Source organism: Pseudomonas sp. UBA7530 (genome assembly GCF_002479365.1).
In the GTDB taxonomy this organism is placed as follows: Bacteria; Pseudomonadota; Gammaproteobacteria; order Pseudomonadales; family Pseudomonadaceae; genus Aquipseudomonas.
In genome coordinates this window covers 1-114759 of record NZ_DLMS01000005.1, presented here as the reverse complement: position 1 = coordinate 114759, position 114759 = coordinate 1, and the positions used below count along the sequence as shown (strand labels likewise).

Here is a 114759-nt window from a genome sequence, read left to right as displayed (position 1 = left end):
CTCAATGCGCTGGAAAACGTGATGCTGCCGCTGGAGCTGGAAGGTCATGCCGATGCCCGCCAGCGCGCCCGTGCATTGCTCGAACGCGTAGGCCTCGGCCAGCGTCTGACGCACTACCCACGCCAGCTGTCGGGCGGCGAACAACAGCGCGTGGCCATCGCCCGCGCCTTCGCCGCCGAGCCGGACGTACTGTTCGCCGACGAACCCACCGGCAACCTCGACAGCCATACCGGCGAACGCATCAGCGACCTGCTCTTTCAGCTCAACCAGGAGCGTGGCACCACCCTTGTGCTGGTCACCCATGACGAACGCCTGGCACACCGTTGCCAGCGCCTGATCCGCCTGGAAGGCGGGCATCTGATCGATCGCGTGGAGCCCTGATGAAACGCGTGCCCTTCGCTCGCCTGTTTTCGCTCGCTGCCCGCCAACTGCTGCGCGACGCCCGCGCCGGCGAGTTGCGGGTGCTGTTCTTCGCCTTGCTGGTCGCTGTGGCAGCCAGCAGCGCTATCGGCTATTTCGGCGCGCGCCTGAACGACGCCATGCTGCTGCGCGCCAGCGAATTTCTCGCCGCCGACCTGCGCCTGAGCGGGAGCTCGCCGGCCAGCCAGGAGCAGATCGATGCCGGCCTCAAGCTGGGCCTGGATCATGCCCAGGCGGTGGAGTTTTCCAGCGTGGTCGCCGCAGCGGATGGCATTCAGCTGTCCAGCGTCAAGGCAGCCAACGACGCTTACCCGCTGCGCGGTGAATTGCGAAGCGCAGCCGAGCCCTACGCATCAGAGGAAGTGGGTTCCGGCCCGCGCCCGGGAGAGGTCTGGGCCGAGGCACGCCTGATGGTCGCGCTGAACCTGAAGATAGGGGATGAGCTGGAGATCGGCGCCAAGACTCTGCGTCTAAGCCGCGTGCTGACCTATGACCCGGACACCGCTGGCGATTTCTATAGCCTGACTCCGAGGGTGCTGATGCACCTGGACGACCTCGCTGCGACCGAGGTCGTGCAACCCGGCAGCCGTGTGCGCTTTCGCGAACTCTGGCGCGGCGATGCCGACGCACTGGCAGCCTACCGTCAGGCCGTCGAAGCCGGCCTGGAACCCAATCAACGCCTGGACGATGCGCGTGATGGCAATCGCCAGGTCGGTGGCGCACTCGGCCGCGCCGAACGTTATCTGAACCTGGCCAGCCTGGCGGCGGTGCTGCTCGCCGGTGTCGCGGTGGCCCTGTCTGCCGCACGCTTCGCGGCGCGGCGCTTCGACGCCAGCGCCCTGCTGCGCTGCCTCGGTCTATCACGGCGCGAAGCACTGGCGCTGTTCGGCCTGCAATTGGCGCTGCTCGGGCTGATCGCCAGCGTGCTCGGCGCGCTGCTCGGCTGGGCCGGTCAGCACGTGCTGTTCTACCTGTTACGCGGTCTGATCCCCGATGATCTGCCACCTGCCGACCTGTGGCCCGCTCTCGCCGGAATGGCCACCGGCCTCGTAGCGCTGGCCGGCTTCGCCCTGCCGCCGCTGGCGGCTCTTGGGCGCGTGCCGCCGCTGCGCGTGCTGCGCCGCGACATGCTGCCGGTGCCGGCGGGTTCCTGGCTGGTATACGGCGCGGCGCTGGTCGCGCTGGGCCTGATCATGTGGCGTCTGAGCCTGGACCTGCGCCTGACCCTGGCACTGCTCGGCGGTGGCCTGCTGGCGGCGGTAGTGCTTGGCGGCCTGCTGTTGCTCGGCTTGCAGAGCCTGCGCCGCATGCTGCAGCGCGCCGCGCTGCCCTGGCGTTTGGGTCTTGGACAACTGCTGCGCCATCCATTGGCCGCCGCTGGCCAGTCGCTGGCGTTCGGCCTGATCCTGCTGGCCATGGCGCTGATCGCCCTTCTGCGTGGCGAGCTGCTCGACACCTGGCAGGACCAGTTGCCGGAGGATGCGCCCAACCACTTCGCCCTCAACGTGCTGCCGGCAGAACGCGATGCCTTCGCCGCACGCCTAGCCGAACTATCGCCACACCCGGCGCCGCTGTATCCGGTGGTGCCCGGTCGGCTGATCATGATCAACGACGAGCCGGTGCGCCAACTGGTGACCAAGGAAAGCCGCGGCGAGCGCGCCATCCAGCGCGACCTGAGCCTGACCTGGGCCGAAGAGCTGCCATCGGACAACCTGATCACCGCCGGCAATTGGTGGGGCGCGGCGCACGCCAGCGAACTACCTGGCGTTTCCGTCGAGGCCGAGCTGGCTGAAAGCCTGCAGTTGAAACTGGGCGACCGCCTGCGCTTCAATGTCGGCGGCATCGAGCGCGAAGCGCAGGTCAGCAGCCTGCGCCAGGTGGACTGGGACAGCTTCCAGCCCAACTTCTACATGATCTTCGAGCCGCAGACCCTGCAGGACCTGCCCGCCACCTACCTGACCAGCTTTTACCTGCCACCCGGCCAGGACGCGGAATTGGTCACCCTCAGCCGCGCCTTCCCCAGCGTCACCCTGCTGCAGGTCGACGCACTGCTGGCGCAACTGCGCAGTATCCTCACCCAGGTCACCCTGGCCATCGAGTACGTGCTGCTGTTCGTACTCGCCGCCGGCATTACCGTGCTCCTGGCCGGACTGCAGGCCACGCTGGACGAGCGCATTCGCCAGGGTGCGTTGCTGCGTGCCTTGGGCGCCGAGCGCAAGTTGCTGATCAGCGCCCGCCGTGCCGAGTTCGGTCTGCTGGGCGCTGCCGCCGGCCTGCTTGCCGCGCTGGGCTGCGAGCTGGTGAGTTTCCTGCTCTACCGTTATGCCTTCGACATGAGCTGGCAGCCTCACCCCTGGTTGCTCCTGCTGCCCGTGATCGGCGCGCTGCTGATCGGCCTGGCCGGCGTACTCGGCACCCGCCGCGCTCTGAATGCCAGCCCCCTGAGCGTATTGCGCGAAGGCTGAGCCTGGAGGAAGGGGTTTGCTAGACTGGCGCCCCTTTGCCCCTCTAAGAGACACCATGAGCCGCTATCGCCCCCCTCGCCCCGCCGGCACGCCCTTGATCACGCCTGAAGGCGAAGCGCGCCTGCGCGCCGAGCTGCACGAGCTGTGGCATGTGCGCAGGCCACAGGTGACGCAATCGGTCAGCGAAGCGGCGGCCCAGGGCGACCGTTCGGAAAACGCCGAGTACACCTACGGTAAGAAGATGCTGCGCGAAATCGACAGCCGCGTGCGCTTTCTCACCAAGCGCCTGGAAAAGCTCAAGGTGGTCAGCGAAAAACCGTCCGATCCGAACAAGGTGTACTTCGGCGCCTGGGTCACCATCGAAGACGAGGACGGCGAACAGTCACGCTACCGTATCGTCGGCCCTGACGAGCTGGATCTGAAGCAGGGCCTGATCAGCATCGACTCGCCACTGGCGCGCGCCCTGGTCGGCAAGGAACTGGACGCCGAGGTTCGCGTGCACAGCCCCAGTGGCGAGAAGACCTGCTACATCGTCGAGATCGACTATTCCTAGACACTGCCCCGCCCTACGTCAGCATATTAGCGCCGGGTAATCAGCCCCTGACGCGCCACACGCACCAGCTCACCTACGGTTTGCGCCAGATCCTCGGCGCACGGGGCCTGGATCACCGCCAGGTCGAAGCTGTCCCGCGCGAAGCGGCTCAGCGATTCGCCGTTCTGTACGAACTGGATGCGAAACGCACGCGACCCGGCCCAGCGCTTGGGCCAGCCTTCGAGATAACGCAGCAAGGTGGGCTGATGGCTACCGCCGAGCAGCACGCGCGGATTGCGCAGCAGCAGGCCCGAGGTGATGGGCGCCAGGCGAATAAGGGGTTGGGGACAGATCATGGTCGAGTCTCCGCCTCGAGAATCCCGCTGGGCAGCGGTGGGAGGCGACACCGAACCAGCGCTTTAGCGGAATTTCAGGTGCTGATGACAACACCCTGTGGCGCCCCGCAAGTAGCTGTTTAAATCGGCGCAGGGCGCATCCTAGAGAAGCCCACGGCAAACTGTCAAGGCGCGCTCCGCTGCCAGCCTGACCTTTGATTGGCCGACGGCCCACGCGCCGCTATGCCGGTCCCCCGAAACCCTCGCCATCCGTCCTCGGACAGCGCAATGTGCGGCCATGCGCGTGCTACGGTGTGTCGGCACGTAACAGAACTTAGCCGACGTTATCGGCACACGATAGGCTCAGTAGCAAGCAAAGTACCGGAATAGAGGCCTTACGCAAAAATGCTGGGCAATGGCATGTTTCCTGCCATCGTTCTTGCGCCGTACGTGCCACGGGATGGGTGCGATCGCCTGGCAGGAAGCTTTCCAATCAATCCATCGAGAGCGCCCATGAAGAACAATAAAACCCTGCTCGCCCTCTGCCTCGGCGCCGGCCTGCTCGCCAGCGGCCAGACCCAGGCCGCCTGGTTCGGCTCCTCAGGCTACACCCAGACCCAATATCCCATCGTCCTCGGCCACGGCATGCTCGGCTTCGACAGCATCTTGGGCATCGATTACTGGTATGGCATTCCGGCCGCCCTGCGCCGTGACGGCGCCAGCGTCTATGTCACCGAAGTCAGCCAGCTGGACACTTCGGAAGCGCGCGGCGAGCAATTGCTGCAGCAGGTCGAGGACATCGTCGCCATCAGCGGCAAGGGCAAGGTCAACCTGATCGGCCATAGCCATGGCGGCCCGACCACGCGCTACGTCGCTGCGGTGCGTCCGGACCTGGTCGCCTCGGTCACCAGCGTCGGCGCACCGCACCGGGGCTCAGCCACTGCCGACTTCCTCAAGGGCATCAGCGATGGACCCACCGGCCCGGTCGCCACCCCGCTGCTTGCGGGCATCGTCAATGGCCTGGGTACGCTGATCAACTTCCTCTCCGGCAGCTCCAGCACCACGCCGCAAAATGCCCTGGGTTCGCTGGAATCGCTCAACAGCGAAGGCGCAGCGCGCTTCAACGCCAAGTTCCCGCAGGGCATTCCCACCAGTGCCTGTGGCGAAGGGGCCTATAGCGTGAACGGCGTGCGCTATTACTCCTGGAGCGGCACCAGCCCGCTGACCAACGTGCTCGACCCCAGTGACCTGCTGATGGGCGCGTCCTCGCTGACCTTCGGCAACGAGGCCAACGACGGCCTGGTTGGTCGCTGCAGCTCGCGCATGGGCCAGGTGATCCGTGACAACTACCGGATGAACCACCTCGACGAGGTCAACCAGACCCTGGGCCTGACCAGCCTGTTCGAGACCGATCCGGTGACGGTCTACCGCCAGCACGCCAACCGCCTGAAGAACGCCGGGCTCTGAACTGCTGTTGCTCGCAGGGTGCGCACAACGCACCCTGCGAGGTATCAGCGCTGAGCAACGGTTCGGATCGCGATCCGACGTCTTACTGGAACCTGCCGTGAAGAAAGCCCTGTTCGCCCTGCCTCTACTGATCGCCGCCAGCCTGGCGTTGATGCTTTATCTACAACCCGGGCACCAGCCCACTCAACTCCCTTCTCCCGCCGCCGTGATGGCGCCGCCATCCGCAGCAGAGCCGACTGCCGAGACCACAGCGCCGCGCAGCGAAGACAGACCGAACAAGGCTGCCAGGCTGGCCCTGCCCAGCTCCTTTGTCGGCACCGAAGTCGACGGCAGCTTTCGCGTCGATGCTGCCGGCAATCTGATCGTCAGCGAGGATATCCGGCGGATCTTCGATTACTTCCTCGCCAGCATCGGCGAAGAAAGCCTCGATGCCAGCGTTTCGCGGCTACGCAAATACATCGACAGCCGGCTTCAGGAGCCATCGCGAGCCCGTGCCCGGACGCTGTTGGAGCAGTACCTGAGCTACAAGCGTGAGCTGGTGCTGCTTGAGCGTGACCTGCCGCAAATGGCCAGCCTGGATGCCATGCGCCAGCGCGAGAGCGCCGTACAGGCCTTGCGCGCGCGCCTGTTCGACAACGAGACGCACCTGGCCTTCTTCGCCCGCGAGGAAGGCTATAACCGCTTTACTCTGGAGCGCCTGGCCATCCAGCACGACGCCCGCATGAGTCCCGAAGAAAAAGGCATTGCCGTCGACCGCTTGCGTACCTCCCTGCCCGAAGAGCTACAGGACGCCGTACTGCCGCAACTGCAACAGGAACTACGGCAGAACACAGCGCGGCTGCAGGCCGAGGGCGCCAGCGCAGCGCAGATCCGCCAGATGCGCCAGCAACTGGTCGGTGCAGAAGCCACCACGCGTCTTGAGGCGCTGGATAGCCAGCGGGAGAATTGGCAGCAACGTCTGGGCGACTACATCGCCGCGAAAGCGCGTATCGAGGCCAGCGAAGGCCTCAGCAGCGGAGACAAGCGTGCAGCGATCGAGGCTCTGGCTGCAGAACGTTTCGATGAGCGCGAACGCCTGCGTCTGGATGCCGCCGAACAGTTGGCGGCGAGCAAGAAGCAGTAGCGTCAGGCGCTGTCGCGCATCACCAGTTCGAAACCGACGTCGATACAGTGCTGCTCCGGCGTTTCACCGCGCATCAGCGCCAGCAGCATGTTCGCCGCCAGCTCGCCGATACGACCGCGCGTGGTGCGCACCGTGCTCAGAGCAGGATGCATCCAGGCCGCCGCCGGCAGATCGTTGAAGCCGGCGATAGCCAGGCGTCCCGGCACGTCCAGGCCCAGCTGGCGCGCACGGAACAGCGCGCCCATGGCCAGGTCGTCGTTGTTGAAGAACACCGCATCGATCTGCGGTTGCTGCGCCAGCAGGCGATCGAGCAACTCGGCGCCCAGGCCGATCGACGACAGCTGCGGCGTCAGCAGCTCCAGCGCCGGATCATGGCGATTGAGGTACTGCATCACCTGGCGATAGCCCTCGGCGCGCTGCAGGGTACGCGGGTCGAGCTGCGCCGCGGCGAAGGCGACGTGACGATAACCGCGCTGCACCAGGGCACGGGTCATGGCAGCGCCGGCCTCGACCTGCGAAAAGCCGACGCAGTAGTCCTCCGGCTCTTCGCTCAGCTCCATCAGCGTCACCAGCGGGCAGCTGCTGGCACCGAGGATTTCACGCGCCGCATCGCTGCGCTCGAAGCCGGTGACCAGCATGCCCGCCGGCTGGTGCGCCAGGTAGGAACGCAGCAGGCGCTCGTCCTCCTCGACCCGGTAGTGGCTGACGCCGATCATCATCTCGAAACCGGCCGGCATCAACACGCGCTGGATGGCCTCGACGGTATCGACGAACACCGAGTTCGACAGCGACGGAATCACCACCGCCACCAGGTTCGAGCGCGAACTGGCCAGCGCCCGCGCAGCCGGATTGGGCACGTAGCCCAGCGCCTGCGCAGCCCGCATCACCTGTTCACGCAGCGCATCGGACACCCGCCCCGGCTGCGACAACGCGCGCGAAGCAGACATCAGCGAGCAACCCGCAGCCTTGGCCACATCGGATAGGGTGACGCGTTCAGCGGACCGGCGACGGCGTTGAGTCATAGCGCCTCCATTGTTTACCAGCGGGCGATTCTACCAGCCCCGCCAGTGAATAAAGCGCGGGACACGCCGCCCGGGGTAGCGCCACCATGCAAGGAGCGTTACCACCTGCGTGCCCCGCTAAACCTCGAACCTGACCAGCTTTGGCTGTGCGCTACCTGGCCTGAGCCTGAGCAAGTTCTTGCAAAGCTTTGCTGCGCTCCAGCCCTCTCACATAAATGGGCGAGGGGGCCAAGCGCGCAGCCTTAACTGAACAGCATTGCTTACAAAGCAGCCTTCTCGGCTCCGGCCTGAACCTGATCGAACAGCTGCTGGCCGACCGTGTCGACGACCTTCTGGATCGCCGGCGCGGCCTGGTCACGCATGCGCTGTACTTCGGCCGGCTCCACTTCGTTGATCTGCATGCCCTTCTCCTTTAGCTCGGCCAGGGCGCGAGCTGCTTCCTCGCGGGTGTCCTTACGCTCGAAGTCGCGTGCCTTCTTGGCCGCCTCCAGCAGGATGTTCTGCTCGGTCTGCGATAGGCCGTCCCACCAGCGCTTGGACACGGTGACAATCCACGGGCTGTACACGTGGTTGGTTACGGTCAGGTACTTCTGCACTTCGTAGAACTTCGAGGAGAGGATGGTGTTGAACGGGTTTTCCTGGCCGTCGACCGCCTTGGTCTCCAGCGCGGTGAACAGCTCGGAGAACGGCAGCGGCACGGCGTTTGCGCCCATCAGCTTGAAGGTCTCAAGGAATACCGGGTTGGGCATCACGCGCAGCTTGACCCCGGAGAAGTCCTCCAGCTTGTTGATCGGACGACTGTTGTTGGTCAGGTTGCGGAAACCGTTCTCCCAGTACACCAGGCCGACCAGCCCCTTCTCTTCCAGCTTGTCCATGACCTGGCGACCGACCGGACCGTCCAGTACCACATCGGCCTGCTCGGCGCTGCTGAACAGGAACGGCGTGTCCCACACCGCCATTTCCTTGGTGATGCCCACCAGCGTTGCGGTGGAGCCGACCATCATTTCCTGCGCACCGCCAATCAGCGCGCTCTGCATCTGATCATCGGAACCCAAGCTGGCGGCACCGAAGGTACGCACCTTGAGCTTGCCGTCGGAGGCCTTGGCCACCTCCTCGGCGAACAGCTTGGCCGCGCGGCCCTGGTTGCTGTTCTCGTTGAGGCCGTAACCGAAACGGATCATGCGCGAACGCACGTCATCGGCGTGAGCGGTGAAACTGGCGAGCGGGCTGCACAGCATGGCAGCGGTGAGGATGGCGAGCAGCGGACGTTTCATTGGGTCTACCTCTTATTGTTGTGGATGTTGCCGGCGCGCCAACGCCGGTGGGTCAACTCAGCGCAACCAGGCCAGCGGCACGGTGACGATGGCGGGGAACGCCACCAGCGCCACGACGATGGCCAGATAGATCAGGAAGAACGGCATGACGCCGCGCACCAGCACCTCCATGCGTAGCTTGCCGATGCCTCCGACGACGTTGAGCACCGTGCCGACTGGCGGAGTGATGAGGCCGATGGAGCCGATCAGCACGAACATCACGCCGAAATACACCGGATCGACGCCGGCCTTGATCGCGATGGGCGCGAGCACCGGGGCCAGAATCAGGATGGTCGGGGTCAGGTCCAGCACCATACCCACTGCGATCATCAGCAGCATGATCGCCAGCACCAGCAACCGCGGATGCTCGGCCAGCGGCCCGAGCATGGCGCCGATCTCGTCCGGCAACTGCGCCAGGGTAATCATGTAGGCCGATACCGTGGCGGCCGCGCAGAGGAACATCACCGACGCCGTGGTGCGACTGGCGCGGGTCAGGGTTTCCATCAGGTCGCTCCAGCTCAGCTCACGGTAAAGCAAGGTGGACACCGCCAGCGCATAGACCGCCGCGACCACGGCCGCCTCGGTAGGCGTGAAGATGCCGAAGCGCAGGCCGCCGACGATGATCACCGGCAGCATCAGCGCCGCCACACCGTCGATCAGCACCCGGCGCCGCTCGGCGGCACTGGCCTTGGGCGGCGTCGGCTCGGTGAAGCCACGCGCGATCAGGGTCCAGGCGATGATCAGACCTGCGCCCATGATCAGTCCCGGCACCAAGCCGGCCATGAACAGCTGGCTGATGGATGTATTGGTGACCACCCCGTAGATCACGAAGGGCATCGACGGCGGAATGATCGGCGCGATGATGCCGCCAGCGGCGACCAGGCCAGCCGAAGAATGCACTGGGTAACCACGCTGACGCATCATTGGCAGCAGCAAGGTGGCGAGCGCCGCGGTATCGGCCAGGGCCGAACCGGACATGCTGGCCAACAGCACGGCGGCCGCGATGGCGACGTAGCCGAGGCCGCCGCGCAGGTGACCGAAATAGGCCTGGGCCATGGCGATGATGCGCCGGGAAATACCGCCGGCGTTCATCAGCTCGCCGGCCAGGATGAAGAACGGCACCGCCAGCAGCGGAAAGCTGTCGGCACCAGCGAGCAGGTTCTGCGCCAGCAATTGCACGTCCCAGAAGTCCAGGTACCACATCAGCACGGCCGCGGTGAGGATCAGGGCGAACGCAATGGGCATGCCGAATGCCATGAACCCCAGCAGGGACGAAAGAAATACCGCGACAGTCATCGGCAGGTCCTCGGTGGGCAGTGCCCGTCTTGTTGGAATTGGGGCAGCATTATTCGACGTGAGCCTGGGTCAGCGTTACCTGTGGCGCACGCCGCCAGAGGTTGATCAGTTGCACCACGGCGAGAATCGCCAGCACCAGCATGCTCGCCAGCACCGGCAGCATGGCTAGCACCACGGGGTATCCGACCACCGTACTGACGTTGCCCCAGCCGAACTGCACCTGATTCCAGGCGCCCCAGGCCGAGAGCAGGCTGGCCCCGGCAACCAGCATCCAGCTCAGCGAATCCACCAGGCGTTGCGCCAGCAACGGGAAGCGGTCGCGGATCATGCGAAAGGTCATCAGCTCGCCACGGCGCATGCCGGAGGCCACGCCGACGAACACCAGCCAGACGAAGGCCAGGCGCGACAGTTCCTCGGCGCCCGGCCAGCCGGTGCCGAATGCATAGCGCAGCACCACGTTGGCGAACACGGCCACCACCATGAACGCCATCAGAACGGCCATCAGGCCATCGGTCAGGCGGTCGAACAGACGCGCGATACGGCCCTCATAGATTGGCTCGGCACCCAGTTGCGCCGCCTGGTTAGCGCTATCAATCTCGCTATCGAGAACATCCTGAGCTTCGCTGGAAACCGCCTCCGTGGCATCGCGGCGCACCCAGGCCTGGATTTCGGCCACTACAACTTGCCGGGGCTGCTGCGCATCCACGACCCGTACATGCGGCTCACCCGCCGGGCTTTCGAGAGTGGCGAACTGGCTGTCGACCAGGGAGATCGGCATGAAATGTCCGGGCCGGGCACCGACACGCTGCACCGCAGTGGCGTGGTCGATATTCAGGTGAACGAACTGCAGGCCGGGAATGGCCTGACGCAGGCGCTCACGGTAGGCACGCTTGAGCGCCGAACAGGCCAGCACGAAACACTCGCCGGCGGCCTGCGCTGCCAGCATCTGCTCGCACAGCGCATCGAGCCAGTGGCGGCGATCCTCGTCGCTCAGCGGGATACCCGCACGCATGCGCTCGACGTTTTCGGCAGGATGGAAATGATCGGCTTCGATATGGCGCCAGCCCAGTGCAGCTGCAACCGCCTGGCTGATTTCGCTCTTGCCGGAACCACTGACCCCCATGACCACGAGCGTGGTGCGGGCAGGCAGTGCGGAAGGCTGCTGTTGCATGGGAACTCCATGGGCACCATCGAGGTGGGCCGCTCATTGTTTGAGCCGGATGTTAGCGCTATCCAAAACGTTCGACAATCCCCCGTTTTCAACATTTTTTGCGGCATTGCCGGGCGACCTGCGTCCAACTGACGCAAAACTTCGCCGGCCCGGGTCAGCCACGAAGCCCGGCCGAGCCATTAACCGAAGACAGGGTCGCGACTCGACCTGGCGGTTCCCAACCCGCCTGAATACGGCTAGAGTCGCATTCATTCAGGGCTCGCCCGTGCACTTCAGGGCGAACCGGCAAAACAACAAAAGGCTGCGAGCCAACGCACCATTGGAAGGAGTGCCCATGAGCATCCATTCGCCCGGGGCCTGCCCCAGCGATCTCACTGCTTTCGTGGCCGATCATTTTCCGGAACGCCGCATTCATCCGGACGAACAGATCGCCCGTTCCTGGTACCGCAGCGTGATGCAGCATCGTCTCGATCCACATGGACAGGGCGAGAAGCATGTGTTGACCGCAGAGGAATTGCGCGAACACCAGCGCTCGCATCAGGACTACCTGAGCATCGCCGGTCAGGGTGTCACCGGCCTGGCCAAGCGCGTAGTACCGGCCGGCTTCGCCGTGCTGCTCAGCGACGAACACGGCGTTACCCTCGATACCCGCCTGCCGCTACAATACGAACTCTATACCCAGGCCGGGCTGATCGTCGGGGCCTGCTGGGACGAATCCACGGTCGGCACCAATGGCATCGGCACCGCATTGGCCTCGCGCCAGGCCATGACCATTCACCACCAGGAACACTTCCTGGTTTCCAACTTCCGCCTGAGCTGCTCGGTGGCGCCGATCTACGACGCACAGAACCTGCTGCGCGGCTGCCTCAACGCCACCTGCCTGAACAGCGCCGGCCCCAAGGAGGCGCAGTACCTCACGTTGCAGTTGGTGATCATGTACGCGCGGATGATTGAGAACGCCAGCTTCCGCCAGCGCTACCGCGACCGCATGACGCTCTCGGTGAAATCCCACGATGACATCAGCGACCTGGCCAACGAGCAGTTGCTGGCCCTCGATGAACAGGGGCGGATCATCGGGGCCAACCATGCGGCCTTCGTCAGCTATCAGCAGGAACGCCAGATCGACCTGCTCGGCAGCCGTATCGACCAGTTGCTCCCGGCTGGGGTCGACGAACTGCTGAGCCTGAGCAACGGCGGCGCGCGCAGCCTCAACCTGCGCACCCTGCAGGACGACGCGCCGGTCGGCGTCAGCCTGCGCGTCCCCGCTGTCCAGCCGCAAACGCGCGCCCGCCCGGCGTCTGCCAACAGCAGCGAACATCCCGACCTGCAACGCCTGGGCGGCAACGATCCGCGCCTGCAGGACGGCGTGCGCCGCCTGCGCAAGTTACTGGACAAGGACATCCCTATCCTCATCACAGGGGAAACCGGCACCGGCAAGGAAGCCTTCGCCCGCGCCATCCACCAGGCCAGCGCGCGTGCCCGCGGCCCCTTCGTGGCACTGAACTGCGCGGCGATTCCGGAAAGCCTGATCGAAAGCGAGTTGTTCGGCTATCGCGGCGGCAGCTTCACCGGCGCCAACAAGAAGGGCATGAAAGGCAAGCTGGAACTGGCCAATGGCGGCACCCTGTTCCTCGATGAGATCGGCGACATGCCGGCGCATCTGCAGACCCGTCTGCTGCGCGTGCTGGCTGAGCGCGAGATCTTCCCACTGGGCGCCGAAACTCCGCTGCCGCTGGATGTGCAGTTGATTTCCGCCACCCACCAGGACCTCGCGCAGATGATCGCCAGCAAGGCATTTCGCGAGGATCTGTTCTACCGCCTCAACGGCATGCCTCTGGCCCTGCCTGCACTGCGCGAGCGCAGCGATCGGGATACGCTGATCGACAGCCTGCTGCGCAACCACGGCCCATTGCGGCTGACCGACGCGGCGCGCCAGCGTCTACTCGAGCACCCCTGGCCCGGCAATATTCGCCAGTTGTCCAGTTGCCTGCGTTATGCCGCGGCACTGGCCGAGGATGGTTGTATCGACCTGGACTGCCTGCCGGCCGAACTGCAGCAGCCTGCCCTGCCCGGCGCGTCTGTGCAGGCGCACGAAGGTCGCCTCGTCAGCCGCCTGGAGAATGACGAAGCACGCCATCTGCAGGCAGCGCTGCGCGAACACCACTGGAATATCAGCGCCGTGGCCGAGGCCTTCGGCGTGGCCCGCTCGACCCTGTATCGCAAGATGAAGAAGTATGGGATCGTGCAGCCCAATGCGCTGTTTTGAGCTGATTGCTCAGCCACGGGTCCTGATCGCTCCCACGCTCCGCGTGCGTGCCATCAAAATCAGCGATGCGCCGCTATTGGGGCAAAAGAGCTTCGCGGACAAGTCCGCTCCCACAAGATGACCGTGCCGCATGCTCGCGTAGGAGCGGCTTCAGCCGCGATACCTCGGTTCCATGCAGATGGGAGCCATCAGATCAGCGATGCGCCTCTGTTGAGGCCAAAAGCTTCGCGGACAAGTCCGCTCCCACGATATGAGTGCTGGCAGCTCACTGTCCTGTGGGAGCGGACTTGTCCGCGAAAAAAATCCCTGCCTCGCCAACAGCACCAGCGCCTGTTCCTGCAGACAAAAAAGAGCGGGCCAGCACTGACGCACCGGCCCGCCCAAAGGTCACTCCTTATTCCTGTGCGTAGATCACATGGGTGTGGGTGTACTCGTACAGCCCATGCTTGCCATCTGCGCCGCCGATCCCGGACTTGCGCGTACCGGCGTGGAAGCCCTGCATCGCCTCGAAGTTCTCGCGATTGATGTAGGTCTCGCCGAAGTCCAGCTCGCGGCTGGCCTTGAGCGCGGCGCTGAGATTGCGGGTATAGATCGACGAGGTCAGGCCATACTCGCTGTCGTTGGCGCGGGCGATGGCTTCGTCGAGATCATCGACGATCTGGATCGGCAGCACCGGGCCGAAGATTTCCTTGCGCATGATCTCCATGTCGCTGGCGCAGCCGGCCAGCACCGTGGGCTGGTAGTGGAAGCCTTGACCCAGGTCGGCCACCGCACCACCAGTCATTACCTGCGCGCCCTGCCCGACCGCGGTGCGCACCATCTGCGCGACCTTGTCGAGGCCGGCCTGGTTGATCAGCGGGCCCATGTCCAGATCGGCCTGGGCGGACGGGTCACCATACCGGGTCGCCGCCATCGCCGAGGCGATCTTGTCGATAAACTGGTCAGCCACCTTGCGCTCGACATAGACGCGCTCGGCGCAGTTGCACACCTGCCCGGTATTGATCACCCGCGAAGCCTTGATGGCGTTCACCGCCAGGTCCAGGTCGGCGTCGGCCAGGACGATGGCCGGCGCCTTGCCGCCCAGTTCCAGGTTGAGCTTGGTGATATGCGGCGCAGCGGCGGCCATGATCCGCGAACCGGTACCAACGCTGCCGGTGAAGCTGATCAGATCGACACCGGCATGGCTGGTCAGCGCACTGCCCGCGCCAGCGCCCGTGCCGCCGACGACGTTGAACACGCCAGTCGGCAGGTCCACTTCAGCCACCAGCTTGGCGAACTCGAAGCAGTTGATCGGGGTTTCTTCGCTGGGCTTGATCACGATGGTGTTGCCGGTCAGCAACGCCGGCGCCATCTTGCGGGCGATGAGGAAGAACGGGAAGTTCCACGGCAGGATGCCGGCCACCACGCCCAGCGGCTTGCGCAGCAGGAAGATGTGCTCGCCGGCACGGTCGCTGGTCAGCACCTCGCCTTCCAGGCGGCGCGCCCACTCGGCCATGTAATCGAGGTAATCAGCGGTGAAGTTGACCTCCACCTCGGCCAGCGCCGGCACCTTGCCGCCTTCGCGGGTGATGATTTGCGCCAGGCGCGGGGCGTTGGTGCGCACCTTCTCGGCGATGCGCCGCAGGTAGCCGGCACGCTCGATGGCCGGCCTGGCGGCCCAGCCTTTCTGCGCCTTGCGTGCGGCGGCGATGGCGCAGTCGACCTGCTCGTTGCTGGCCTCGGGAATGCGCGCCAGCAGGTCGCCGGTAGCCGGGTTGCGCACTTCGATCAGCTTGTCGCTGCCGACGAAGGCGTTGTCGATGTAGTTCTGGTAAGTGGTTTCGCTCATGGTCGCTCTCGCTATACGGAGTGGGCGGACGAGCGCATGCCAGGCCGGCATGCGCCCGCGGGGCACCTCTAAAAACTACCTGCGTTGCCATCGCTGCGTTAAAAACAGGCTCGGGCGCGAGTCCGATCAAAATGCTCATTTACAACTCGTAAAGTCGAACGCGACTCCGACCGTTTTTCGCCTGTTCTTGCCTTGCGCTGGCTGCCTCACCTACGTTTTTAGAAGCGCCCCGTATGGGTCAGTTGGCGCTGAATTTCTTCCAGGCGTCGCCTTCTTCCTGAAGGTCGTGGGCGCGCTTGATCAGGTACTGGTGAATCTGATCGACCTGCTTGGCATCGAAGGCCTCGGCGAACGACGGCATGCCGTCCGGCACGCGGCCGCCGTAGAGGATGCCGAGGAACATCTGGTGCTTCTCCGGCGCCATCTTGCGCAGATCAGGCAGCACGCCGCCGCTGACGGCATGGATGCCGTGGCACTGCGAGCAGTAGCTGTCGTACAGCTTGCCGCCCGCCTTGACGGTTGCCGCATCGCCAGTCAGCGCTGGTGGCTTCGGTGCATCGGCCAATGGCGCCGGCTCCTGCAGCTTGGCGGTACCGCCGAGCTTGTAGGTCAGCACTTGGGCGTAGGGCTGCACGCCGGCACGCAGCGACAGGGCACCGGCGAAGGTGGAGAACGCGCCGCCCCAGCCGGCCATGAAGGTGACGTACTGCTCGCCGTCCACCGAGTAGGTGATCGGCGCGGCCATCACGCCACTGGCGGCGGGTTGCTCCCAGAGTTTCTTGCCGTCCTCGGCGGCGTAGGCGATCACCCGGCCATCGGCGCTGCCCTCGAACACCAGGTTGCCGGCGGTGCTCAGCGTGCCGCCGTTGAAGATGGTGATGTAGGGCACTTCCCAGGCGGCCTTCTGCTTCACCGGATCCCAGGCGATCAGCTTGCCGGACCAGGACCTGGCCATCTCCAGCAGGCCATCCGGGCCTTCCGGCATCATGCCGGTGCGCAGGCCGAGCTGGTACATGCTCTTGAACGGGTTGCGCGCCGGCGCCTCCGGGATGTGCTCGTAGTAGGCGGACATGATGTGCGCCGGGATGTAGACCAGGCCGGTCTTGGGGTTGAACGACATCGGATGCCAGTCGTGCGCGCCCCAGAACGCCGGAGTGACCAGCTTGCGCTTGCCGTCCTTCCAGTAGGCGGCGGCCTCGTCGTCGACGATGGGCCGGCCGGTCTTCATGTCGATGCCCTTGGCCCAGTTCACCGGCACGATGTTCTCGGCCGACAGCAGCTCGCCGGTGGCGCGGTCGATGACGTAGAAGAAGCCGTTCTTCGGTGCCTGCATCAGCACCTTGCGCTCTTTGCCGTCGATCTCCAGCTCGGCGAGGATCATGTGCTGCGTGGCGGTGAAGTCCCAGGCATCGCCCGGCGTGGTCTGGTAGTGCCAGGCGTACTCACCGGTGTCGGCATCGACGGCGACGATGGACGACAGGAACAGGTTGTCGCCCTTGGCCTCGCTACGCCATTTCGGATCCCACAGCGAGCCGTTGCCGACGCCGATATAGAGCAGGTTCAGCTCCGGGTCGAAGGCGAAGGAGTCCCAGGCAGTGCCGCCACCGCCCTGCTCGGCGAAGGCATCGCCGTGCCAGGTCTTGGCGGCGATTTCCATGGCCTTGTCTTCCGGCGGCAGCTTGGGGTCGCCTGGCACGGTGTAGAAGCGCCAGGCCTGCTTGCCGCTCTCGGCATCGTAGGCGGTGACGTAGCCGCGCACGCCGAACTCGGCGCCGCCGTTGCCGATGATGACCTTGCCATTGACCACCCGCGGCGCGCCGGTGATGGTGTAGCTGCGATTGTGGTCGGAGCGGGTATCGACCGACCAGACACGCTGGCCGGTCTTGGCGTCGATGGCCTCCAGGCGGCCGTCGAGCACGCCGACGTAGACCTTGCCCTTCCATACCGCCACGCCGCGGTTGACCGCATCGCAGCAGGCCTCGCCGGCGCGATTGCGGTCGGATTTGGGGTCGTACTTCCACAGCAGCTTGCCGTTGCGCGCGTCCAGTGCGTAGACCACCGAGAATGGCCCGGTGGTGTACATCACGCCATCGACGACGATGGGTGTGGCTTCAACGCCGCGGTCCAGGTCGAGCTTGTAGCTCCAGGCCAGACCCAATTTGTCGACGTTCTGCTGGTTGATCTGCTCCAGCGGGCTGTAGCGCTGTTCGTCGTAGGTGCGCCCGTGGCTCATCCAGTTACCGGGCTCCTGGTCGGCGGCGATGATGCGCTTGCCATCGACATCGGCGGCTTGCGCGGCCTGGCAGAAACCGGCCAGTAGCAGCGCTGCGACCAGGGCAGTACGGGGAAGACGCAAGGTGGCTTGCCTGTCGAGACTCGAGCGGGCGACAGGCATATTGAGGCCAATCGAACTCATGGTTTTTCTCCAGTTCTTGTTGTGACCACGAACATGATTTCGCGGCTTGCCAGTGCTGGAGCAACGCCTGTGCCAGAGCCGCCTCGATCGCTACGCCCCAGCATTTGCGGGGCCTTGCCGGATTTTCCGGGAGAAGGGCCATGGGACTGATGCGCAACAGGTGTAGCGCCGATCGCTGCAGCTGTTGCAGCGACGCTACAGCGGCAGGCCGCTAGTGCATGGCAAATGCGGGATACAAAATCAGCCACTTCGCGGGCACATCAGCGGGGCTGCCCTGCTACCCTGCACGGCTCGATCCAGAGCCTTCGGCGCGGCAAGACAGCGCGGCGCAGGCCTGCGACCAATGCACCATTACCGACATCGAAGCTGTAGGGAGCCTTCCAGCGATGGCCAGTGTTTTCGGGGCAACTCAGGTATGGCATGCGCGCGCCTCGCTGGTGGTTTGTCCAACCTGGCACGACCTATGGATGTCCGTTGTTCCAGCGGTTTTCTGGCTGCTCGGCGCCGCGCCGAGACTGCCACTGCTCTGCCGCATTGATGACCGACCGCACCTGCAAGACGGTACCCACAAGAAAAATCTGAAAAGGATCGCTACATGCGCCTCAAGCTGACCTGCATCGCCCTGCTGCCGGGCCTGACCTTGGCCGACCAGACGCCCTACCAGATCGATGAGCTGGTGATCACCGGCAGCCGCTACCAAGCCAGCGGCTGGCAACTGCCCTTTTCCGTCAACCGTATCGATGCCGAGCAGGCGACGCTCGGCAAGCCCGGCGTCAACCTCTCCGAGGCGCTCGGCAGCGTTCCCGGGCTGGTGGTGCAGAACCGCCAGAACTATGCGCAGGATCTGCAGATTTCCTCACGCGGTTTCGGTGCCCGCTCGGCCTTCGGCATCCGCGGCATCAAACTGCTGGCCGACGGCGTGCCGCTGTCCAACCCCGACGGCCAGGGCCAGGCGGCCACCTTCGATCTCGACACCCTGGAGCGCATTGAGGTGCTGCGCGGGCCGTTCGCCAGCGTCTACGGCAGCAACTCGGGCGGCGTGATCCAGCTGTTCTCGCGCGATGGCGAAGGTGCGCCCAAGGTAGCCGTCGACACCTCACAGGCCGCCTACGGCACCAGTCGCACCCGGGTCTCGGCCGAGGGCGGCAACGACAAGGCCGGCTTCATCATCAACCGCTCGCATTTCGAAACCGATGGCTACCGCGACCACAGCGGCGCGATCCTCGACAAGACCTTCGCCAAGCTGACCCTGTACCCGGACGATGTCAGCAAGCTGAGCCTGAGCTTCAGCGAGCTGGACCAGAACGACACCCAGGACCCGCAAGGGCTGACCTGGGATCAGGTGCGCAGCGACCGCCGTGCGGCAGCGCCTAGCGCCCTGCAGTTCGATACGCGCAAGACCGTTGACCATCGCCAGTTCGCCCTCAACTACGAGCGCAGCTTCGCTGCCGGCACCTGGCAAAGCACGGTCTATAGCGGTACGCGCCGGGTGATCCAATACCAGTCGATTCCCGTTGCGGTGCAGGGCAATCCGTCGCACTCCGGCGGGGTGATCGACTTCGAGCGCCGCTTCCACGGTATCGGCAACCGCTGGATTCAGTCGTTCGACCTGGGCAGCAGCCTGCTGACCGTCACTACGGGTCTGGATTACGACTACTCGCGCGATGATCGTCAGGGCTACGAGAACTTCGTTGGCAGCACCCTTGGCGTAAAGGGCGATCTGCGCCGCGACGAACGCAACGAGGTCGCCAGCCTCTCGCCCTATGTACAAGCCGCCTGGCAGCTGGGCAAGCTCCAGCTGCAGGCTGGCCTGCGCCACAGCGAGGTAAAATTCGAGGTGGATGACCATTTCATCCAAGGCGACAACGGCGACGACAGCGGCTCGGTCACCTACCGCAAGCTGACCCCAACCCTGGGCGCCAGCTATGCGCTGCTGCCGGATGTGAATATCTACGCCAGTTGGGGCAAGGGCCTGGAGACACCTACACTCAACGAGCTTTCCTACTCCGGGCCTGACAACACCTTCGGCTTCGACCTGAAACCGGCCACCAGCGAACAATTCGAAGTCGGCCTGAAAGCCCATCTCGCCGACGCCACCAGCCTGCAACTGGCGCTGTTCCAGATCGATACCGATGACGAGTTGGTGGTCGAATCGGCCAGTGGCGGCCGCAACACCTTTCAGAACGCGGCCCAAACCCGCCGACGTGGCCTTGAGCTGTCCCTGGAAAGCCATTTGAGCGAAACCCTACGCGCCAACCTCGCCTACACCCATATCGACGCGACCTACAGCAAGGACTTCAGCAGCCGCGGCGAGGTGATCGAGAGCGGCAACCATTTGCCCGGCATCCCCACCAGCACCCTGTATGGCGAGCTTGCCTGGAAGCCGGTCGACTGGTTCAGCACCGCCGTCGAAGGCCTGTATCGCAGCAAGCTCTACGTCGAGGACAGCAACAGCGCCAAGACGGCGCCCAGCTACGCGCTGTTCAACTGGCAGGCGCGTTTCGAGCAGAAGACCGGCGCACTCACCTTCAACCAGGTGCTGCGTATCGACAACCTGCTGGATCGTGAGTACATCGGTTCGGTGATCGTCGGCGACAGCAATGGCCGCTACTACGAGCCCGGCCCGGAACGCGCCTGGTATGTCGGTGCTGGCGTGCAGTATCAGTTCGAGTGAACTCGGGAACACCAGGGGTATTGGGGGCATTGTGGGAGCGGACTTGTCCGCGAAGCCTTGTCTGGAAAAGCTTCGCGGACAAGTCCGCTCCCACAAAAACCGCGCCGCGCTACAAACTGCGCGCAATCACCATCCGCTGCACGTCGCTGGTGCCTTCGTAGATCTGGCACACCCGCGCATCGCGGTAGATGCGCTCGACCGGGAAGTCCGTGAGATAGCCGTAGCCACCCAGGGTCTGGATCGCCGCCGAGCACACCCGCTCGGCCATCTCCGAGGCGAACAGCTTGGCCATCGACGCCTCGGTCAGGCACGGCTGGCCCGCTTCGCGCAGGCTGGCAGCGTGATGCACCATCTGCCGCGCCACGGCGATCTGCGTGGCCATATCGGCCAGACGGAAAGCCACCGCCTGATGCTCGATGATCGGCTTGCCGAAGGTCACTCGCTCATGGGCGTAATCGCGCGCCGCCTCGAACGCGGCGCGGGCCATGCCCACCGCTTGTGCGGCGATGCCGATGCGACCGCCCTCGAGGTTGGCCAGGGCAATGCGATAGCCCTCGCCCTCCTCGCCCAGGCGCAGGCTCGCAGGAATGCGTACCTCATCAAACTGGATCTGACAGGTATCGGAGGCATGCTGCCCGAGCTTGTCCTCCACACGCACGACCGAGAAACCCGGCGTATCGGTGGGCACGATAAAGGCGCTGATACCCTTCTTGCCCGCTTGCGCATCGGTGACGGCGAAGACGATGACCATGCCGGCGTGATTGCCTGATGTGATGAACTGCTTGGCACCGTTGAGCACATAGTGGTCGCCATCACGCCGCGCGCGGGTGCGCAGGTCGCTGGCGTCGGAGCCGGCCTGCGGCTCAGTCAGGGCGAAGGCACCAAGCATGCTGCCCTCGGCGAGCGGGCGAAGAAAGCGCTGCTTCTGCTCCTCGCTGCCGTACTTGAGGATCGGCATGCAGCCCACCGAATTGTGCACGCTCATGATGGTGGAACAGGCGCCATCGCCCGCGGCGATCTCCTCCAGAGCCATGGCGTAGGCCAGGTGGCCGGTCTCGGCGCCGCCCCACGACTCGGGCACCAGCATGCCCATAAAACCCAGCTGGCCCATCTCGGCGATGGCCTCGGTGGGGAAACGATGCTCACGGTCCCAGTCGGCGGCGAAGGGTTTCAGCCGCTCCTGGGCGAACTGGCGGGCCATGTCACGGATCAGGATCTCTTCTTCATTGGGTAGCATGGCTGGCTCCGGTAGTGCGGTTCGATCAATCCGTGGGAGGCGCTTTAGCGGCGAGCCTTTTCGCGGCTACGACTGCATGGATGCAGGAGGTAGAGCGAAGCAGGATGCCCGAGCCGAAAGCCCCTCCCACAGGTCAATGGTATGGATAGTCAGTACAACTCGATGGCCACGGCAGTGGCTTCACCGCCGCCAATGCACACGGCGCCCACGCCACGCTTGAGTCCGCGCTGCTGCAGCGCCGCCAGCAGGGTGACCAGGATGCGCGCGCCGGAAGCGCCGATTGGATGACCCAGGGCGCAGGCGCCACCGTGCACGTTGAGCTTGTCGTGAGCGATACCCAGCTCACGCATGGCGACCATGGGCACCACGGCAAAGGCCTCGTTGATCTCAAACAGATCGACCGTCTCTAACGGCCACTCTATACGTGCCAACAGGCGCTGGATCGCCGAAACCGGGGCGGTGGTGAACAGGTTCGGCGCCTGGGCGTGGCCGGCATGGCCGACGATGCGCGCCAGCGGTTTCAGGCCGCGCTCCTGCGCCTGGGACAGACGCATCAGCAGCAACGCGGCAGCGCCATCGGAAATCGAGCTGGCATTGGCCGCCGTCACCGTACCGCCCTCGCGGAACGCAGGTTTCAAACCGGGAATCTTGTCCGGCCGCGCCTTGGGCGGCTGCTCGTCGCTATCCATCAGGCGCCGCTCGCGTCCCTGCGGCGCCTCCACGGCAACGATCTCGCCGGCAAAGCTGCCGTCCGCAATCGCCTGCTGGGCGCGACGAAGCGACTCCAGTGCGTAGGCATCCTGCTCCTCGCGGCTGAAGCGATATTGCTGCGCGCAGTCCTCGGCGAAAGTGCCCATCAGCCGGCCGCGCTCGTAGGCGTCCTCCAGACCGTCGAGGAACATATGGTCGAGCACCTGACCATGGCCCATGCGATAGCCGCCGCGCGCACGTGCCAGCAGGTACGGCGCGTTGGACATGCTCTCCATGCCGCCAGCCACCAGCACATCGGCGCTACCGGCGAGCAACTGGTCATGGCCGAGCATCAGCGCCTGCATGCCCGAGCCACACATCTTGTTAAGCGTGGTGCACTGCACAGCCTGGCTCAGGCCCGCGCCAAGCGCCGCCTGGCGCGCCGGAGCCTGACCCTGGCCGGCCTGCAGCACACACCCCATCAGCACGGTATCTACCGCCTCGGCGGCAAGGCCGGCACGCTCCAGGCTCGAGCGAATGGCCGCAGCGCCCAGCTCCGCAGCGGTAAGGCCGGCCAGATCACCGAGAAAGCCGCCCATGGGGGTGCGCACTGCGCTGACGATAACGACAGGGTCGGTTGGCATAGGCATGAAAAGGTCTCCTGAATATCGATCACTAAGTGTGGCTCTTGCTTAGCAAGCCTTCGTGAAGCAGGTTCTTGCAGAGATAGGCTTTTGTGGGAGCAGCCCTCTGTGGGAGCGGACTTGTCCGCGAAGCTTTCCAGGCAGAGATGCGCGGACAAGTCCGCTCCCACAGGGGCACGCAGCAGCGCGCCCTGCCATTACTTAGCCGCCATACGCAGCGCGCCATCGAGGCGGATCACCTCGCCATTGAGCATGGTGTTCTCGACGATATGCCGTACCAGCGCAGCGAACTCGTCGGGCCGGCCCAGGCGCGGCGGGAACGGCACATTGGCCGCCAGCGAGTCGCGCACCTCCTGCGGCATGCCGGCCATCATCGGCGTCTCGAACACGCCTGGGGCGATGCACATGACGCGGATGCCGGAACGCGCCAGATCACGCGCCGCCGGCAACGTCAGCGCTGCCACCCCGCCCTTGGAAGCAGCGTAGGCCACCTGGCCCATCTGCCCGTCGAACGCCGCCACCGAGGCGGTATTGATGATCACCCCGCGTTCGCCGCCTGCGTTCGGCATGTTCTGCGCCATGGCTTCGGCGGCCAGGCGCAGCAGATTGAAGCTGCCGATCAAATTGACCTCGACGGTACGGCGGAAACTGTCCAGACAATGCGCGCCATTGCGCCCGAGGACCTTCTCGGCCGGCGCGACACCGGCGCAGTTGACCAGCCCGTGCAGGGCGCCGAAGGCATCCAGCGCCTGCGCCACGGCTGCCTGGCCATCCTCTTCGCGAGTGATATCGGCGCGCACGAAGCGCGCGGCATCGCCCAGCTCGGCAATGGCCCGCTGACCGGCCTGCTCGTTGATATCCAGCAGCACCACCTTGCCGCCCTGCCCGACCAGCTCACGGGCGGTGGCCAGACCCAAACCGGAGGCGCCACCACTGATCAGGAATACGGATTCGTCGATACGCATGCTCAACCTCTGTGTTTGTTGTGCGGTGAGATTGACAGTCAGATTTGCACAGGTTTACGTTAACGTAAAGGTAAACGAGTAATGATCATGGCAACCACCTACTCAATCTCCGACCTGGCCCGCGAACTGGACATCACCACGCGCGCCATCCGCTTCTACGAGGAGCAAGGCATGCTCGCCCCCGAGCGGCGCGGGCAGGAGCGCATCTACAGCGCCAAGGACAAGGTGACACTGAAACTCATCCTGCGCGGCAAGCGCATCGGTTTCTCGCTCGCCGAATGTCGCGAGCTGATCGAGCTGTACGACCCGGAAACCGGCAGTCGCAAGCAGCTGGAAACCTTCATGGGCAAGATCGCCGAGCGCCGCCTGCAGCTTGAACAGCAACTGCTGGATATCCAGCAGATGCAACTGGAACTGGATACTGCCGAGGAACGCTGCCTCGCGGCCCTGGCTGAAACGACTGCCTAATCGCCCCCACTACAAGAACAATCGCAGGTGACCCCATGAGCTACCCCACCCTCAATTTCGGCCTCGGTGAAACCCTCGACATGCTGCGCGACTCGGTACACCAGTTCGCCCAGAACGAGCTGGCACCGCGCGCCGCGCAGATCGACCGTGACAACGAATTTCCCATGGACATGTGGCGCAAGTTCGGCGACATGGGCCTGCTCGGCATGACGGTCAAGGAAGAGTATGGCGGCACCGACATGGGCTACCTGGCGCATGTGCTGGCCATGGAAGAGATCAGCCGCGCCTCGGCGTCGGTGGGTCTGTCTTATGGCGCGCATTCCAACCTCTGCGTCAACCAGATCCACAAGAACGGCAGCGAAGCGCAGAAGCAGAAATACCTGCCCAAGCTGTGTTCCGGCGAGCATATCGGTGCCCTGGCTATGAGCGAGCCCAATGCCGGCTCCGACGTGGTGTCGATGAAGCTGCGCGCGGAAAAGCGCGGCGACCGCTACGTGCTCAACGGCAACAAGATGTGGATCACCAACGGTCCGGATGCCCACACCTACGTGATCTACGCCAAGACCGACATCAACGCCGGCTCGCGCGGCATGACTGCCTTTATCGTCGAGCGCGACTTCAAGGGTTTCTCCCGCTACCAGAAGCTGGACAAGCTGGGCATGCGCGGCTCCAACACCTGCGAACTGGTGTTCGAAGACTGCGAAGTGCCTGAGGAGAATATCCTTGGCGTCGAGGGCGGTGGCGTGCGCGTGCTGATGAGCGGCCTGGACTACGAGCGCACCGTGCTCTCCGGCGGCCCGACCGGGATCATGAGCGCCTGCATGGACGTGGTGCTGCCCTACGTGCACGAGCGCCAGCAGTTCAAGCAGTCGATCGGTGAGTTCCAACTGGTACAGGGCAAGCTGGCCGACATGTACGCCGGCATGAACGCCTCCAAGTCCTACCTGTACAACGTCGCCAAGGCCTGCGACCGCGGCGAGGAATCGCGCAAGGACGCCGCCGCGGTGATCCTCTACACAGCCGAGATGGCGACCAAGATGGCCCTGGACACCATCCAGCTGCTCGGCGGCAACGGCTACACCAACGAGTATCCGGCCGGGCGCCTGCTGCGTGACGCCAAGCTCTACGAAATCGGCGCCGGCACCAGCGAAATTCGCCGCATGCTGATCGGCCGCGAGCTGTTCAACGAGACCAAATAAGCCTGCGTAGCCCGGATGCAATCCGGGGAATCCTGTCCCGGATTGCATCCGGGCTACGAAATGGAGCGCCACCGATGGCCATCCTGCATACCCAGATCAACCCCCGCTCCCCCCAGTTCGCCGCCAACCAGGCAGCCATGCTCACCCAGGTGGACGAACTGCGCGCCCTGCTCGCCCGCGTCCATGAAGGCGGTGGCGCCAAGGCGCAGGAGCGCCACACCTCGCGCGGCAAGCTGCTGCCGCGCGAGCGCATCAAGCGTCTGCTCGACGCCGGTTCGCCCTTTCTCGAGATCGGCCAACTCGCCGCTCATGAGGTGTACGGCGAGGACGTGCCCGCCGCCGGGGTGATCGCGGGTATCGGCCGGGTCGAAGGTGTCGAGTGCATGATCGTGGCCAACGATGCCACGGTCAAAGGCGGCTCCTACTACCCGCTGACGGTGAAAAAACACCTGCGCGCCCAGGCCATCGCCCGCGAAAACCGCCTGCCGTGCGTCTACCTGGTGGACTCCGGCGGCGCCAACCTGCCGCGCCAGGACGAGGTGTTTCCTGATCGCGAGCACTTCGGCCGGATCTTCTTCAACCAGGCCAATATGAGCGCCATGGGCATCCCGCAGATCGCCGTGGTAATGGGCTCCTGCACCGCAGGTGGCGCCTACGTACCAGCCATGAGTGACGAGACCATCATGGTGCGCGAACAGGCAACCATCTTCCTCGCCGGCCCGCCGCTGGTGAAGGCGGCCACCGGCGAAGTGGTGACCACCGAAGAACTCGGCGGCGCCGACGTGCACTGCAAGACCAGCGGCGTTGCCGACCACTATGCCGAGGACGACGAACATGCCCTGGCCCTGGCCCGGCGCTGCATCGCCAACCTCAACTGGCGCAAGCTCGGCCAACTCGACAGCCGCGCGCCCATCGCCCCGCGCTACCCGGCCGAGGAGCTGTACGGGGTGATTCCGGCCGATGCCAAGCAGCCCTTCGATGTGCGCGAGGTGATCGCGCGGATCGTCGACGACTCGCAACTGGATGAATTCAAGGCGCTGTTCGGCACCACACTAGTGTGTGGCTTCGCCCGCATCAATGGCTACCCGGTGGCGATCCTGGCGAACAACGGCATCTTGTTTGCTGAAGCCGCACAGAAAGGTGCGCACTTCGTCGAACTGGCCTGCCAGCGCGGCATTCCGCTGCTGTTCCTGCAGAACATCACTGGTTTCATGGTGGGCAAGAAATACGAGGAAGGCGGCATCGCCAAGCACGGCGCCAAGCTGGTCACCGCCGTGGCCTGTGCCCAGGTGCCGAAATTCACCGTGATCATCGGTGGCAGCTTCGGTGCCGGCAACTACGGCATGTGCGGCCGCGCCTACGACCCGCGCTTTTTGTGGATGTGGCCCAACGCGCGTATTGGCGTGATGGGCGCGCAGCAGGCCGCCGGCGTACTGGTGCAGGTCAAGCGCGAACAGGCCGCACGCGCCGGCCAACCGTTCAGCGACGACGAGGAGCGGCGCCTCAAGCAGCCCATCGTCGAGCAGTACGAGCAACAGGCGCACGCCTTCTATTCCAGCGCCCGCCTGTGGGACGACGGTGTGATCGACCCGGCGCAGACCCGCGAAGTACTGGCCCTGGCGCTGTCGGCCAGCCTCAACGCGCCGATCGAGCCGACCCGTTTCGGGGTGTTCCGTATGTGATGAACAACTCCCCTCTCCCGCTTGCGGGAGAGGGGCCGGGGGGAGAGGGTTAAACGCTCGAAGCGCCCTCTCCCCAGCCCTCGCCCATGAATGGGAGAGGAAGCAAAAAGCAGATTCCGGAATTGACCATGACCGACTTCACCACCGTACAGCTTGAGAAAGACCCACGTGGCTTCGCCACCTTGTGGCTGAACCGCCCGGAGAAGAACAACGCCTTCAACGCCGAGATGATCCGCGAGTTGATCCTCGCCCTCGATGCCGTCGGTGAAGACAAGAGCCTGCGCTTTCTCCTGCTGCGCGGCCGTGGCAAGCACTTCTCCGCCGGCGCCGATCTGGCCTGGATGCAGCAGGCCGCCGCCCTCGACTACAACGCCAACCTGAATGACGCCCGCGAGCTGGCCGAGCTGATGTACAACCTGCACGGCCTGAAGATCCCGACCCTGGCCATCGTCCAGGGTGCAGCCTTCGGCGGCGCGGTGGGCCTGGCCAGTTGCTGCGACATGGCCATCGGCGCCGAGGATGCGCTGTTCTCGCTGTCCGAGGTACGCATCGGCCTCGCTCCGGCGGTAATCAGCCCCTTCGTAGTGCAGGCCATCGGTGAGCGCGCTGCCAAGCGCTACGCGCTGACCGCCGAGCGCTTCGACGGCAAGCGTGCCCGCGAATTGGGACTGCTCGCCGAATGCTTCCCGATTGGCGAGCTGGACGCTCAGGTCGAGGCCTGGGTTGCCAACCTGCTGCAGAACAGCCCGCAGGCCATGCGCGCCAGCAAGGATCTGCTGCGCGAAGTCGGCAGCGGCGAGCTGACCCCGGCCCTGCGCCGCTATACCGAGAACGCCATCGCCCGTCTGCGGGTCAGTACCGAAGGCCAGGAAGGCCTGCGTGCATTCCTGGAAAAACGCCAACCGTCCTGGCAGGAGCAATGACCATGATCGATACCCTGCTAGTTGCCAACCGTGGCGAAATCGCCTGCCGCGTTATGCGCACGGCCAAAGCCATGGGCATTCGTACTGTAGCCGTGCACAGCGCCATCGATGCCAATGCTCGGCATGTGCGTGAAGCAGACGTCGCGGTAAACCTCGGCGGTGCCAAGCCTGGCGAAAGCTACCTGCTGATCGACAAGATTATTGCCGCCGCCAAGTCCAGCGGCGCGCAGGCCATCCACCCGGGCTACGGTTTTCTCTCGGAGAACGCCGGCTTCGCCCGCGCCATCGAGCAGGCTGGACTGATCTTTCTCGGCCCGCCCGCCTCGGCCATCGAAGCCATGGGCAGCAAGTCGGCGGCCAAATCGCTGATGGAAGCCGCCGGCGTGCCGCTGGTGCCCGGCTACCATGGCGACAAGCAGGATCTCGACACCTTCCGCGAGGCAGCCGCGCGCATCGGTTACCCGGTGCTGCTCAAGGCTGCTGCCGGCGGCGGTGGCAAAGGCATGAAGGTCGCCGAATCGGAAGCGCAACTCGCCGAGACGCTGGAGTCGGCGCAGCGCGAGGCGCAATCGGCCTTCGGCGACTCGCGCATGCTGGTGGAAAAATACGTGCTCAAGCCGCGTCACGTGGAGATCCAGGTGTTCGCCGACCAGCACGGCAACTGCCTGTACCTCAACGAACGCGACTGCTCGATCCAGCGTCGCCATCAGAAGGTGGTGGAAGAAGCGCCGGCACCCGGCCTGAGCGCCGAGCAACGCCGCGCCATGGGCGAGGCGGCGGTCAAGGCCGCGCAAGCCATCGGCTATGTCGGCGCCGGCACGGTGGAGTTCCTGCTCGACGAGCGTGGCGACTTCTTCTTTATGGAGATGAACACTCGCCTGCAGGTCGAGCACCCGGTCACCGAGGCCATCACTGACCTGGATCTGGTGGCCTGGCAGATTCGCGTCGCCCGTGGCGAGCCGCTGCCGCTGAGCCAACAGCAGGTGCCGCTGAACGGCCACGCCATCGAGGTGCGGCTGTACGCTGAAGACCCGGATCACGATTTCCTCCCCGCTACCGGCACCCTGGCGCTGTACCGCGAGGCCGGCAATAGCGACGGCCGGCGTATCGACAGCGGCGTGGCCGAGGGCGATAGCGTCTCGCCCTTCTACGACCCGATGCTGGGGAAGCTGATCGCCTGGGGCGAGAACCGCGAGCAGGCGCGCCTGCGCCTGCTCGCCATGCTCGACGACACCCTGATCGGTGGGGTGAAGACCAACCTGGCGTTTCTGCGTCGCATTCTCGCTCATCCGGCTTTCGCCGCATGCGAGCTGGATACGGGATTTATCCCGCGCCATCAGCCACAACTGCTGCCCGCACCCGGCGAGCTGCCCGACACCTTCTGGCAATTGGCGCCCGATGCCTGGGTGCAGAGCGATGCACCGCTGCAACGCGACGATGATCCGCATTCGCCCTGGGCCGCCCGCAGCGGCTGGCGCGCCGGTGGCGCAGCAGAGGTCGAGCTGCACCTGAGCTGCCAGGGCGACAGCCGCAAGGTACGTGCGACCAACAAAGCCCGCTTGCAAGGCGAAGAGTTGCTGGCGGAGATCGACGGCACGCGCCAGCGTCTGCGCGCCATTCGCCGTGGCGACACGCTTTACCTACAGTGGCACGGCGAACTGCACGCCATCAGCCGCTTCGACCCTATCGCCGCCGCCGAGGCCAGCCATGCCCAGCACGGCGGCCTCAGTGCGCCCATGAACGGCAGCATCGTCCGGGTGCTGGTCGAGCCCGGCCAGGCGGTCGAAGCCGGCACCGCCCTGGTGGTGCTGGAGGCGATGAAGATGGAGCACAGCATCCGTGCGCCCGAGGCGGGCACGGTCAAGGCGCTGTATTGCCGCGAAGGGGAAATGGTCAGTGAAGGCGCTGTGCTGGTGGAGCTGGAGCCATAGGTTGGATCACGCTTCAGCGATCCACCGCCATCGCGCTGAATAAGGTGGACATGAAAAGCGATGCAGTTGTAGGAGCGAATTTATTCGCGATTGAATCGCTACGTTGCCACCGATTTCGCGAATAAATTCGCTCCTACAGACAATCCCACGCGGCGCAGCACGAATACGAGGAAAAACCAATGAGCCTGCCCCTATCCGTGCGTCTGGTCGAAGTCGGCCCGCGCGACGGTCTGCAGAACGAGAAGCAGCCGATCAGCGTCGCCGACAAGGTACGCCTGGTCGATGAGCTGACTGCGGCCGGTCTGAGCTACATCGAAGTGGGCAGCTTCGTCTCGCCCAAATGGGTACCGCAGATGGCCGGCAGCGCCGAGGTATTCGCTGGCATCCAGCGCAAACCTGGGGTCACCTACGCCGGCCTGACGCCCAATCTGAAAGGCTTCGAGGCCGCGCTCGAAGCCAAGGTCGAGGAAGTGGCAGTGTTCGCCGCCGCCAGCGAGGCCTTCTCGCAGAAGAACATCAACTGCTCCATTGCCGAGAGCCTGCAGCGCTTCGTACCGCTGATGGAGGCGGCCAAGGCCGCGAATGTGCGCGTGCGAGGCTACGTGTCCTGCGTGCTCGGCTGCCCGTATGACGGCGAGATCGATCCGGCGCAGGTCGCCAGTGTCGCTCGCGAGCTGTACGCCATGGGCTGCTACGAGGTATCGCTGGGCGACACCATCGGCACCGGCACGCCGGGCAAGACCCGCCATCTGATCAACGTCGTCGGCCGGGAGATTCCCCGACACCTGCTGGCCGGGCACTTTCATGACACCTACGGCCAGGCTCTGGCCAATATCTACGCCAGCCTGCTCGAAGGCATCAGCGTGTTCGACAGTTCGGTCGCTGGCCTGGGCGGCTGCCCCTATGCCAAGGGCGCCACCGGCAACGTCGCCACAGATGATGTGCTGTATCTGCTGCAAGGCCTGGGCATCGAAACCGGTGTGAACATGGACAGGCTGATCGCCGCCGGCCAGCGCATCTGCGAGGTGCTCGGCAAGGCCAACGGCTCACGCGTCGCCCGCGCCCGTCTGGCGAATCGCTGAGCGCGAACGCGTATTCGTGTAGGCATGAATTTATCCGCGATTTTTTCGCGGCTGAAGCCGCTCCTACACAGATGTCGCCCGGATGAAATCCGGGACTGTTGCTGCGCCCGGATTGCGTCCGGCCACATCGCCAGGCGAATCACTGACCGTCAATGCGCACGCCTGTAGGAGCGAATTTATTCGCGATCTTTCGCGGCTGAAGCCGCTCCTACAAAGACGTGAAATCCGCGGCTGTTGCGGCGCTCAGGATGCCTCCGGCTACATCGCCAGACGAATCGTATGAGCGTCAACCCGCTCGCCTGTAGGAGCGAATTTATTCGCGATTTTTTCGCGGCTGATGCCGCTCCTTACAGGCTGATGATCACTTCGCGGCGGTCACTGTCTTACTTCATAAATGCCTGACGTTAGAAGGTGGAGGCCGGATGTGCAGGCCACATCACCAAGGCCAGAGCAGCCTTTTGCGCTAGGGTTGAAGTACCGACAAGCAACGACGAGGACTGACCATGCAGCAACCTCTGTGGGCGCCTACTGCCGAGCGTGTCGCCGCTAGCCGAATGGACGCTTTCCGCCGTTTCGTCAATCAGCGCCACGGCTTGCAACTGGCCGACTACCCTGCCCTGCATGCCTGGAGCGTCGAGCAACGCGAGGCCTTTTGGCCGGCCATCGTCGATTTCTTCGAGATTCGTTTCCACAGCCCCGCCGACTGCGCGCTGCGCGAAGGCCCGGCAATGCCGGATGCGCAGTGGTTCCCCGGCGCCACGCTGAATTTCGCCGAGCACCTGCTGCATCGCCGCGATGGCCATCCGGCGCTGGTGGCCATCGGCGAGGAGGGCAGCCGCGAGCAGCTCAGTCATGCGCAACTGGCCGCCCATGTCGCCGGCCTGCAGCGGGCTCTGCGCGACGCCGGCGTCGGTCTCGGCGACCGCGTCGCGGCGTTCATGCCCAACACCTGGCAAACCGTGGTGGGTATGCTTGCCAGCGCCAGCCTCGGCGCCACTTGGTCAAGCTGCTCGCCGGACTTCGGCACCCAGGGCGTGATCGACCGCTTCGGCCAGATCGAGCCCAGGGTGCTGATCGCCGCCGCGGGTTATCGCTATGCCGGCAAGCGAATCGACCTGACCGACAAGCTAAACGAAATTCTCCATCAACTGCCCAGCCTGGAACATCTGGTCATCGTGCCCTACTCACGCGACGAGGCCAGCCCTACTGATTACGAGTCCGTTGCTCCAGCGACTCTTTGGCAAGACTTCTACCAGCCCGGCGGCGCGCCGCAGTTCATGCCGGTATCCTTCGATCACCCGCTCTACATCCTCTACTCCAGCGGCACCACCGGCGCGCCCAAATGCATCGTCCACGGGCACGGCGGCACGCTGCTGCAGCACGTCAAGGAACTGGGCCTGCACACCGACCTGAGCGCCACCGACACCCTGTTCTACTACACCACCTGCGGCTGGATGATGTGGAACTGGCTGGTATCCGGCCTGGCCCTGGGCGCCACCCTGGTGCTTTACGACGGCTCGCCTTTCCATCCCGGTCCCACGCGCTTGATCGACCTGATCGACGCCGAGGATATAAGCGTCTTCGGCACCAGCGCCAAGTTCATCGCCGCGCTGGAGAAAGCCGGCGTCAGACCGCGCGAAAGCCATAAACTGCGAAGCCTGAAGACCATCCTCTGCACCGGCTCTCCGCTAGCCCACGAAAGCTTCGACTACGTTTACCGCGATGTGAAACCAGACCTGTGCCTGTCATCGATCTCAGGTGGCACCGATATCGTCTCCTGCTTCGCCCTGGGCAACCCGACCCTGCCGGTTTGGCGTGGCGAGCTGCAGTGCAAAGGCCTGGGCATGGACGTGCAGGTTTGGAACGAGCTGGGTCAGCCGGTTCATGGCGACAAGGGCGAGTTGGTCTGCACCCGGCATTTCCCCTCGATGCCGGTGGGCTTCTGGAACGATGCCGACGGCGAGAAGTTCCGAACCGCCTATTTCGACACCTTCCCCGGGGTCTGGGCCCAAGGCGACTATGCCGAAGAAACCGAACATGGCGGCCTGATCATCCACGGCCGCTCCGACGCCATACTCAACCCTGGCGGCGTGCGTATCGGCACCGCGGAAATCTACCGCCAGGTGGAGAAGGTGCCCCAGGTGCTGGAGTCCATCGCCATCGGCCAGGACTGGCAAGGCGATGTGCGTGTGGTGCTGTTCGTGCGACTGCGCGAGGGCGTGACGCTAGATGAGCCATTGCGCGAGGAGATCTGCCAGCGCATTCGCGCCAACACCACGCCGCGCCATGTGCCGGAGAAGGTCATCCAGGTCGCTGACATCCCGCGCACCCTCAGCGGCAAGATCGTCGAACTGGCGGTGCGCAATATCCTCCACGGCCGGCCGGTGAAAAACACCGATGCCCTGGCCAATCCACAGGCACTGGAGTTGTATCGCGATCTGCCAGATTTGCAGAAATAAATCTGCTGACACAGACCAACGCCACGGCAAGCGCTGCCGCCTCTATACTTATCCGACCAAAACGATAGGATTTCGTCGTGCTCAAACGCCTCTGCCTGGCTCATGCGCTGCTCTTCGCTGCAGTGGCGTCGGCCGATGAGCCGGTCAGGCTGTACATGCCGGATGCACCGCCACTGGCAATGAACAATTACGCCGGTGGCCATGGCATGGTGGGTGACGTGGTGCTGGCGGCGCTGGCCAGAATCGGCGAACTCTCCCAGATCGTCGCAGAACCCTGGCCGCGTGCGCAGGTAAGCGTCGCCAGGGGCAGCGACATGCTGATCATTCCGCTGTCGCGCACGCCAGAGCGCGAAGAACTCTATACCTGGATCGCCCCGATCATGAAGTTGGAGCGCGCCTTTTTCACCCTCGACGAACCCGTCCAGAGCTTTGCCGAGGCTCGTCAGCGCTATCGCCGCATCGGTGTCGGCATGGGCACCGCGCAAGTCGGCATCCTGCAGCGCGAAGGATTCAGCGACGAGCAGATCGTGCAACTGAAACTGGGGGAGAACCCGGCTCATCTGCTCGTGCTTGGGCGCATCGACGCCTGGTTCACTGGCGTGCCCGAAGCGCTGTATATCTGGGAGGGTTCGGAGTACCGCAAGCGCAATCTGCGCAGCAGCCCGCCGCTGACCAGCACCGACATCTACCTTGGCTGCTCCAGGCAATGCGACGCGCAACTGGTCGAACGCTTGCGCACCGCCATCAAGGAACTGGAGCTAGACGGCGTCAGCCTAAGGTTGCGGCAGGCCTATCTGCCGCTGCAACCCGATCCCTAGATCCCCTGCCGCCCCGGGTCCTCGGGCGGCTGCTCTTCCTCGATATCCTCCAGCTTCAGCTCCAGCCCCCAATCGCCTGCCGAGGCGGCCTTTGGTGCAGCGACGGGCGCGGCCACCGGCGCAGCGGCAGCAGGTGCCGGCCTGGCATTGGCCGGATTGTCGCGATAGAGCTTGAGCTTCAGGCGCACGTTGTTCGCCGAGTCGGCGTTCTTCACCGCCTCTTCTTCATCGATGGCGCCTTCGTGCACCAGATCGATCAGCGCCTGGTCGAAGGTCTGCATGCCCAGGTTCTTGGATTTTTCCATGATCTCCTTGAGCTCGGAGAATTCGTTGCGCTTGATCAGGTCGCGCACCGTCGGCGTCCCCAGCATCACCTCCACCGCGGCGCGGCGCTTGCCATCAACGGTCTTGACCAGCCGCTGGGAGACGAACGCCTTGAGGTTGTTGCCCAAGTCGTTGAGCAGCTGCGGTCGGCGGTCTTCCGGAAAGAAGTTGATGATGCGATCCAGCGCCTGGTTGGCGTTGTTGGCGTGCAAAGTGGAGATCGCCAGGTGCCCGGTGTCAGCAAAGGCCAGGGCGTGCTCCATGGTTTCACGGTCGCGGATCTCGCCGATCAGGATCACGTCCGGCGCCTGGCGCAGGGTATTCTTCAGCGCGGCGTGGAAGCTGCGCGTGTCCACACCCACTTCGCGCTGGTTAATGATCGACTTCTTGTGCCGGTGCACGTACTCCACCGGGTCTTCGATGGTGATGATGTGGCCGCCGCTGTTGCGGTTACGGTAGTCGATCAGCGCCGCCAGGGAGGTCGACTTGCCCGAACCGGTGCCGCCGACGAACAGCACCAGGCCGCGCTTTTCCATCACGGTACCGAGTAGCACTTCCGGCAGCTTGAGGTCTTCGAAGCGGGGAATGTCCAGCTTGATGTTGCGCGCGACGATCGACACCTCGTTGCGCTGCTTGAAGATGTTGATGCGAAAGCGCCCCACACCAGCCAGCGAGATGGCCAGGTTCATCTCCAGTTCGCGCTCGAATTCCTCGCGCTGCGCGCTATCCATGATCGCGTCGGCGATAGCCGCCACGTCGCCCGCCTTCATTGGCTCCTGGCTCAGCGCCTTGAGTACGCCGTTGAATTTCGCACAAGGCGGCGCACCGGTGGACAGATACAGATCGGAGCCATCCTGACTGGACAGGATTTTCAGCATTGCGTGGAGATCCATGGCGGCGTTTTCCGTGGGCACGATTGAAATACCATAGGCCATGATTCGCCCGCACCGCGGATGAAACACACCCATAAAGTTGACGCCATTCTGCTGGCGCAACGAATGCTGGCACAATAGCGCCCTGACAGAATTGAGGAACCCATCAATGGCAAAGGCAATGGCCCGCCACATCCTGGTCAAGACCGAGGCGGAAGCGGCCGCCTTGAAAAAGCGCATCGCCGCCGGCGAAGCCTTCGATGTGCTGGCGCGCAAGCACTCCACCTGCCCCTCCGGCAAGAAAGGCGGCGACCTCGGCGAAGTGCGCCCCGGGCAGATGGTGCGCGCGGTGGATCAGGTGATTTTCAAGAAGCCGCTGCGTGAGGTGCATGGCCCGGTGAAGACCCAGTTCGGCTATCACCTGATCCAGGTGTTCTATCGCGACTGACCCGGCTCAAGCGCCTGAATCACCCATGAACTCGACGATCTTGCTTCTGAGCCAGCGCTCGGCCGGGTCGTTGTCGGTCACCCCACTCCAGACCATCGACAGATCTGAGGTGACCAACTCGAATGGCGGATCATCAGCGCGTAGCCCGGTGCCTTCGATCAATGCCGTTGCTGCGTAATCCGGCACCGAGGCGAGCATTTCCGTTCCGGCGATGATCGAGCGCAAACCGCTGAACTGCGGCACGGCCAGTACCACGCGACGTGAGCGATCCAGGCGCGCCAGGTCGTTGTCGATGTTGCCGCACAGATCGCCCGAGAACGACACCAGCGCATGCGGCCGCGAGCAATATTCGTCCAGTGTCAGCGCGCCGGGGCGATCGTCGCCACGCAGCACCTTGACCTTCATTTCACGCAGTTTGCGGCGCTTGGCGTTGGCCGGCAGTTCGGTGGTGTAGCTGACGCCAACGGAGATTTCCCCTGAGGCCAGCATCGACGACATCAGCAGGAAGTTGACCCGCCGCACCACGATCACCACCTCGGGCGCCTCTTCACGAATCTGGTTGAGCAAAGCCGGGAACAGGCCGAACTCGGCGTCATCGGACAGGCCGATACGGAAGGTGTCGCGGTTGGTCGCCGGGTTGAACTCGCGGGCACGGCTGACCGCGCCGGAGATGGTGTCCATCGCCGGCTGCAACTCCTTGAGAATCGCCAGCGCCCGCGCGGTCGGCTCGAAACCGCGACCATTGCGCACCAGCAGCGGGTCGTCGAACAGGTCACGCAGCCGGGCCAGCGCCGCACTGACCGCCGGCTGGCCGAGAAACAGCTTCTCGGCCGCACGGGTGAGGTTCTTTTCGAACATCAGGGTTTCGAAGATCACCAGCAAATTCAGGTCGACGCGGCGCAGGTCGTTGCGATTCATCCAGAGGGCCTCAGGGCGCAGGTTTGTTGGCGCATTAAAGCAGCAACTCCCGTGCCCACATAGCCCGATCAGAGTCCCAGTTCGGAAAGCCCTGGATGATCGTCAGGACGACGCCCCTGAGGCCAGCGGAACTTGCGCTCGGATTCCAAGATCGGCAAGTCGTTGATGCAGGCATAACGGTTGATCATCAGGCCGTCGGCACCGAACTCCCAGTTCTCGTTGCCGTAGGAGCGAAACCAGTTGCCCGAGTCGTCACGCCATTCGTAGGCATAGCGCACGGCGATGCGGTTGTCGGCAAATGCCCAGAGCTCCTTGATCAGACGGTACTCCAGCTCCTTGGCCCATTTGCGCTCGAGGAACGCACGCGCCTGATCGCGGCCATTGGCGAACTCGGCGCGGTTGCGCCAGCGCGTATCGAGGCTGTAGGCCAGCGCGACCTTGGCCGCATCACGGCTGTTCCAGCCATCCTCGGCCAGGCGAACCTTCTCGATGGCGCTCTCGCGAGTGAACGGCGGCAGCGGCGGACGAACTTCAGTATTTGACGACATGACGGCACCTCAGGCTTGCGGGGGGTTGTGCCCATTGCTGGGCGATAGGGATTGCAGAAGCAATTGCGCAGTACGACCAGCGCTGTCGGCGGCATCCGCCTGGCCGGTCACCATGGCGACGGCGGTCGCGCCATCGATCAGCAGGAGAAACTGCCTGGCCATATCCTCGGGCTCGGCAAAGCCGCCAGCCGTGGTCAGCTCGTTCAGATAGGCCAGCAGGCGCTGTTTGTGCAGCAGCGCGACGGCGCGGATTTCACTGTCGAGGTCACCGATCTCGCCAGCCGCATTGATAAAGGCGCAGCCGTGGAAATCAGTCGCTGAAAACCAGGCGCGCAGAAGCGGGAATACAGCCAACAAGCGCTCGCTTGGCGAGCCAGCCGAGGTACCCGCGATAAACCACTGCATCCAGCGCTCATCACGCTCGCGCAGTGCCGCGGCGACCAATGCTTCCTTGGTCGGATAGAGGCGATAGATGCTTTTGCGCGCCACCCCGGATGCCTTGACGATGGCGTCCATCCCGGTGGCATTGATGCCGCCGGCATAGACCAGGCTTTCGGTGGCTTGCAGCAAACGTTGCTGTAGAGAGGCGTCTTCGAGCATGGTTCAAACCAGAGAGAATGATCGTTCTCAATAAAGTAGAACGATCATTCTCTGTGGTCAACCGATTTTTTCGTAAGTTGGGGACGAGCGGTAGATCAGTAGAGCGCGCCAGCACTTCAGCATCTCGACGGCGTGAGCCTGACTTCGCAGATGCGCCTTGCAGGCTGAAGGCCGCTCAGCGCCGCTCCGACACTGGCGTGTGCTCGGCCATCAGCTCCACCACCCAGTCGATGAATACCCGCAGCTTGGCGCTGACGTGGCGGTTCGGCGGGAAGGCCAGGTACATCGGCATCGGTGTCATCTGCCAGTCCTCGAACAGGCGCACCAGTTCGCCGTTGGCCAGGTGCGGCCTGGCCATGTAGTGCGGCAGCCAGAGCATGCCCAGGCTTGCCAGCCCGGCGGCCAGGTAGGCATTGCCGTCATCGACGGTCAGCAGCGGGCGGCCCTGCGCCTCGATGCGCTCCTCGCCGCGCCACATGACATAGGGCAATGCCTTGCCGGTGCGTGACCAGAGAAAGCCCACGGTGCTGTGTCCGGCGGCCTCCAGCTCACTTGGGTGCGTCGGCGTTCCGACGCGCTGCAGGTAGCTGGGCGTGGCGTAGATGCCGAGTTGCAGGTCGCCCACATGCCGCGCCACCAGCGACTGATCGCTGATCTCGCCACCGCGCACCACGCAGTCGACGTTCTCGCCGATGATGTCGACGATGCGATCGCTCACGCCCAGGGTCAGCTGAATTTCCGGATAACGCGCATAGAAAGCCGGCAGGGCCGGAATCAGCAGCATGCGTGCGAAGGGGCTGGGCACGTCCACACGCAAACGCCCGCGCGGGGCCAGCGACGCGCTGGACAGGCTGGTTTCGGCATCGTCGACATCGGCCAGCAGACGCACCACGCGTTCGTAGTAGGCGGTCCCATCGGCCGTGACGGCGACCTTGCGCGTGGTGCGGTTGAGCAGGCGCACGCGCAGCCGCGCCTCCAGTTGCTGAACCAGCTGCGTCACGCTGGTCTTGCTCATGTGCAGGGTTGCAGCCGCTTTGGTGAAACTGCCGGTTTCCACCACCCGGGCGAAGGCCTGCATCGCGTCGAAACGGTCCATTTCACGTCTCTCTCAGCCATTGATTGTTTGGATTCTACAAACAGTCATGACCAGAGTTGCTCATTTATCCAGTGCGGCGACGTTCTTAGAGTGAAGCCATCGACAACAGCGGGCCACATCGGCCCCGACGGAGGCAACAATGACCAGCAAACGTGATGTGGTTTTCCCGGCTGAGCGCCACGCCCTGTACGAGCGCCATCGCTACTCGCCGGCGATTCGCTCCAACGGCTTTCTGTTCGTGTCCGGCCAGGTCGGCAGCCGCAAGGACGGCTCGCCCGAGCCGGACTTGAAAGAGCAGGTGCGTCTGGCCTTCACCAACCTCAACGCAATCCTCGCCGAGGCCGGCAGCAGCTTCGACGATGTGGTCGACACCACCATCTTCATGGTCGACCCGCACGCGAAGTTCGAAACCATCTGGGAGGTGGCAGCCGACTACTGGGGCGAAGCGCCCTACCCGACCGTGACCGCCATTGGCGTGACCTGGCTGTCCGGTTTCGATTTCGAGATCAAGGTGATCGCCAAGCTGCGCGATTGAGCAGTGGCGGTGTCCCTCTGCCGACCGCGGAGGGACATCGCCAGGCGGCTCAGAGGTGAGTGAAGACGCGCTCGGCCGGCAGACGCGACTTCGGCAGCGCGGCGTTGAAATCGCTGTCGCTGCGATGCCCCAGAGCCACCGCCACCATGCTGCTCAGACCCTGGGCGGTCAACCCCAGCTCTTGGTCCAGGGCCTCGCGGTCGATGCCTTCCATCGGCGTGGCATCGATACCCTTGGCAGCCGCGCCGAGCAACAGGGTACCGAGCGCCAGATAGGCCTGCTTCTCCGCCCAGTGCGGAATATCGCCCAGGCCACGGTGCAGCTCGACGTAGCTGCTACGGGTGTTGTGCTGGGTGGTGCGCGCCGCATCATCACGGAAGCGGCCATCATCGGCCTCTTGCTGCAGAACATCGGCCAGGTAGGCATCATCGAGGTCGCGGCGGGCGCAGATCAGGATCACATGCGAGGCATTGAGAATCTTCGGCTGGTTGTAGGCGAAGCCGCCCTGCGCGCCCTTAGCCAGGCGCGCCTTGCCTTCGGCGGTGCTCGCCACGAGGAAATGCCATGGCTGCGAGTTGACCGACGACGGCGACAGGCGCAGCAACTCCAGCAACTCGTCGATAATGGCCTGATCCACCTGGCGGCTGGCATCGTAGGCCTTGGTGGTGTAACGCTGACGCGCGAAGAAAACGGGGCTCATGGACGACCTCCTAAGGAATGGATGGAGCGAAATGGGCGCTAGTTTGAACCATGCGGGCGAGTGAAAAAAGCGGCCATCGGCAGCAGGCGTTTCAATGAAAAAATGAAAATCCCATGACGCCGACCCTGAATGATTGCCTGCTGCATGAGCCTGTAAACACTTCGTAAATGAAATGGATTTTCATTAACTTTAATAGTAGAAAGATAGCTTGCTTTCGATCCTGCCTAGACCAGCGCACGTCGCTGCTCGTCCCGACCCGGAGCCCAGCATGTCTATCCGCTCTCATCTGCAACGCGCTGCGGTGGCGATTGCCGCCTCGCTGTTCGCCACCCTTCCCTTGCACGCCAGCGAACGCACGCTGGACAGCGCCTACGGCCCGCTGAAACTCAGCGGTACGCCGCAGCGCGTGGTCGCTCTCGGCGACAGCGCGCTGGATGCGGCGCTGTCGCTTGGCGTGCAACCGGTCGGCACTCTGGCCAGCCGTGGCGGCGATGACGTGCCGGACTATCTCAAGGCCAAGGCCGGCAAGATCACCCTGGTCGGCAGCGTGCGCGAGCCCAACCTGGAAGCCATCCTGCGCCTGCAGCCGGATCTGGTCCTGGCCTCGAGCGAACTGTCACGCGAGCTCTACGCCAAGCTGAGCCTGATGGCGCCAACCGTGGTGCCCAAGGGCAACAGCTTCCAGGACTGGCGCGAAACCTACACCACCTACGCCAAGGCGCTGGGCAAGGCTGCAGACGGCCAGCAGCGCATCGCCGAAATCGACGCGCGCAGCGCACAGCTGCGCCAGCGCCTGCCACAGGGGCAAGCGGTCAGCGTGGTGCGCTGGAACCCGCAGGGGCCGGTGATCATGTCCAGTCACCTGTTCGTCGGCCAGTTGCTCGATGACCTCGGCCTGCGCGCCAACGAACTGGCCGCTGCCCAGGCGCAGAAACCGCACAGCGACGTGCTCAGCCTGGAGAACCTGGCGCGCATCAACGCCGACTGGATCTTCCTCGCCACGCTCAACCCGGACGGCCGCAAGGCGCTGGAGGACGCGCGCAAGCAGCCGGCCTTCACCCGCCTGAAAGCCGTCGCCGATGATCACGTGGTGGCCGTCGACGGCCAGATCTGGAGCAGCAGCTCCGGCTACCTGGCCGCCCAGCAGGTTCTAGATGACGTGGAGAAGGCTCTTCTCGACTGATGCCCGCACGCCTTTCCGTTCCCCAGGCACTGGGCTACGCCGCACTGTGCCTGTCGCTGCTGTGCCTCGCCAGTCTGCTCCTGGGCGCGGGTGACATCGGCCTTCTGCCCAGCCTGCAGGCCTTGCTCGGCGGTAGCGACGACGATGCCCGCTTCATCGTCTTCGAGCTGCGCTGGGTGCGCACCGAACTGGCCGTACTGGTCGGTCTCGCCCTGGGTGCGGCCGGCGTGCTGCTGCAGGCGGTAACGCGCAACCCGCTGGCCGAACCCGGGCTGCTCGGGGTCAGTGCCGGCGCCTCGTTCGCGGTGGTGCTGGCGATCAACCTGGGCGCCTCGGCCGCCAGCCTGCATCTGGGCGTGGCAATGCTCGGCGCACTGATCGGCTGCGTATTGGTGCTGCTGGTCACGCGTATGCGCGGCGTCGGCGACGACCCGGTGCGACTGGTGCTGGCCGGCGCCGCCTTCTCCGGCATGCTCGGCGCGCTGAGCAGCCTGTTGCTGCTGTGGGATCAGCGCACCGCCGATGAGATGCGCTTCTGGGTCATCGGCGCCCTGGCCGGCCGCCCAATGGATACCCTCGACTGGAGCCTGCCAGGGCTGATCGGCGGGTTGTTCATGGCCCTGCTGGTGGTTCGCCCGCTGGCCGCACTGGCACTGGGCGAGCGCGTCGCCAGCGGCCTCGGTCATCACCCGCAGCTGACCCGCCTGGGCACTTTGCTAGCCGTGGCGATCCTGGTCGGTACCGCCACCGCGGCCGCCGGCCCCATCGCCTTCATCGGCCTGATCGTGCCCTACATCGCCCGCCGCCTGGTGGGCTCGGACATCCGCCGCACCCTCGGCCTGAGCATGCTGCTCGGCCCGTGCGTGCTGTTGTTGGCTGACGTCATCTCGCGCCTGCTGGTGCGCCCCTACGAACTGCCGGTGGGCGTGGTGACCGCCTTCGTCGGCGCGCCGATCCTGATCGCCGTGGTGCGCAACCACCGCCTGCCGACCTTGTGACATGAACCTACCTGCCCCACGCCCCTTGCTCGCCCCGGCCGGCCATCATCTGCTGCGTCTTGGCGCCTATAGCCTGCTGCTGCACCGACGCAGCGCGGTCGTAGCGCTGATCCTCAGCCTGCTGCTGATCGTTGTCGGCGGCTTGATACTGGCCGCCGGCGATGACGCCCTCACGCCATGGAAAGCGCTGCAGGCCGCCTTTGGCCAGGGCGAGGCGCTGCAGGTATTTTTAATTCAGGAGCTGCGCCTGCCCCGCCTGGCCGCCGGCCTGCTTAGTGGAGCCGCCCTGGGCGCCGCCGGCTGCCTGCTGCAGACCCTGGCGCGCAACCGCCTGGCCACGCCGGGAGTGATCGGTATCGACGACGGCGCCACTGCCTTCGCCGTCGCCTCAATCGTTGCCGTACCGACCAGCCTGGCGCCGTCTGTCCTGGCGCTGAGTGGCGCCGCCACAGCGGCTGTCCTGACCTTCGCCCTGGCCGCCGGCGGCGGCGCGCGCGGTTATCGCTTCATCGTCGTCGGCATCGCCGTTGGCGCACTGTTCGGTGCGCTGACCAATCTGATGCTGGCGCGCAGCGACATGGACGCCGCCAACGCCGCCTACCCCTGGACGGTCGGCAGCCTCAATGCGCGCCCGGCCGATTCGGTGCTACTGCTCGGCATCGGCCTGGCCGCAGGCCTGCCGCTGGCCAAACTGCTGGCAGGCGCCCTGAGCCTGATGCGCTTTTCCGACAGCGTCGCCATCGGCCTCGGCGTCCGTCTGCAACGCATGCGTCTGCTCACCCTGGCGCTGTGCGTGTGGCTCACCGCGCTGGCGGTCGCCGTCGTCGGGCCGGTCGGGCTGATTGCCCTGGCGGCACCGGAAATGGCGCGGCACCTGTGCAACCGCCACGGCGTGCCGGTATTCAACGCGGCATTGTCCGGGGCACTGATGATGATCCTTGCCGACTGGCTTGGCCGCACCCTGCTGGCGCCCATCGAGATCCCGGTCGGCATCATCGCCGCCGCGGTCGGCGGCCCCTACCTGCTGTGGATTCTGCTGCGCCAGGCCCCACGGAGTTCGACATGACCCTGCTTTCCTCCCTGCTCGGCGACACCCACCAGCCAGACGTGCGCCTGGAAGCACGCGACCTGAGCATGGGCTACGCCCACACGACGATCATCGACGACCTGAACCTGGTCATTCCCAGCGGCCAGGTCACCGCCATCGTCGGCCCCAACGGCTGCGGCAAGTCCACCCTGCTCGCCGGCCTGGCGCGTCTGCACAAACCCAGCGCCGGCCAGGTGCTGCTCGATGGCAAGGCCATCGGCAGCCTGCCCTCGCGAGAAGTGGCGCGCAGGCTTGCCCTGCTGCCGCAGGATGCCAGCGCGCCGGACGGGCTGACGGTCAGCGAACTGATCCGCTTCGGCCGCCAGCCGCACCAGAGCCTGCTGCGCCAGTGGAGCGAGGAGGATCAGGCCATCGTCGAGGCGGCCCTGGTCGCCGCCGACCTGGTGGAACTGGCTGATCGGCCGCTGGAATCGATGTCCGGCGGCCAGCGCCAGCGCGCCTGGATCGCCATGGCCATCGCTCAGGCAACGCCTCTGCTGTTACTCGACGAACCCACCTCGGCGCTGGACCTGGGCCACCAGATCGAAGTGTTCGAGCTGATCCGCCAGTTGGCGGCGGTCGGCAAGACCATCGTCATGGTGGTGCATGACCTGTCCAGCGCCTGCCGCTACGCCGATCATCTGATCGCCATGCATCAGGGAAAGATTGTTGCCAGCGGCCGCCCCGATGAGATCGTCACGTCGGAGCTGGTCGAGCGCTTATATGGCGTGCGCTGCACGCTGTTGCGCGATCCGCTGAGCGGCACGCCGGTAATCGCCGGGGTGAGCAAAATCTGACGCGCTTTGGCCAGAGCGCTTCGCTTGATGCCCGGCAATGGCCATATCTTAAAAACGTGTAAGAAATTGACTCTTCCCGGTTTTTCGGCCGGCCAATTGCAAGGCCAACTGAACGTTCAGATCACCATCGGCAGCGGTTGTACCGTAACCAACGGCTCAAGCGACGGCTCGGCCAACACCTTCGGTTCCATATCGTTCGGCGATTACAATGACCTCGCCAACCTGATCGACGGCCGCTCCTTCGGCAGCGCTGGTGGCAGCTCATTCGGCCTGCAATGCAGCGATGGTACTGACTACAGCATTGCCCTGAGCTCGGGGCAAAACGCCACTGGCTCTCAGCGTCGCATGGTCAACGCGGGTTCCTTCGTCAGTTACAACCTGTATCAGGACGCCGGCCGCACCCAACTCTGGGGCGACGGCGGTGCCACCGGCACGGCGCTCTCGGGCACAGGCAACGGCAGCGACCAAGAGGTAATCGTCTTCGGTCGGGTGCCACCACAGCCCACGCCAGCTCCAGGCACCTACAGCGACACCGTGCAGGTCACCATCACCTGGTAACTCCCTTCGCTCCGCTCAAGAGGATCCAAGGCTTACCAGGGAAGACACGTCATGCAGCGCCTGCTCGCCCTTTTTCTAGTGCTGGCTCCGCCCCTTCTGCACGCGGTCGACAAGACCGCCACCATCGGCCTGAACGTCGAGGTACTGCCCGCCTGCCAGGCAGGAAGCAGCAGTGGCTCGGGGCTCAGCTTCGGCACACTGGATTTTGGCACCCACGTCAGACTCGATAACCTGATCACCCGCGTAGGCCAGCCTGGAGCCGGCGCCCTGCGTGTCAACTGCCAGCAGAACATTCCCTACCGCGTGCTGATCAATGCCGGACACAGCGGCACTACCAACAACCGGCAGATGACCGGACCGGGTTCGGCCGTGCTCATCTACAACCTCTATACCAGCGCCGACTACACCACCATCTGGGACGACAGCACAGGCGTCAGCGCGGTAGGCAACGGCCAGGACCAGTGGCTGCCGGTTTACGCGCGCGTGCCGGCGCAGAGCGCTCCACCGCCCGGCAGCTACAGTGACACCCTGACCATCACGGTGAGTTGGTGATGCCGTGCCGAGTCCGATCACTTGGCATCTCCGGCCTGCTCTGCCTGACTACCTGGGTCATGCCCACCCTACCCGCCCACGGCGACACGGGCGTCAACGACCAGATCGTCAGCCAGAGCTTCCAGCTACGAGCCGAAATCGTACCGGGCTGCCTGCTGGGGACCGGCGGCAGCGACGCCACCACCTTCGGCAATATTTCGTTCGGCCAGATCAGCACCCTACCCGCGAATCTGGATACCGCCAGCACACCGGGCAACGGCTCCATCGTGCTGCAGTGCTCCCCCGGTACAGCCGTCACCCTGTCGCTCAACGCCGGCCTCAACGCCAGCAGCGTCGGGGGCGGGCGATACCTGGCACGCGGTGCCGAACGCCTGCGCTACCAGCTGTACCAGGACGCCGCGCGCAGCGTCATCTGGGGCAACGGCAGCAACGGCGGTACGCGCATGAGCATCAACTTTCCCGCCGGCGGCGCCACCCAGACCTTCACGGTCTACGCGCGCCTGTTCAGCGTCAGCCCGATGCCGTCGGCCGGCATCTACACCGACACCATCACCGTGACAGTGAGTTATTGACCCATGAGGACATCGACCCTCTTCGCCTGCTGCCTGGCTCTGCCCCTGAGCCTGGCGAGCCTGGCCTTGCAGGCCGCCAGCTCCATCCTGATATGGCCAATCAATCCTCTGATCGAGGCCGATCGTCAGAAATCAGCCGCGCTCTGGCTGGAAAACCGTGGCCAGGAGCCGGTGGACTTGCAGGTTCGGGTGCTGGCCTGGGAACAGGAGGGTTTCGAAGATCGTCTGACAGCGCAAAAGCAGGTGGTCGGCAGCCCACCCATGGCCACGCTGCAGCCGGGCAAGCGGCAACTGGTGCGGCTGGTCAACCTGGAGCCTCCGAGCGCCGGAACGCTACGCACCTATCGAGTGCTGGTCGACGAAATGCTGCCGCCGCAATCGCGCCCGTCACAGATGGGCGTGCAATTCCAGATGCGCTACTCGGTGCCGCTTTTCGTGGTGGGCCCTGGGGCCTACCTGGATGACGGTGCGCGAGAGACGCCCGGCCAGGGCCAGCCACTGGCCCCCGATTTACGCTACCGAGTCGTCGCTGACAGCGACGGTGCCTTCCTTTACCTGCGCAATATCGGCCCCGCCCCGGCCCGCCTGTCCCAGGTCGACTTGCTGCGCGACAGCGGCCGCCAGCCACTGGCCGAAGGTTTGCTCGGCTACGTGCTGCCAGACGCACAGATGCGCTGGCCGTTGCCAGCAGGTGTACGGGGTGGTCGCGTGCAGGCGCGGATCAACGAAAGCCGGCAAGCGCAGACGCTGGACTCTGAATAAGTCGCTGGCGTTGTGGCTACTGGCCGCCGTGCTGTCGGGCCAGCCGGCTCATGGCAATGATCAGGAGCAGTTCGCCCAGGCTCAACCGCTCTACCTGGAGTTGATTGTCAATGAACTGTCCAGTGGCAAGGTGGTGGAAGTGAGAGAGTACCAAGGCCGGCTCTTTGCCCAGCGCGACGACCTGCTTGCCGCTGGCGTGCGCCTGCCGGAGCAGACCAACCCCTGGATCGCCCTGGACAGCATCGACGCCCTCGAAAGCGAATACCGGCAGGACAACCAGCGCCTGCTGCTCACCCTGCCCAGCGAATGGTTGCCCCATCAGCGTTTCGGCCCCACCAGCCTGAACGAGCCCATGCAGGCGCAAAGTGCCTTCGGCGCGCTGTTCAATTACGACCTCTACTACAACCACACCGAGAACGCCGGCCACTACGCCAATACCTGGCTTGAACAGCGGGTGTTCGACGGTTTCGGCACGATCTCCAATACCGGCGTCTATCGTCACAGTTTCTCCGAGCCGGGCTATCGCGACGGCTACACCCGCTACGACACCACCTGGCGGTTCAACGACCAGCAGCGCATGCTCAGCTTCAGCGGTGGCGACCTGATCAGCGGGGCGCTGACCTGGAACAGCGCGGTGCGCATGGGCGGGCTGCAGGTGTCTCGCAACTTCTCGTTGCGCCCGGACCTGATCACCTATCCCCTGCCGCGCTTCGACGGCGACGCCGCGGTGCCCAGCACCGTGGACCTTTTCATCGACGACGCGCGCATTGGCCAGCAGGACCTGCGCCCCGGCCCCTTCACCCTGAATACGGTGCCCTATATCAGCAGTTCGGGCACGGCGACGCTAGTGACCACCGATGTGCTGGGACGCCAGGTGTCGACCACGGTCCCGTTCTACGTGACCGATACCCTGCTGCGCCAGGGGCTCTCGGACTTTTCCCTGTCGCTGGGCAAATTGCGCCAGAACTATGGTGAGGAAGACTTCGCCTACGGCAGCCTCGTGGGCAGCGGCAGCGCGCGCTACGGGCTGACCGACAGCCTGACCCTGGAAGGCCACGCCGAAGGTGGCGCGGGCCTGAAACAGGCCGGAGTCGGTACGACGCTGGGGCTCGGCCTGATGGGGACCGTGACCGGCTCGGTGAGCCAGAGCAGTGGTATCGGCAATGGCCAGCAATACAGCCTGGGCTACAGCTACTATGCGCGCCGCTTCGGCATCACCGCGCAGCGTATCCAGCGCACCTCGGGCTACGCCGACCTGAGCGTCGCCCAGGCGTTGGACAGCGACCTGACCGGCGGCCCGCTGAGCAAGATCCTCGACCAGTTGACCTTCAGCTTCAGCCCCGAAGATCTCGGCTCGTTCGGCGTGGGCTACTTCGCCAGCGAGGAGCACAGCGGGCGGCGCACGCGCCTGCTCAATCTGTCCTGGTCGCGCAGCCTGTGGGGCAATGCCAGCTTTTATCTGTCGTTCAATCGCCAGCTGGACGACGGCTCGCACGCCGTCCAGGCGCAACTGGTCATCCCGTTCGACCTCCGTTCGACCTTCACCACCGGCGTCGAACGCGACAGCAATGGCAACCAGCGCGTGCGCGCCAACTACAGCCGCAACGCCCCCAGCGACGGAGGCCTGGGTTGGAACCTGGGCTATGCCGGCGGCGAGAGCGAATATCGCCAGGCTGACCTGACCTGGCGCACCCAGCACGCCCAGGTGCAGGCCGGTGCCTACCAGAACGATGGAATCACCACCCACTGGGGCGGTGTCAGCGGCTCGCTGGTGGCCATGCAGGGACAGATGTTCGCCAGCAACCGCATCGACGACGCCTTCGTCCTGGTCAGTACCGAGGGTTACTCGGAGGTGCCGGTACGCTACGAGCATCAACTGCTCGGCCGCACCGATTCGGCTGGCTACCTGCTGGTGCCCTGGGTGCCGTCCTACTACCCCGGCCAATACGAAGTCGACCTGCTGGAGCTGCCTAGCAACCTGCAACTTGCCGAGACGCAGAAACGCATCGCCGTGCACCAGGGCAGCGGCGCTCTGCTCGCCTTCCCCATGGAGATGAGCCTGTCGGCCAGCATCCAGCTGGTCGACAGCCTGGGGCAACCGCTGCCACGCGGCACCCAGGTATTGCATAAACCCAGCGGCCAACGCACCTACATCGGCTGGGATGGCCAGTTGTATTTCGAAGACCTGTCTAGGGAGAACCAGCTCGAGGTGAGCCTGGCCGATGGTAGCCGCTGCAGCAGCCGCTTCTCGCTGGACGACAGCGCTGTGGAGATGGCGGTGATCGGCCCCCTCGCCTGCCTGCAACGGGAGGACCAGCCATGATCCGCTGGGTGGCCTTCGCCCTGTTGCTGTGTAGCGCCCTGGCCAGCACCACCGCGCATGCCTGCAACACCTACGGGGCCTCGGTCAACCTGGGCACCACCAACTCCCTGAGCCTGCGCACCAACCCACAATTCGCCGCGGCCGGGGCAGGCCTGTCCTGCCCTGGGGTACTTCAGTTGCTGACTGCTGCTTATGTCAGGGTCACTCTACAAAATGCCGGCAGCCTGGTTCTGCGGGACGGTCAGGGCAACCAGATTCCCTTTCAGGTTTATCAGGACTCCGGTTACAACCAGGCTCTGGTTGCAGGTCAGCCACAGCAGCTTGGGGCAATCAACCTTCTGGCCCTTGGCGGCAGCTCCAGCGCCATCGGCCTGTACTTCCGCACCAACCCAGGCCCGAACGTGCCGGCGGGCACCTACACTGCGACCGTTACTCTGCGTTGGGATTGGGCGATTTGCACCATCGGACTCATCAATCTCTGCAACTGGAGCCGCAGCCCCGGAGTGACGCAGAGTTGCCCGCTGCTGATCTGTGGCGCTCCCACCAATTGGGGCACCGGCTCGCTCGCGACCCTGACCATCACACTGGTGGTCAGCAAAGCCTGCCGCATCGACACGTTGCCCAACGTGGACTTCGGCGCCCAGGCGCTGATCAGCCAGTTCAGCACCCAGCAGCGCACCTTCGCCGTCACCTGCACCGCCACCGAGGGCTACACGCTGACCTTCGACAATGGCCAGAACTATCAGGCGCCTTGGCGACGATTGCGCAGCGGCAGCAATTACATCCGCTATAACCTCTACCACAACGCCAGCAGCCTGATCTGGAACCCCGCCTCGCCACTTACGGCCAGCGGCACGGGCAACTCGCAGACTTTCACCTACCAGGCGATTCTCGACCCTGGACAGCCCAATGCCCCGGTGGGGGTGTACACGGACAACGTTCTGCTGATCATCAACTATTGAAGCGTCACCAGTAGACCACCAGCGTCGAGCCGTCCTTCTCGATGGACTTCACGGGCAGCGAGGCCGTCTGACCGTCCTGGCTCAACGCCAGGGCACGTCCCTGGTCATCGCGCACCTGATAGGCCGAGTGCTCGCAGCTATGGCCGCTCAGATATACGCTCGCCGCATCGCTTCGAGCGACGATCTCGCAGCGTTTGAGAATGGTCAGGCTGATATGCAGCTGCCCGCTGATCTGTTCAGCGAGTGAGGGATTGGCAGCCGCGCACAGCACGCCCGCCAGGCAGTAGGCAAGAATTCGAGTAAACGGCATAACAAGGGGTCTACGGTGAAGATGGCCTGCTGAGGTTGAAGGTCAATATCCATCCGTAGACGCGGTCACCGGTTCGACTGGGACCGCAGGTGTCAAGAATACGGTGATATCACATTGAAATCACCTCTGTTCCGACGAACGCGATTCACCCCAGAGTTTGCGCGACGAAACGCCTGGCCGGCGCCACGATCTGCTCCTGCGCGGTCACCAGCGGCAGGTCGCGGGCGCCATCTTCGGTATGCCCGACCAGGGCGTAAAGCGTGGCCGTCGCCAATTCCAGCGCTTGCGGTAGCGCCTGGCCAGCCAGCAGCCGACCGAGCAGCGTAGCCGAGAACACATCGCCCATGCCGTTGGGCAAGGGGTGCAGCGCCAGGCGCGGCGTGGTCACCAGCCAGGCGCCCTCTCCGTTTACCGCCAGCGTACCCAGTTCGCTGTCAGCGATGTCCGGCGTCGCCAGGCTGGTCACGATCACCACGTCCGGCCCGCGACCCCGCAACTGCCTGGCGATCTTCACCGCCTCCTGCAGATTGGCCGGTTTCGAGCCGGTGAGCAGTTCGAACTCGAACTGGTTGGGCGTAATGATGTTGGCGAAGGGAATCGCCTGGTCACGCAGGAAATCGGGAATCGCCGGATTGACGAACACGCCGCGCCCGACGTCGCCCATCACCGGGTCGCACAGGTAACGCACTGCCGGGTTGTGCTGGCGAATCTCGCCCACCGCCTCGAGAATCACCCGCCCTGTATCGGCATCGCCCAGGTAACCGGAAAGCACGGCCGACAGCCGCGGCAGCACGCCACGCTCACGCAGCCCGAGCAACACTTCGCGCACGTGCTCGGCGCCGAACACCTGGCCGCGGAACTGGCCATAGCCGGTGTGGTTGGAGAATTGCACGGTGTGAATCGGCAGCACCTCGAAGCCGAGGCGCTGCAAGGGAAATACCGCGGCGGCGTTGCCGACGTGGCCCCAGGCGACATGCGACTGAATGGACAGGACGAGGGGCGGAAGCGTGGCGCTCATTGCGGTCTCTGGCTGCTGGACGGGTAAGGCATGGATTATTCGCCAAGCCGTACGAACCTGTCACGCCCGCGCCAGACGACTCGCCGGGCACGTCTGAGCGATTTGCGCGGCCAGCCTCGCAGGTATCAGCCGAACGAAGCCGCAATCAGCTTGCCTGAATGATGATGAACCGTTGCCGCCATTCTTGCGCTTCAACGACTCGATGGCGCACTGCGAAACACTCCTGCCCATTTGCCAGAGGACCTCCCATGACCCTTTCGGTCGTTCGACGTATCGCCGCCATCATCCTCGTACTTCTGGCCGCTCCCTTCGCTGCAACGGCTGCCGACAAGCCCAGGATTCTGGGTTGGGTGGAAGAAGGCCTACTGCTGCCCGAACGGGTATCAGTGAAGATGAAGCTGGATACCGGCGCCCTCACCTCGTCCATGGACGCCAGGGAACTCGAACGTTTCGAGCGCGATGGCGAAAAGTGGGTGCGTTTCAAGGTCCAGCTCAAGGACAGCGACACCGGCAAGTCGGTGAATATTCCCTTCGAACGTCAGGTCGAGCGCAATATCAAGGTGCGCGGGGCCGGCGGCGCCGAGCGACGCCCCGTGGTGTCGATGCAGATGTGCATTGGCGATCAGGTCTACGACGAGCAGTTCTCGCTCAACGACCGCGACAAGATGATCTACCCCGTGCTGATCGGGCGCCGCACCCTGGAGCATCTGGGCGCGGTGGATGCGTCGCAGACCTTTACCCTAGAACCACGGTGCGCCAAGCGGCCGGCAAAAAACTGAACGCGCGGCCTGCCGGCACGCCAGGCGCACCGGAGCCCGGGGCTGAGACGTAAAAGCCCGGCCTGGCCGACCGTCACGCCTCGGCCGTCTACGCCCGCTCGACCCGATTGCGCCCCGCCGTTTTGCCCCGGTACAGCGCCGCATCAGCGCGCTGCAAGGCCTCGTCGAACGCTTGCGCAGCGTTGAAACGATCCGATACGCCGATGGTTGCCGTGCAGCGGATCACGTGCCCCTGGCCGACACCGGGCACCTCGCTCTGCTCGATCGCGGCGCGCATGCGCTCCGCCAGCTGCATGACGCCAGCCTCGTCCGTCTCCAGCGCGATGACCACGAACTCCTCTCCGCCCAGGCGACAGATCAGATCGCCCTGGCGGGCGGTGCAGGTGAGCACGCCGGCGATATGACACAGAACCAGGTCGCCGACCTTGTGGCCGTGGCTGTCGTTGATCTGCTTGAAGTGATCGATATCGATGATCAGCAGGTACGCCGGGCCGGTCATGCGCAGGCGAAATTGTGCGTCCAGGGCGTCCAGCAGCCCACGCCGGTTGAGCAAGCGGGTCAGCGGGTCGTGAGCCGCCAGGCGGCGCAGTTCATCGGTCAGCCGGCGCAGCACCAGCCAGACCGCACAGGGTGGCAACACGGTCGCCAGGAACGACATGTAGATATAGAAGACCTTCTGGAAGCCGCTGTTCATGTCCAGCGCCGCCATTCCGCCGTTGACGATCATCGCGAACTTAACGGCATTGAGCACGCTGACCCCACCGATCAGCACCGCGAACACCACCATCTCGACACGCAGGTCCCTGGCAAAGCTTCGTCTTCCGTAGAGAACGGCTGCCGTCATGGCCAGAAAGAGCAACGCGCAGAGGCCGGCCAGCAGCGCATGGCGTGCTGCGGAACCGAGCAGCCACTGCACCAGAACCTGTACCAGGCTATAGACGACCAGCAGCATGAGCAGCGGGCGCAACACCGGGGTCGGGCGATCAAAAAAGCGCATCGCACCCAGAACGTAAGCGACAGGAGCGCCAAGCGTCAGCGTATGGTTGACCAGGCTCATCGGCCCCCAGTCCGGTGGGCCGTCGAGCAACTGCAGGATATAGGCGAGCCCGAGCAGAAGGTTGCCCAGCGCAAAGACTTCCATGCCCATTGTCTTGCCGTTCAGCCGCCTGCTGATCAGCAGGAACATCACGGAAAAGCACAGCAGGTGCACGCAAAGCATGCCGAGGATGACGGTAGTGACCATGGACTCGCGCAAAGTGAGAGGTAGCAACAGGCCGATGGATCGGCGCCCATATCGCGCCCTCACTTCCCTCAGCATTCCAGAATGTATTCTGGCTTGGCTATTCAAGCCTGTGAATCGTGGCGCATAGCGTCAGCCAAGGCAATCTGCCTTCCAGTCGTTCACGGAGTACCCGACGTTGGGTCAGGTTTGTCCTGCCCGCCAGTCGGCATCGTCAGCCCACAGTGCAGTTTGTCGGGCCAGGGCCACATGACGACAAATTCGGCCCATCATCGCTGCTTGCCCGGTTCGCTGCTGTTCTGCTTTCGGTTTCGGCTGCGCGAGTGTCAGGGCTTCACTCACAGCTCAATCGAGTACAAGGAGGTTCCATGTCGAGCAAGGCTCTTCAGATTTTGCCACTGCTTACCGGCCTGATTCTCGCCGGTTGCGTCGGTAGCCCCATGGAGCGGGCCATCCCCAACATCCCCGGTCTGATGGCGAAGAACTCCTGGCCCGGCAAGCCAGCCTCGGAGGCCATCGCCCAGTATGGTGACCCGCACGTCATCAAGGACCTCGGCGACGGCCGCCAGCAATACCTGTGGTTCGATAACTGGAATCGGAGCTGGGAAGAACTTTCGGCCAGTTACGTCACCCCCGGCCCAGGCGGCTGGTACCGCTACAACGAATATTCGACGCGCACCCGCCATTACAGCTGCTCGGTGATGATGGACATCGACCAGAACAAGATCGTCCAGCGCTTCGACTATCACGACAATATTCGCGGTGCCTGCAGCAACTATTTCAGCCTGTGAGCGCGGCCTGGCGCTCATAAAAGAACGCCGAGCCGGTCAGGCCGGCTCGGCGTCAACGCAAACCCGTTGGCGCAGGTTCATTACGACGTTCCACGGTGGGCAGCAGCGACACAAAAAGAGCCACCAGGTGGATCGATTCAGAAGGCTGGCAACACCGCACCTTCGTAACGTTTCTCGATGAATGCCTTCACCTGCGGACCGGTCAGGGCAGCAGACAGCTTCTTGATCGCCTCGCTGTCCTGATTATCCGGGCGGGCCACCAGGTAATTGACGTAAGGCGAGTCACTGCCTTCGATCGCCAGCGCATCGCGCTTGGGATTGAGCTTGGCTTCCAGCGCGTAGTTGGTGTTGATCAGGGCCAGATCGACCTGATTCAGCACGCGCGGCACGGTGGCTGCCTCCAGCTCGCGGAACTTGAAGTTGCGCGGGTTATCGACGATGTCACGCGGCAGCGATTGCGCGCTGTTGGGGTCCTTGAGGCTCAGCAAACCGGCTTTCTGCAACAGCAGCAGGGCACGGCCAGTGGTGCTGACATCGTTGGGAATGGCGATGGTGGCACCATTCGGCAGTTCATCGAGCGACTTGTACTTGGTCGAGTACGCGCCGAAGGGTTCGACGTGTACGCCCTGCACGATCACCAGCTCGGTACCGCGCTGGGCGTTGAAGCTGTCCAGGTAGGGTTTGGTCTGGAAGTAGTTGGCATCCAGGTTCTTCTGGCTGACCTGCAGGTTGGGTTGTACGTAGTCGGTAAAGACCTTGATCTCCAGATCCACGCCCTGCTTGGCCAGCTCGGGCTTGATCAGTTCGAGGATTTCAGCGTGCGGTACCGGCGTGGCGGCTACGCTCAGTTTCTCGCCGGCGTGGGCCAGGGATGCAGTCAGGGCAGCGGTCAGGGCAGTCAACAACAGGGTCTTTTTCATGATGTCCTTGTTCTCGGTTCATGGCGCCGGCTGGATCGACAGGCCGGCGCGCTTGGCAGATGCCCAACGGATATGGCGGGCTGAGCGCGACAGTATGAAGAAATATTTATTCCACAAAATACTTATTAGTTATTTTCTTATATCCGAAATCAAAATCTGTTTTCGCTTGTGAGCCATCCTCTCTGCGACCTAGAGTAGATGGCCTTCTCTCTCAGGAGGCTCCATGCTTACCGCCGCCCTCGCCCGTTTCCCTCGCCTGCCGCTGATTCCCCAAGCCACCGCTCTGCAACATCTGCCGCGATTGTCCCAGCATCTGGGCAGGGAGGTCTGGATCAAGCGCGACGACCTCACGCCGCTGGCGCTGGGTGGCAACAAGGCGCGCAAGCTGGAATACCTCGCCGCCGATGCGCAGGCCAAGGGCGCCGACGTACTGGTCACCGCCGGCGCTATCCAGTCCAACCATGTGCGCCAGACTGCGGCCGTAGCCGCGCAACTGGGCCTCGGCTGCCTGGCCCTGCTGGAAAATCCCATCGACAGCCACAGCGCCGACTATCTGCAGAACGGCAACCGCCTGCTGCTGGATCTGTTCGGCGCCGAAGTGGAAAACGTCGCCAACCTGGATGATGCCGACCAGTTACTGGAGGCCGCCTGCCAACGGCTGCGCGCTGCCGGACGACGACCGTACCCAGTGCCCATAGGAGGTTCCAATGCCCTGGGCGCGCTCGGCTATGTGCGCGGTGGGCTTGAGCTGGCCGAACAGATCGCCGCCAGCGGCCAGGATTTCGCCGCCGTGGTGCTGGCCTCCGGCAGCGCCGGCACCCACGCCGGGCTGGCCCTGGCGCTGGAGGCGGCACGCCCGGGCACGCGCGTGATCGGCGTCACCGTTTCGCGCAGCGAGGCGGCACAAAAGCCCAAGGTCGAAGGTCTACTGCAGCGCACGGCTGAACTGCTGGGTGTGGACGTGCCACACGGATTGAACCTGGAGCTGTGGGACGCCTATTTCGCGCCACGCTACGGCGAAGCCAATGCTGGTGCTCTGCAGGCCATCCGCCTGCTGGCCAGCCTGGAAGCGATACTGCTCGACCCGGTCTACACTGGCAAAGCGTTCGCCGGATTGCTCGACGGGCTCGAACGAGGCGCCTTCCCCGGCAATGGTCCGTTGCTGTTCCTGCATACGGGTGGCTCACCTGCCCTGTTCGCCTACAAGAAAAAAGAATAAATGAGTAACTTTTAATTATTTAACGGCATAAAAATTTCCGCCTAGAGTGGCGCAATCTTCTTCCTGCACGAGGTCACCATGAACGTCTCAACCCTGCGTCGCCATTTCCTTTTCGGCAGCCTGGCCCTGGTGCTCGGTGCCAGCCTCAGCGCGCCGAGCTTCGCCGCGGACCTGCTCGATGACATAAAGGCCCGTGGCGCCATCAAGGTCGGCCTGGAGGGCACTTACCCGCCCTTCAACTACCAGGACGCCAACGGCAAGCTGACCGGCTTCGAGGTGGAACTGGCCGAAGCGCTGGCCAAGGAAATGGGGGTCAAGGCCGAGTTCCAGCCGACCAAGTGGGACGGCATCCTCGCCGCGCTGGAATCCAAGCGCCTGGACGTGGTGATCAACCAGGTGACCATCTCCGACGAGCGCAAGCAGAAATACGATTTCTCCACCCCTTACACCGTCTCCGGCATCCAGGCGCTGACCCGCAAGGCCGATGGCGACAGCATCAAGAGCGCGCAGGATCTGGCCGGCAAGAAAGTCGGCGTGGGCCTGGGCACCAACTACGAGCAGTGGTTGAAGGAAAACGTGCCGCAGGCCGACATCCGCACCTACGACGACGATCCGACCAAGTTCCAGGACCTCAATGTCGGCCGCATCGACGTAATCCTGGTGGATCGCCTGGCCGCCTTCGAGATGGTCGAGAAAACCGGTGGTCGCCTGGCCGTGGCCGGCGATGCCTTCTCTCGCCTGGAAGCCGGTATCGCCCTGCGCAAGGGCAACCCCGAACTGCTCGCCGCCATCGACGAGGCCCTGGCCAAGCTGAGCGCCGACGGCACCCTCAAGCAACTGTCCGAGAAATGGTTCAAGGCTGACGTCACCCGATGATCGAATCCGCCCTGCAGCTGGCTCTGGAGTCCGCGCCCTTTCTGCTCAAGGGCGCCTATTTCACGGTCATACTCAGCCTGGGCGGCATGTTCTTCGGCCTGCTGCTGGGCTTCGCCCTCGCTATCGGACGCCTGTACGGACCAGCGCCGCTGCGCTGGCTTACACGGTTGTACGTGTCCTTCTTCCGCGGCACACCACTGCTGGTGCAGCTGTTTCTGATCTACTACGGCCTGCCGCAACTGGGTATCCAGCTCGACCCGCTACCGGCCGCGCTGATCGGCTTCTCGCTGAACATGGCCGCCTACACCTCGGAGATTCTCCGCGCCGCGATCGCTTCCATCGACCGTGGCCAGTGGGAAGCCGCTGCCAGCATTGGCATGAGCAAGGCGCAGACGCTGTACCGGGCCATCCTGCCGCAGGCGGCGCGCACCGCCTTGCCGCCGTTGGGCAACAGTTTCATTTCGCTGGTCAAGGACACCGCTCTGGCCGCCACTATCCAGGTGCCGGAGCTGTTCCGTCAGGCGCAGTTGATCACCGCGCGCACCTTCGAGATCTTCACCATGTACCTGGCAGCCGCGCTGATCTACTGGGCGCTGGCCAGCATCCTTGCGCACTTCCAGGCGCGCCTGGAGGCCAGGGTCAACCGGCACGAGCAGGACGACTGATGATATCCGTGCGCAATTTGCGAAAAGCCTTCGGCACCAACGAGGTACTCAAGGGCATCGACCTGGACGTCGCCGCCGGCGAAGTCGTCGCTATCATCGGTCCCAGTGGCTCGGGCAAGACCACCCTGCTGCGCTGCCTCAACCTGCTGGAAGAGCCCAGCAGCGGGCAGATCACAGTGGGCGATATCCATATCGATGCGGATAAGCCGCTCAAGGGTCAGCAGAAACTGATCCGCCAACTGCGCCAGCAGGCCGGCTTCGTGTTTCAGAACTTCAACCTCTTCCCCCATCGCACGGCGCTGGAAAATGTCATCGAAGGCCCGGTGCAGGTGAAGAAGGAGCCGCGTGACGAGGCACTCGCTCATGCCGGCGCGCTGTTCGCCAAGGTGGGCCTCAGCGGCAAAGAGGACGCCTACCCCAAGCGTCTCTCCGGCGGCCAGCAGCAGCGCGTGGCCATCGCCCGCGCCCTGGCCATGCGCCCTCAAGTGATGCTCTTCGACGAACCCACCTCGGCTCTCGACCCTGAGCTGGTAGGCGAAGTGCTGACCACCATCCGTGATCTGGCCGAGGAAAAGCGCACCATGGTCATCGTTACCCACGAAATGGCCTTCGCCCGTGATGTGGCGGATCGGGCGATCTTCATCGACCAGGGGCACATCATCGAACAGGGTCCGGCCAAGGTCCTGCTCACCGCGCCGCAGCACGAACGCACGCGACAGTTTCTCAGCAAGTTTTTGCTCGGCCAGGCGCTGTAGCCAATCGCGAGCATGCAGGAGGCTTCAGCGCCGAGCGCCTGTCGCGGTTACCACTGCGGGGATGCAGGAGGTAGAGCGAAGCAGGATGCCCGAGCCGAAAACCCCTTCCCGGATAGCGCTTACGACCGCTAGGCGCATTGGGTGAGGCAGATGCAGAGCAGGTCGCTCTATGCCAGCTGCCCAGGCCATGGAGACGACAGGCGCGATCTCACTCGAACAACTGCACCAGACCGTCATCGAAACGCGACACCGCGACCAGCAAAGCCTGGATCGAGGCGACGACGATGTTCGCGTGGCTGCCAGCACCGAAGCGCGAGCCGGCCACACCCGGCCAGGCCACCTCGACCAGTGCCAGAGCATTGGCGGAGGCACCGCCGCCCAAGCTGCGCTCCTCGTAGCTGTCGACGCGGATGGGCAGACCGAGCGCAGAGACGGCGGCGTCGATAGAACCGTTACCGATGCCCTGCAACTGCCGTCGGCGGCCGTTGGGCAGCTCGATCTCCAGCATCACACCCTGGCCGGCATCGTCCTCGAACAGCTGGTGACCGAGATAGACCAGTTCGCCACCGGGGCGCGCGGGCGCCAGGTAGTGGCGCTGGAACATTGCCCAGAGCTCGGTGCTGGTCAGTTCGGTTTCGCTGCTGTCAGCCACTTTCTGCACGATGGCGCTGAACTCGACCTGCATCCGCCGCGGCATCGACACGCCGTGGTCGCGCTGCAGCAGGTAGGCGATGCCGCCTTTGCCCGACTGGCTGTTGACCCGCACGATACTGTCGTAGGTGCGACCCAGGTCTTGCGGGTCGATTGGCAGGTAAGGCACCTCCCAGAACCCCTCCGGGTCCTGCGCCGCGAACCCTTTGGCGATGGCATCTTGATGCGAGCCGGAAAAGGCGGTGAACACCAGATCGCCGACGTAGGGATGGCGCGGGTGGATCGGCAGCCCGGTGCACATCTCGGCTACCCGAGCCACGCCAGCAATATCGGAAAAATCCAGGCGCGGATCGACGCCCTGGGTATAGAGATTCAGTGCGAGGGTGACCAAGTCGAGGTTGCCGCTGCGCTCACCATTGCCGAACAGGCAGCCCTCCACCCGCTGGGCGCCGGCCAGCAGCGCCTGCTCGGCACAGGCCACACCGGTGCCGCGGTCGTTGTGCGGATGAACCGAGAGCACCACATGCTCACGGCGCTCCAGGCGCTCGTGCATCCATTCGATCTGGTCGGCAAAGACATTGGGCGTCGCCACTTCCACCGTGGTCGGCAGGTTGATGATGATCGGCCGGCCGGGGCCGGCGTCCCAGGTGCGAATGGCGGCGTTGCACATGCGCAGCGACACCTCCAGCTCGGCCATGCAGAAGGTCTCCGGGGAGTACTGCAGCACCCACTCCGTCTGCGGGTGCGCCGCCACTTTTTCCTTGAGCAATTGCACGTGGCGCACCACCAGCTGCTCCACTTCGTCCACCGACAGGCCGAACACCACCCGCCGCCACACCGGTGCGATGGCGTTGTACAGGTGCACGATCACCCGCCGTGCGCCGGCCACGGCTCGTAAGGTCTCCTCGATCAGGTCCTCTCGCAGCTGGGTCATGACCATCGGCGTGACGTCACCGGGAATACCACCCTCATCGATGAGTTGGCGGATGATCTCGAAGTCGGTGCGCGAGGCGGCCGGGAAACCGACCTCGATTTCCTTGAAACCGAGGCGCACCAACTCGCCGAACAGGCGCAACTTGCGCTCTCGGTTCATTGGCTCGAACAGCGCCTGGTTACCATCACGCAGGTCGGTGGACAGCCACACCGGGGCCTGGGTGATCTGACGCGAAGGCCAGCGGCGATTGGGCAGGTCGATGGAAGGGAAAGCACGGTACTTGGTTTGCGGATTGCGCAGCATGGGGCGAACCTCGAACGGGAGAGCGGACAATGCCGATCTCCCCTGCCCGCTCTGGCGGGCTGTTCAAGGCCGGGATCTGGGGGAGATCGCAAGTCGGCGCCACACATGCGGCGACAGACCCCGGCCGAAGCTCAGGACGAGTAGCGGTAGCAAGGGCAGCAGAAGGTTCATGGCGCAGTTCCGGTCAGACAGGTGCCCAGCATGGGCAGCCAGAAAACTGGCCACGCACGACAAATGGTCCGTCGTTGTCGCCAAATGGTCACTACCGCAGCTAAGCTGGCCAACCGCACATCTGGATACGCCCATGGTCGACCACAGCCACCTGCCTTATGAATCTCTGGCAATGCCGGTCACCGGCGTCTCGGTCGATTACCCCAGCGGTCATCAGGTGCCCGCCCACAGCCACCCGCGCGCGCAATTGATCTACGCCATTTCCGGAGTGCTGGTGGTGGAGACACCGGCCGGCCGCTGGGTCATACCGCCCACCCGTGGCGTGTGGGTGCAGGCAGGCGTCGAACACGCGCTGCGCATACGCGGCGCGGCACGCATGCGCAGTCTGTTCGTCAACCCCGACGCCATCGAGGGGCTGCCCGCGGACAACTGCGTGATCGATGTATCGCCACTGCTACGCGAACTCATCCTGGCGGCCACCGAGGTGCCGGCGCAGTACAGTGCGGAAAGCCGGGACGGCCGCCTGATGCGTTTTCTCCTGGACGAACTGCGTAGCCTGCCGGTGCTGCCCTTCCACCTGCCCTGGCCGGATGACGAACGCATCGCCCGGGTCTGCCAGGCCTTGGCGCAAAACCCGGCGCGGACCGACGGCGCCGAGCATTGGGCAGATAGCCTGGCCATGAGTCCGAAAACCTTTCACCGACGTTTTCTCAGCAGCACCGGCATCACCTTCGGCCGCTGGCGCCAACAGGCTCGCCTGCTGCTCTCGCTGGAAGCCCTGGCCGAAGGCCAGCCAGTGCTACAAGTTGCCCTGCAGCATGGCTACGAAAGCCAGAGCGCCTTCGCCGCAGCGTTCCGAAGGCAGTTCGGCATTGCGCCTTCAAGCTTTTATAAATGAGCTGGGCGATTGTACGGCCGATAGCGATAAGCGTTAGAGGCTGTTTTCGGTCAAGAGCAGTCATTGGATATCTACAAATTTAGAGGGCGCTCGACGTAAGCGTTTTTGTTCGTACATCTGTAGACAACCGAAGCACCCTGCCTATGTCGCGCGCTAAAGCCCGCAGAGGCTCAGGTGCCTGCTGGCAGGCATCGGTAAGTGTCATAGGACCAGAGGCCAGCGAAAAGGCGGCCGTAACTCCATGAGGGTAGAGGTCGGTGAAACCCTCTCCCAACGTACCCGCCAGCACGATCACCGGCACTTGATGCTGGCGTGCCACGCGCGTCACGCCCAAAGTGGTTTTGCCTCGTAAGGTCTGGACGTCGCAACGTCCTTCCCCGGTAATCACCAAGTCCGCATCTTGTATATGCCGTGCGAGTTCAGCCAGCTCAGCGACGATTTCGATACCAGGGCGAAACTCTGCCTTGAGAAACGTACGGGTAGCGAACCCCATGCCACCGGCAGCACCACTGCCTGGGTAGTCACGATGATCGCTCTCGAACAAAGCTTGGCAACAGTCTGCAAAGTGATCCAGCGCGCGATCCAGCCTGGCGACCTCAGCACGAGTCGCTCCCTTTTGCTGGGCAAACGTGCACGACGCCCCATTGGGGCCACAGAGCGGGCTATCGACGTCGACCATCACCTCGAAACGCACGTCTGAAAGACGGGGATCCAGGCTACTCAGGTCGATTCGGTTCAATGCCGCCAAGACTTGCCCTCCCGGCGGTAGTGGCCACTGTTCTGAGTCCAGAAAGCGTGCACCGAGCGCCTCCAGCATGCCAGAACCTGCATCATTGGCCGCGCTGCCGCCTAGGGTGAGTACGATACGTCGGGCCCCAATATCCAGAGCCTCAAGGATCAGCTCGCCAGTGCCGCGACTGGTACTCAGACAGGCATTTCGCTGTGCAACAGGTACCAATTGCAGGCCACTGGCCTCGGCCATCTCAATGATGGCGGTATCCGATCCTGGGAGCCAAGCCCAGCTCGCGTCGACGATGTCGCCAAGGGGGCCAGTTACCAGGCTGCTACACCGTTCGCCTCTCACTACGGCCAGAATGGTGTCCAGTGTACCTTCGCCGCCATCGGCCATTGGGCACTTGATCAGTTCCGCTTCGGGGAAAACCTCCTTCAAGCCCGCCTCAATCGCATCGGCAACCTCGGTTGCACTGAGGCTGTCTTTGAACGAATCAGGTGCGATGACGATTTTCATGCGCTTCTCCAACCTCAGCGAGCCTCCGTGCTCGTCTGAGCCTCCTGGCGTTACTTGCTAGTACGAACGTTGCTGGTCGCCAATTACGAAGGGAAGAACGGAAAGAACAGCAGTAACAGAGGAATCGCAATCGCACCTGCCACCAGGATCAACGGCAAGCCGCACTTCATGTAATCGGCAAACTTATAACCTCCAGCCGACAGCACCATGAGGTTCGCTGGCATGCCGATTGGGGTGGCATAGGCACAGGAACCGCCGATCACGATCGCCATCAGCACAGCGCGCGGATCTGCACCCAAATTCGCCGCGATCGACATGCCAATCGGCACCAACAGCGCGGTGGTGGCGGTATTGGACATGAAATTGGTGAGCGCACAGGAGATGAAGAAGATCACAACCAGCAACAGTACCGGAGACGGCTCTGCACCGAGCAGCGCCATGATTGTAGACGCGACTGTCGCACCGGCCCCGGTCTGCTCCAGCGCGCTGGCAAGAGCCAGGGTGCCGCCGAAGATGAAAATAGTTTGCGTGTCGATGGATTGGTAAGCCTGCTTCTCGGTCAGCACACCGACCAGCACCAAAAACGCTGCACCAACGCAGGCGGTGATATGCAGCGGTACACCTATAACACTCTCAAATACCATACCGAGAATGGTCGCGATCATTACCATCAACGAGGTGATTTGCTTCCATTTCGGCACTGAACTGAAATCATGAGTCGCCTCGCTTACATCGGTTACGGTTTTCGAGGAACCGGCCGGCAACAGGCGATGGCCGAAGAAGGCGAAGTAGATAATGCCGCCTGCCAACAGCGGTAGACCAACCTTGGCGTATTCGAAGAAACTGAATTCCAAACCGACGTTCTGCAAGGCGCTCTGCGCAATCAGGTTTCCTGGTGCACCTATAAGGGAGAGATTGCCACCCATCGCTGCCGCGAATACCAGGGGCATCAGCAACCGCGAGCGAGAGAACCCGGATTTCGCGGCAATGCCGATGACCACCGGAATCAGAATGGCTGCGGTGCCGGTATTGGATAGCACACCAGAGAGCAAACCGACGATGACCATGATCGCTACGATCAGTTGCCGCTCGGTCTTGGCGAAACGTGTCACCAAGCCTCCAATGCGGTTCGCCATGCCCGTCTCGAACAAGGCGCCGCCGACGATGAACATGCCGACGAAAAGGATCACGTTGGTGTTGATGAAGCCGTTGAATGCGGTCTTCGGATCGAGCACACCAGTCAATACCAGTGCGAGGCAGACGATGACGGCTGTCAATGCCAGAGGAATTCGCTCCCAGACGAACATTACGGTCGCGAATAGCAGTAGAAGCAGAGTTATTTCGATGGGGCTCATTCGGTTTCCCTCCTCTTGCGAGGAGGCTCCTTATGCTTATTTTTGTAATGGATGCCTGCTGGGGCATCTAAGCGCCATGCAAGGCAGTGAATCAGCAGTAACGGCTGCGGTGCCGGCCGTGGGTCGGCACTCGGCACACGCTATCTAGCGCGCGATAACCTCAAGCACCGCGTCAGTAACCTGTCGAGTCGTGGCCGTGCCACCCAGATCGGGTGTATGCAGGCCGCTGGCAGTGACAACTTCGATGGAGCGCATTAGATGCTCGCCGGCTTTTCTCTCGCCGAGATGTTCAAGCATCATCGCCGCGGTCCAGAAGGTCGCGATGGGGTTGGCTATGCCCTTTCCGGTGATATCGAAGGCTGAGCCGTGAATTGGCTCGAACATAGATGGGAAGCTGCGATCGGGATTCAGGTTGGCTGTCGGTGCGATTCCCAGACTGCCTGACAGAGCCGCAGCCAGATCCGAAAGAATGTCGGCATGCAGGTTGGTAGCGACGATGACATCGAGTTTTTCGGGTTTGAGCACCATGGTGGTGGTCACCGCGTCGACCAATTCGCGGTTGGTTTGCACATCCGGATAGTCCCTGGCCACTTCGGCGAACACTTCGTCCCATAGCACCATGCCATGGCGTTGGGCATTGGATTTGGTCACCAGGGTCAGATGCTTAGCAGGCCGGCTGCGCGCCAGCTCGAAGGCGAAGCGGTGGATACGTTCTACACCTACGCGAGTGAAGGTGGAAACCTCGGTGGCGACTTCGATGGGTAGACCCTGGTGCACTCGGCCGCCGCTGCCCGAATACTCGCCTTCGGAGTTTTCGCGCACGATCACCCAGTCGATGGCCTGACCATTGCTTAGCGGGCTTTTTACCCCCGGTAGCACGCGGGCCGGGCGCACATTAGCGTATTGATCGAAGCCTTGGCAGATCGGCAGGCGCAGGCCCCAGAGGGAGATGTGGTCGGCGACTTTCAAACTACCGACGGCGCCGAAGAAAATTGCATCAGCCTTTTTAATCTCGGCCAGTCCACCGTCCGGGATGTAATGGCCGTGCTTGAGGTAATACTCCGAGTCCCAGGGGTAATGGGTGACATCGAAACTGAAGCCACCCAAGCGTCTGGCCAGCCCCTCAAGAATCTCCAAGCCGGCGGCAATCACTTCGGTGCCAATGCCATCGCCGGGAATGGCTGCGATGTTGTAAGTCTTCATGCTGCGCTCCACTTATTGTTATTAACGAGGATGACCGCGTTGCTGCGACAGGCCGAGTATAAGCAGTGAACCAAAACAGATTGATCGCCTTAAAATCACATCTTTATTGAACTAAAGTTATTAATTGAGAAGCCAAGGCGAAGCACTATTGCCGTTGCAAGCGACGGCCCGTACGCCATGCCGGAGGGGAGTGCTCTTGCCAACGGCGAGCCGATAGGAGGCTCGCTGAAGCGGCGTGGAGGACGTGACTAGACGGGGACTCGAGACGGACGGCAGATGGGAGTCGCCGCGCCTGTAGAACAGCCCGAGTACAAGAACGGTCCGAGCGATAAGAAAGGTGGCCCAGGGGATGATCGGGCGCTGGGAGCTCCACGCGCGCGATGCGGAGCAGACTTATTCGCTGAGGTTCAGGTATTGCTTCGCCCAAGTAATGTAATCATCAGGGTGGGTGTAGCGGGTCACCAGTTGTGACGCGGTAAGGCCATTGCCCACGGAAATGCCGCGCTGTTCGCGCAGACTGTCGTAGGTCGCCTTGATCGCTGCGAAGTACGCGGCGTGGCCGTTAACCACGATGCGCACCCCAAGTTCGGCTAGGCGTCTGTCATCGCTCAGCTCAGGGTTGCCGTAGGTGACCAGCATCAGCGGCATCTGCAGGCCCTCAGAGATTGCTTCGAGCTGATCGAAATCCATCACGCCCACCAGACAGATGGCGTCAGCCCCGGCGTCCCGGTAGGCGCGGGTGCGCTGGATGATCTCGGTCAGTGGCTGCACACCAGCATGGGTACGAGCGATGATCGCCATAGCATTGTCGTAGCGCGCTGCCTGAGCGGCGAGCAGCTTGCCGATACCCTCCTCAATGCTGATCAGGTCGTAGGATTTGCGGCCGAACTGTGACGGCAGCAGGGTGTCCTCAAGCGTCAGCGCTGCGACGCCGGCGCGCTCCAGCTCGGCCACAGTACGCATCGCATTGAGGGCATTGCCGTAACCATGATCGGCATCGGCGATCACCGGTAGGCGAGATACTCGGCCAATACGCGTGGCCTGCTCGGCGAATTCGCTGAGCGTGATCAGGGCGATGTCCGGAGCACCGAGCACCTGCAGGGAAGCGACCGAGCCGCCAAGAATACCGACCTCGAAACCAAGGTCAGCGGCGATACGAGCCGATAAAGGGTCGAACACCGAAGCGGTGTGATGACTGGTAGATGAAGCAAGCAGCGCGCGGAATACGTTGCGCAACTCGTGATGAGAGGATTTATCCATGGTCGTGTATCCCAGGTTTGGTGCTGGGCAACTGTCCCCAGGATCTGTGCCCAAGGTGGGGCAGCCGAAACGACTGGTCGCCGGCAATGCCGTAAAAATAGTGGAGGATGGACGCCACCGCTCCGGCGTCCGGCGGCACCCACGGCCTCCCTGCCGTGGCGCCTAGCCGGTTTATTTGATGAAGCGAACCTGGCTGTTGATCTTCTCGACAATGGAACTCTTACGCTCGTTGAAGCGCACCTTGTTCTGCTCGAACAGGTTGTTGCCCTTGGTATCAATGGAGATGATCAGCGGGCCGAACTCGCGCACGCGGTTTACCCACAGAGTTTCTGGCATTCCCAAGTCCTGCCATTCGGCGCGCTCAATCTCTTCCACTTTGGTGGCCGCGAGCACCGCACAGCCGCCGGGGAACACCGCGTGCACCGCCTTGTTCTCCAGGCAGCCAGCGGTGGTTTCCGGGCCCATTCCGCCCTTGCCAATGATCAGCTTGACTCCGGTCTGCTCGATGAATTCCTTCTCGAACTTTTCCATACGCATGCTGGTGGTTGGGCCGATGGAGACCATTTCAAAGCTGCCATCGTCTTTTTTACGCACGATCGGTCCTGCGTGGAAGATCGCTCCGCCGTGCAGGTCGACCGGCAGTTCGCGTTTGAGTTCGATCAGCCGGCGGTGCGCCACGTCACGGCAAGTCACCAATTGGCCTGTCAGATAGACAATGTCGCCGACATTGAGGGAGGCCAGGTCTTCATCCTTAATCGGGGTAGAGAGAATCTTTTTCACAGTACTACTCCTTCATGGGAGAGGATGTCGTAGGACAGATCGGCATTGATACGAATCTTGCCGCGACGATGTGCCCAGCAGCCGGTGGAGACAGCAACGCCAATGGTCGACGGGTGGCGCGCCGAGGACTCGATATTCACACCCATAACACTGCTGTTACCGCTCAGGCCCTGAGGACCAATGCCGATTTCGTTGAGTCCCTCCTCAAGGAGTTGCTCCATCATTGCTGCATTTGCGTTCGGGTGGCTGGAATCCACCGGACGCAGAATCGCCCGCTTTGACAAGCGTGCTGCAGTCTCTACCGAAGTAGAAACGCCGACACCAACCAGCAGCGGCGGACAGGCGTTGATACCGCGAGAGGTGATTACGTCGAAGACGAACTCGGTCACCCCCTCATAGCCTTGGCCTGGCATCAGTACTTTTGCCGAGCCCGGCAATGTGCAGCCACCACCGGCCATGTACACATCAATTAGTGCGTAGTCGGCGTCAGGGATGATCTCCCAGTCCAGCCACGGAATCTTCGAGCCCGTATTAGTGCCGGTGTTTTTCTCGTCGAAGGTTTCCACCGCGTTGTGGCGCAGCGGCCCCTTCTTCGTCGCCTCCAGCGTGGCGTTCTGCAGGATGTCCTCCAGTTCACCGAGCAGCGGGAAGCGGGCCCCGGCGGAAATGAAGTACTGGATCACTCCGGTGTCCTGACAGCTTGGACGGTCTAGCTTGTCTGCGTAGTCCTGGTTTTCGGCCATGGAGTCGTAGATCTCGATGGCCAACGAATTGGTTTCTGCGGCACGCAGTTTGGCAGTCTTTTCCTTGACGTCCGTTGGCAGGCGCTTGCCAATATAGGCAGTAAACTTTGCCATCACGTCAGTGAGCGATTGAACGGCTGATTCGTTATCCATTGTTATTCTCCTCATTGCATCGAAAGGCTGGTGGGCTTGCCTGCCTGCGAAAGCAGGCAACGCAGATGAACAATCGTCGTTCACTAGGCGCAGCCACCGACGCTACTGGCGTGTGTTGGCGGCAACGGGAGCTGACGGAAGCGAGCCCCGCAATAGACCGGCCGAAGAAGCCCAACACATGGCGCTTTGCCAGCAATCATCTGCCCGTCTCTGCTCCGAATGTTTCTTGTGAGTCGGACTTGGGTAGCACTAGTGGAACTTCGCTGCACGGCAACAGCGTTCCGGGTTCGCAACGGCCCGGGGATTCCAGCTAACGCGCAGAAGTAAAGTTAATGGTTTTCTGAAAAGCCTGTAATACAATGAAAATAACTTCATTGTTTCTTGCAGGTTAACTATGAATCCGGTATCCGAATTGGCCTTCTTCAGCCAGCTGATCAGACTGGGAAGCCTGGCGGCGACTGCGCGCGAGCTCAACTTGACACCGCCCGCGGTTTCCAAACGGCTGGCACAATTGGAGCAGCGCCTAGGGGTGCGGCTGCTCAATCGCACCACACGCAGCATCAGCCTTACTGCTGAGGGCGAGCTTTATCTGAATAGTGCCCAGCGCATCCTTGGCGAAATTGAGGAAATGGAGCGCCAAGTATCTAGCAGTCGAGCAAAGCCAAAGGGGTTGCTACGCGTCAACGCCCCCCTGGGATTTGGCCGCACGCATGTCTGCCCTGCAATTTCTTCCTTCGTCCGGCTCTATCCGGAGGTCGAGGTACAACTGCACCTGACAGACCGGCCGATCAACCTGCCGGACGATGCCATCGACGTTGCCATCCGCTTCGGGGACTTGCCCGACTCCCGTTTGATTGCCCGCAAGATTGCTGCGAACCGACGCAGACTGTGCGCAGCCCCCTCCTATCTGGAGGCCTTCGGCAATCCCGAAAGCCCCAAGGACCTGATGCAGCACAACTGCATTGTGCTGCGTCAGAACGATGCTGCCTTCGGTATCTGGAGGCTGAGCCGCGGCAAACAGAGTGAGTCGGTAAAGGTACGCGGCAACCTAAGCACCAATGACGGAGAAGTCGCACTGAACTGGGCCTTAGAGGGGCACGGCATCCTTATGCGCGCCGAGTGGAACCTCGCCAGCCACCTAAGCAGCGGCCGGCTGGTGGAAGTACTCAGCGACTACGAAACTCCTCCCGCAGATATCTATGCCGTCTACCTCGAACGCCTCAATCTATCTGCTAAGGTGTCTTTCTTCATCGAGCACTTGCGGGAGTTCTTCAGTCACAAAAGCGATGGATTCTTTCCGTTAGCTTAGGAACTTCTTTTTGTGGGGTGCGGCTCAGTGCTTCTGGATCAAATGACCACTTCTGGCCGAAAACTGCCCCACCAAAGCTGCTTCCCGCCACTGGCAAGCGACACTGCAGCACGTGCCCCTGCAATCACTCTCTACTACCATCAACTGCTTTGACGCTGGCAGAAAGATCATGACCCGCTACAAGGACATCGTTGCAACAGGCAAGCAGTTCAGCGCTTTCATAAGCGAAGGGCTGGAGAGCGAAAAAGCATCGGCCACAAGCTTAGCGCAGAAGGCGCGCAGGCCAGGCACTTTTGCAGCATCGACGCTGGAAAGGCTCGGCCAGCTCGAGGGTAAGTATCATCTGCTGGTCGCGGCGGAGATCTGGTGCCCGGACTGCCATATCAACCTGGCGGTGATGGATTTCATGTGCCAAGCACAGCCGAATATCGAGCTGTCGATCGTCTCCAAGGGGCGTGCCGAGAATGATCTGCGGGATGCGCTGGGGCTAGAGCGCATTCCGGTGCCAGTGGTTGCCATACTGGACGAGGCCTTCGACCTGATCGGAACATTCGTCGAGCGCCCCAGAGCCGTGGTGAACGACAGCACAGGCCAGGCAATGTCGCGTTACAGGGCCGGCGACCATATGGACGATACGCTCCAGGAGCTGCTCGATGTAATGGAGCAACACGAGCGCAAGCGTGCCGGGCAGAACCGTTGAAGACTCGCTGGTAACCAACTGGGCTCTAACCAGATTGAAGGCGGCAACCAAATTCGCACTCGTCCGCCTCTGCTCCCCTTACAGCTTGCCAGCTCCGGCGAACGCTGAACCGTCGTTTTACCGAAGCGCCGCAAGCTGCTAGCAAAACGACAGCAAAGCCGCGTTATCATGCCCGCGCCTGCGTTCGGCATGACGACAAGGAGCAGTAGATGAACGATTCGCGCCAGGCGGTATTCGCCAGGGAATGCGACCTGATCATGAAAGGCGGCATCACCAGCGGCATCGTCTATCCGCTGGCCATTACCGAGATCGCCAAGGCATTTCGTCTGCGCAGCATCGGTGGCACCAGTGCCGGGGCCATCGCCGCCGCGGCAGCTGCCGCCGCCGAACTTGGCCGCCAGCGTTTCCAGAGTGGGCAGTTGAGCAGCGACCCGGCCGGCTTCGCCGAAATCGAACGTTTGCCCGAACATCTCTGCACACCCGCGGCCGACGGCCATGGCACCAAGCTGCTGGCCTTGTTCAAACCCATTCCGGCGCTGCGAACGCTGTTCGACACCTTCATCGCCACGCTCGAAGCCAAGGGCAAGGGGCCCCGGGCGCGCGTGCTGGCACCACTCAAGGTAATGCTGACGCGGCACAAGCTCGCCGCACTGATTGGCGCACTCGTCGCGGGCGGGCCCTTATGGAGCAGCGCCATCACCAGCGGCAATTTATTGGCCTGGTTCTGGGTGCTGTTGTTCGCCGCGCTTGGCGGCGTGTTCGCGGTTGCCTGCCGCCTGCTGCTGCCCGCGCTGCGCGAGCTGCCGCAAAATGGTTTCGGCATATGCACCGGCCTGCCTGACGCCGATGACGAGGCGCCGGAGGAAGCCCTGACCAACTGGCTGACCCACTATTTTGATCGGCTCAGCGGGCAGCAGGCGTTTTGCGCGCAGCACGCTGGGGCGATTGAATGCGAGCGGCCACTGACCTTCGGCGACCTGCGCGCGCACGGCATCGATCTGCAGGTCATGACCACCTGCCTGAGCATGGCGCGCCCTTTCCGTCTGCCCTTTCGCGATGACGATCAGGTACGTGAGAACAACCAGTTCCATTTCCGCGAGGAGGAATTCGCCCGCCTGTTCCCGCGCCGCGTAGTGGCCTGGATGAACGCGCGCCAACGCCCCGGCAACGATGAACGCAACGACGGCTATCTGCGTATGCCCCTGCCGGACGATCTGCCGGTGATCGTCGCGGTGCGCATGAGCCTGAGTTTCCCGCTGCTGCTCAGCGCCGTGCCTCTGCATGCCGTGGACTACCGCAAGCGCGAGAAGAAACTCGAGCGCTGCTGGTTCACCGATGGCGGTATCAGCTCCAACTTCCCCATTCACTTCTTCGACGCCGCCCTGCCCCGGCGCCCGACCTTCGGCCTGGATCTCGGCCCGACCGACGGCTCGGACGAACAGCGCGTGCGCTTCCCGCGCAACAATGGCGATGCGCGGCTCGCCTATTGGCGGCGCTTCCCGCAGAGCGGCCTGCCGGCGCTGCGCGGCTTTCTGGCTCAGCTCAGCAACGTGGCCAAGGACTGGAACCACGAGACCCTGTCGCTGATGCCGGGCTTTCGCGACCGTATCGGCCTGATTCAGCTGACCCGTGAGGAAGGCGGCCTCAACCTGACCATGCCTGCCGAACGCATCGAGCGCCTGACCGGTTACGGCCGCGAAGCCGGCCAGCAATTCGTGCTGCGCTTCGGCAATCCGGCGTGCTGGCAGCCCGGCGCAAAAGCCTCCTCGATGAACTGGGAAAATCACCAGATCATCCGCTTGCGCCTGCAACTGGCCAGCGTCGCCGAACAGTTGCAGAGCCTGGAACGTGCCTGCCGTGAGCTGCACGGCACCGAGCACGACTACCAACGCTTTTTCACACCCGAAGCCAGGCGTTTCAGCTACCCCTTCAAGGGCCTCAACGACCTGGAAAAAGACCCCGATACCGGTCTGTATCGCACACAGGCTGGGCTGGCCAAGGCCATGCTCGAGCAGTTGCGGACGATCGCCCAGATGATCGAGCAGCACCCCGACAGCCACCCGGCCAAGGACGCGCCTAAGCCCACCCCCGAACTGAAACTGCGGCCACGCATCTAGGGTTTGGCCGCTTGACCATCAGCTTCCCGGATTGCCGTAGGCTTCCTCGAAGAAGTAATCCATCCAGGACGCTGCCTTGTTCTTCAGCACGCCCAGCTCATGCAACTTCTCGGCGTAGATGAAGGTGCGCTGCGGCGACACGGTGAAGTCGTTTTCCGGGTCCTCGATGATTTTCTTCACGAACTCCAGCGGCAGCTTGGAGTTCTCCACGCGGATATAGGTCTCGGCCGCAGCGGCCTTGTCAGCCTTGATGATCTGCGAGGCTTCCATCAAAGCATCGTAGAAGGCCTTGTAGGTTTTCGGATTGTCGTCGTGGAATTTCTCGGTGGCGTACAGCACGTTGAAGGTAGCCTGGCCGCCGAGGATGTCGTAGCTGCTGATCAGCTTGTGCACCTTGGGATTTTCCAGCGCCTGGTACTGGAACGGCGGACTGGAAAAATGCGCGGTGATTTCCGAGCCGCCTTTGGTCAGTGCCGCGGTGGCATCCGGGTGCGGCAGGCTGACGGAAATCTTGTCGAAACGCTGGAAGTCGGCATTGCCGTAACGCTTGGCGGTCTCGATCTGCAGAGTGCGCGACTGGAAGCCGACGCCGGCGGCCGGTACCGCGATGCGGTCCATCTCACCGAGATCGTCGAGGGTCTTCACTTCATCGCGATTACTCAGCAGGTAATTGGGCAGCGAGCCCAGCGAGGCCACGGCCTTGATGTTCTGCCGGCCGTGGGTGCGGTCCCACACGGTGAGCATCGGCGGCACGCCAGCCGAAACCACGTCGATGGCACCGGCCAGCAGCGCCTCGTTCATCGCGGTGGCGCCGGAAATGGTGCGCCACTCGACATCGATCTTGTCCAGGCCCTGGGCCTTGGCGTGCTTCTCGATCAGTTGCTGGTCCTTGACCACGTGCAGCACCAGGTAACCGATGCCGAACTGCTGGGCGATGCTGATCTTGCCTTCGGCCTGGGCGGCCAGTGGAATCGCCAGGGCGCCGAGCAAACCCAGTGCAGTGGCCAGGCGGCCAAGTTTGAACGTGTTGGTCATCGTAATTTCTCGTTGTAGTGAATCGGTAGCCCGGGTCGAGCGCAGCGACACCCGGGAAATCAACCTGGGTATCGCTATGCTCAACGCCAGGCTACGGATCGTTAACGCTGCATCCCCCAGCGCTTGACGGTCACCCGCTCGATGCTGGCGAATATCAGGTTCTCCACCAGCAGGCCGATCAGGATCACCGCCACCAGCCCGGCGAACACCTTGTCGGTGTACAGCTCGTTACGGTTCTGGAAGATGTACCAGCCCAGGCCGCCCTTGCCGCTGGAGGCGCCGAACACCAGTTCGGCGGCGATCAGCGTGCGCCAGGCAAAGGCCCAGCCGATCTTCAGCCCCGAGAGGATCGATGGCAGCGCCGCCGGGATCAGGATGAACAGCACGAAGCGCAGGCCCTTGAGGCCGTAGTTGCGCCCAGCCATGCGCTGGGTCTCGGAAACGCCGAGAAAGCCGGCATAGGTATTCAGCGCCAGGGCCCAGAGCACCGAGTGCACCAGCACGAAGATCAGGCTGTTCTCGCCCAGCCCGAACCACAGCAGCGACAGTGGCAGCAGTGCGATGGCCGGCAGCGGGTTGAACATCGAGGTCAGCGTCGACAGCAGGTCGCGGCCGAGCTGGGTCGAGACCGCAAGGCTGGTCAGCAGAAAGGCCAGAACGATGCCGATCAGGTAACCCTTGACCAGCACCGACAGCGAGATCGCCACCTTTTCCAGCAGCTCGCCGCTGCCGATGCCTTCGATGAAGGCCCTGGCCGTCTGCAGGAAGCTGGGCAGCAGCAGGTCGTTGGCCTGGTAGCGGGCCGCCGCCTCCCAGACCAGCGCCAGGGCCAGCAAGATCAGCGATTTGCGCAACCAGCCCTGTTGCCACAGGCGCTGGCCGAGGGACAGCTGGCGTTCCAGCTTGAGGCCGGGCAGCGGCTGCAGGGGGATCTCGTATTCCTCACGCCGTGCGGGGGAAAGACTCATGATGAACGCTCCTCAGTAGGCGATGCGGATATCCTGGAAACCCAGTTCGGCGGCCGTGCCGTTGTCGACTTCTTCGTCGAACAGCAGGCGGTGAATCCGCTGCGCGGTCTGCTGGAAGCCCACACCACCAAGGCTGTGCAGGTCGAACTGATGGCTGTTGATTTCCGCCCGCACCCGGCCGGGGTGTGGCGACAGCAGCAGGATGCGGTTGCCGACGATCAGCGCCTCCTCGATGGAGTGGGTGACGAACAACAGGGTGAAACGCACCTCCTCCCACAGCGCCAGCAACTCTTCCTGCATCTTGCGTCGGGTCAGGGCGTCGAGGGCGGCGAAGGGCTCGTCCATCAGCAGGATCTTCGGCTGCATGGCCAGGGCACGGGCGATCGCCACCCTCGCCTTCATGCCGCCGGACAGGGTGTGCGGATAGGCATCGGCGAAGGCGGCCAGGCCGACCTTCCCCAGGTAATGCAGGGCGCGCTCCTCGGCCTCCTTACGGCCCAGGGTGCGTGAGGCCAGCAGCGGGAACATGACGTTCTGCTTGACCGTCTTCCATGGCGGCAACTGGTCGAACTCCTGGAACACCACGATCCGATCCGGGCCCGGCTCGTGAACCTGGGCACCGTCGAGGCGGATGCTGCCGGCGACCGGTTCGATGAACCCGGCCACCGCCTTGAGCAGCGTGGACTTGCCGCAACCAGAGGGGCCGAGCAGCACGAAACGATCGGCACGGTCCACCTCGAAACTGACATCGTGGGTGGCGCGCACCACGCGCTGCGGGGTGCGGTATTCGAGGCTGACCTTCTCCACCTGCAACAGGGTGTCGAAGGCGCCTGCAACGGGGTTGCTGGCCGTGTGGCCTTGCAGAGGGGCATTCATGGTTTATCAGCTTCCCTGACCGATGGCGGCGTCTTCGAAGAAATAGTCCTGCCAGCTGGCCGGCTTGTGCTTGATGGCGCCGACACGGTGCAGGAAGTCGGCCAGCGGGTAGGTGTTGGTGGGCGTGACGGAGAACTGGAACTGCTCGTTGTCGATGATCTTCAGCAGTTCTTCGCGGCTGATCTTGGCGCCGGTGACGCGAATGTAGGTGTCGGCTGCCGCGCCCTTGTCCTTCTGGGCGAAATCCGCCGCTTCGGCCAGGGCACCTACGAAGGCCTTGTAGGTCTTGGGATTGTCGCGACGGAATTTCTCGGTGGCGTACAGCACCGTCGGCGAGTTCGGGCCGAGCAACTCGTAGGTATCGAGCACCACGTGCACGTCCGGGTTTTCCAGCGCCTGGTTCTGGAATGGCGGGTTGGAAAAGTGCCCGGTCAGCTCGGTGCCACCGGCTTTCAGAGACGCCGTGGCATCCGGGTGCGGTAATGCCACGGTGTACTTGTCGAGGCGGTCGAACGCCTTGTCGCCCCACTGCTTGGCGGCGGCGTATTGCAGGAAGCGCGACTGCACCGATACGCCCACGGCTGGCACGGCGATACGATCCTTGTCGGTGAAATCGGCAATGGTTTTGACCTTGGGGTTGTTGCTCAGCAGGTAGTACGGGAAGTTGCCCAGCGAAGCGACACCCTTGACGTTCTGCCTACCCTGGGTGCGATCCCACACGGTCAGCAGCGGGCCAATACCGGCACCGGCAATGTCGATGGCGCCGGACAGCAGCGCATCGTTGACCGCCGAGCCACCGGACAGCTGCTGCCAGTCGACCTTGATATCCAGCCCCTCGGCTTTGCCATGCTTCTCGATCAATTGCTGATCACGTACCACGTTGAGCAGCAGGTAAACGATACCGAACTGCTCGGCGATACGGATCTGCCCCTCGGCATGGGCGATTTGCGGCGCCGCCAGGCTACCGGCCAGCAGGCTCAGACTCAGGGCGATACCGCCAGCCAACCGAGCAAAACGGGGAATAAAGGGAAAGCGCTTGCCTGCCGACATGTCGAGTCTCCAGTCAAAAAAATACGGAAATGAGGTGTGGTGGGCTATCGCCTAGAACGGCACATCGCCTTGAATAGTCGTGCGGTGCATGCGCCGGCGCAGGTGGCTGGGGCAGCCGGTGGCGAGATGGATCAGCGCGCGGTTGTCCCAGAACACCATGTCGTTGTCCCGCCACTGATGGCGATAGATGAATTCCGGCTTGGCGCTGTGGGCGTACAGCTCGGCGAGGATCTGCCGGCTCTCGTCCTCGGGCACATCGAGAATGTGGGTGGTGAAGTTCTCGTTGACGAACAGGCCCTTGCGGCCGGTTTCCGGGTGAGTGCGCACCACTGGATGGACCACCGCCGTGACCTCGGCCAGCTGCGCCTCGGTCAGCGTCGGGCGACGAATGCCGGCGAATACCTCATCGGCATAACGCGCCGTATAGGAATGGGCAGCGCGCTTGCCGTCGATGGCCTGGCGCAACTCGGTCGGCAGCGTCTCGAAGGCCAGCTGCTGGCTGGCGAACAGGGTATCGCCGCCCTCCTCCGGCAGCTCCTGGGCGTAGAGCATCGAACCCAGGCTGGGGAATTCCTTGTAGGAAAGATCCGAATGCCAGAACTTGCCGGCATCCCCCAGGCCGATCGGCTGCCCGTTCTCCTTGATGTTGGAGATGATGAAAATTTCCGGGTGGCCTTCCAGCAGGAACTGCTTGAGCACGTGGATCTGCAGAACACCGAAGCGGCGGCCGAAGTCGATCTGTTGCTGCGGCGTGATGCGTTGATCGCGGAACACCACGACGTTGTAGTCGAGGTGCGCCTGGTGGATGCGGGCGAAATCGGCGTCGCTCAGCGGGAGGCTGAGGTCGAGGCCGACGATCTCGGCCCCCACCGGCGCATCAAAGGGGCGAACTTCGAATGACTGTGCCGACGTGGAGGGGATGGAATGAGCTGCTGCCGACATAGAGAACTCCATGCAAGGGCGCCAATGGCGCTTCACTTTGACCGGCCGGGGGTTCGGCCATGTGTTCAGTGCGGCGCGCCGATTGGTCGGCAGGTACGCATAGATGGAACCATACAGGCATAAAAAACATAATTTAAATATCTTTTAGCCATATCTATATGACATGTCAGCAGTGCATGCGCAATCCGCTTGTATTGTCCGAGCCGGACCAAGACAGATGCAAAAAACCATTCAGTAACGCCGCGTGCTCATCAACTCCTCCAGAACCCGGGTGGTGACCCGAAACGGAACGGACATGTGGTCCTCGCCCGCCTCGAGCTGGAAGTCACTGCGCAGCCCATATTGCGAAAGGTTTTCCAGGCGAATCTGCAGCGCGCGCACGTCCTGGATTTCCTGCGGCATTTCCCGGTCGCCCACCCACATACTCAGGCTGCGATGGGTCAGATCCAGCTCTCCTGCATGTGCGCGACGGGTGAATGCCCGCTCATGTTCCAGCAGGTAACGGTCGCGCCACCACAGGCTAGGGCTGATGGCGACCACATGCTGGAACAGCTGCGGCCGGGTGAACAGAGCGTAGATGCCGAACATGCCGCCGAACGAATGGCCGACCAGACTGAGCTGGTCCTGATCGACCTTGAAACGCTGATTGACCCGGGGCATCAAACGCTGCTCGATGAAATCGAGAAACAGGTCCTGGCCGCCCTGCGGCGGGTCGTTGCGCTCGGGAAGTTGCGGTGGTGAGAGGTCGAACGCACGGCGCTCGAAATCCAGCGGCGTGGTGCTGGGGTAGCCGATGGCGACGATGATCGCCTTGCGCCATTGCCGTTGCGCCCGCTTGGCGGCGTGGAACGCCGGGAAGTAGGCATTGCCGTCGAGGAGATAGATCACCGGGTAGCCGCCGGTATAGGGCACATCGCCCTCCGGCAGGCTGACCATGATGCGGTAGTCGCGGCCCTCGGCACTCTTCATCAGCCATTGTTCACTGCCGTCCAGAGTGACCGGCTCGGCCTGGGCGGCGGAAAGGCCGCCCAGCAGCAGCGCCGTCATGGCGCTGCACAGCCAGTTCAGCACCCTCACCAGCTGTAGCTCAGGCTGGTGACCACACTGCGTGCCTCGCCGCGGTAACAATAGCCGTCCTGACAGTTGACGTACTGCTTGTCGGTCAGGTTGCGCGCATTGACGGCCAGGCGCACACCGTCCAGCTCGCCGGCGAAGTCGTAATGCACACCTGCGTCGAACAGCGTGTAATCCTCGCTCTTCACCGTGTTCATGTCGTTGCCGTAGACACTGCCGGTGTAGCGCGCGCCAGCACCGAAACCGAGACCGGATGGCAGCTTGTAGGCCAGCCACAGCGCTGCCAGATGACGCGGCACGTTCTTCGGATCGTTGCCCTCGTCGCCGTCGTTGCTCTTGGTGATTTCCGGATCGTTGTAGCTGTAGCTGGCGGTCAGGTGCAGGCGCTCGCTGAGGTCGGCCACGGCTTCCAGTTCCAGCCCGCGTGATACTTGCTCGCCGGTCTGTACGGTGTTGAGTGGATCGAGCGGGTCGCGGGTCGACACGTTCTCCTGGGTCAGGTGATAGAGCGAAGCGGTGAACATCGCGCTGGTGCCGGGCGGCTGGTACTTGAGGCCGATCTCGTACTGCTTGCCTTCAGTGGGTTTGAGCGGGCCGGCAGCATTGCTGCCGCTTTGCGGCAGGAAGGATTCGGCGTAGCTGGCATAGGGTGCCAGGCCATTGTCGAACAGGTACAGCGCGCCTAGCTGGTAAGTGGTGGCGGAGTCGCTGATCTTGCTGTTGCTGTCGCTCAGGTTGTCGCTGGTGCGTACATGCACCCAGTCACGGCGCACACCGGCGGATAGGCGCCAGCGGTCGAGTTCGACCTGGTCCTGCAGGTAGATGCCGCTGCGCTGAGTCAGACTGTCCTGGTCGGAAAGCGGGTTGCCGGGCCGAGCGACTGGCTGGTGATAATCCGGCGCGTTCATGTCTATCGAGGGCGCCGGCCCGGTCGCATAGAGCACCGAGCTGTCGAACCAGGTGTAATCCCAGCCAGTCAGCAGCGTGTGCTGCAGCTCGCCAGTGGCGAAGCGGCTGACCAGACGGGTATCGCTGCTCACCGACTCCATATCCTCGTACACACCGACGGCATAACGCTCCATCACCCCGTTGGTGATCGTGCCATTGGGCTGCAGGTACTGGTTGGTGGTGTCCAGCTGGCCGTAGCGCAGGTTCTGCTGCAGGGAGAAGGTGTCGTTGAAGGCGTGCTCGAACTCGTAGCCGAAGGTCCACTGGCGCTGGCCGAGCTTGTCGAAATACTCGTCGCCCTGCCAGAAATCGGTCAGGCGGTCGCCGTCCTGGTAGAGCATCGGCGACGCGGCAGTCTCGCGCTCCTGATACTGCGCCAGCAGGGTCAGGCTGGTGGCCGGGTCGATCTGCCAGCTCAGCGACGGCGCCAGCAGGCGCACATCATTGTTCAGCTGTTCGATGTCGTACCTGGCGTCGCGATAGACACCAACGGTACGGAACAGTACATCGCCCTGCTCATCCAGCTGACCGCCGACATCGAACTGACCCTGGCGGTGATCGTGGTTGCCAGCCTGGATTTCCACCTGGTTTTTCGCCTGCAGGCTGGGGCGCTTGCTGACCCGGTTGACCATGCCGCCCGGGCTGATCTGCCCATAAAGCACCGAGGCCGGCCCCTTGAGCACCTCGATGCGCTCGAGGGCGTAGGCTTCCGTGCCGTAGATCGACAGCCAGCCGTTATAAGGCTGGCGCAGTCCATCGAGGAAGTCGGCGGACATGGTGGTGTCGAAGCCGCGAATGTTGATCTGGTCGAAACGAGGATCGAGTCCCGAGCTGCCGGTGCGTACGCCAGCGCTGTAGGCCACGGCGTCCTCGACACGGTAGACCTTGCGATCGGCGATCTGCCCGGCGGTCACCACGCTGATGCTCTGCGCGGTTTGCAGAATCGGCAGATCGGTCTTGGTGGCGGTGCTGGCATTGCTGGCGAAATAACCCGGCACGGGTGCAAAGGCACTCTGCGTCGGCGCGGCCTCGATGGTGACGGGCTGCAGCTGATAGCTGTCATCGGCAGTCTGCGGCCGCACCACATAGCCGGACGCGGTTTTCTCGGCCACCAGCCCGGTGCCGCGCAGCAGCTGCGACAGCCCCTCTTCCACCGATTGCGCGCCTGTCGAACCCGGGCTCACCAGCCCACGCACCACTTGCGGGGAATACGACAAGGTGATGCCGGCTCGTTCGGCATAGAAGCTCAGCGCCTGGTCCAGCGGCCCACCCTGCACGTCCGCAGTCGCTGCTCGGGACGCGGGCTCGGCGGCCAGCAGTGCCGGGCTCGTGGCAACGCCATATAGCGCCAGAGCAATACAGATGGCCTTGGATAGCGTGCGCGGTTGCAGGCGCGGCGGCAGAGATCGAGTAGAGCGCATGGGGGTATCCATTTAGGGAGTGATCACCCCTAACCGGATGAACAGCCAAAGTCCGACAAATTTTTTATGCGATGGGCACGACGCGCACCCACCAGCGGGTTCGCTCCACCAGCGTCACCGGCAGTAGATGGGTGATGTTGCGCAACATCAGCTCGGGCTCAGCGAGGCGGAACACGCCGGACAGGCGCAAATCAGCGACCGCCGGATCGCAGCCCAGCCAGCCATGCCGGTAGCGCCCGGCCTCGGCGAGAAAGTCCGCCAGGCGGATGTCGCTGACCACCAGCAGACCGCGCGCCCAGGCGAACGGGTCGAGCGCTCCTCGTTCCAGCGTCGTCATGCGGCTCGCCGATACCGCCAGCCCTTCGCCTGCCTGTAAACGATGCTGCCCTGCCGCGGCACGAACCCGGACCTCGCCCTGCTCGACCCGTATCTCGCTGCGGTCGTCGTACTCGCGCACCGACATGCGCGCGTGCCGCCCCAGGCATTCGGCAAAATTGCAGCGCAGTTGCCATCGCTCACCTTCCACCAGCGCCTCGCCACTCCGCAGCAAAAGCTCCTGCCCGCGTACATCGATGGCGCTGCCGGTGTTGAGCAGCACCTCGACATCGCCCGCCAGCTCGAGCCGCCGCGTTTCGCCGGTGGCCGTGGCGAAGTCCGCCCGCCACACAGGCGCCGAAGCTGCCGCCAACAGCGTGGCGCTGCCGGCCGTCAGCCCAAGCAGCTTGAGCATGCGTCGGCGACTCAGGTCAGCCTCGGCGCGCTGCAGTAGCGGGATGGTTTGCGCTGCATCGGTAATAGGGGTTACCCGAAACAGCCCGGCCATCTGCTGCAGGCGCTGCCAGGCCAGGTCATGCCGTTCGTCCTGCTCCAGCCAGGCCTGCAGTCGCTGCTGCAGCTCGGCACTGGCCGGATCAGCGCGCAGGCGCATCTGCCACTCGATGGCTGTACGGACAATGGATTCAGGTGGCTGTCCGGCGCCTTTCACGCCGACGCCTCGAAACACAGGCGATAGCAGTGCAGCAAGGCGCTGGCCACATGCCGCTCGACGGTGCGACTGGAAACGCCCAGTTGCCGTGCCACCTGCGCATGATTGAGGCCGCCGAGCTGGTACAGCAGAAACGCCTCACGCACGGCGGGCTTCAGGCCATCGAGCAAGCGTGCGATCCGCTCCAGGGACTGCAAAGCCTCGTAGCGAACCTCCGGCGAGGGATGGCTCGCCTCGGGCAACTGCGCCAACGATTCGAGATAGGCACGTTCCAGCGCATCCCGTCGCCAGTGATCGATCACCAGCCCGCGCGCGATACGCGCCAGCAACGCCCTGGGCGCCCGATCATCGACGGGCTGGCCTCGCACCAGCAGGCGCAGAAAGGTGTCCTGAACTAGATCGGCGGCCTGCTGCGAACAGCCCACAGAGCGCCGCAGCCAGCCATGCAGCCAGCCCTGGTGCGTGCCGTACAGCACGTCGAGAGGAATGATCGAATCGATTTCGGAGGAAGACATAGCGCGGCGCAAACCAGCAGGCTGAAATGCCATGGAGCAGCATGGCGACCGCGCGAACATTAATGGCGAATCATTCTTATTTCAACCTTTCCCCCTAAGACTCGGCAGACGGCATCTCGCGGCGTTACCTAGGTGTGGCTAAAAAAAAACCTGCTCGCATAAATTCATACGCTGAATACCTGGCATCACGACATGTCATTTCTAAAATAATCGAGGCCCTCTTAGGGTGGCGATGGGCTCTTTGATCTCAATCCTGCTTGAGGCGAGCAGTTTCGTTACTGAATGAATGCCGAGAGCAGAGCCAATCCCAAACCGCCGATTCCCCGGGAGTAACCATGCAAGACGCCGTTATTGTTTCTACCGCTCGCACCCCTATCGCTAAAGCGTACCGTGGTGCCTTCAACGACCTGAAGTCTCCGAGTATGAGTGCTATCGCTATCCGTGCCGCCGTACAACGCGCTGGCATCGAAGCTGCTGAGATTGAGGATGTCGTCATGGGCACAGCCATGCAGGGCGGCACTGCCTCCACCAACCTCGCTCGCCTATCGCTGCTGGCTGCAGGCCTGCCATTGACCGTAAGCGGCCAAACCGTGGACCGTCAGTGCGCTTCCGGGCTCATGGCCATCGCGACTGCGGCTAAACAGATCATGGTCGATGGTATGCAGGTCACGATCGGAGCCGGCCAGGAGCAGATCAGCCTGGTGCAAAACGCACATATGCAGTGGGCTGCGGCCGACGCAGATCCACAGGTCACCAATCAGGTGCCGCACGCGTATATGCCGATGCTGCAAACCGCTGAATGGGTCGCCAAGCGCTACGGCATCAGTCGAGAGGCCCAGGATGCCTATGCGCTGGAATCACAGCGACGCACTGCTGCAGCACAAGCCTCTGGCGTGTTCGACCACGAAATCGTGCCCGTTACCTCACGCAAGAAGTTGGTGGACAAGGACACCGGCGCTGTCACCTTTGAGGACGTAACGCTCAGCCTTGACGAAGGCAATCGCCCGCAAACATCGCTAGAGGATTTGCGCAAGCTGAAAGCGGTCATCGAAGGTGGATGCATCACGGCAGGCAATGCCAGCCAGCTGTCTGATGGCGCCAGCGCATGCGTCCTGATGAATGGCAGTCTGGCTGCGCAGCGAAATATTGCGCCACTCGGCCTTTATCGTGGCATGGCTGTCGCCGGGTTGGCCCCAGAAGAAATGGGCATCGGCCCCGTCTATGCGGTGCCTAAGTTGCTCAAGCAGCACGGGCTTAGCGTCGACGATATTGGCTTGTGGGAGCTAAATGAGGCGTTCGCTTGCCAGGTGCTGTACAGCGCCGAAAAACTCGGCATTGATCCAGCGAAACTCAACGTCAACGGTGGCGCAATTTCCATCGGCCACCCCTATGGGATGAGCGGCGCACGCATGGTCGGCCACGCCTTGCTGGAGGGCAAACGACGAGGTGCGAAATATATAGTGGTGACCATGTGCGTGGGTGGAGGTATGGGCGCAGCGGGCCTGTTCGAAGTGCTGTAACTGTCGAAGACGATACTTCCCAACCGAATCAGGGCGCCCAGCCCTGATTTCCCTTCTCGGCGTATATCGCCCTCTCCCGTTTGAAACCTGTCGTATGGCTGCACAGCAATCGCCAATTTGCTGCAGGTGCCTCTGCCTCCGGCCATTCCATAACGCTATGGGCTGCATCGAACTCTTGTATTAGTTGCGAGGAAAGCGAACTGACTAGCATCGGCAACCATTATCCAGCCGATGAGAACAATAAATTGAATCTTGGAAAAATCATCAGCCGTAGTGCACGTTATTGGCCGGAACATGAGGCTCTGGTCGACAGCAAACAGCGCATCACCTTCTCCCAGCTCGAACGTCGCACCAATCGCCTGGCCTCGGGTCTGTTCGATCTTGGCCTGCAGCCCGAGGCCCATGTCGCCATCCTTGCCCTGAACCGGGTCGAACTGGCCGAAGCGGAAGTCGCCTTCTACAAGGCGGCCATGGTCAAGGTACCGATCAACGCCCGCCTGTCCCTGGACGAAATCATCCAGATTCTCAACGACTCGCACAGCCAGGCGGTGATCACCGAAGGTCGCTTCGCCGCGGCCCTGCACGCCCGCCGTTCGGAGACCCCGCGTCTGCGCTGGATCATCTCGCTCGATGACGAGGCTGGCGATATCGCCTATCGCGCGCTGCTGGCGGGCGGCAGCGAGGCGCCGGTGCACAGCGACCCGGCTGATGACGCCCTGGCCGTGCTGCACTACACCTCCGGCAGCTCCGGGGTCCTCAAGGCCGCCATGCTCAGCTTCGGCAACCGCAAGGCGCTGATCCGCAAGAGCATCGCCAGCCCTACCCGCCGCGCCGCGCCAGGCGACGTGATGGCCCATGTCGGCCCCATCACCCACGCCAGCGGCATGCAGATCATGCCGCTGCTGGCGGTAGGCGCCTGCAACCTGCTGCTGGAGCGCTATGACGACCGGCTGCTGCTGGAGACCATCGAGCGCGAGCGGGTGACCCGCCTGTTCCTGGTGCCGGCGATGATCAATCGCCTGGTCAACTTCCCCGAGGTGGAGCGCTTCGATCTCTCCAGCCTGCGCCTGGTGATGTACGGCGCCGCGCCCATGGCGCCAGCGCTGGTCAAGCGCGCCATCGAAGTGTTCGGTCCCATCCTGGCCCAGGGTTATGGCGCTGGCGAAACCTGCTCGCTGGTGACGGTGCTGACCGAGCAGGACCACCTGGTCGAGGACGGCGACTTCAGCCGCCTGGCCTCGTGCGGTCGCTGCTACTTCGAGACCGACCTGCGGGTGGTCAACGACGATTTCGAAGACGTGAAGCCCGGCGAGATCGGCGAGATCGTGGTCAAGGGCCCGGACATCATGCAGGGCTACTGGCAGGCGCCGGAGCTGACCGCAGAAGTGATGCGCGACGGCTACTACCTCACCGGCGACCTGGCCACGGTGGATGAGCGTGGCTACGTGTTCATCGTCGACCGCAAGAAGGAAATGATCATTTCCGGCGGCTTCAACATCTACCCCACCGAAGTAGAACAGGTGCTCTACAGCCTGCCGCAGGTGTTCGAGGCAGCCGTGGTCGGCGTGCCCGACGAGCAATGGGGCGAAGCCGTGCGCGCCGTGGTGGTGCTCAAACCGGGCGAGAGCCTGAGCGCCGAGGCCATCATCGAGCATTGCGGGCGCAGCCTGGCCAGCTTCAAGAAACCGCGCGCAGTGGACTTCGCCAAGGAGCTGCCAAAGAACCCCAACGGCAAGGTGGTGCGCCGCCTGATTCGCGAAGCCTACTGGCAGAACAGCGACCGCCGCATCTGAGGAACGAACATGACCAAGCCAAGTGAAAAAGCCGCTCGCCTGATGGAGGGCATCAACGCCTTCGCCCGCGACGAACTCGCCCCGCTCGCCAAGCGCGAAGGCATCGTCTGGGGCGAGCCGGTGGCCAAGCCGCTGCTGCGCGACATCTGGCGTCGCTCCTGCGAGCTGGGCTTCTACAACGCCATGCTGCCAGAGGCCTTGGGTGGCGCCGGCCTGGGCGTCGCAGACCTGTGCGCACTGAAGGAGGCAGCGGTGCTCACGGGTTCGCCACTGGCACCGCACATTCTCGGCGAGCTGTCCGGTCCGCCACGGGTCGGCCACCTGTTCAAGGTCGCCAACGAGTTCCAGGTGGAAACCTTTCTGCGGCCCATCTGCCGCGCCGATAAAGCGGTGTGCTTCGCTCTCACCGAAGCAGAGGCCGGGTCCGATGCCACCGCCATCGGCACCGAGGCGCGCCTGGAGGGCGACCACTATGTGCTCAACGGCGCCAAGCGCTATATCTCCGGTGCGCCCTATGCCGACCTCGCCGTACTGCTCGCGGTCACGGAGCCGGGCCGCGGGCCGCAGGGTATCTCGGCGTTCTTCGTCGACCTGCACGCCGAAGGCGTCAGCATCGACAGCGACTACTCGGTGATGTCCGGCGGCGGCGCCCACGGCAACATCCTGCTCAAGGACGTGCGCGTGCCGGTGCAGAGCCGCATCGGCGACGAAGGCGCCGGCTTCAAGCTAGCCATGGGACGTATCACCCTCAATCGCCTGCTGCACTGCCCGACCATGCTCGGCATGGCCGGCCTGGCGCTGAACCTGTCGCTGGACTATGCCCGTACCCGCAAGCAGTTCGGCCAACCCATCGCCATGTTCCAGTCGATCAACCATATGCTCGCCGACATGGCCACCGAGTTGTACGCCGCACGCAGCATGATGTACGCCACGGCAGCAAACAACGACGCCGGCGGCGACATCAAGGTGCAGGCACCGATGTGCAAGCTGTATGCCTCGGAGACTGCCTTCCGCATCGCCGACAAAGCGGTGCAGATCCATGGCGGCGCCGGCCTGATCAAGGGCCATCCGGTCGAATGGATATTCCGTGCGAGCCGTATGATGCGCATCCTCACCGGCACCAGCGAAATCCAGCGCAACACCATCGCCAAGGACATCCTGATGCCCAACTAGGGCTCAGGACAGGCCCGTCCCCCACGCGGGGCGGGCCTTTTTCATAAGAACAAGACAGAGAATCTCCGCCATGACACTTGAAGCCCCTGCCTTCAATGCACGTAAAGCCTGGATCATCGCCTTCCTGCTGGCCTTCATGATGCTGGTCAACTTCCTCGACAAGGTGGTGATCGGCCTGGTAGCCGTGCCCATGACCCAGGAATTGGGCCTGAGCCCGACCGAGTTCGGCCTGATCGGCGGCGCGCTGCATTGGTTCTTCGCCATTTCGGCCGTGGTCGGCGGTTTCCTCGCCAACCGTCGGCCAACCCGTACCCTGCTGCTGGGCATGGGCCTGTTCTGGTCGCTGATCCAACTGCCCATGCTCTTCGCCAGCTCCCTGTGGATGATCGTCGCCTGCCGGGTGCTGCTCGGCATCGGCGAAGGCCCCGCCTCGCCCGTCGCCACCCACGCCCTGTACAAGTGGTTTCCGAATGATCGCCGCAGCCTGCCAGTGGCCCTGCTGCATTCCGGCAGCGCCATGGGCCTGCTGGTGGCCGGCGCGATGATTCCCTGGATCAGCCTGAACTACGGCTGGCGAGTCAACTTCGCGGTACTGGCCGCCATCGGCGCGGTGTGGTGCGTGCTGTGGCTGCGCTTCGGTCGTGAAGGCAGCCTCGACAGCCTGCGCATCGGTCAGCCGGCTGCGGATTCCGATCGCCTGCCCTACCGCCGTCTGCTCAGCGATGGCAGCGTGCTGGGCAACTACATCTGCCACTTCGCGGCCAACTGGTCGCTGGCGTTGACCCTGACCTGGGTGCCCAGTTACCTGGAGATCGGCCTGGGCATCGACCCACTCAAGACCGGGCATATCTTCGTCATGTTCGTGGTGGTCACCACCCCGCTCAGCCTGTTCATGGCCTGGCTGTCGCAGCGCCTGCTGCGCAGCGGCTACTCATCGCGAATGGCGCGCGGTGCATTCGTTTCGGTATGCCTGATCGCCAGCGGCCTGCTGTCGGCCTCGCTGATACTGACCGAGCTGTCGGTCGCCACCCGCGTCGCCTGCCTGACCCTGAGCGGCGGCCTGGCACTGGTGATGTACTCGGTGGGCCCGGCGATGCTCGGCGAGTTCACGCCCAGCAGCCAACGCGGCGGCATCCTCGCCATCGGTAATGCGGTGGCCTCGCTGGCCGGTCTGTCTGCGCCGGTGATCACCGGCATGCTGGTTCAAGGTGCAGGCGCCGCGCATCCGTTGGGCTATGCCCAGGGCTTTCTGGTATGCGGCGGCGTGCTGGTTGTCGCCGGCCTGATCGGCCTGGTGAGCATGAATCCGCAGCGCTCGCGCGAGCGCCTGGGGGCTCAGGAGGTCATTTCAGCGGCAAGCTCGCGAGCCTGATCTGCCTCTGCATTGCGCTCGATCAGGCTGCCGCGCCATCGCCCGTCGCTGACCATCTCCAATAACAACCCGCGCACCAGGTCGCGCATGCAGGACGCAGCGAAGGACAGCGGCCGGTGCGCGGAATGGGCGATGGACACGGTACGGGTGATGCGCGGCTCGACGATCAGCCGCGCTGCAGTAGATTCGAACAGCTCCGCCAGCGGCGGCCAGTTGCAGATGGTCGCCGCCAGGCCATGCCTTACCAGGCTGGCGACGCCGGGAGCAGATTGCTGCTCGAACACCACGTTGAGCGTCACCCCCGCTTCCATTGCCGCCTGCTCGATGCGCCGACGCAGATGCAATGCTTTGGGCGCCATCACCAAACGGGTGGCCGCCGCCTGAGCGAGGCTGATCGGCATACCGCTCTCTGCCGACGAGCCCGGCCCCACCCAGTACAGATCCTCGGTGAAGATCGGCTCGGCCACCACATGCTCGAGCTCCTCGGCATTGGGCAGCACGCCAAAATCCACCTTGCCCAGTTCGATGGACTGACCGCCCTCACGCGTCAGCCCATCGCAGATGGTCAGGTTGATGGAAGGAAACTTGGCTTCGGCACGACGAATGATTTCCGGCAGCAGCAATGCCGAAACCGTCGCAGGGATGGAGATGGACACATGTCCGATGGGGTTACCGCGGGTCGAAGCCAGCTCGTCCTTTACCGAATCGAGCTTCTGCACCACCGATCGCGACACTTCGTACAACCTTCGCCCGGCATCGGTTAGCGCTACGCCGTCGTGCTGACGCTCCAGCAACTGCATCTCCAGTTCGCTTTCCAGCAGGCTGATCTGCCGACTCAAGGCAGGCTGGGCGATGTATGCCCGTCTGGCCGCTGCGGAGAAGCTCCCTGCCTCGGCGATGGCAATCAGATAACGAAGTTGCTTGAGGGTCATGCGGTTCTCTCTGGGGCCATACCGAAGCGTTATGGCATCTATCCGAAGACGCTATTTGTGGGGCTTTGCGCGCCTTCCTAGTATCTCCGAAACGCCACCGCGAAGGGAGTCCTGGCAACGCCGGCATACCGACTGAAAGGACTCGCGAGCTTACGTTGGCAGGTGTCTGGTTGGTCTTTTCGGCTCGACAGCACAGCGTACAAGCGAGGGATGAAACACGCTTTCGCGGCTTCGTTGAAACGCACTTTTTACGTCGTCGGAGTACCCGAGCCAACGACGTTTTTTTATTCCGTAGCACCACGTCAGTGACCTTGCATCGCAAGCCACTCAGCGAACGATGCCCGGCGCACTGACGACTCCCCTACTGCCCCATCCACGCCCTGGTTGTCATCAGGCGAGAAGGTCGGCAGCCCTTTCACAACCGGAGATAACAACAATGCATATGCCTTCGGCACGGCCCACTGCGGCCACTCCTATCCACCAGCGACGCGGGAGAGCCTACCTATGAGTCGCCTTAGCAGACGTCGCTGGGCACTGGCCCTCGCCAGTACCGTCGCATTAGGCGGTCTGGCTGCATATCGCGTGACGGAGCAGGCCAGGGAAACCGCGCAGGCCTATCTGTTCGCCTACCCCCTGGTGATGATGGAGCTGACCAAGCAACACCAGCAGTTGATGGGCACCACCTCGATAAACGGCTTTCGCCATAGCCGACGCTTCCCGGGTGCAAGCTTCAACAGCGTTGTGTCGCCGAATGTCGACACGCTGTACAGCATCGTGCACTTCGACCTGCGTCATGAACCGGTAGTGATGAGCATCCCCGACACCACCGGTCACTACTACATGATGCCGATCATGGACGCCTGGACCAATGTGGTCAGCAGCCCCGGCACCCGTACCATCGGTAGCGCCGCGCAGGACTTTCTGGTTGCCGGTCCGACCTGGCAGGGCGAGGTCCCGGCAGACATGCAACTGATCCGCATCCCGACTCAGTTGGCCTGGATGATTGGCCGTATCAAGAGCCGCGGCCCCGCCGACTACAGCGAGGTCCATGCGCTGCAGAACCGCTTCCGACTCATGCCATTGAGCGCCTGGCAAGGCCGGCAGAGCGATACGACGCCAACCAGAATGACCGAACTGCCCCCGCTGGAGCGCGGCAAGGGGCCAGACAGGCAACTGTCCGGCTGGAGCCGCGAGGCGTTCTTCACTGCTTTCTGCACCCTGCTGCGGGATAACCCCGCCCGCGCCGAGGACGCACCCATGCTCGAGCGTATCCGCGCCGCCGGCCTGCTCGATGATGACTGTGACCTGCAGCAGTCGCCCCTGCAGCGGCTGGGCAGCGCGTTGGGCTACCGGCGTGTGGTGGCCCTGCTCGAGGACCGCCAGAGCCTCATGGGCAAGGGTAAAACCGACAACGGCTGGCGCATCGGCTACGAGCTGGGCGAATACGGCACTCGGTACCAACAGCGGGCACTGGTGGCAAAAATCGGACTGGGTGCCAATGAGCCGGACGACGCCATCTATCCTAATCTGCATGTCGATGAGCACGGCCAGCCATTGTCCGGCCAGCATCGCTACGTGCTGCACTTCGCCGCCGACCAACTGCCGCCCGCACGGGCCTTCTGGTCACTGACGCTATATGACGAGCGCCAACTGCTTTCGGCCAACCCGATCAACCGCTACTCCCTGGGCGACCGAGATGACCTGCATTACAACGCTGACGGCTCGCTGGACCTGTATATACAAAATCAGCAACCGCTCGAAGCCGAGCGACGTCGCAACTGGCTGCCGGCGCCACTGGGGCCGTTCAATCTGTTCCTGCGCCTGTATTGGCCACGGCCTGAAGTACTGGAAAAACGCTGGTTACCGCCGATGATCAAGACCCAGTCCTGAGACTGACGCGCACCCGCGCCAACCGAGCCCTGCATAGCGCAAACGAACAAACGCCCCGCCCGGTCCACACCGGGCGGGGCGTTTCGCGTTGCAGCTCAGGGTGTGACCAGGTTGAACTGCGGATTCGCCTCGTCCAGCCCGCCGAGCAGCTTGAGCAGTTGCACACGTCCACTGTCGATCTCGATGCCGCCGATGGTCGCCTCCTTGAGGAAGCCGGTTTCCTTGAGGGCGATGCGGTCGAGCAACGCCTTGGTCATGCTCACGCCGATATCCGCCTGTGCGTGGCGCGAATCCTTGCGATGGGTGAGCACGCCGTTGCGCAGGGTCAGCGCGTAGTCCTCGTCCAGGTCGGTGAAGCGCCAGTTGATCAGCAGGTCGCGGTCGGCCTCCTTCATGGCATCGATGCGCACCGCCAGATAGTCGAAAAACATACTCGGTGTCAGCGCCCGCACCATGTCCGGCGCGCCGTTGCGTGCGCGGGCCTCGGCCACGCCCTGACGCAACTCGTGAGCACCGCTGAGGTAGACGTTGCGCCATGTGGCGTTCTCGCTCTGGTAGCCGAGCTGTTCCAGTGTGTCGGCCTGCAGGGCCCGCGCAGCGGCGTTGTCCGGCTCGGCGAACACCAGGTGATTGAGCAATTGCGCCGCCCAGCGATAATCGCCTGCCTCGAAGGCCTGACGCGCCGCCTTCAATACGGCCTCGGCACCGCCCATCACCGCTACGTAACGGCGTCCGGCATCTACCGGCGGCAGCGGGTCGAGGTTGGCCGGGTTGCCATCGTAGAAGCCCATGTAGCGTTGATACACGGCGCGTACGTTATGACTGAGCGAGCCATAGTAGTCGCGGCTGTACCATTTGCCGGCCAGGCGCGGCGGCAACGAAGACAGCTGCGCGGAGATCTCGGTGGGGGTCAGCCCCTGGTTGATCAGGCGCAGCGTCTGGCTGTCGAGGAAGGCGTACATGTCGCGCTGGTCGGCCAGGTAGTCGCGGATATCATCACCGCCCCAGGTCGGCCAGTGATGCTGGGCGAACAATACCTCTGCCTCGTCACCGTAGCGCACCAGCGCCTCGTCCAGGTAGTGCGCCCAGACCTTGGCGTCGCGTACCAGGGCGCCGCGCAGCGTCAGTACGTTGTGCTGGGTATGGGTGGCATTCTCGGCCATGCACAGGGTCTTGAACTGCGGGAAGTACATGTTCATTTCCGCCGGAGCCTCGGTGCCCGGCGTAAGCTGGAATTCGATCGTCACCCCGTCGATCTCGTGCGTTTCCAGCGGTTCGACGATCAGGTCGGTGGGCGCGATCAGGGTCACCGTGGCGTTGATCGGGGTGCCCTTGCCGAGTCCCGCATCCACCTGGCCGCGTTCGCCCCGGGGCAATACCGCGCCGTACATGTACTGGGCCCGGCGCATCATCGCAGGCCCAGCGAGCACGTTCTCGCTGACCGCATGCTCGTAAAAACCTTCCGGGGCGATCACCTTGACCTTGCCGGCTTGCACGTCGGCCTCGTCGATCACCCCGCGTACGCCGCCGAAGTGGTCGACGTGCGAGTGGCTGTAGATCACCGCCAGCACAGGCTTGCGCGGACGGTGCTTGTAGTACAGCTCGAGACCGGCGCGGGCGGTCTCGGTGCTGATCAGCGGGTCGATGATGATCAGTCCGCTGTCGCCCTCGATCACAGTCATGTTCGACAGATCCATGCCACGAATCTGGTAGACACGCTCACGCACTTCGAACAAACCGGCGATGTTGTTGAGTTGGGCGATGCGCCAGAGGCTCGGGTTGACGCTCGCGGGCGCATCGTTGCCGTCGAGGAAGTTGTACGCCATACGGTTCCATACCGGCTTGCCGTCAGCATTCTCCACCACGCCGGTGAAAGGCTCGATCAGCCCGCGACGGGCGCTTTCGAAATCAGCGCGGTTCTCGAACGGCAAGCGCTGCAGCCAGGCCTGATTGCGCTGCTGGGTGATCTCGGTGGCCGGCTTTGCGGATACCGGCTGTTCGGCGTGGGCGCCGAGGGCGATTAGCGCCAGCGCCAAAGCACTTAAGCGAAAGATGGGCATGGTCTTGTCCGTTATTTTTTGAAAAGGAAATGCGAGAGGTCGGCTCCCCGAAGAGAGCCGACCAGGCGAGGCCGCTGAGCCGGTCCGCCAGACTGTCGCGCCGTTACTTGCCCAGGCGCTTCAATTGCGCGGGGGTGAACTCGGACTTCGACAGAGTCTCGCCGTAGCGAGCCTTGCTGGTGATTTCGTTGGTCAGATAATTGACCGCGTAGCGCCCGGACATCAGGTCATAGGTCGCTTCGGCTACGGTGAGCGGAAGCTGGATGTCGTGTAGCATGGCAATGTGCGATTCGTAGCTGCGCCACAGCTCGCCGCGGCTGTCATAGATATCCGAGGCGACGATCTGCCAGGTGTCCTCGTCGAGGTAAAAGCGGCGCTTGGCGTAGACATGGCGCACGCCAGGCTTGAGCGTAGCCTCGACCACCCAGACGCGGTGTTTTTCGTAACGCGCATGGTCCGGGTTGAGATAACCCGGCTTGAGCAGGTCGGCGTAGGCAGTCTGCTTGCTGGCCATGCGGTAGGCGTTGTAGGGGATGAGCATTTCCCGCTTACCCTGCAACTTCCAGTCGTAGCGGTCGGGGGCACCATTGTAGCCATCGACGCTGTCGGCCACGACCTGGCCGAAGCTGTAGCGCGCACTGCTATCGTAGGCCACCGTCGGCGCCCGCCGCACGCGGCGTTGTCCCGGATTGTACTGCCAGGCCGAGCGCACGCCCGCTACCAGGTTGAGCGGCTCGTGCACCAGCGTCACCTCGCCGGCGTAGCGCGAAGGCGCGGTCGTGCGCACGCGGTTGAGCAGCAGCAGATTCTCGTTCGGCTCGAGATCGCTGATGTTCTCGCGAAATACCGTCAGGGCATCCGAGCTGACCACGGTGTAGTCGCCCTTCTCCTGCACGGTGGCCGAGGAGAACTGGCGACGGATGGAGCCTCCACGGTAACGCGTGAGGTGGTTCCACATCACTTCCAGGCCTTCGGTGGGCTGCGGGAACGGCACACCGAAGTGGTAGCCATCCAGGCCGTTGCCGTCGTCACTCAGGGTCACCTTGGCCAGGTTGGCACGGGTCTCGTCCAGATGCCTCTGCGGCAGCGTGGCACTGCGGTGAGTCGGGTAGACAGCCATTCGGTAGTCGGCATGGCGGGCCAGCATGGCCTGCTGACCGGGGCTGAGCAGGTCTTTGTACTGCTCGGCGTTGGCCTTGCTGACCACGTACAGCGGTTGCTCGGCGGCGAAAGGGTCGCTGTAGTCGCCGTTGCCGCTGATCGGCGCGGCCCCCGCTTGCATACCACCCTCCCAGGCCGGGATGCTGCCGTCGGCATTGCCGGCACGCTCAGCACCCACGGGAGTCAGCGGACCATCCAGGCGCGCGGGGTCATTTTCCTTGGCATGGGCCAGCGTACAGGCCGCCAGCAGGCCGAGGGCGAGAGGGACAATCTTGAAGGCAGTCATGGTCAGAAGCTCGCTTTGACAGTGACCGAGGCATAGTCGCGGTCATCGATGAGGGAAAACTCGTTCGAGCCGAAGAAGCTGTTGTAGGCCAGTTCGAGCGAGTACTCGTTGCGGTAGTCGAAGGTCAGGGCCAGACCGAGGGCCTGCTGGCCTTCCTGAAAATTGGGGCCGTAGCCCTCGACGTCATGGCGCCAGTTGATCGATGGAGTCACCACCGTGGCAGGGATCAGGCCCTCGTAGCTCAGCCCCATGCGCAGCCGATAGCCCCAGGAGAAGGCGGTCATTACGCCGTGCGTGTTGCAGTGGGTGGCGGCGGCCAGCTCCGCGTCGGTCAACCCGGCCGGGTTCTGCGCCGACGGCGTCGAGCAGGCGGCGCCATCGGAGGTCGGCGTACGGCCGAACGCGCCCGCGCGGCCGAGGCGTTCGTCCTGCGGATCGAGACCGCCGATCCAGTTACCGCCAAGTTCCGCCGCCCAGGCCAGGCGCTGCGCGCCGAGCACGTTAGAAAAACTGTCGGCGGCGCCCAGGCTGAACTGCCAGACTTCCTTGCGCACGTAGCCGTCCACGCGGCTGCCACGCGCAGCGGCCAGCTCGGCTGGAGTCATGGGCATGATCCAGCTGTTGCGCTGCCCGGCAAGTAGGTTGATCAGATCGGCGGAATTGACGCTCAGCGGCATGTTGGGCCGGTAGGTCAATTCGCCGAACACCGCGGTGCTGCCCAGCACGCCGCTGATACTGGCGCCGAACAGGCGGATGTCCTCGGGATATACCGTGAAGTAGTCACCCGTATTGAGGTTGGCGCCGGGATTGCCGCCGGCGTTGGGTGCCTGGCGGGCGATCACCCCGGACAGCAGCGGCGTGCGGCTGTGGTAGTTGAGGTAGTACAGCCCCAGGTCGGCATCGTCGAGCGACTCGATCAGGTAGTGCACCGCCAGGCCATACTGGCCGCTATCACGCGCCCAGTCGGTGGCGGTGCGGCGCAGATAGCGCTCGGCTGCCGGCATCATCCCGGGCGGTGCGTCGAGGGCGTTCTCGATACCAGAAATATCGGTGGTCGAGATGCCGCCGGCGATCAGCTTCTCGTGCTGGCAGCCCTCCTGCAGCGCATCGTTGGTGCTGAAAAAGGTGCCGCAGCCCTCAAGCACCGAGGGCCGGAAGTTGTACTGCAGGAAGCCCTCGACACTCAGGCGGTCGGCCAGGTCATAGTTGAAGGACACCATCTCCACCGGCAGCAAGCCTTCCTTCAGCTCGGTGCCGGGGCGGTTGAATGCCGAGACGTCCAGAGGGTTGATGGCGTTGACCCCATTCTGCAGGAACAATGCCTCGCCCCAACTGAGCACGTGCTTGCCGACCTTTACACTGAGCGGACGCTCGGCAAGCTCGAAGTCCTTCCACAGGTAAGCGTCGAGTACCTCGAAGCCCTGAAAGCGCGCCAGGCGCTGCCAGCCGGAATCATCGAAACGCCGAAAGTCGCCATTGCCGGTGGCCATGGCATGGTCATACCAGTATTTGAAGCGAATGAACGCCCCCTGGCTGCCGTCATTAAGGTCGAATTCGGTCAGGCCCTTGAACAGCGTTGAGATGGTGTCGCCCTTGTCGAAATTGAGCTTGCCGTCGTCGCCGTTGTAGTTGGTGCCCACGCCCACCTTGCCGATGCTGGCGGCATCCGCCTTGTTGAGCAGGTGCTTGTCGGCATTTTGCAGCGACCAACTGGTGCCCAGCGAGAGGGTGCTGTGGGTCGTCAGGCTCCAGTCTTCGTCGAGCTGCCAGGTGGCGGCCTGTAGCAGCGATGACTGGCCGGCCAGGGCGATGCCAATGGCCAGTGCGGCAGGGGCGGAGCGATGTCGGGGACACGCGATGAAGTGGTTCATGTAACCCTCTCGTTGTTTTTGTCGGGTCCGTTTCGCGGGCAATGGCCCGCCGATGCGCAGTGGCCTGCGCGGTTCGTTTGCGGGTGGGTGCAACGTGTCGGTTAGTGCGGCAAGGCGTCGAGCACCGCGCTGACCATGTTGTTGAAGGTGACAGGCGAGTCGATCGCTCGCGACGCCACCTTGGCGGGTCCGTCCGCGCTGGTTGCACGGCGTGCCTGATCAGGCGTTGCCGACAGCTTGACGATCACCACCTCGCGCCGGGGGTTGAGGTAGATCTTCTGGCCGAAACGCCCGCTGGCCTCCAGCGAACCGTCGCCATCGTTCTTCTGCAGCCAGTAGTTGCGGTAGGTGTAGCCGGGACGACCAGGCGCCAGGTTGCCGCTGGCGAACAGCTCCTGGTCGCCCGCCTGCAGCAGGCTGCGCACACCCTGATTGAAGCTGTCGCCCGGCACGTCACGCGCCAACTCGCGGCGAACCAGTTCGGCGAAACGTGCGGTGTCGCGCAGGTTGCTACTGATGCCGCCGCTGGCCATTTCAGTGCCCAACTCATCCACCTGAACGTAGGCATCGTCCTGGGCAAAGCGCGACCAGATTCGCGCCTCCACCAATTGACTCCAGTTCTGCCCCGAGATACGCCGCAATGCCCAGGCCAGAGCTTCCGGAGAGCCGTTCTGGTAGAAGAACAGAGGCTGTGGCGAGGCCGCTTGGGCCACCTTGGCCACGCGCAGGAAGGAATAGATATCGGCCGGCATCTGCGGCTTGCGCGGGATCAGACCGGTCGCGGCGAACAGCCCGAGGTCCGGCGGCACATGCTCGGGGTAGGTCACCGCCACCTGCATGTCGAGGTTCTGCTGCACCGTGGCCTCGCCGAAGGGCGTACCCGCTAGTTCCGGCACGTACTGGGCGAGTCTGGCATTGGGATCGAGCAGGCCTTCGGCGATGAACTGCGCCGCCAGCAGGCCGGTCACCGACTTGGTCATGGAGGCCCAGATGTGCGGTTGGCGGGCCTCGAAGCCGTCGTCGTAGCGCTCGAACACGATCGCGCCGCGGTGCAGCACGATCAGACCGTCGGTGACGGTTTCGCGCAGGTAGCCATCGAGTGTGAGCGTCTCGTCGCCGGCCGCGAACTGCAGACCATCGAGCGCCAGGGCGGAACCGGCCGCCAAGGCCAGCGGCGTTTGCGCACGGGGGATGTTGCGTGTCGGCGAAACCTCGCGGGCATGACGCATGGACCAGCGCAGGTAAGGGGGCAGGAAGGCATTGGCTTTGTTCACACGCATCTCCACGGCTGGCGGAAACCCTTGCATCACATCGCCGTCAGCAGGACTCGCCGCCAAAGCTGGAGGCAAGGCACCCAGGAGGGAAAAGGGCAGGCCCTTGAGCAGACCTCGCAGAAGCGAGGCGAACTGGGGCTGGGGTAGAGCTACGCTTGGTCTCATTGTTGTTGTCCCAATGACGGAGTGATCCCGAAAGAACTCCCGGACGATGCTATCCAAGCGTTTTCAACAAGAACTAATAGAACTGTGCGATGCAGGGCATGCCTTTTTGGAATAGGTCAGTGAGCCGTGACGACTGCGACCCATACCATCGCCCTTCCAACGAAACTCGCCGGCTTCGACCTATTCCATAGTTTTATGGTGCGCATAGGACTCTTGTATTGGGTGCTCAAAAGATTATCTGACTAGCATCGGCTTCCATGCGATCGACGAAGTGAACGACTGACCATCAGGGCCAAGCTCCCAGACCGTTTAATCGGCACGGACGGGCCAATCTCGTCGGGTATGAAGATCGCAAAGAACATGCTTCTGCGGCCGCCCCCGCCGCCAGGTAACCATCCCACCTTCCGGTGCTCCATGATTCCAGTTTCCTTTCGCAAGCCTCTCGCACAGACACTGCTCGGCGGTGAAGAGCCCGACCCACGCTTCACCCTGGCCAACGAGCGCACCTTTCTGGCCTGGGCGCGTACCGCGCTGGCTTTGCTCGGCGGCGGCATAGCCGTGGAGACCTTCGCCAGCCATGCCTTCGAGCCCTGGCTGCGTCTGTGCATCACCCTCAGCCTACTGTCGCTCAGCTTGCTGCTTAGCGTTGGCGCATGCCTGCGCTGGCTGACCGTGGAGCGCGCCCTGCGTCATCGCCGCGCCCTCCCCCTTCCGGCATTGGTCCCCACCCTGACGATCAGTGGCTGCCTCGTAGCGCTGCTGCTGTTGACCCTTTTCTGGCTGCACGGCCATGGTTGATCCGGGCCTGCAGGCCGAACGCACCGAGTTGGCATGGCGACGAACACAGCTGTCACTGTTGGTGATCGCCTGCCTGATGCTACGTGGGGTACATCCGGCACCAATGATGCTGGCACTGGCCACGGCCCTGACCCTCTGGAGTGGTCAACGGCAGCGCTATCTTCAAAGTCTCGCCATGTTGTTCGACGAGCGAGGCAGAGCGAGGTGCGCGATAATCTTGAGCACCGCCCTGGTACTCACTGGTCTGAATCTTTTGACGATCGGGACGGTTCTGGCAGGCATCTGAGAGACGCGGACGTACCAGAGCCGAGCATCCGCTATAGGAGGCCATACAACTGCAGCCACACGTATGAGACAATCTGCGTGATATCAGGCCTGAACCCCGCCTTTATTGCTCAGCAGCTTGGCCATTTCGTGCAGAGGCTGCTCTCAACGTATGCGCGCTGGATCAACTCCACTTCGGATTGGGGCGAGCTAGACAAGCTCGAAATCGGTATCGGCCCAACCCAGCGTCTCCAAGTTATTGATAGGTAAGCCCTTTGATTTCCACCACTAACATCACCATGCGATTTTTCATGGTGTTGACGGGTGGTTGATGCGTAGATTTATGCGGCTTTGTAGGTGGTAGCCCCGGCCTGTTTGATATGTTCGAGCCTGAGCAGCAGACCGGGCGGCGCAGATGGACATGCTGATGAATGAACCTGCGGCTTGATGCTTATTTTTTGAAAGTCATTACTCTGACAAGCTCCAATACAGCAGACTCAACAATTCCTGACAGCGGATAATTAGGCTTCCGCCAAGGATCGACTAACGCGACTGCAGACAAAAGCGCACAAACTATCCCCAGTTGATTAAGTAGCTGGGCATCGCAAGACTTGATCTCTACGGGAACTGCGTTATCGCTGGCATAAAGCAACTTGTTTCTGAGGTTGGCTCTTTGTTTAATTACACCATGAACCTCCTGAATATATTTTTTCTTGAGCCTGACTCGAACTATGTCACCAATCATCTCTTGCAGAGTTTGCTGTCCCTGAGTGATCAGATGAAGCGGAGGCCTAGGGTGCACCGCAAAATCTTGGGCTTTCAGCGGCAACACGATTTCCATAGCAGGGCGCCCAGGATCATTAGTGAGTTTTATAATGGGCAGATGAAATGGAAAGCCCTCGCGCTTAAAGTTGTCACCAACCCAATCTAGGACGCCTTTAATGAAGACTATTACACCCGCTTTACTTGCATGATTATAGAAGTGAAGATTCTCGCTTTTTGGATAGCCTTGTGCCTGAAGGGAGGCAATGAGTGATGTTGCGGCCTCTTCTTCGGCGCATATAGATCGAAATACAGCCATGTGCATATCAGAGTCTTTTAACTCCCAAGCCTTTCGAATATGCGCAATGGCACTGAGGCCAGCGTACTTTACCCGCCCTTCGCATGCACCAAGCATTTTTTCAAACCAATCGAGCTGCTTCGAATCAGCCTCATTCACTATCTGTTCATCTCGCTTTTAAACAGCATGGGTATTGATGCCGAACAGCAAATACGCGTACCCGGCCTGTTCGATCTGCTCGAGGATGAACAGCAGACTGGGGTGGCGTGATTATTTATCGGAAAACCAAGCACTCAACGCGACCAATACCAAGGACACATGATGACTATTGGCAAGCCCAACACGCGGCCACTTATGAATATTGTTTGTTTTAACCGGCCGCCCAGTTTGTTGGCGTAGCTGATCTATCTGCTGCTGTAGAGTCTCTAGATTCAGCCCCGTAGCCGCCGACAAACCGCTGGCTTCGAATGCTAACTCGGCGAGATTTCCATCGGCTATATCCCGTGAATATGCCGTGAGCAGACCTTTCCCGCGAGCCCGATAGCGAACTCCGTTTCCGCTATCCAGCTTTTCACCTCTCCCGATGATCGTCTCCAGCTCTACTTGGAGATCACTGAATAACACCATGGAGGAACCTCCCAGCCGCCTGAAGGTTGTAGCGGCGCAGATTTACATGCTGATGGATGTGCCGGCGGCGTGATCCATGCCGTTAGTTTCAGATCAATCGATCCAGATACTCGCACGCCTTTGACTTCTGCTCCGGGCCTCCGAGCCCATCGCTCCCAAGCAAAGAGGCCCTAACCGAGCCTTTGATCTGATGAATGAAGGTGCCATTGAGGGTGCTGTCTTTGAGCATCGCTTTAACCAAATGCTCTAACACTGCAATCCTGATTTCTACGTCTTCCATACGTCACTCCCTGTACCCGGCCCCATGCCAGCAATCCGACACTACCCCACAAACCCTCTGTAACGCCACCTGGCGAGGTATCTCCATGCCCAACGAATACGGACTCGACACCGACTACTTCGTTCGCCTCGGCACAACACCAAAAGCGTTAGAGGCCCGCCGCGCGCGGTCAAATCCCAGAAGGTGTCTGGCGAAAAATAGGCAGCCGTATTTGGTACAGGGTCAGGAGATACGACGATTGGCAAGAAAGCCTTTGACCTTCCCCGAGGCCTTGAATTACGGGGGCGACACCCTCCGCATCCGCTTCCAATGAGTGGTAAACGCTGCTCCGAATCCCTTACCTACCACACAACGCAAGCGGGCATCGCGGCAGCCTCACGTTTACGTGATCAGGTAGTACAGATGATCAAGCTCGGGGTCTTCAATGAGCAGAAGTACTCCGAGCTATTCCCCCTCTCCTCCAATGCCGCACCGGGCATAGCTCAGGGTTTCGGCCAGTACGAGCAAGTCTGGCTGGATAGCCGCTCGATCACCGAAGGCACACGCGACAACTACAAGTCGGTGCTGAACGTGTGGTGGATGCCACATCTTGCAGCAACTCCTCTCTCACATCTGACAACCGCGTTCATACGCGAGCTGGTGGTGCGTATTCCCTGGACATCCGACGGCGTGAAAGCCAACGCAATGTCGAAGCTGAGCACCATTCTTGAGTCGGCGGTCAGCGACAAGCTGATCGCGGTGAACCCCATGGCGGATCTGGACATCCCCGAGCGAAAAGATGCCAAAGTCGACCCTTTCAGCCAGGAAGAGGCAGACTGGATCATCGCTCAGCTCTACGCTACCGAGCACTGGCCAAGCCAGATATACGCTGCTTTCTTCGAGTTCGCCTTCTACTCAGGCATGCGCCCAGGCGAAATTGCTGCCCTACGCTGGGACGAAATCAATTTCGAGAAGCGCATGGTTCACGTCTGTCGAACCGTCGTGAAAAAGCAGATCGCCGAGCGTACCAAAACCAAGAAAAACCGCTACGTGCTGCTGAATGAGCGAGCCCTTCACGCGCTGGAGGTCGCCAAGACCTACTGCGAACGGCGAGCCAGCAGCAAGCAGGGGCGCGTCAAAGAGTTTCCCTTCTGCTTCCCCCCTAGCAAGGGCAGTGCGTTCATCCAACAGACGAGTGACCTGCACCATCAGTGGCGTCCAACCTTAAAGGCGCTGGGTATTCGTTACTGACCCCCGTACAATGCGCGCCACACTTACGCGACCATGTGCTTGATAGCAGGCATGAAGCCCGCATTCATCGCCAAGCAGCTCGGCCATTCGATTCAGATTTTGCTGGCTCGATATGCGCGCTGGCTGGATGGCGCCAGCGACTGGGCGGAAATGGAAAAACTCACATTTGCCCCAAAAGTGCCCCAAGCATAAACGCACCACTCTGAAACACGCGAGATAGAGCCCTTTGATTTCCACCGCTAACATCACCATGCAGTTTGGCGCCAAGCCGCTGTTCGAGAACGTTTCCGTCAAGTTCAACAACGGCAACCGCTACGGCCTGATCGGCGCCAACGGCTGCGGCAAGTCGACCTTCATGAAGATCCTCGGCGGTGATCTGGAGCCGTCGGCCGGCCAGGTGATGCTCGAGCCGAACGTACGCCTGGGCAAGCTGCGCCAGGATCAGTTCGCCTACGAAGAATTCAATGTGATCGACACCGTGATTATGGGCCATGCGGAGCTGTGGAAGGTCAAGGCCGAGCGCGACCGCATCTACTCGCTGCCGGAAATGAGCGAAGAAGACGGCATGAAGGTCGGCGAGCTCGAAGGCGAGTTCGCCGAGATGGACGGCTACACCGCCGAGTCCCGTGCCGGCGAGCTGCTGCTTGGCCTGGGCATTCCGCTGGAACAGCATTTCGGTCCGATGAGCGAAGTCGCGCCCGGCTGGAAGCTGCGCGTGCTGCTGGCCCAGGCGCTGTTCGCCGACCCGGACGTGCTGCTGCTCGACGAGCCGACCAACCACCTGGACATCAACACCATCCGCTGGCTGGAAGCGATCCTCACGGCGCGTAACAGCACCATGATCATCATTTCCCACGACCGTCACTTCCTCAACGCGGTCTGCACCCACATGGCTGACTTGGATTACGGCGAGCTGCGCCTGTTCCCGGGCAACTACGACGAGTACATGACGGCCTCGACTCAGGCTCGCGAGCAGCTGCTGGCCGACAACGCCAAGAAGAAGGCGCAGATCGCCGAACTGCAGACCTTCGTCAGCCGCTTCTCGGCCAACGCCTCCAAGGCCAAGCAGGCCACCAGCCGAGCCAAGCAGATCGACAAGATCCAGCTCGCCGAGGTCAAGCCGTCGAGCCGCGTCAGCCCGTTCATCCGCTTCGACCAGAACAAGAAGCTGCATCGCCAGGCGGTGACCATCGAGAAGCTGTCCAAGGCCTTCGATGACAAGGTGCTGTTCAAGAACTTCGGTTTCCAGGTCGAAGCAGGCGAGCGCGTGGCCATCATCGGCCCCAACGGCATCGGCAAGACCACCCTGCTGCGCACCCTGGTCGGTGAAATGACCCCGGACGCCGGCAGCGTGAAGTGGACCGACAGCGCCGAGGTGGGCTACTACGCCCAGGATCACGCCCACGATTTCGAGGCCGACGAAACCCTGTTCGAGTGGATGGGCCAGTGGACCAGCGGTGAGCAGAACATCCGCGCCGCCCTGGGCCGCATGCTGTTCTCCTCCGACGAGATTCAGAAGTCGGTCAAGGTGCTCTCCGGTGGTGAACAGGGCCGCATGCTGTTCGGCAAGCTGGCCTGCCAGAAGCCCAACGTGCTGGTGATGGACGAACCGACCAACCACCTGGACATGGAGTCGATCGAGGCGCTCAACCTAGCGCTGGAGAACTACCCGGGCACGCTGATCTTCGTCAGCCACGACCGCGAGTTCGTCAGCTCCCTGGCCACGCGCATCATCGAGCTGTCGGACAACGGCGTGACCGATTTCAGTGGCACCTACGATGATTATCTGCGCAGCCAGGGCATCATCGTCTGAGGTCTGCTGCAGAATGACAAAGCCCGCTTTTGCGGGCTTTGTTGTTTCTGCAAACAGCCTGGCAACAGGCGCGCTCCGACTCAGATGCGGAACTGACGCACCAGTGCCCCGAGGCGGTCGCCCAGGCCAGCCAGACTGCGTGCCGTCTGCGCACCACGCTCGGTTTCATCGGCGACGCTGTCCACGGCCACCGCGATCTGATGCACGCTGCGATTGATCTCCTCGGCCACCGCCGTCTGCTCCTCGGCGGCACTGGCAATCTGCGCGTTCATGGCGTTGATGGTGGCGATCAACTGGGCGATGGCGTCGAGCGACTCGCCGGCCTTGTTGGCCTGTTCGCTGGTCAGCTCGCCGGCATCGCTGGAACGGCGCATTGAAGTCACCGACTCAAGCGTGCCCTGCTGCAGGCGGTCGATCATGCCCTGAATTTCCTGGGTGCTCTGCTGGGTACGGCTAGCCAGCGCCCGCACCTCATCGGCGACCACGGCGAAACCACGCCCGGCCTCGCCGGCACGCGCCGCTTCGATGGCGGCGTTGAGCGCCAGCAGGTTGGTCTGCTCGGCGATGGAACGGATCACGTCAAGCACGCTGACGATCGACTGCACATCCTGCTGCAGGCTGTCGAGCGACACGCCACTGCTTCGGATGTCCTCGACCAGTGAGTGAATGCGCTGGATGCTGCCGTCGACCACGCTTTTGGCCGCCTGACCTTCGCGGTCAGTCTGCTGCGCAGCCTCGGCGGCGTTCTGCGCGCTCTTGGCCACTTCGTGAGCGGCAGCCGACATCTCGTTGATCGCCGTAGCCACCTGATCGGTTTCGTGGCGCTGCTGCCCCATCGCCTGCTCCGAACGCTGCGCCTGCTCCGCCACCTGACTCACCAGGCCGGTAAGTTGCCCGGTCATCTCCACGATCTGCCGCACCAAGTCATGGATCTTCTCGACAAAGCGGTTGAAGGAGCCGGCCAACTCGCCCAGTTCGTCCTGATTGGTAACCGGCAAGCGCCGGGTCAGGTCACCCTCGCCAGCGGCGATATCGTCGAGATTGGCCTTGATCTGCTGCAGCGGCCGCAGGAACGCATTGCCCAGCCATACGCCAATCACACCGAACACCACCAGCAGAATCGCCGCCACCACCACGATGCTGGTGATGATGGTGCCGATGCGCTCATCGATATCGTCTTCGACCTCCCTGATCCCCGCTTCGACGCCGTCGAGGTTGAGCGCCGTACCGACGGCCATGTCCCATTTTGGCAGGTAGTAGCTGTAGGCGAGCTTGGGCACCATCACCGACTCGTTGCCCGGCAGCGGCGAGGAATAGTTGACGAAGTAGCTGTTGTTCTTCGCCACGTTGACCAGTTCACGGTTGATATACACCCCGTTCGGGTCGCGGCGGTCGGCCAGGCTCTTGCCGACGTCCACGGGGCTATCGCCGCGGAACAGGCGCACCACGTTGGAGTCGTGGCCGAAGAAATAGCCATCGGCGCCATATTTGATCTTGGAGAGGATGGCGATGGCCTGTTCGCGACTGGCCATGTCGCCTTGTGCTGCCCCATCGTAAAGCCCCTTCACCGAGCCAAGGGCGATCTGCATGTAGTGCTCGAGCTCGCTGCGCTTTTCCTGCAGCAGACGCTCGCGCGTCTCTGCCACCTCGTCGGCCGCCAGGCTCTGCAATACCTTGGCCGCCGTGCCACTGAGCACCAGCGCAAAGAGGATGACGGGAACCAGCGCAAGCAGTATCACCTTGGTTTTCAATGTGAGGCGCATTCTTGTTGTCCTTTTATGCGGAACAAAAAACGGGGCTACCGGTATATCGGCAGCCCCGTGGAAGAATTAAGCGACCCAAGGCGCCGAGAACTTAATCCGGCGCATTCACGCCTTTACAGGAGCATAGCGGCCGCCCAGCCGAACGCCAGCAGCGGCAGGTTGTAGTGCAGGAAGGTCGGCACCACGCTGTCCCAGATGTGGTTGTGCTGGCCATCGGCGTTGAGCCCCGAGGTTGGCCCGAGGGTGGAGTCCGATGCCGGTGAGCCGGCATCGCCCAGCGCGCCGGCAGTCCCGACGATGGAGACGATGGCCAGCGGGCTGAAACCCAGCTGCACACCAAGCGGCACGAAGATCGCCGCAATGATCGGGATGGTGGAAAAGGAAGAGCCGATGCCCATGGTCACCAGCAACCCGACCAGCAGCATCAGCAGTGCGCCGACCGCCTTGTTGTGGCCGATCAAGGCTGCCGAGCTGTCGACCAGTGTCTGCACCTCGCCGGTGGTCTTCATCACCTCGGCGAAGCCGGCCGCGGCGATCATGATGAAGCCGATCATGGCCATCATCTTCATGCCTTCGGTGAACAGGCCGTCCGCCTCTTTCCAGCGCACCACGCCGGATACCGAGAAGATCACGAAGCCGACCAGCGCGCCGATGATCATCGAGTCCAGCCACAGCTGCACGACGAAAGCCGCGGCGATGGCCAGCCCCGCAACCAGCAGGCTCAGCGGATTGTACTGGGCATCCACGCGCTCGCTCTGTGCGACCTTTTCCAGGTCATACACGCGCTTGCCGCGATAACTGAACAGCACCGCCACGAGCAGGCCGAAGAGCATGCCCAGCGCCGGAATGGCCATAGCCTGAGTGATGCTGATACCGGTGACATCGACACCGGACTTGGCCACGTTGGCCAATAGGATCTCGTTGAGGAAGATGCCGCCAAAGCCAACCGGCAGAAACATGTACGGCGTGATCAGGCCGAAGGTCAGCACACAGGCGATCAGACGACGGTCGAGCTGCAACTTGCTCAACACGTAGAGCAACGGCGGTACCAGCAACGGAATGAAGGCGATGTGGATCGGCAGCAGGTTCTGCGAGGAGATCGCGACCGCCAGCAGCAACGCGATCAGCAGCCATTTCAACGCCCCGCCCCTACCGTCCTGCTGCTTGTCGACCAGCGCCAGCGCGCGATCCGCTAGCGCATGCGCCAGGCCGGATTTGGCGATGGCAACAGCGAAAGCACCGAGCAGTGCGTAGGACAGCGCAACCGTAGCCCCGCCACCCAGCCCCTGGTTGAACGCCTTCAGCGTGCCTTCGATACCCAGCCCGCCGAGCAGGCCGCCGGCCAGTGCGCCGATGATCAGTGCCACGACCACGTGTACGCGACAGAGACTGAGGGCCAGCATGATGCCGACCGCGGCGATTACAGCGTTCATAAACACTCCACCTGCACAACGCAAAAAGCCGCGTACTGTGCCGCATGCGGACTATCCTGTCAAAATCGACGATCGTTCAGAATTCAAAGCGAAGCGTGCACAATCCCGAGCGCACACCAATCGATCAAGAATGCCCGACGCATACCGATAACCGTACTGGTCCATGTAGAAAGGAACGCACCATGCTGTTCAGTCGTCTTTCGATCCAATGGAAGATCACCCTGCTCGCCGGCCTATGCCTACTCGCCATCGTCACCTTGCTGGTGGGTGCCTCGCAGTATCAGTCCAGCCGCAGCGCCGGCCTGGTGCGCGAGGCCAGCTCCAGCATGCTCGAGGAAAGCGCCAAGCTGCGCCTGAAGGCGCGCAGCGAATTACAGGCCATCCGCATTCAGCGCTACTTCATGGACGCCTATCAGTACGGCAAGGGATTTTCCCGGCAGATTCTGTTCCTGCGCGAACAGGCTGAGAAACGCTTCCTTGACGCGTTCGACCTGCGCGAGGACCTGACTCGCCAGGTACGCAGCAGCCTGGAAGCCAATCCGGACCTGCTCGGCCTGTATCTGGTATTCGAGCCCAACGCCCTGGATGGTAAGGATGAGCTGTTCGCCGACCAAGCCGATCTCGGCAGCAATGAACGCGGACGCTTCGCCCTGTACTGGGCGCAGCCCACCGTCGGCCAGCTGGAAGCCGAGGCGATGAACGAAGAGTTGCTCGGCGACACCACGCCCGGTGACAACGGCATTGCCTACAACGCCTGGTATACCTGCCCGCGCGAAACGCGCCAGCCCTGCGTACTGGAACCGTATTACGACGACGTCGACGGACAAAGGACGTTGATGACCAGCATCGCTTTCCCGCTGGAGCTCGAAGGCAAAATCATCGGCGTGATGGGCGTGGATATCAGCCTGGCCAGCCTGCAGCAAATCAGCCAGGAGGCCAACAGTGACCTGTATAGCGGGCTAGGCCACGTCAGCATCTTCAGCCCCGGCGCGCTGCTTGCCGGGCACAGCCGTGACGCGGGCCTGCTCAGTCAGCCCGTTGATCGCGCGTTCCCGGATCAGGCCAACGAACTGCGCGGCCTGATTCAAAGCGGCAGCGCTGCCGAATTGAAGCATGGCGATATGCTCCGCGAACTGAGCCCTTTCAAGCCGATTCCCGAGTCCAGACCCTGGACAGTTCTGCTTGAAGTTCCTCAGAGCGTCCTGCTCGAGCGCGCGACCAAACTGGGCGCTCAACTGGATGCGAACCGCGCCAGCGACAGCCTCGCAGCGCTGCTGATAGGCCTTGGCGCCGGGCTGGCCGGGCTTGTACTGATGTGGCTGACGGCGCGCGGCGTGACACGGCCGATTCTCGGCGTAGCCGCCATGCTCAAGGATATCGCCAGCGGCGAAGGCGACCTGACCCGCCGCCTGCAGTACGCCAGGCAGGATGAACTGGGCGAACTGGCCGGCTGGTTCAACCGCTTCCTCGACAAACTGCAGCCGATCATCGCCGACGTGAAGCGCAGCGTGCTCGATGCCCGCGGTACCGCCGACAAGTCAGCGGCCATCGCCAGCCAGACCAGCGCCGGCATGCAGCAGCAGTACCGCGAAGTCGACCAGGTGGCGACCGCCTTCCAGGAGATGAGCGCCACTGCGCAGGATGTCGCGCACAACGCCGCACAGGCCGCAGAAGCGGCGCGCAACGCCGACCAGGCCAGCCGCGAAGGCCTGCAGGTGATCGACCGCACCACCAGCACCATCGACCTGCTGGCCAATGAAATGAACGTGGCCATGCAGGAAGTCGAAGGCCTGGCCAGCAGCAGTGAGCAGATCGGTTCGGTGCTCGAGGTGATTCGCTCGATTGCCGAGCAGACCAACCTTCTCGCCCTCAACGCCGCCATCGAAGCCGCACGCGCCGGTGAAGCCGGGCGCGGTTTTGCCGTGGTCGCCGACGAAGTGCGCAACCTGGCCAAACGCACCCAGGATTCGGTCGGGGAAATTCGCCAAGTGATCGAAGGCCTGCAGAGCGGCACCCGCGAAGTGGTCAGCACCATGCACAGCAGTCATCGTCAGGCCCAGGGCAGCGTCGAGCAGGTGCAGCAGGCCGTAGCCGCGCTGCAGCGCATCAGCCAGGCGGTCAGCACCATTACCGACATGAACCTGCAGATCGCCAGCGCCGCGGAGGAGCAGAGCTCGGTGGCCGAGGAGATCAACCGCAACGTTGCATCGATCCGCGACGTCACCGAGGCCATCACGGCGCAAGCAGATGAATCGGCACAGGTGAGTCAGAACCTTAACCGGCTGGCAAATCATCAGCAGGGCCTGATGGACCAGTTCCGCGTTTGACGCCAAATCATCCCTGATCTGGCGGCGCTTCCCTTGCAGCGCAGGCAGGCAATCGCCTAGCCTGCGTTCTTTTTTTGGGGAAGCAGCATGCTCAATATCGCCTTGGTCGCCGGCTCCAGCCGGAACAACAGCCAATCAGGAAAGGTCGCTCGCGTACTGCGTCAGCGCCTGATCGAGACGGGCCAAACCACTCAGGACACCAGCAGCATCATCGATCTGGGCCTGGCCCCTCTGCCGCTCTGGCCGGCGGAAGATGCCGGCCCCTGGGGCATGTATCAGCAGCAACTGGCTGCCGCCGATGCGATAGTGATCATCGCCCCGGAGTGGAACGGCATGGCTTGCCCGGCGATCAAGAACTTCTTCATGTACGCCAGCAAGGCCGAGCTTGCGCATAAACCCGGCCTGCTGGTTGGCGTTTCCTCCGGCATTGGCGGCGCCTATCCCATCGGTGAACTGCGCGCCTCCAGCTACAAGAACTGCCGCCTTTGCTACCTGCCGGAGCACCTGATCGTGCGCCAGGTCGAGAAAGTTCTGAACGGTCCGCAACCGGTCGATGACGCCGATGAGCGAATCCGCGCGCGCATCGACTATGCGCTCGACGTACTGGTGCGTTACGGCCATGCCTTGCAGCCGGTGCGCGCGGCCATCAGCTTCGACAATCCGGCCTTCACCAACGGCATGTAAGGGATCGTCTTGCACGTCCCTTAGGGTGGGTTAGCGGCGCTGAACACTGCGTTTGCAGACGCCGGCGAACTTATCGCGCCGCGTAACCCACCAGCGATGCCTCGCCCGGCGCAAGGCCATGAACCCGGCCTCAGCTCAACGCCGGGGCAAGCTGACCATCACCCGCAGCCCACCCAAGGGGCTGTCCTGCAGTTCGATACGGCCGTTCCAGGCCTCGATGATATCGCGCACGATACCCAGGCCCAGGCCATGCCCCGCCACCTGCTCGTCCAGGCGGGTACCGCGGCCAAGCACGGCCTCACGGCGTTCGGCATCGATGCCGGGGCCGTCGTCATCGACGTATAGGCGATAGCCGTCGGCGCTCTCCTCTACTGTCAGTTGCACGCGCTGATCGGCCCATTTGCAGGCGTTGTCCAGCAGGTTGCCGAGCAGCTCCAGCAAGTCCTCACGGTCACGCGGCAGAACCAGATCCGCCGGCGCCTGCCAATCCAGACTCAGGCCACGGTCATGAATCATCGACAAGGTGGCGAACAGTCCCGGCAACTCCTGCGCGCAATCGAAACGCGCCCCCGGCAGCACCTCGCCGGCCAGACGCGCACGCCCCAGTTCGCGGCTCAGACGTTGCTCGATCTGCTCCAGTTGCTCGCGCATGCTTGCGCGCAACGCCGGATGGGCGGCCATCTCCTCACGACCGGCCAGGCTGATCAGCACCGCCAAAGGTGTCTTCAGCGCATGGCCGAGGTTGCCCAGCGCATTACGCGAGCGTTTGAGCGTGTCCTCGGTATGCGCCAACAGGTGGTTAATCTGCGCCACCAGCGATTCCAGCTCCTCGGGCACTTCGGCATCCAGCTCGGTACGCCTGCCCTGCTGCAATTGCACGATTTGCTGACGCACCTGCTCCAGCGGGCGCAACGCGCGGTGCACCGTATAACGCTGCGCCACCAGGATCAGCAGCAATGCGGCCCCCCCTAGGCCGAGACCAACCCACTGCATACGGCGAAAGCTCTGCAGAATCGGTTGGTAGTCCTGTGCCACGCTGATCGACAGATTTTCGCCATAGCGGCGGTAATCGGCGCGGTAAATCAACAGCAACTGACCTTGCGGGCCGTCGCCCAGCTCGGCCTGCATGCCGGCGCCATTGGGTTTGAGCAACTCACGATCCCACAGCGAGCGTGAACGCCAGCTGCGGTCGGAAAAATCGATACGAAAGTAATGCCCGGAGAATTGTCGCTGGAACGAGGGATCGAGGCGTCGCTCATCCAGTTGCAGACCTGAAGGCCCGCGCACCAGCGCCGCCAACAGTCCCTGTGCTTCATCGCGCAGATCTTCTTCCAGGTAGGCACGCAGGCCGCGGTCGAACACCCAGAGGCTGGCCTGCGCCAGAACCAATCCAACCAGCAACAGCGTCGCGGCCAGGCCAATACCGAGCCGACGCTGAATGGACCTCAACCCTGCTCTCCGGTAAAGCGGTAGCCCTGCCCTCGTCGCGTCTCGATCACATTGCGCCCAAGCTTGCCGCGCAGGCGGTTGACGTGCACTTCGATGACATTGGAGTCGCGCTCGGTCTCTCCGTCATACAGGTGGTCGGCAAGATGACTTTTGGAGAGGATTTGGCCGGGATGCAGCATGAAATAGCGCAGAAGGCGAAACTCGGCAGCGGTCAGGTCGACGGCCTCGCCGCCCGAAGTCACGCACTGGCGGCTTTCGTCCAGTTGCAGACCGGCGGCTTCCAGCTGCGGCTGGTTGGCCAGGCCATGGGCACGACGCAGCAACGCCTGGATGCGCAGGGCCAGCTCCTCGGGATGAAAGGGTTTGGTCAGGTAGTCGTCGGCACCGGCTTTCAGCCCCTCAATGCGCTCGGCCCAGGAACCACGGGCGGTGAGTACCAGCACCGGGGTCGCCAAGCCTCCGGCGCGCCATTCCTGCAGCACCTCCAGCCCTGGCTTGCCCGGTAGACCGAGGTCGAGAATGATCAGGTCATAAGGCTCGCTCGCGCCCTGATAGGCTGCGTCACGCCCATCGGCCAGCCAATCCACGGCGTAACCCTGGCGAGTCAGGCTGGCGGTCAGTTCGTCGGCAAGAGGTACATGATCTTCCACCAGCAACAGGCGCATCAGTCGTCTTCCTCATCCTTCAGAATATTGCCGTTGCGGGCATCCAGTTCCAGCTCACGCACCACGCCCAAGGTGGTCAGAATCTCGACTTCATAGACCAGCACGCCGTCTTCCTCCTCCAACTCCGCCTCGAGCAGCGTGGAGCCGGGATAAGCCTTACCGATGTACTGCATCAATAGCTCGAACGGCATGATGATGCCCTCGCGACGCAAGCGCAGGGCCTCGTCCTGGTCGAGATCACGCGCAATGCCTGGGACGCTGGCAAAACCACAGGCCAGCACCAGCAGCAGCGCGGTGGTACGTTGAAACTTCATCAATCGTCCTGGTGGTTCTTGAGAATTTCCCCGGTGCTGGCGTCCAGCTCCAGGTCCCATTTCACGCCTTGAGCGTCGCGCAGTTCCATTTGATAGACATAGCGGCCATATTCATCTTCCAGCTCGGTTTCCTCGATGCGCGCGCCTGGGTGCTGAGCCACGGCGGCTTCATTGAGCTGTTCGAAGGACTTGATGGTACCGGCATCGCGTAGACGCATAGCTTCGTCCGGGCCGAGATCACGCGCCTGGGCAATGGTAGCGGCGCTGACAAGGGTGGCAAGTGCCGCGAGGCTGAGCAATCGTTTCATGGGGTTCTCCAGCAGTGAATCAGTGACTCCCACTCTAGGCCCAGGCACTTAATTCAAGCTGAATTCACTTGCGTCATTCACCGCGTGAAGTGGCTTGGCCTGCTCAATCAGCGCTCTATAATCGCCTGTTCGAAAGGAGGCTTCGATGAGCGCGATCCATATCAAATCCCCTGCCCTGACACTCAAGGCCGGCCCCAGAGCCATGGCAAGAATTCGCCAGGATGGCCTGAGCCCGGCAGACGTTGGCATCCTGCCTGGCGCGGCAGGCGGTCCCAAGGGAATCGGTATTCAGGGACTGGATCTCGCACTGTTCGCTGACTGGCTGCCCCGGGCGCCACGCGAGCGCGCCCTGATCGGTGCCTCGATTGGTTCCTGGCGCTTCGCCAGCGCCTGTCTGCCCGATCCGGCCGCGGGCATTCGACGGCTCGGCGAGCTATATACCTCTCAGCGCTTCGCCAAAGGCGTGAGCATGGCAGACGTATCGGGCAGTTGTCGGCAGATGCTCAACGAGCTGCTCGCAGGCCAGGACGCAGCCATCATCGCCAACCCGCACTATCGCCTGCATATCGTCGTGGTCAAAAGCCATGGCCTGCTACAGCACGATCATCGCGGCAAACTGAGCCTCGGCCTGTCATCGGTGATAGGCAACAACTTGCTAGCCCGCCAACGCCTGGGTCGACATTTCGATCGGGTGATCCTGCATGATGCGCGGCAGACTCCACCTTTGGCGCAGCTCAGCGACTTCCGTTCGCACTTCCACGCGTTGACCGCGGAGAACCTGCGTCACGCTCTGCTGGCATCAGGCTCGATTCCCATGGTGATGGAAGCGATTCGCGAAATACCGGGGCTGGAGCCAGGCGCTTATCGCGATGGCGGCCTGCTCGACTACCACCTCGACCTGCCCTACGACGGCAACGATATAGTCCTCTACCCGCACTTCACTGATCGCGTGATACCGGGCTGGTTCGACAAGAGCATGCCCTGGCGCCGCGGCGACCGTACGCGCCTGCAGAATGCACTGCTGGTTGCTCCTTCACGGGAGTACCTGGCGCGCCTGCCACATGGAAAACTGCCGGATCGTACTGACTTCAAGCGCTACCTGGGCAATGACGATGGACGCGAGCGTTATTGGCGTCAGGCAATGGCCGAAAGCGCCCGACTCGGCGACGAATTTCTCGAACTGGTCGAAAGCGGCCGCCTGGGCGAACGCTTGCAGTCACTTTGATGCACTCGTAGAGCGGGTGATAAGGCGGCTATTGGATCAGACCTGATAAACTGCGCACCTCTCGCCAGCCAGGCGCTATCTTCTACGCGAGCGTTGTTCAGTGGAATTGTTCAAAGAGTTCATCTTCGAGGCGGCTCACCGCCTGCCACACGTACCGCCAGGCCATAAATGCGGCCGCCTGCATGGCCACTCCTTCCGAGTCGCCATCTATATCGAAGGTGAAGTCGACCCCTATACCGGCTGGATTCGCGACTTCTCCGAGATCAAGGCGATCTTCAAGCCGATCTACGAGCAGCTCGACCACAATTACCTGAACGACATCCCCGGCCTGGAAAACCCCACCAGCGAAGTGCTGGCCAAGTGGATCTGGCAGCAGGTCAAACCATTGCTGCCGGAGCTGTCACGCGTGCGCATCCACGAAACCTGCACCAGCGGCTGCGAATACCGCGGCGATTGAGCAAAGCTTACAAACATCAAGGCCACCTTCAAGGTGGCCTTTTTATTCATCCCAGCCGTCCTACCGCTACGTAGGAGCGAGCTCTGCTCGC

Annotated in this window: 101 protein-coding genes and 3 pseudogenes (1 of these 104 only partly in view); 54 read left to right on the top strand and 50 right to left on the bottom strand. The window is 63.1% G+C overall.

The genetic code is table 11. The features are described 5' to 3' along the window. The 3 genes in view from B2U07_RS09575 to greB are tightly spaced (at most 55 nt apart) and all read left to right on the top strand, a layout consistent with a single transcriptional unit that may run on beyond the window. Window positions 1-381 carry the 3' portion of an ABC transporter ATP-binding protein gene (locus tag B2U07_RS09575; RefSeq protein WP_275545227.1) on the top strand. It extends 303 nt beyond the left edge of the window, so the window shows 381 of its 684 coding nt (coding positions 304-684); its start codon lies off the left edge, out of view; its stop codon occupies window positions 379-381. Continuing rightward, window positions 381-2885 (top strand): ABC transporter permease, encoded by a 2505-nt coding sequence (locus B2U07_RS09570; RefSeq protein ID WP_275545228.1) that lies wholly within the window; start codon window positions 381-383, stop codon window positions 2883-2885. Before B2U07_RS09575 ends, B2U07_RS09570 begins: the two co-directional genes overlap by 1 nt. Before the next feature lie 55 nt (window positions 2886-2940). Further along, window positions 2941-3438 carry a transcription elongation factor GreB gene (gene greB / locus B2U07_RS09565; protein WP_275545229.1) on the top strand — a complete coding sequence of 166 codons (498 nt, stop codon included), beginning with the start codon at window positions 2941-2943 and terminating at the stop codon, window positions 3436-3438. A 26-nt stretch (window positions 3439-3464) separates the two neighbouring features. Here greB and B2U07_RS09560 read toward each other — a convergent pair whose 3' ends face one another. Beyond that, entirely contained in the window at window positions 3465-3773 is a 309-nt protein-coding gene (locus tag B2U07_RS09560; protein ID WP_275545230.1) for a class I SAM-dependent methyltransferase, read from the bottom strand. Window positions 3774-4265: 492 nt separating this feature from the next. Here B2U07_RS09560 and B2U07_RS09555 point away from each other — a divergent pair, with 492 nt between their 5' ends. Beyond that, window positions 4266-5219 carry a triacylglycerol lipase gene (locus B2U07_RS09555; RefSeq protein ID WP_275545231.1) on the top strand — a complete coding sequence of 318 codons (954 nt, stop codon included), beginning with the start codon at window positions 4266-4268 and terminating at the stop codon, window positions 5217-5219. A 97-nt stretch (window positions 5220-5316) separates the two neighbouring features. Beyond that, window positions 5317-6342: a lipase secretion chaperone gene (locus B2U07_RS09550; RefSeq protein ID WP_275545232.1), complete on the top strand. Its 1026-nt coding sequence runs from the start codon at window positions 5317-5319 to the stop codon at window positions 6340-6342. Between the two features lie 2 nt (window positions 6343-6344). Here B2U07_RS09550 and B2U07_RS09545 read toward each other — a convergent pair whose 3' ends face one another. The 4 genes from B2U07_RS09545 to B2U07_RS09530 form a co-directional block, all read right to left on the bottom strand. Next, entirely contained in the window at window positions 6345-7364 is a 1020-nt protein-coding gene (locus tag B2U07_RS09545; protein WP_275545233.1) for a LacI family DNA-binding transcriptional regulator, read from the bottom strand. Window positions 7365-7624: 260 nt separating this feature from the next. Next, entirely contained in the window at window positions 7625-8638 is a 1014-nt protein-coding gene (locus tag B2U07_RS09540; protein ID WP_275545234.1) for a TRAP transporter substrate-binding protein, read from the bottom strand. A gap of 57 nt (window positions 8639-8695) precedes the next feature. Beyond that, a complete protein-coding gene (locus tag B2U07_RS09535; RefSeq protein ID WP_275545235.1) occupies window positions 8696-9973 on the bottom strand; it encodes a TRAP transporter large permease in 1278 nt (425 codons plus the stop codon). 49 nt (window positions 9974-10022) lie between these two features. Continuing rightward, the gene (locus B2U07_RS09530; protein WP_275545236.1) at window positions 10023-11144 is read right to left on the bottom strand and encodes a gluconokinase, GntK/IdnK-type; all 1122 of its coding nucleotides are present in this window, start codon (window positions 11142-11144) and stop codon (window positions 10023-10025) included. 334 nt (window positions 11145-11478) lie between these two features. On the opposite strand from B2U07_RS09530, the gene B2U07_RS09525 reads away from it, so the two are divergent. Then, the gene (locus B2U07_RS09525; protein WP_275545237.1) at window positions 11479-13410 is read left to right on the top strand and encodes a sigma-54-dependent Fis family transcriptional regulator; all 1932 of its coding nucleotides are present in this window, start codon (window positions 11479-11481) and stop codon (window positions 13408-13410) included. Between the two features lie 394 nt (window positions 13411-13804). On the opposite strand, the gene aldA is transcribed toward B2U07_RS09525, so the two are convergent. Together aldA and B2U07_RS09515 are read right to left on the bottom strand one after the other, a co-directional pair. Further along, complete coding sequence (aldA, locus tag B2U07_RS09520) at window positions 13805-15238, bottom strand: aldehyde dehydrogenase (RefSeq protein ID WP_275545238.1); 1434 nt, start codon at window positions 15236-15238, stop codon at window positions 13805-13807. A gap of 238 nt (window positions 15239-15476) precedes the next feature. Next, entirely contained in the window at window positions 15477-17654 is a 2178-nt protein-coding gene (locus B2U07_RS09515) for a PQQ-dependent dehydrogenase, methanol/ethanol family (RefSeq protein ID WP_275545239.1), read from the bottom strand. A 595-nt stretch (window positions 17655-18249) separates the two neighbouring features. Here B2U07_RS09515 and B2U07_RS09510 point away from each other — a divergent pair. Further along, on the top strand, window positions 18250-20328 hold the full coding sequence (locus B2U07_RS09510; RefSeq protein WP_275545240.1) for a TonB-dependent receptor: 2079 nt from the start codon (window positions 18250-18252) through the stop codon (window positions 20326-20328). A 109-nt stretch (window positions 20329-20437) separates the two neighbouring features. Here the strand turns inward: B2U07_RS09510 and B2U07_RS09505 are convergent, their stop codons facing one another. The 3 genes from B2U07_RS09505 to B2U07_RS09495 form a co-directional block, all read right to left on the bottom strand. Next, window positions 20438-21565: an acyl-CoA dehydrogenase family protein gene (locus B2U07_RS09505; RefSeq protein WP_275545241.1), complete on the bottom strand. Its 1128-nt coding sequence runs from the start codon at window positions 21563-21565 to the stop codon at window positions 20438-20440. A 149-nt stretch (window positions 21566-21714) separates the two neighbouring features. Then, the gene (locus tag B2U07_RS09500; RefSeq protein ID WP_275545348.1) at window positions 21715-22899 is read right to left on the bottom strand and encodes an acetyl-CoA C-acyltransferase; all 1185 of its coding nucleotides are present in this window, start codon (window positions 22897-22899) and stop codon (window positions 21715-21717) included. Window positions 22900-23096: 197 nt separating this feature from the next. Further along, the gene (locus tag B2U07_RS09495) at window positions 23097-23864 is read right to left on the bottom strand and encodes a 3-hydroxyacyl-CoA dehydrogenase (protein ID WP_197859135.1); all 768 of its coding nucleotides are present in this window, start codon (window positions 23862-23864) and stop codon (window positions 23097-23099) included. Window positions 23865-23951: 87 nt separating this feature from the next. Here B2U07_RS09495 and B2U07_RS09490 point away from each other — a divergent pair, with 87 nt between their 5' ends. From B2U07_RS09490 to B2U07_RS09455, 8 genes are all read left to right on the top strand, one after another. Beyond that, window positions 23952-24332: a MerR family transcriptional regulator gene (locus tag B2U07_RS09490; protein ID WP_059392556.1), complete on the top strand. Its 381-nt coding sequence runs from the start codon at window positions 23952-23954 to the stop codon at window positions 24330-24332. 35 nt (window positions 24333-24367) lie between these two features. Continuing rightward, entirely contained in the window at window positions 24368-25531 is a 1164-nt protein-coding gene (locus B2U07_RS09485; RefSeq protein ID WP_275545242.1) for an isovaleryl-CoA dehydrogenase, read from the top strand. A 74-nt stretch (window positions 25532-25605) separates the two neighbouring features. Beyond that, on the top strand, window positions 25606-27213 hold the full coding sequence (locus B2U07_RS09480) for a carboxyl transferase domain-containing protein (RefSeq protein ID WP_275545243.1): 1608 nt from the start codon (window positions 25606-25608) through the stop codon (window positions 27211-27213). Between the two features lie 128 nt (window positions 27214-27341). Next, window positions 27342-28136: a gamma-carboxygeranoyl-CoA hydratase gene (locus B2U07_RS09475; RefSeq protein ID WP_275545244.1), complete on the top strand. Its 795-nt coding sequence runs from the start codon at window positions 27342-27344 to the stop codon at window positions 28134-28136. Between the two features lie 2 nt (window positions 28137-28138). After that, on the top strand, window positions 28139-30067 hold the full coding sequence (locus B2U07_RS09470; RefSeq protein WP_275545245.1) for an acetyl-CoA carboxylase biotin carboxylase subunit: 1929 nt from the start codon (window positions 28139-28141) through the stop codon (window positions 30065-30067). Between the two features lie 179 nt (window positions 30068-30246). Then, window positions 30247-31149, top strand: coding sequence for a hydroxymethylglutaryl-CoA lyase (locus B2U07_RS09465; RefSeq protein ID WP_275545246.1), 903 nt, complete (start codon window positions 30247-30249; stop codon window positions 31147-31149). Between the two features lie 503 nt (window positions 31150-31652). Beyond that, entirely contained in the window at window positions 31653-33608 is a 1956-nt protein-coding gene (locus B2U07_RS09460; RefSeq protein WP_275545247.1) for an acetoacetate--CoA ligase, read from the top strand. A gap of 77 nt (window positions 33609-33685) precedes the next feature. Continuing rightward, entirely contained in the window at window positions 33686-34426 is a 741-nt protein-coding gene (locus B2U07_RS09455; RefSeq protein ID WP_275545248.1) for a substrate-binding periplasmic protein, read from the top strand. On the opposite strand, the gene B2U07_RS09450 is transcribed toward B2U07_RS09455, so the two are convergent. Next, window positions 34423-35643 carry a PilT/PilU family type 4a pilus ATPase gene (locus B2U07_RS09450; RefSeq protein ID WP_275545249.1) on the bottom strand — a complete coding sequence of 407 codons (1221 nt, stop codon included), beginning with the start codon at window positions 35641-35643 and terminating at the stop codon, window positions 34423-34425. The genes B2U07_RS09455 and B2U07_RS09450 overlap by 4 nt on opposite strands. Before the next feature lie 148 nt (window positions 35644-35791). On the opposite strand from B2U07_RS09450, the gene B2U07_RS09445 reads away from it, so the two are divergent. After that, complete coding sequence (locus B2U07_RS09445; protein ID WP_013715799.1) at window positions 35792-36070, top strand: peptidylprolyl isomerase; 279 nt, start codon at window positions 35792-35794, stop codon at window positions 36068-36070. A 6-nt stretch (window positions 36071-36076) separates the two neighbouring features. Here B2U07_RS09445 and B2U07_RS09440 read toward each other — a convergent pair whose 3' ends face one another. The 4 genes from B2U07_RS09440 to B2U07_RS09425 all read right to left on the bottom strand — a co-directional run bounded on the left by B2U07_RS09440 (window position 36077) and on the right by B2U07_RS09425 (window position 39232). Next, window positions 36077-36988 (bottom strand): LysR family transcriptional regulator, encoded by a 912-nt coding sequence (locus B2U07_RS09440; RefSeq protein WP_275545250.1) that lies wholly within the window; start codon window positions 36986-36988, stop codon window positions 36077-36079. 68 nt (window positions 36989-37056) lie between these two features. Then, window positions 37057-37536 (bottom strand): nuclear transport factor 2 family protein, encoded by a 480-nt coding sequence (locus B2U07_RS09435; RefSeq protein WP_275545251.1) that lies wholly within the window; start codon window positions 37534-37536, stop codon window positions 37057-37059. A 9-nt stretch (window positions 37537-37545) separates the two neighbouring features. Continuing rightward, on the bottom strand, window positions 37546-38136 hold the full coding sequence (locus B2U07_RS09430; RefSeq protein WP_275545252.1) for a TetR/AcrR family transcriptional regulator: 591 nt from the start codon (window positions 38134-38136) through the stop codon (window positions 37546-37548). A 175-nt stretch (window positions 38137-38311) separates the two neighbouring features. Beyond that, window positions 38312-39232, bottom strand: coding sequence for a LysR family transcriptional regulator (locus B2U07_RS09425; RefSeq protein ID WP_275545253.1), 921 nt, complete (start codon window positions 39230-39232; stop codon window positions 38312-38314). A gap of 139 nt (window positions 39233-39371) precedes the next feature. Here B2U07_RS09425 and B2U07_RS09420 point away from each other — a divergent pair, with 139 nt between their 5' ends. Further along, entirely contained in the window at window positions 39372-39767 is a 396-nt protein-coding gene (locus B2U07_RS09420) for a RidA family protein (protein WP_275545254.1), read from the top strand. Between the two features lie 49 nt (window positions 39768-39816). Here the strand turns inward: B2U07_RS09420 and nfsB are convergent, their stop codons facing one another. Continuing rightward, a complete protein-coding gene (gene nfsB / locus B2U07_RS09415; protein WP_275545255.1) occupies window positions 39817-40467 on the bottom strand; it encodes an oxygen-insensitive NAD(P)H nitroreductase in 651 nt (216 codons plus the stop codon). A 268-nt stretch (window positions 40468-40735) separates the two neighbouring features. On the opposite strand from nfsB, the gene B2U07_RS09410 reads away from it, so the two are divergent. The 10 genes from B2U07_RS09410 (at window position 40736) to B2U07_RS09365 (ending at window position 50261) form a co-directional block, all read left to right on the top strand. Further along, entirely contained in the window at window positions 40736-41650 is a 915-nt protein-coding gene (locus tag B2U07_RS09410) for an ABC transporter substrate-binding protein (protein ID WP_275545256.1), read from the top strand. Next, window positions 41650-42648 (top strand): FecCD family ABC transporter permease, encoded by a 999-nt coding sequence (locus B2U07_RS09405; protein ID WP_275545257.1) that lies wholly within the window; start codon window positions 41650-41652, stop codon window positions 42646-42648. The genes B2U07_RS09410 and B2U07_RS09405 overlap by 1 nt, the downstream gene beginning before the upstream one ends. Window position 42649: 1 nt before the next feature. Further along, window positions 42650-43714: a FecCD family ABC transporter permease gene (locus tag B2U07_RS09400; RefSeq protein ID WP_197859119.1), complete on the top strand. Its 1065-nt coding sequence runs from the start codon at window positions 42650-42652 to the stop codon at window positions 43712-43714. After that, window positions 43711-44532 (top strand): ABC transporter ATP-binding protein, encoded by an 822-nt coding sequence (locus B2U07_RS09395; protein ID WP_296276878.1) that lies wholly within the window; start codon window positions 43711-43713, stop codon window positions 44530-44532. Before B2U07_RS09400 ends, B2U07_RS09395 begins: the two co-directional genes overlap by 4 nt. A 66-nt stretch (window positions 44533-44598) precedes the next feature. Continuing rightward, window positions 44599-45090 carry a Csu type fimbrial protein gene (locus B2U07_RS09390; RefSeq protein WP_296276877.1) on the top strand — a complete coding sequence of 164 codons (492 nt, stop codon included), beginning with the start codon at window positions 44599-44601 and terminating at the stop codon, window positions 45088-45090. A 51-nt stretch (window positions 45091-45141) separates the two neighbouring features. Beyond that, a complete protein-coding gene (locus B2U07_RS09385; RefSeq protein ID WP_296276876.1) occupies window positions 45142-45642 on the top strand; it encodes a Csu type fimbrial protein in 501 nt (166 codons plus the stop codon). Continuing rightward, window positions 45642-46214, top strand: a complete 573-nt coding sequence (locus B2U07_RS09380) for a Csu type fimbrial protein (RefSeq protein ID WP_422662680.1) — start codon at window positions 45642-45644, stop codon at window positions 46212-46214. The genes B2U07_RS09385 and B2U07_RS09380 overlap by 1 nt, the downstream gene beginning before the upstream one ends. Window positions 46215-46217: 3 nt before the next feature. Beyond that, window positions 46218-46976, top strand: a complete 759-nt coding sequence (locus B2U07_RS09375; protein ID WP_197859115.1) for a fimbrial biogenesis chaperone — start codon at window positions 46218-46220, stop codon at window positions 46974-46976. A 4-nt stretch (window positions 46977-46980) separates the two neighbouring features. Further along, window positions 46981-49299 carry a fimbria/pilus outer membrane usher protein gene (locus B2U07_RS09370; RefSeq protein WP_419096335.1) on the top strand — a complete coding sequence of 773 codons (2319 nt, stop codon included), beginning with the start codon at window positions 46981-46983 and terminating at the stop codon, window positions 49297-49299. Next, complete coding sequence (locus B2U07_RS09365; RefSeq protein ID WP_296276873.1) at window positions 49296-50261, top strand: Csu type fimbrial protein; 966 nt, start codon at window positions 49296-49298, stop codon at window positions 50259-50261. The genes B2U07_RS09370 and B2U07_RS09365 overlap by 4 nt, the downstream gene beginning before the upstream one ends. 4 nt (window positions 50262-50265) lie before the next feature. Here the strand turns inward: B2U07_RS09365 and B2U07_RS09360 are convergent, their stop codons facing one another. After that, window positions 50266-50571: a hypothetical protein gene (locus B2U07_RS09360; RefSeq protein ID WP_275545266.1), complete on the bottom strand. Its 306-nt coding sequence runs from the start codon at window positions 50569-50571 to the stop codon at window positions 50266-50268. A 145-nt stretch (window positions 50572-50716) separates the two neighbouring features. Then, the gene (gene pdxY, locus B2U07_RS09355) at window positions 50717-51589 is read right to left on the bottom strand and encodes a pyridoxal kinase PdxY (protein WP_275545267.1); all 873 of its coding nucleotides are present in this window, start codon (window positions 51587-51589) and stop codon (window positions 50717-50719) included. Between the two features lie 248 nt (window positions 51590-51837). Between pdxY and B2U07_RS09350 the strand changes: the two genes are divergently transcribed. Continuing rightward, window positions 51838-52368, top strand: a complete 531-nt coding sequence (locus tag B2U07_RS09350) for an ATP-dependent zinc protease (RefSeq protein WP_275545268.1) — start codon at window positions 51838-51840, stop codon at window positions 52366-52368. 88 nt (window positions 52369-52456) lie between these two features. Here B2U07_RS09350 and B2U07_RS09345 read toward each other — a convergent pair whose 3' ends face one another. Beyond that, window positions 52457-53554 carry a GGDEF domain-containing protein gene (locus B2U07_RS09345; RefSeq protein ID WP_275545269.1) on the bottom strand — a complete coding sequence of 366 codons (1098 nt, stop codon included), beginning with the start codon at window positions 53552-53554 and terminating at the stop codon, window positions 52457-52459. Between the two features lie 422 nt (window positions 53555-53976). Between B2U07_RS09345 and B2U07_RS09340 the strand changes: the two genes are divergently transcribed. Beyond that, window positions 53977-54399, top strand: a complete 423-nt coding sequence (locus B2U07_RS09340) for a hypothetical protein (protein ID WP_275545270.1) — start codon at window positions 53977-53979, stop codon at window positions 54397-54399. A 137-nt stretch (window positions 54400-54536) separates the two neighbouring features. Here B2U07_RS09340 and B2U07_RS09335 read toward each other — a convergent pair whose 3' ends face one another. Further along, window positions 54537-55319: a MetQ/NlpA family ABC transporter substrate-binding protein gene (locus B2U07_RS09335; RefSeq protein WP_275545271.1), complete on the bottom strand. Its 783-nt coding sequence runs from the start codon at window positions 55317-55319 to the stop codon at window positions 54537-54539. Window positions 55320-55542: 223 nt separating this feature from the next. Between B2U07_RS09335 and B2U07_RS09330 the strand changes: the two genes are divergently transcribed. From B2U07_RS09330 to tcyN, 4 genes are all read left to right on the top strand, one after another. Beyond that, a complete protein-coding gene (locus tag B2U07_RS09330; protein ID WP_275545272.1) occupies window positions 55543-56538 on the top strand; it encodes a D-cysteine desulfhydrase in 996 nt (331 codons plus the stop codon). 78 nt (window positions 56539-56616) lie between these two features. Further along, window positions 56617-57414: a cystine ABC transporter substrate-binding protein gene (tcyJ, locus tag B2U07_RS09325; RefSeq protein WP_197859106.1), complete on the top strand. Its 798-nt coding sequence runs from the start codon at window positions 56617-56619 to the stop codon at window positions 57412-57414. Then, window positions 57411-58079 (top strand): cystine ABC transporter permease, encoded by a 669-nt coding sequence (tcyL, locus tag B2U07_RS09320; protein ID WP_275545273.1) that lies wholly within the window; start codon window positions 57411-57413, stop codon window positions 58077-58079. Before tcyJ ends, tcyL begins: the two co-directional genes overlap by 4 nt. Beyond that, window positions 58079-58834, top strand: a complete 756-nt coding sequence (gene tcyN / locus B2U07_RS09315) for an L-cystine ABC transporter ATP-binding protein TcyN (protein ID WP_275545274.1) — start codon at window positions 58079-58081, stop codon at window positions 58832-58834. Before tcyL ends, tcyN begins: the two co-directional genes overlap by 1 nt. A gap of 208 nt (window positions 58835-59042) precedes the next feature. Here the strand turns inward: tcyN and B2U07_RS09310 are convergent, their stop codons facing one another. Next, the gene (locus B2U07_RS09310; RefSeq protein WP_275545349.1) at window positions 59043-60722 is read right to left on the bottom strand and encodes a 2-isopropylmalate synthase; all 1680 of its coding nucleotides are present in this window, start codon (window positions 60720-60722) and stop codon (window positions 59043-59045) included. 304 nt (window positions 60723-61026) lie between these two features. Here B2U07_RS09310 and B2U07_RS09305 point away from each other — a divergent pair, with 304 nt between their 5' ends. Then, window positions 61027-61791, top strand: a complete 765-nt coding sequence (locus tag B2U07_RS09305) for an AraC family transcriptional regulator (protein ID WP_275545275.1) — start codon at window positions 61027-61029, stop codon at window positions 61789-61791. Window positions 61792-61870: 79 nt separating this feature from the next. Here B2U07_RS09305 and B2U07_RS09300 read toward each other — a convergent pair whose 3' ends face one another. The 6 genes from B2U07_RS09300 to ttdA all read right to left on the bottom strand — a co-directional run bounded on the left by B2U07_RS09300 (window position 61871) and on the right by ttdA (window position 68534). Beyond that, the gene (locus B2U07_RS09300) at window positions 61871-63040 is read right to left on the bottom strand and encodes a glycerate kinase (RefSeq protein WP_296276872.1); all 1170 of its coding nucleotides are present in this window, start codon (window positions 63038-63040) and stop codon (window positions 61871-61873) included. Between the two features lie 83 nt (window positions 63041-63123). After that, window positions 63124-64395, bottom strand: a complete 1272-nt coding sequence (locus B2U07_RS09295) for an SLC13 family permease (RefSeq protein WP_275545277.1) — start codon at window positions 64393-64395, stop codon at window positions 63124-63126. A 144-nt stretch (window positions 64396-64539) separates the two neighbouring features. After that, a complete protein-coding gene (locus tag B2U07_RS09290) occupies window positions 64540-65598 on the bottom strand; it encodes a tartrate dehydrogenase (protein WP_275545278.1) in 1059 nt (352 codons plus the stop codon). Window positions 65599-65991: 393 nt separating this feature from the next. Further along, window positions 65992-66858, bottom strand: coding sequence for an isocitrate lyase/PEP mutase family protein (locus B2U07_RS09285; protein WP_275545279.1), 867 nt, complete (start codon window positions 66856-66858; stop codon window positions 65992-65994). 171 nt (window positions 66859-67029) lie between these two features. Then, window positions 67030-67638 carry a L(+)-tartrate dehydratase subunit beta gene (gene ttdB, locus B2U07_RS09280; protein WP_275545280.1) on the bottom strand — a complete coding sequence of 203 codons (609 nt, stop codon included), beginning with the start codon at window positions 67636-67638 and terminating at the stop codon, window positions 67030-67032. Further along, window positions 67635-68534: a L(+)-tartrate dehydratase subunit alpha gene (gene ttdA / locus B2U07_RS09275; protein WP_090337724.1), complete on the bottom strand. Its 900-nt coding sequence runs from the start codon at window positions 68532-68534 to the stop codon at window positions 67635-67637. The genes ttdB and ttdA overlap by 4 nt, the downstream gene beginning before the upstream one ends. A gap of 394 nt (window positions 68535-68928) precedes the next feature. On the opposite strand from ttdA, the gene B2U07_RS09270 reads away from it, so the two are divergent. From B2U07_RS09270 to B2U07_RS09260, 3 genes are all read left to right on the top strand, one after another. Next, on the top strand, window positions 68929-69843 hold the full coding sequence (locus B2U07_RS09270; protein ID WP_275545281.1) for a LysR family transcriptional regulator: 915 nt from the start codon (window positions 68929-68931) through the stop codon (window positions 69841-69843). 169 nt (window positions 69844-70012) lie between these two features. After that, window positions 70013-70543 (top strand): thioredoxin family protein, encoded by a 531-nt coding sequence (locus B2U07_RS09265; RefSeq protein ID WP_275545282.1) that lies wholly within the window; start codon window positions 70013-70015, stop codon window positions 70541-70543. Window positions 70544-70752: 209 nt separating this feature from the next. Then, window positions 70753-72660: a patatin-like phospholipase family protein gene (locus B2U07_RS09260; protein ID WP_275545283.1), complete on the top strand. Its 1908-nt coding sequence runs from the start codon at window positions 70753-70755 to the stop codon at window positions 72658-72660. An 18-nt stretch (window positions 72661-72678) separates the two neighbouring features. Here the strand turns inward: B2U07_RS09260 and B2U07_RS09255 are convergent, their stop codons facing one another. From B2U07_RS09255 to B2U07_RS09215, 9 genes are all read right to left on the bottom strand, one after another. Further along, window positions 72679-73695 (bottom strand): ABC transporter substrate-binding protein, encoded by a 1017-nt coding sequence (locus B2U07_RS09255; RefSeq protein WP_275545284.1) that lies wholly within the window; start codon window positions 73693-73695, stop codon window positions 72679-72681. 101 nt (window positions 73696-73796) lie between these two features. Further along, window positions 73797-74663 (bottom strand): ABC transporter permease, encoded by an 867-nt coding sequence (locus tag B2U07_RS09250; protein WP_275545285.1) that lies wholly within the window; start codon window positions 74661-74663, stop codon window positions 73797-73799. A gap of 12 nt (window positions 74664-74675) precedes the next feature. Beyond that, entirely contained in the window at window positions 74676-75539 is an 864-nt protein-coding gene (locus B2U07_RS09245; protein ID WP_275545286.1) for an ABC transporter ATP-binding protein, read from the bottom strand. A gap of 6 nt (window positions 75540-75545) precedes the next feature. Continuing rightward, window positions 75546-76589, bottom strand: coding sequence for an ABC transporter substrate-binding protein (locus B2U07_RS09240; protein WP_275545287.1), 1044 nt, complete (start codon window positions 76587-76589; stop codon window positions 75546-75548). A gap of 51 nt (window positions 76590-76640) precedes the next feature. Further along, entirely contained in the window at window positions 76641-77531 is an 891-nt protein-coding gene (locus B2U07_RS09235) for a TauD/TfdA dioxygenase family protein (RefSeq protein ID WP_275545288.1), read from the bottom strand. A 231-nt stretch (window positions 77532-77762) separates the two neighbouring features. Continuing rightward, window positions 77763-78608, bottom strand: a complete 846-nt coding sequence (locus B2U07_RS09230) for an alpha/beta hydrolase (RefSeq protein ID WP_275545289.1) — start codon at window positions 78606-78608, stop codon at window positions 77763-77765. Beyond that, the gene (locus B2U07_RS09225) at window positions 78605-80974 is read right to left on the bottom strand and encodes a TonB-dependent siderophore receptor (protein WP_275545290.1); all 2370 of its coding nucleotides are present in this window, start codon (window positions 80972-80974) and stop codon (window positions 78605-78607) included. Before B2U07_RS09225 ends, B2U07_RS09230 begins: the two co-directional genes overlap by 4 nt. A 64-nt stretch (window positions 80975-81038) precedes the next feature. Then, entirely contained in the window at window positions 81039-81959 is a 921-nt protein-coding gene (locus tag B2U07_RS09220) for a DUF4880 domain-containing protein (protein ID WP_275545291.1), read from the bottom strand. Further along, entirely contained in the window at window positions 81956-82474 is a 519-nt protein-coding gene (locus tag B2U07_RS09215) for a sigma-70 family RNA polymerase sigma factor (RefSeq protein WP_275545292.1), read from the bottom strand. Before B2U07_RS09215 ends, B2U07_RS09220 begins: the two co-directional genes overlap by 4 nt. 335 nt (window positions 82475-82809) lie before the next feature. Here B2U07_RS09215 and B2U07_RS09210 point away from each other — a divergent pair, with 335 nt between their 5' ends. The 4 genes from B2U07_RS09210 to B2U07_RS09195 all read left to right on the top strand — a co-directional run bounded on the left by B2U07_RS09210 (window position 82810) and on the right by B2U07_RS09195 (window position 88332). Further along, the gene (locus B2U07_RS09210) at window positions 82810-83994 is read left to right on the top strand and encodes an acetyl-CoA C-acyltransferase (protein ID WP_275545293.1); all 1185 of its coding nucleotides are present in this window, start codon (window positions 82810-82812) and stop codon (window positions 83992-83994) included. 245 nt (window positions 83995-84239) lie between these two features. Continuing rightward, window positions 84240-85787 (top strand): AMP-binding protein, encoded by a 1548-nt coding sequence (locus B2U07_RS09205; RefSeq protein ID WP_275545294.1) that lies wholly within the window; start codon window positions 84240-84242, stop codon window positions 85785-85787. 9 nt (window positions 85788-85796) lie between these two features. Next, entirely contained in the window at window positions 85797-86960 is a 1164-nt protein-coding gene (locus B2U07_RS09200; protein ID WP_275545295.1) for an acyl-CoA dehydrogenase family protein, read from the top strand. 70 nt (window positions 86961-87030) lie between these two features. Next, the gene (locus B2U07_RS09195) at window positions 87031-88332 is read left to right on the top strand and encodes an MFS transporter (protein ID WP_275545296.1); all 1302 of its coding nucleotides are present in this window, start codon (window positions 87031-87033) and stop codon (window positions 88330-88332) included. On the opposite strand, the gene B2U07_RS09190 is transcribed toward B2U07_RS09195, so the two are convergent. Next, window positions 88296-89264, bottom strand: coding sequence for a LysR family transcriptional regulator (locus B2U07_RS09190; RefSeq protein WP_275545297.1), 969 nt, complete (start codon window positions 89262-89264; stop codon window positions 88296-88298). The two genes, B2U07_RS09195 and B2U07_RS09190, sit on opposite strands and share 37 nt — an antisense overlap. 504 nt (window positions 89265-89768) lie before the next feature. Here B2U07_RS09190 and B2U07_RS09185 point away from each other — a divergent pair. Further along, on the top strand, window positions 89769-91154 hold the full coding sequence (locus B2U07_RS09185) for a DUF1254 domain-containing protein (protein WP_275545298.1): 1386 nt from the start codon (window positions 89769-89771) through the stop codon (window positions 91152-91154). Between the two features lie 95 nt (window positions 91155-91249). On the opposite strand, the gene B2U07_RS09180 is transcribed toward B2U07_RS09185, so the two are convergent. From B2U07_RS09180 to B2U07_RS09165, 4 genes are all read right to left on the bottom strand, one after another. Beyond that, entirely contained in the window at window positions 91250-93214 is a 1965-nt protein-coding gene (locus tag B2U07_RS09180) for an alkyl/aryl-sulfatase (protein WP_275545299.1), read from the bottom strand. A gap of 103 nt (window positions 93215-93317) precedes the next feature. Continuing rightward, window positions 93318-94661, bottom strand: a complete 1344-nt coding sequence (locus B2U07_RS09175) for a DUF1329 domain-containing protein (protein ID WP_275545300.1) — start codon at window positions 94659-94661, stop codon at window positions 93318-93320. A gap of 2 nt (window positions 94662-94663) precedes the next feature. Continuing rightward, window positions 94664-96532 (bottom strand): DUF1302 domain-containing protein, encoded by a 1869-nt coding sequence (locus tag B2U07_RS09170; RefSeq protein WP_275545301.1) that lies wholly within the window; start codon window positions 96530-96532, stop codon window positions 94664-94666. Between the two features lie 101 nt (window positions 96533-96633). Beyond that, the gene (locus B2U07_RS09165; protein WP_296276871.1) at window positions 96634-97812 is read right to left on the bottom strand and encodes a serine hydrolase domain-containing protein; all 1179 of its coding nucleotides are present in this window, start codon (window positions 97810-97812) and stop codon (window positions 96634-96636) included. A gap of 573 nt (window positions 97813-98385) precedes the next feature. On the opposite strand from B2U07_RS09165, the gene B2U07_RS09160 reads away from it, so the two are divergent. The 3 genes and pseudogenes from B2U07_RS09160 to B2U07_RS09150 form a co-directional block, all read left to right on the top strand. Continuing rightward, the gene (locus B2U07_RS09160) at window positions 98386-98769 is read left to right on the top strand and encodes a YidH family protein (RefSeq protein ID WP_197859082.1); all 384 of its coding nucleotides are present in this window, start codon (window positions 98386-98388) and stop codon (window positions 98767-98769) included. Next, entirely contained in the window at window positions 98762-99055 is a 294-nt protein-coding gene (locus B2U07_RS09155; protein ID WP_275545304.1) for a DUF202 domain-containing protein, read from the top strand. Before B2U07_RS09160 ends, B2U07_RS09155 begins: the two co-directional genes overlap by 8 nt. A gap of 23 nt (window positions 99056-99078) precedes the next feature. Then, window positions 99079-99303 (top strand): annotated as a pseudogene (locus B2U07_RS09150) (site-specific integrase); the annotation flags it as partial. Window positions 99304-99484: 181 nt separating this feature from the next. Here B2U07_RS09150 and B2U07_RS09145 read toward each other — a convergent pair. From B2U07_RS09145 to B2U07_RS09135, 3 genes are all read right to left on the bottom strand, one after another. After that, window positions 99485-100252, bottom strand: coding sequence for a hypothetical protein (locus B2U07_RS09145; protein ID WP_275545305.1), 768 nt, complete (start codon window positions 100250-100252; stop codon window positions 99485-99487). 111 nt (window positions 100253-100363) lie between these two features. Then, on the bottom strand, window positions 100364-100720 hold the full coding sequence (locus B2U07_RS09140; protein ID WP_275545306.1) for a hypothetical protein: 357 nt from the start codon (window positions 100718-100720) through the stop codon (window positions 100364-100366). Window positions 100721-100808: 88 nt separating this feature from the next. Further along, a complete protein-coding gene (locus tag B2U07_RS09135) occupies window positions 100809-101000 on the bottom strand; it encodes a hypothetical protein (protein WP_275545307.1) in 192 nt (63 codons plus the stop codon). 309 nt (window positions 101001-101309) lie between these two features. Between B2U07_RS09135 and B2U07_RS22940 the strand changes: the two are divergent. The 4 genes and pseudogenes from B2U07_RS22940 to B2U07_RS09125 all read left to right on the top strand — a co-directional run. Continuing rightward, window positions 101310-101402, top strand: a pseudogene (locus B2U07_RS22940) (hypothetical protein); the annotation flags it as partial. Further along, a complete protein-coding gene (locus B2U07_RS09130) occupies window positions 101403-102230 on the top strand; it encodes a tyrosine-type recombinase/integrase (protein WP_343252183.1) in 828 nt (275 codons plus the stop codon). Between the two features lie 51 nt (window positions 102231-102281). After that, window positions 102282-102422 carry an integrase gene (locus tag B2U07_RS22935; RefSeq protein ID WP_343252181.1) on the top strand — a complete coding sequence of 47 codons (141 nt, stop codon included), beginning with the start codon at window positions 102282-102284 and terminating at the stop codon, window positions 102420-102422. Between the two features lie 34 nt (window positions 102423-102456). Further along, window positions 102457-104043, top strand: coding sequence for an ABC-F family ATPase (locus tag B2U07_RS09125; protein WP_275545308.1), 1587 nt, complete (start codon window positions 102457-102459; stop codon window positions 104041-104043). Between the two features lie 80 nt (window positions 104044-104123). Here B2U07_RS09125 and B2U07_RS09120 read toward each other — a convergent pair whose 3' ends face one another. Both B2U07_RS09120 and B2U07_RS09115 read right to left on the bottom strand, forming a co-directional pair. Next, window positions 104124-105806, bottom strand: a complete 1683-nt coding sequence (locus B2U07_RS09120; RefSeq protein ID WP_275545309.1) for a methyl-accepting chemotaxis protein — start codon at window positions 105804-105806, stop codon at window positions 104124-104126. A 113-nt stretch (window positions 105807-105919) separates the two neighbouring features. Next, window positions 105920-107239 carry a Na+/H+ antiporter family protein gene (locus B2U07_RS09115; RefSeq protein ID WP_275545310.1) on the bottom strand — a complete coding sequence of 440 codons (1320 nt, stop codon included), beginning with the start codon at window positions 107237-107239 and terminating at the stop codon, window positions 105920-105922. Between the two features lie 44 nt (window positions 107240-107283). Between B2U07_RS09115 and B2U07_RS23095 the strand changes: the two are divergent. The 3 genes and pseudogenes from B2U07_RS23095 to B2U07_RS09105 all read left to right on the top strand — a co-directional run. Beyond that, window positions 107284-108660: pseudogene (locus B2U07_RS23095) on the top strand (chemotaxis protein); the annotation flags it as partial. 150 nt (window positions 108661-108810) lie between these two features. Then, a complete protein-coding gene (locus tag B2U07_RS23090; protein ID WP_419096334.1) occupies window positions 108811-109566 on the top strand; it encodes a methyl-accepting chemotaxis protein in 756 nt (251 codons plus the stop codon). Between the two features lie 87 nt (window positions 109567-109653). Next, a complete protein-coding gene (locus B2U07_RS09105; protein WP_275545312.1) occupies window positions 109654-110250 on the top strand; it encodes an NADPH-dependent FMN reductase in 597 nt (198 codons plus the stop codon). Between the two features lie 135 nt (window positions 110251-110385). Here the strand turns inward: B2U07_RS09105 and B2U07_RS09100 are convergent, their stop codons facing one another. The 4 genes from B2U07_RS09100 to B2U07_RS09085 are packed head-to-tail and all read right to left on the bottom strand — an operon-like array spanning window position 110386 to window position 112986. Next, window positions 110386-111699 (bottom strand): ATP-binding protein, encoded by a 1314-nt coding sequence (locus B2U07_RS09100; protein ID WP_275545313.1) that lies wholly within the window; start codon window positions 111697-111699, stop codon window positions 110386-110388. After that, window positions 111696-112364 carry a response regulator transcription factor gene (locus B2U07_RS09095; RefSeq protein WP_197859072.1) on the bottom strand — a complete coding sequence of 223 codons (669 nt, stop codon included), beginning with the start codon at window positions 112362-112364 and terminating at the stop codon, window positions 111696-111698. The genes B2U07_RS09100 and B2U07_RS09095 overlap by 4 nt, the downstream gene beginning before the upstream one ends. Continuing rightward, a complete protein-coding gene (locus tag B2U07_RS09090) occupies window positions 112364-112678 on the bottom strand; it encodes a PepSY domain-containing protein (protein ID WP_275545314.1) in 315 nt (104 codons plus the stop codon). Before B2U07_RS09090 ends, B2U07_RS09095 begins: the two co-directional genes overlap by 1 nt. Then, the gene (locus B2U07_RS09085; RefSeq protein ID WP_197859070.1) at window positions 112678-112986 is read right to left on the bottom strand and encodes a PepSY domain-containing protein; all 309 of its coding nucleotides are present in this window, start codon (window positions 112984-112986) and stop codon (window positions 112678-112680) included. Before B2U07_RS09085 ends, B2U07_RS09090 begins: the two co-directional genes overlap by 1 nt. 145 nt (window positions 112987-113131) lie before the next feature. On the opposite strand from B2U07_RS09085, the gene B2U07_RS09080 reads away from it, so the two are divergent. Beyond that, the gene (locus B2U07_RS09080) at window positions 113132-114211 is read left to right on the top strand and encodes a patatin-like phospholipase family protein (RefSeq protein ID WP_275545315.1); all 1080 of its coding nucleotides are present in this window, start codon (window positions 113132-113134) and stop codon (window positions 114209-114211) included. A 100-nt stretch (window positions 114212-114311) separates the two neighbouring features. Beyond that, complete coding sequence (queD, locus tag B2U07_RS09075) at window positions 114312-114668, top strand: 6-carboxytetrahydropterin synthase QueD (protein ID WP_275545316.1); 357 nt, start codon at window positions 114312-114314, stop codon at window positions 114666-114668. Window positions 114669-114759: the final 91 nt, after the last annotated feature.

Excerpts from the sequence above, each read along its gene's own strand:
- B2U07_RS09440 (WP_275545250.1), bottom strand. The coding sequence starts at position 36,988 with ATGAATCGCAACGACCTGCGCCGCGTCGACCTGAATTTGCTGGTGATC.
- B2U07_RS09115 (WP_275545310.1), bottom strand. The coding sequence starts at position 107,239 with ATGAACGCTGTAATCGCCGCGGTCGGCATCATGCTGGCCCTCAGTCTC.
- B2U07_RS09170 (WP_275545301.1), bottom strand. The coding sequence starts at position 96,532 with ATGAACCACTTCATCGCGTGTCCCCGACATCGCTCCGCCCCTGCCGCA.
- ttdA (WP_090337724.1), bottom strand. The coding sequence starts at position 68,534 with ATGGATAACGAATCAGCCGTTCAATCGCTCACTGACGTGATGGCAAAG.
- B2U07_RS09530 (WP_275545236.1), bottom strand. The coding sequence starts at position 11,144 with ATGCAACAGCAGCCTTCCGCACTGCCTGCCCGCACCACGCTCGTGGTC.
- B2U07_RS09095 (WP_197859072.1), bottom strand. The coding sequence starts at position 112,364 with ATGCGCCTGTTGCTGGTGGAAGATCATGTACCTCTTGCCGACGAACTG.
- B2U07_RS09295 (WP_275545277.1), bottom strand. The coding sequence starts at position 64,395 with ATGAGCCCCATCGAAATAACTCTGCTTCTACTGCTATTCGCGACCGTA.
- B2U07_RS09190 (WP_275545297.1), bottom strand. The coding sequence starts at position 89,264 with ATGACCCTCAAGCAACTTCGTTATCTGATTGCCATCGCCGAGGCAGGG.
- B2U07_RS09210 (WP_275545293.1), top strand. The coding sequence starts at position 82,810 with ATGCAAGACGCCGTTATTGTTTCTACCGCTCGCACCCCTATCGCTAAA.
- B2U07_RS09260 (WP_275545283.1), top strand. The coding sequence starts at position 70,753 with ATGAACGATTCGCGCCAGGCGGTATTCGCCAGGGAATGCGACCTGATC.
- B2U07_RS09435 (WP_275545251.1), bottom strand. The coding sequence starts at position 37,536 with ATGTCGTCAAATACTGAAGTTCGTCCGCCGCTGCCGCCGTTCACTCGC.
- B2U07_RS09555 (WP_275545231.1), top strand. The coding sequence starts at position 4,266 with ATGAAGAACAATAAAACCCTGCTCGCCCTCTGCCTCGGCGCCGGCCTG.
- B2U07_RS09430 (WP_275545252.1), bottom strand. The coding sequence starts at position 38,136 with ATGCTCGAAGACGCCTCTCTACAGCAACGTTTGCTGCAAGCCACCGAA.
- tcyN (WP_275545274.1), top strand. The coding sequence starts at position 58,079 with ATGATATCCGTGCGCAATTTGCGAAAAGCCTTCGGCACCAACGAGGTA.
- B2U07_RS09265 (WP_275545282.1), top strand. The coding sequence starts at position 70,013 with ATGACCCGCTACAAGGACATCGTTGCAACAGGCAAGCAGTTCAGCGCT.
- B2U07_RS09160 (WP_197859082.1), top strand. The coding sequence starts at position 98,386 with ATGATTCCAGTTTCCTTTCGCAAGCCTCTCGCACAGACACTGCTCGGC.
- B2U07_RS09350 (WP_275545268.1), top strand. The coding sequence starts at position 51,838 with ATGACCCTTTCGGTCGTTCGACGTATCGCCGCCATCATCCTCGTACTT.
- pdxY (WP_275545267.1), bottom strand. The coding sequence starts at position 51,589 with ATGAGCGCCACGCTTCCGCCCCTCGTCCTGTCCATTCAGTCGCATGTC.
- B2U07_RS09245 (WP_275545286.1), bottom strand. The coding sequence starts at position 75,539 with ATGAATGCCCCTCTGCAAGGCCACACGGCCAGCAACCCCGTTGCAGGC.
- B2U07_RS09215 (WP_275545292.1), bottom strand. The coding sequence starts at position 82,474 with ATGTCTTCCTCCGAAATCGATTCGATCATTCCTCTCGACGTGCTGTAC.
- B2U07_RS09515 (WP_275545239.1), bottom strand. The coding sequence starts at position 17,654 with ATGAGTTCGATTGGCCTCAATATGCCTGTCGCCCGCTCGAGTCTCGAC.
- B2U07_RS09130 (WP_343252183.1), top strand. The coding sequence starts at position 101,403 with ATGATCAAGCTCGGGGTCTTCAATGAGCAGAAGTACTCCGAGCTATTC.
- B2U07_RS09140 (WP_275545306.1), bottom strand. The coding sequence starts at position 100,720 with ATGGTGTTATTCAGTGATCTCCAAGTAGAGCTGGAGACGATCATCGGG.
- aldA (WP_275545238.1), bottom strand. The coding sequence starts at position 15,238 with ATGAGCGAAACCACTTACCAGAACTACATCGACAACGCCTTCGTCGGC.
- B2U07_RS09360 (WP_275545266.1), bottom strand. The coding sequence starts at position 50,571 with ATGCCGTTTACTCGAATTCTTGCCTACTGCCTGGCGGGCGTGCTGTGC.
- B2U07_RS09300 (WP_296276872.1), bottom strand. The coding sequence starts at position 63,040 with ATGAAAATCGTCATCGCACCTGATTCGTTCAAAGACAGCCTCAGTGCA.
- B2U07_RS09475 (WP_275545244.1), top strand. The coding sequence starts at position 27,342 with ATGACCGACTTCACCACCGTACAGCTTGAGAAAGACCCACGTGGCTTC.
- B2U07_RS09485 (WP_275545242.1), top strand. The coding sequence starts at position 24,368 with ATGAGCTACCCCACCCTCAATTTCGGCCTCGGTGAAACCCTCGACATG.
- B2U07_RS09445 (WP_013715799.1), top strand. The coding sequence starts at position 35,792 with ATGGCAAAGGCAATGGCCCGCCACATCCTGGTCAAGACCGAGGCGGAA.
- B2U07_RS09380 (WP_422662680.1), top strand. The coding sequence starts at position 45,642 with ATGCCGTGCCGAGTCCGATCACTTGGCATCTCCGGCCTGCTCTGCCTG.
- B2U07_RS09305 (WP_275545275.1), top strand. The coding sequence starts at position 61,027 with ATGGTCGACCACAGCCACCTGCCTTATGAATCTCTGGCAATGCCGGTC.
- B2U07_RS09500 (WP_275545348.1), bottom strand. The coding sequence starts at position 22,899 with ATGCCAACCGACCCTGTCGTTATCGTCAGCGCAGTGCGCACCCCCATG.
- B2U07_RS09330 (WP_275545272.1), top strand. The coding sequence starts at position 55,543 with ATGCTTACCGCCGCCCTCGCCCGTTTCCCTCGCCTGCCGCTGATTCCC.
- B2U07_RS09450 (WP_275545249.1), bottom strand. The coding sequence starts at position 35,643 with ATGGATCTCCACGCAATGCTGAAAATCCTGTCCAGTCAGGATGGCTCC.
- B2U07_RS09410 (WP_275545256.1), top strand. The coding sequence starts at position 40,736 with ATGTCTATCCGCTCTCATCTGCAACGCGCTGCGGTGGCGATTGCCGCC.
- B2U07_RS09340 (WP_275545270.1), top strand. The coding sequence starts at position 53,977 with ATGTCGAGCAAGGCTCTTCAGATTTTGCCACTGCTTACCGGCCTGATT.
- B2U07_RS09345 (WP_275545269.1), bottom strand. The coding sequence starts at position 53,554 with ATGTTCCTGCTGATCAGCAGGCGGCTGAACGGCAAGACAATGGGCATG.
- B2U07_RS09085 (WP_197859070.1), bottom strand. The coding sequence starts at position 112,986 with ATGAAACGATTGCTCAGCCTCGCGGCACTTGCCACCCTTGTCAGCGCC.
- B2U07_RS09135 (WP_275545307.1), bottom strand. The coding sequence starts at position 101,000 with ATGGAAGACGTAGAAATCAGGATTGCAGTGTTAGAGCATTTGGTTAAA.
- B2U07_RS09535 (WP_275545235.1), bottom strand. The coding sequence starts at position 9,973 with ATGACTGTCGCGGTATTTCTTTCGTCCCTGCTGGGGTTCATGGCATTC.
- B2U07_RS09310 (WP_275545349.1), bottom strand. The coding sequence starts at position 60,722 with ATGCTGCGCAATCCGCAAACCAAGTACCGTGCTTTCCCTTCCATCGAC.
- B2U07_RS09335 (WP_275545271.1), bottom strand. The coding sequence starts at position 55,319 with ATGAAAAAGACCCTGTTGTTGACTGCCCTGACCGCTGCCCTGACTGCA.
- B2U07_RS09255 (WP_275545284.1), bottom strand. The coding sequence starts at position 73,695 with ATGACCAACACGTTCAAACTTGGCCGCCTGGCCACTGCACTGGGTTTG.
- B2U07_RS09465 (WP_275545246.1), top strand. The coding sequence starts at position 30,247 with ATGAGCCTGCCCCTATCCGTGCGTCTGGTCGAAGTCGGCCCGCGCGAC.
- B2U07_RS09365 (WP_296276873.1), top strand. The coding sequence starts at position 49,296 with ATGATCCGCTGGGTGGCCTTCGCCCTGTTGCTGTGTAGCGCCCTGGCC.
- B2U07_RS09460 (WP_275545247.1), top strand. The coding sequence starts at position 31,653 with ATGCAGCAACCTCTGTGGGCGCCTACTGCCGAGCGTGTCGCCGCTAGC.
- B2U07_RS09400 (WP_197859119.1), top strand. The coding sequence starts at position 42,650 with ATGAACCTACCTGCCCCACGCCCCTTGCTCGCCCCGGCCGGCCATCAT.
- nfsB (WP_275545255.1), bottom strand. The coding sequence starts at position 40,467 with ATGAGCCCCGTTTTCTTCGCGCGTCAGCGTTACACCACCAAGGCCTAC.
- B2U07_RS09090 (WP_275545314.1), bottom strand. The coding sequence starts at position 112,678 with ATGAAGTTTCAACGTACCACCGCGCTGCTGCTGGTGCTGGCCTGTGGT.
- B2U07_RS09240 (WP_275545287.1), bottom strand. The coding sequence starts at position 76,589 with ATGTCGGCAGGCAAGCGCTTTCCCTTTATTCCCCGTTTTGCTCGGTTG.
- B2U07_RS09165 (WP_296276871.1), bottom strand. The coding sequence starts at position 97,812 with ATGCGTGTGAACAAAGCCAATGCCTTCCTGCCCCCTTACCTGCGCTGG.
- B2U07_RS09285 (WP_275545279.1), bottom strand. The coding sequence starts at position 66,858 with ATGGATAAATCCTCTCATCACGAGTTGCGCAACGTATTCCGCGCGCTG.
- B2U07_RS09385 (WP_296276876.1), top strand. The coding sequence starts at position 45,142 with ATGCAGCGCCTGCTCGCCCTTTTTCTAGTGCTGGCTCCGCCCCTTCTG.
- greB (WP_275545229.1), top strand. The coding sequence starts at position 2,941 with ATGAGCCGCTATCGCCCCCCTCGCCCCGCCGGCACGCCCTTGATCACG.
- B2U07_RS09155 (WP_275545304.1), top strand. The coding sequence starts at position 98,762 with ATGGTTGATCCGGGCCTGCAGGCCGAACGCACCGAGTTGGCATGGCGA.
- B2U07_RS09225 (WP_275545290.1), bottom strand. The coding sequence starts at position 80,974 with ATGCGCTCTACTCGATCTCTGCCGCCGCGCCTGCAACCGCGCACGCTA.
- tcyL (WP_275545273.1), top strand. The coding sequence starts at position 57,411 with ATGATCGAATCCGCCCTGCAGCTGGCTCTGGAGTCCGCGCCCTTTCTG.
- B2U07_RS09180 (WP_275545299.1), bottom strand. The coding sequence starts at position 93,214 with ATGCCCATCTTTCGCTTAAGTGCTTTGGCGCTGGCGCTAATCGCCCTC.
- B2U07_RS09420 (WP_275545254.1), top strand. The coding sequence starts at position 39,372 with ATGACCAGCAAACGTGATGTGGTTTTCCCGGCTGAGCGCCACGCCCTG.
- B2U07_RS09185 (WP_275545298.1), top strand. The coding sequence starts at position 89,769 with ATGAGTCGCCTTAGCAGACGTCGCTGGGCACTGGCCCTCGCCAGTACC.
- B2U07_RS09250 (WP_275545285.1), bottom strand. The coding sequence starts at position 74,663 with ATGAGTCTTTCCCCCGCACGGCGTGAGGAATACGAGATCCCCCTGCAG.
- B2U07_RS09235 (WP_275545288.1), bottom strand. The coding sequence starts at position 77,531 with ATGTCGGCAGCAGCTCATTCCATCCCCTCCACGTCGGCACAGTCATTC.
- B2U07_RS09405 (WP_275545257.1), top strand. The coding sequence starts at position 41,650 with ATGCCCGCACGCCTTTCCGTTCCCCAGGCACTGGGCTACGCCGCACTG.
- B2U07_RS09480 (WP_275545243.1), top strand. The coding sequence starts at position 25,606 with ATGGCCATCCTGCATACCCAGATCAACCCCCGCTCCCCCCAGTTCGCC.
- B2U07_RS09175 (WP_275545300.1), bottom strand. The coding sequence starts at position 94,661 with ATGACTGCCTTCAAGATTGTCCCTCTCGCCCTCGGCCTGCTGGCGGCC.
- B2U07_RS09270 (WP_275545281.1), top strand. The coding sequence starts at position 68,929 with ATGAATCCGGTATCCGAATTGGCCTTCTTCAGCCAGCTGATCAGACTG.
- B2U07_RS09425 (WP_275545253.1), bottom strand. The coding sequence starts at position 39,232 with ATGGACCGTTTCGACGCGATGCAGGCCTTCGCCCGGGTGGTGGAAACC.
- tcyJ (WP_197859106.1), top strand. The coding sequence starts at position 56,617 with ATGAACGTCTCAACCCTGCGTCGCCATTTCCTTTTCGGCAGCCTGGCC.
- B2U07_RS09195 (WP_275545296.1), top strand. The coding sequence starts at position 87,031 with ATGACACTTGAAGCCCCTGCCTTCAATGCACGTAAAGCCTGGATCATC.
- B2U07_RS09495 (WP_197859135.1), bottom strand. The coding sequence starts at position 23,864 with ATGCGTATCGACGAATCCGTATTCCTGATCAGTGGTGGCGCCTCCGGT.
- B2U07_RS09570 (WP_275545228.1), top strand. The coding sequence starts at position 381 with ATGAAACGCGTGCCCTTCGCTCGCCTGTTTTCGCTCGCTGCCCGCCAA.
- B2U07_RS09560 (WP_275545230.1), bottom strand. The coding sequence starts at position 3,773 with ATGATCTGTCCCCAACCCCTTATTCGCCTGGCGCCCATCACCTCGGGC.
- B2U07_RS09470 (WP_275545245.1), top strand. The coding sequence starts at position 28,139 with ATGATCGATACCCTGCTAGTTGCCAACCGTGGCGAAATCGCCTGCCGC.
- B2U07_RS23090 (WP_419096334.1), top strand. The coding sequence starts at position 108,811 with ATGCAGCAGCAGTACCGCGAAGTCGACCAGGTGGCGACCGCCTTCCAG.
- B2U07_RS09525 (WP_275545237.1), top strand. The coding sequence starts at position 11,479 with ATGAGCATCCATTCGCCCGGGGCCTGCCCCAGCGATCTCACTGCTTTC.
- B2U07_RS09395 (WP_296276878.1), top strand. The coding sequence starts at position 43,711 with ATGACCCTGCTTTCCTCCCTGCTCGGCGACACCCACCAGCCAGACGTG.
- B2U07_RS09490 (WP_059392556.1), top strand. The coding sequence starts at position 23,952 with ATGGCAACCACCTACTCAATCTCCGACCTGGCCCGCGAACTGGACATC.
- B2U07_RS09200 (WP_275545295.1), top strand. The coding sequence starts at position 85,797 with ATGACCAAGCCAAGTGAAAAAGCCGCTCGCCTGATGGAGGGCATCAAC.
- B2U07_RS09505 (WP_275545241.1), bottom strand. The coding sequence starts at position 21,565 with ATGCTACCCAATGAAGAAGAGATCCTGATCCGTGACATGGCCCGCCAG.
- B2U07_RS09540 (WP_275545234.1), bottom strand. The coding sequence starts at position 8,638 with ATGAAACGTCCGCTGCTCGCCATCCTCACCGCTGCCATGCTGTGCAGC.
- B2U07_RS09510 (WP_275545240.1), top strand. The coding sequence starts at position 18,250 with ATGCGCCTCAAGCTGACCTGCATCGCCCTGCTGCCGGGCCTGACCTTG.
- B2U07_RS09290 (WP_275545278.1), bottom strand. The coding sequence starts at position 65,598 with ATGAAGACTTACAACATCGCAGCCATTCCCGGCGATGGCATTGGCACC.
- B2U07_RS22935 (WP_343252181.1), top strand. The coding sequence starts at position 102,282 with ATGAAGCCCGCATTCATCGCCAAGCAGCTCGGCCATTCGATTCAGATT.
- B2U07_RS09080 (WP_275545315.1), top strand. The coding sequence starts at position 113,132 with ATGAGCGCGATCCATATCAAATCCCCTGCCCTGACACTCAAGGCCGGC.
- B2U07_RS09105 (WP_275545312.1), top strand. The coding sequence starts at position 109,654 with ATGCTCAATATCGCCTTGGTCGCCGGCTCCAGCCGGAACAACAGCCAA.
- B2U07_RS09375 (WP_197859115.1), top strand. The coding sequence starts at position 46,218 with ATGAGGACATCGACCCTCTTCGCCTGCTGCCTGGCTCTGCCCCTGAGC.
- B2U07_RS09545 (WP_275545233.1), bottom strand. The coding sequence starts at position 7,364 with ATGACTCAACGCCGTCGCCGGTCCGCTGAACGCGTCACCCTATCCGAT.
- B2U07_RS09120 (WP_275545309.1), bottom strand. The coding sequence starts at position 105,806 with ATGCGCCTCACATTGAAAACCAAGGTGATACTGCTTGCGCTGGTTCCC.